This window comes from Microbacterium sp. M1A1_1b, assembly GCF_053345565.1.
This window is the reverse complement of the sequence record NZ_JBKFAJ010000002.1, coordinates 55,327-169,289: the sequence shown is the minus strand read 5'-3', so window position 1 is coordinate 169,289 and position 113,963 is coordinate 55,327. Positions and strand designations below refer to the sequence as shown.

The 113,963-nt window shown below is 72.0% G+C and carries 109 protein-coding genes (1 of these 109 running past the window's edge); 58 read left to right on the top strand and 51 right to left on the bottom strand.

Features of this window, described 5'->3' with window-relative positions; genetic code table 11:
- Window positions 1-517: the final stretch of an NAD(P)/FAD-dependent oxidoreductase gene (locus tag ACLBWP_RS05405; protein ID WP_447654387.1), read on the top strand. 809 nt of this gene lie to the left of the window's left edge; 517 of the gene's 1,326 nt are visible here — the last part of the coding sequence; the start codon falls outside the window, past its left edge; it ends in the stop codon at window positions 515-517.
- 221 nt (window positions 518-738) lie between these two features.
- On the opposite strand, the gene ACLBWP_RS05400 is transcribed toward ACLBWP_RS05405, so the two are convergent.
- The gene (locus ACLBWP_RS05400) at window positions 739-1,674 is read right to left on the bottom strand and encodes an SDR family oxidoreductase (protein WP_447654386.1); all 936 of its coding nucleotides are present in this window, start codon (window positions 1,672-1,674) and stop codon (window positions 739-741) included.
- A gap of 72 nt (window positions 1,675-1,746) precedes the next feature.
- Between ACLBWP_RS05400 and ACLBWP_RS05395 the strand changes: the two genes are divergently transcribed.
- From ACLBWP_RS05395 to ACLBWP_RS05385, 3 genes are all read left to right on the top strand, one after another.
- A complete protein-coding gene (locus ACLBWP_RS05395; RefSeq protein ID WP_447654385.1) occupies window positions 1,747-2,319 on the top strand; it encodes a TetR family transcriptional regulator in 573 nt (190 codons plus the stop codon).
- 34 nt (window positions 2,320-2,353) lie between these two features.
- Complete coding sequence (locus ACLBWP_RS05390) at window positions 2,354-3,565, top strand: acyltransferase family protein (protein ID WP_447654384.1); 1,212 nt, start codon at window positions 2,354-2,356, stop codon at window positions 3,563-3,565.
- A gap of 91 nt (window positions 3,566-3,656) precedes the next feature.
- On the top strand, window positions 3,657-4,820 hold the full coding sequence (locus tag ACLBWP_RS05385; RefSeq protein ID WP_447654383.1) for an FAD-dependent oxidoreductase: 1,164 nt from the start codon (window positions 3,657-3,659) through the stop codon (window positions 4,818-4,820).
- A gap of 73 nt (window positions 4,821-4,893) precedes the next feature.
- Here ACLBWP_RS05385 and ACLBWP_RS05380 read toward each other — a convergent pair whose 3' ends face one another.
- Window positions 4,894-5,748 carry a UbiA family prenyltransferase gene (locus ACLBWP_RS05380; protein ID WP_447654382.1) on the bottom strand — a complete coding sequence of 285 codons (855 nt, stop codon included), beginning with the start codon at window positions 5,746-5,748 and terminating at the stop codon, window positions 4,894-4,896.
- A gap of 34 nt (window positions 5,749-5,782) precedes the next feature.
- Window positions 5,783-6,151, bottom strand: a complete 369-nt coding sequence (locus ACLBWP_RS05375) for a VOC family protein (protein ID WP_243562642.1) — start codon at window positions 6,149-6,151, stop codon at window positions 5,783-5,785.
- A gap of 62 nt (window positions 6,152-6,213) precedes the next feature.
- Here ACLBWP_RS05375 and ACLBWP_RS05370 point away from each other — a divergent pair, with 62 nt between their 5' ends.
- Together ACLBWP_RS05370 and ACLBWP_RS05365 are read left to right on the top strand one after the other, a co-directional pair.
- Window positions 6,214-6,705 carry a MarR family winged helix-turn-helix transcriptional regulator gene (locus ACLBWP_RS05370; protein WP_447654381.1) on the top strand — a complete coding sequence of 164 codons (492 nt, stop codon included), beginning with the start codon at window positions 6,214-6,216 and terminating at the stop codon, window positions 6,703-6,705.
- 9 nt (window positions 6,706-6,714) lie between these two features.
- Window positions 6,715-7,413, top strand: a complete 699-nt coding sequence (locus tag ACLBWP_RS05365) for an NUDIX hydrolase (RefSeq protein WP_447654380.1) — start codon at window positions 6,715-6,717, stop codon at window positions 7,411-7,413.
- Here the strand turns inward: ACLBWP_RS05365 and ACLBWP_RS05360 are convergent.
- On the bottom strand, window positions 7,352-8,329 hold the full coding sequence (locus ACLBWP_RS05360) for a hypothetical protein (RefSeq protein WP_447654379.1): 978 nt from the start codon (window positions 8,327-8,329) through the stop codon (window positions 7,352-7,354). The two genes, ACLBWP_RS05365 and ACLBWP_RS05360, sit on opposite strands and share 62 nt — an antisense overlap.
- Window positions 8,330-8,395: 66 nt before the next feature.
- On the opposite strand from ACLBWP_RS05360, the gene ACLBWP_RS05355 reads away from it, so the two are divergent.
- Window positions 8,396-8,944, top strand: coding sequence for a hypothetical protein (locus ACLBWP_RS05355; protein WP_243562650.1), 549 nt, complete (start codon window positions 8,396-8,398; stop codon window positions 8,942-8,944).
- Entirely contained in the window at window positions 8,941-9,792 is an 852-nt protein-coding gene (locus tag ACLBWP_RS05350; protein ID WP_447654378.1) for a zeta toxin family protein, read from the top strand. The genes ACLBWP_RS05355 and ACLBWP_RS05350 overlap by 4 nt, the downstream gene beginning before the upstream one ends.
- Here ACLBWP_RS05350 and ACLBWP_RS05345 read toward each other — a convergent pair.
- Window positions 9,770-10,792, bottom strand: a complete 1,023-nt coding sequence (locus ACLBWP_RS05345; RefSeq protein ID WP_243562655.1) for a DMT family transporter — start codon at window positions 10,790-10,792, stop codon at window positions 9,770-9,772. The two genes, ACLBWP_RS05350 and ACLBWP_RS05345, sit on opposite strands and share 23 nt — an antisense overlap.
- Before the next feature lie 70 nt (window positions 10,793-10,862).
- Between ACLBWP_RS05345 and ACLBWP_RS05340 the strand changes: the two genes are divergently transcribed.
- From ACLBWP_RS05340 to ACLBWP_RS05305, 8 genes are all read left to right on the top strand, one after another.
- The gene (locus ACLBWP_RS05340; protein WP_447654377.1) at window positions 10,863-11,711 is read left to right on the top strand and encodes a LysR family transcriptional regulator; all 849 of its coding nucleotides are present in this window, start codon (window positions 10,863-10,865) and stop codon (window positions 11,709-11,711) included.
- A 72-nt stretch (window positions 11,712-11,783) separates the two neighbouring features.
- Window positions 11,784-12,212 (top strand): excisionase family DNA-binding protein, encoded by a 429-nt coding sequence (locus tag ACLBWP_RS05335; RefSeq protein ID WP_447654376.1) that lies wholly within the window; start codon window positions 11,784-11,786, stop codon window positions 12,210-12,212.
- Between the two features lie 30 nt (window positions 12,213-12,242).
- A complete protein-coding gene (locus ACLBWP_RS05330; RefSeq protein ID WP_447654837.1) occupies window positions 12,243-12,824 on the top strand; it encodes a PIN domain-containing protein in 582 nt (193 codons plus the stop codon).
- A 34-nt stretch (window positions 12,825-12,858) separates the two neighbouring features.
- The gene (locus ACLBWP_RS05325) at window positions 12,859-13,671 is read left to right on the top strand and encodes a fructosamine kinase family protein (RefSeq protein WP_243562660.1); all 813 of its coding nucleotides are present in this window, start codon (window positions 12,859-12,861) and stop codon (window positions 13,669-13,671) included.
- Between the two features lie 215 nt (window positions 13,672-13,886).
- Complete coding sequence (locus tag ACLBWP_RS05320; RefSeq protein WP_447654375.1) at window positions 13,887-16,058, top strand: ArnT family glycosyltransferase; 2,172 nt, start codon at window positions 13,887-13,889, stop codon at window positions 16,056-16,058.
- A gap of 10 nt (window positions 16,059-16,068) precedes the next feature.
- Window positions 16,069-16,791: a response regulator transcription factor gene (locus tag ACLBWP_RS05315; protein WP_243562663.1), complete on the top strand. Its 723-nt coding sequence runs from the start codon at window positions 16,069-16,071 to the stop codon at window positions 16,789-16,791.
- Window positions 16,788-18,314, top strand: coding sequence for a sensor histidine kinase (locus tag ACLBWP_RS05310; RefSeq protein WP_447654374.1), 1,527 nt, complete (start codon window positions 16,788-16,790; stop codon window positions 18,312-18,314). The genes ACLBWP_RS05315 and ACLBWP_RS05310 overlap by 4 nt, the downstream gene beginning before the upstream one ends.
- Window positions 18,315-18,457: 143 nt before the next feature.
- On the top strand, window positions 18,458-19,012 hold the full coding sequence (locus tag ACLBWP_RS05305; RefSeq protein ID WP_447654373.1) for a hypothetical protein: 555 nt from the start codon (window positions 18,458-18,460) through the stop codon (window positions 19,010-19,012).
- Between the two features lie 39 nt (window positions 19,013-19,051).
- Here the strand turns inward: ACLBWP_RS05305 and ACLBWP_RS05300 are convergent, their stop codons facing one another.
- The gene (locus ACLBWP_RS05300; RefSeq protein WP_447654372.1) at window positions 19,052-19,792 is read right to left on the bottom strand and encodes a helix-turn-helix transcriptional regulator; all 741 of its coding nucleotides are present in this window, start codon (window positions 19,790-19,792) and stop codon (window positions 19,052-19,054) included.
- Window positions 19,793-19,919: 127 nt separating this feature from the next.
- Here ACLBWP_RS05300 and ACLBWP_RS05295 point away from each other — a divergent pair, with 127 nt between their 5' ends.
- From ACLBWP_RS05295 to ACLBWP_RS05280, 4 genes are all read left to right on the top strand, one after another.
- On the top strand, window positions 19,920-20,540 hold the full coding sequence (locus ACLBWP_RS05295; RefSeq protein ID WP_447654371.1) for a hypothetical protein: 621 nt from the start codon (window positions 19,920-19,922) through the stop codon (window positions 20,538-20,540).
- 75 nt (window positions 20,541-20,615) lie between these two features.
- Entirely contained in the window at window positions 20,616-21,881 is a 1,266-nt protein-coding gene (locus tag ACLBWP_RS05290; RefSeq protein ID WP_447654370.1) for a glycosyltransferase, read from the top strand.
- 462 nt (window positions 21,882-22,343) lie between these two features.
- A complete protein-coding gene (locus tag ACLBWP_RS05285; RefSeq protein ID WP_447654369.1) occupies window positions 22,344-27,929 on the top strand; it encodes a glutamate synthase-related protein in 5,586 nt (1,861 codons plus the stop codon).
- Complete coding sequence (locus ACLBWP_RS05280; protein ID WP_447654368.1) at window positions 27,926-29,755, top strand: sulfite reductase subunit alpha; 1,830 nt, start codon at window positions 27,926-27,928, stop codon at window positions 29,753-29,755. The genes ACLBWP_RS05285 and ACLBWP_RS05280 overlap by 4 nt, the downstream gene beginning before the upstream one ends.
- 236 nt (window positions 29,756-29,991) lie before the next feature.
- Here the strand turns inward: ACLBWP_RS05280 and ACLBWP_RS05275 are convergent, their stop codons facing one another.
- From ACLBWP_RS05275 to ACLBWP_RS05245, 7 genes are all read right to left on the bottom strand, one after another.
- Window positions 29,992-30,390 carry a DUF7882 family protein gene (locus ACLBWP_RS05275; RefSeq protein ID WP_447654367.1) on the bottom strand — a complete coding sequence of 133 codons (399 nt, stop codon included), beginning with the start codon at window positions 30,388-30,390 and terminating at the stop codon, window positions 29,992-29,994.
- A gap of 96 nt (window positions 30,391-30,486) precedes the next feature.
- Window positions 30,487-31,650 carry a hydroxymethylglutaryl-CoA synthase gene (locus ACLBWP_RS05270; RefSeq protein ID WP_447654366.1) on the bottom strand — a complete coding sequence of 388 codons (1,164 nt, stop codon included), beginning with the start codon at window positions 31,648-31,650 and terminating at the stop codon, window positions 30,487-30,489.
- Window positions 31,647-32,732, bottom strand: coding sequence for a hydroxymethylglutaryl-CoA reductase (locus tag ACLBWP_RS05265; protein ID WP_447654365.1), 1,086 nt, complete (start codon window positions 32,730-32,732; stop codon window positions 31,647-31,649). Before ACLBWP_RS05265 ends, ACLBWP_RS05270 begins: the two co-directional genes overlap by 4 nt.
- Entirely contained in the window at window positions 32,725-33,807 is a 1,083-nt protein-coding gene (locus tag ACLBWP_RS05260; RefSeq protein WP_447654364.1) for a phosphomevalonate kinase, read from the bottom strand. The genes ACLBWP_RS05265 and ACLBWP_RS05260 overlap by 8 nt, the downstream gene beginning before the upstream one ends.
- A complete protein-coding gene (mvaD, locus tag ACLBWP_RS05255) occupies window positions 33,804-34,823 on the bottom strand; it encodes a diphosphomevalonate decarboxylase (protein WP_447654363.1) in 1,020 nt (339 codons plus the stop codon). The genes ACLBWP_RS05260 and mvaD overlap by 4 nt, the downstream gene beginning before the upstream one ends.
- Complete coding sequence (gene mvk / locus ACLBWP_RS05250) at window positions 34,823-35,800, bottom strand: mevalonate kinase (RefSeq protein ID WP_447654362.1); 978 nt, start codon at window positions 35,798-35,800, stop codon at window positions 34,823-34,825. The genes mvaD and mvk overlap by 1 nt, the downstream gene beginning before the upstream one ends.
- Window positions 35,801-35,891: 91 nt before the next feature.
- Window positions 35,892-37,142, bottom strand: coding sequence for an MFS transporter (locus ACLBWP_RS05245; protein WP_447654361.1), 1,251 nt, complete (start codon window positions 37,140-37,142; stop codon window positions 35,892-35,894).
- 47 nt (window positions 37,143-37,189) lie between these two features.
- Between ACLBWP_RS05245 and ACLBWP_RS05240 the strand changes: the two genes are divergently transcribed.
- From ACLBWP_RS05240 to ACLBWP_RS05225, 4 genes are all read left to right on the top strand, one after another.
- Entirely contained in the window at window positions 37,190-37,936 is a 747-nt protein-coding gene (locus ACLBWP_RS05240; protein ID WP_447654360.1) for an alpha/beta fold hydrolase, read from the top strand.
- Window positions 37,937-38,009: 73 nt separating this feature from the next.
- Window positions 38,010-38,465, top strand: coding sequence for a MarR family winged helix-turn-helix transcriptional regulator (locus ACLBWP_RS05235; protein ID WP_447654358.1), 456 nt, complete (start codon window positions 38,010-38,012; stop codon window positions 38,463-38,465).
- A 22-nt stretch (window positions 38,466-38,487) separates the two neighbouring features.
- Entirely contained in the window at window positions 38,488-38,910 is a 423-nt protein-coding gene (locus ACLBWP_RS05230) for an organic hydroperoxide resistance protein (protein WP_243562693.1), read from the top strand.
- A 21-nt stretch (window positions 38,911-38,931) separates the two neighbouring features.
- Window positions 38,932-39,906: a zinc-binding dehydrogenase gene (locus ACLBWP_RS05225; protein ID WP_243562801.1), complete on the top strand. Its 975-nt coding sequence runs from the start codon at window positions 38,932-38,934 to the stop codon at window positions 39,904-39,906.
- 58 nt (window positions 39,907-39,964) lie between these two features.
- Here ACLBWP_RS05225 and ACLBWP_RS05220 read toward each other — a convergent pair whose 3' ends face one another.
- The 8 genes from ACLBWP_RS05220 to ACLBWP_RS05185 all read right to left on the bottom strand — a co-directional run bounded on the left by ACLBWP_RS05220 (window position 39,965) and on the right by ACLBWP_RS05185 (window position 50,272).
- Window positions 39,965-41,737: a chloride channel protein gene (locus tag ACLBWP_RS05220; RefSeq protein ID WP_447654357.1), complete on the bottom strand. Its 1,773-nt coding sequence runs from the start codon at window positions 41,735-41,737 to the stop codon at window positions 39,965-39,967.
- Window positions 41,738-41,802: 65 nt separating this feature from the next.
- Window positions 41,803-42,267, bottom strand: coding sequence for a MarR family winged helix-turn-helix transcriptional regulator (locus ACLBWP_RS05215; protein WP_243562695.1), 465 nt, complete (start codon window positions 42,265-42,267; stop codon window positions 41,803-41,805).
- Window positions 42,268-42,360: 93 nt separating this feature from the next.
- Window positions 42,361-43,818 carry a sugar porter family MFS transporter gene (locus ACLBWP_RS05210; RefSeq protein WP_243562696.1) on the bottom strand — a complete coding sequence of 486 codons (1,458 nt, stop codon included), beginning with the start codon at window positions 43,816-43,818 and terminating at the stop codon, window positions 42,361-42,363.
- Window positions 43,819-43,962: 144 nt separating this feature from the next.
- Entirely contained in the window at window positions 43,963-44,433 is a 471-nt protein-coding gene (locus ACLBWP_RS05205; protein WP_243562697.1) for a hypothetical protein, read from the bottom strand.
- 50 nt (window positions 44,434-44,483) lie between these two features.
- On the bottom strand, window positions 44,484-45,368 hold the full coding sequence (locus tag ACLBWP_RS05200) for an NmrA family NAD(P)-binding protein (protein WP_447654356.1): 885 nt from the start codon (window positions 45,366-45,368) through the stop codon (window positions 44,484-44,486).
- Window positions 45,369-45,516: 148 nt separating this feature from the next.
- A complete protein-coding gene (locus tag ACLBWP_RS05195) occupies window positions 45,517-46,497 on the bottom strand; it encodes an NAD-dependent epimerase/dehydratase family protein (RefSeq protein ID WP_447654355.1) in 981 nt (326 codons plus the stop codon).
- The gene (locus ACLBWP_RS05190) at window positions 46,494-49,190 is read right to left on the bottom strand and encodes an alpha/beta fold hydrolase (RefSeq protein WP_447654835.1); all 2,697 of its coding nucleotides are present in this window, start codon (window positions 49,188-49,190) and stop codon (window positions 46,494-46,496) included. Before ACLBWP_RS05190 ends, ACLBWP_RS05195 begins: the two co-directional genes overlap by 4 nt.
- An 8-nt stretch (window positions 49,191-49,198) precedes the next feature.
- A complete protein-coding gene (locus ACLBWP_RS05185; RefSeq protein WP_243562802.1) occupies window positions 49,199-50,272 on the bottom strand; it encodes a 3-oxoacyl-ACP synthase III in 1,074 nt (357 codons plus the stop codon).
- Between the two features lie 178 nt (window positions 50,273-50,450).
- Between ACLBWP_RS05185 and ACLBWP_RS05180 the strand changes: the two genes are divergently transcribed.
- Window positions 50,451-51,362: a LysM domain-containing protein gene (locus tag ACLBWP_RS05180; protein WP_447654354.1), complete on the top strand. Its 912-nt coding sequence runs from the start codon at window positions 50,451-50,453 to the stop codon at window positions 51,360-51,362.
- 51 nt (window positions 51,363-51,413) lie between these two features.
- On the opposite strand, the gene pgi is transcribed toward ACLBWP_RS05180, so the two are convergent.
- The 3 genes from pgi to rimK form a co-directional block, all read right to left on the bottom strand.
- Window positions 51,414-53,132 (bottom strand): glucose-6-phosphate isomerase, encoded by a 1,719-nt coding sequence (gene pgi, locus ACLBWP_RS05175; protein ID WP_447654353.1) that lies wholly within the window; start codon window positions 53,130-53,132, stop codon window positions 51,414-51,416.
- 143 nt (window positions 53,133-53,275) lie between these two features.
- Window positions 53,276-54,268 (bottom strand): nitronate monooxygenase, encoded by a 993-nt coding sequence (locus ACLBWP_RS05170; protein WP_243562707.1) that lies wholly within the window; start codon window positions 54,266-54,268, stop codon window positions 53,276-53,278.
- A gap of 26 nt (window positions 54,269-54,294) precedes the next feature.
- On the bottom strand, window positions 54,295-55,485 hold the full coding sequence (gene rimK, locus ACLBWP_RS05165; RefSeq protein WP_243562709.1) for a 30S ribosomal protein S6--L-glutamate ligase: 1,191 nt from the start codon (window positions 55,483-55,485) through the stop codon (window positions 54,295-54,297).
- Window positions 55,486-55,580: 95 nt separating this feature from the next.
- Between rimK and ACLBWP_RS05160 the strand changes: the two genes are divergently transcribed.
- The 5 genes from ACLBWP_RS05160 (at window position 55,581) to ACLBWP_RS05140 (ending at window position 58,577) form a co-directional block, all read left to right on the top strand.
- Window positions 55,581-56,063: an ATP-dependent zinc protease family protein gene (locus ACLBWP_RS05160; RefSeq protein WP_243562710.1), complete on the top strand. Its 483-nt coding sequence runs from the start codon at window positions 55,581-55,583 to the stop codon at window positions 56,061-56,063.
- An 88-nt stretch (window positions 56,064-56,151) separates the two neighbouring features.
- Window positions 56,152-56,694 carry an RNA polymerase sigma factor gene (locus ACLBWP_RS05155; RefSeq protein WP_447654352.1) on the top strand — a complete coding sequence of 181 codons (543 nt, stop codon included), beginning with the start codon at window positions 56,152-56,154 and terminating at the stop codon, window positions 56,692-56,694.
- Window positions 56,695-56,734: 40 nt separating this feature from the next.
- Window positions 56,735-57,499, top strand: coding sequence for a hypothetical protein (locus ACLBWP_RS05150; protein WP_447654351.1), 765 nt, complete (start codon window positions 56,735-56,737; stop codon window positions 57,497-57,499).
- A 172-nt stretch (window positions 57,500-57,671) separates the two neighbouring features.
- Window positions 57,672-58,019 (top strand): YciI family protein, encoded by a 348-nt coding sequence (locus ACLBWP_RS05145; RefSeq protein ID WP_447654350.1) that lies wholly within the window; start codon window positions 57,672-57,674, stop codon window positions 58,017-58,019.
- Window positions 58,020-58,142: 123 nt separating this feature from the next.
- Entirely contained in the window at window positions 58,143-58,577 is a 435-nt protein-coding gene (locus ACLBWP_RS05140; protein ID WP_447654349.1) for a phage holin family protein, read from the top strand.
- 17 nt (window positions 58,578-58,594) lie between these two features.
- Here ACLBWP_RS05140 and ACLBWP_RS05135 read toward each other — a convergent pair whose 3' ends face one another.
- Both ACLBWP_RS05135 and ACLBWP_RS05130 read right to left on the bottom strand, forming a co-directional pair.
- Complete coding sequence (locus tag ACLBWP_RS05135) at window positions 58,595-58,951, bottom strand: hypothetical protein (protein ID WP_243562719.1); 357 nt, start codon at window positions 58,949-58,951, stop codon at window positions 58,595-58,597.
- A gap of 125 nt (window positions 58,952-59,076) precedes the next feature.
- Complete coding sequence (locus ACLBWP_RS05130) at window positions 59,077-59,916, bottom strand: alpha/beta fold hydrolase (RefSeq protein WP_447654347.1); 840 nt, start codon at window positions 59,914-59,916, stop codon at window positions 59,077-59,079.
- A 157-nt stretch (window positions 59,917-60,073) separates the two neighbouring features.
- Here ACLBWP_RS05130 and ACLBWP_RS05125 point away from each other — a divergent pair, with 157 nt between their 5' ends.
- The 6 genes from ACLBWP_RS05125 to ACLBWP_RS05100 all read left to right on the top strand — a co-directional run bounded on the left by ACLBWP_RS05125 (window position 60,074) and on the right by ACLBWP_RS05100 (window position 69,441).
- Entirely contained in the window at window positions 60,074-61,666 is a 1,593-nt protein-coding gene (locus tag ACLBWP_RS05125; RefSeq protein ID WP_447654346.1) for an APC family permease, read from the top strand.
- Between the two features lie 66 nt (window positions 61,667-61,732).
- Window positions 61,733-62,569 carry an urea amidolyase associated protein UAAP1 gene (locus ACLBWP_RS05120; protein WP_447654344.1) on the top strand — a complete coding sequence of 279 codons (837 nt, stop codon included), beginning with the start codon at window positions 61,733-61,735 and terminating at the stop codon, window positions 62,567-62,569.
- 3 nt (window positions 62,570-62,572) lie between these two features.
- Window positions 62,573-63,265 (top strand): urea amidolyase associated protein UAAP2, encoded by a 693-nt coding sequence (locus ACLBWP_RS05115; protein ID WP_243562724.1) that lies wholly within the window; start codon window positions 62,573-62,575, stop codon window positions 63,263-63,265.
- Entirely contained in the window at window positions 63,262-66,969 is a 3,708-nt protein-coding gene (uca, locus tag ACLBWP_RS05110; protein ID WP_447654343.1) for an urea carboxylase, read from the top strand. The genes ACLBWP_RS05115 and uca overlap by 4 nt, the downstream gene beginning before the upstream one ends.
- A complete protein-coding gene (atzF, locus tag ACLBWP_RS05105) occupies window positions 66,966-68,696 on the top strand; it encodes an allophanate hydrolase (RefSeq protein WP_447654342.1) in 1,731 nt (576 codons plus the stop codon). Before uca ends, atzF begins: the two co-directional genes overlap by 4 nt.
- A 52-nt stretch (window positions 68,697-68,748) precedes the next feature.
- Complete coding sequence (locus ACLBWP_RS05100) at window positions 68,749-69,441, top strand: TetR/AcrR family transcriptional regulator (RefSeq protein ID WP_243562729.1); 693 nt, start codon at window positions 68,749-68,751, stop codon at window positions 69,439-69,441.
- A gap of 43 nt (window positions 69,442-69,484) precedes the next feature.
- Here the strand turns inward: ACLBWP_RS05100 and ACLBWP_RS05095 are convergent, their stop codons facing one another.
- Window positions 69,485-69,712 carry a helix-turn-helix domain-containing protein gene (locus tag ACLBWP_RS05095; RefSeq protein ID WP_447654341.1) on the bottom strand — a complete coding sequence of 76 codons (228 nt, stop codon included), beginning with the start codon at window positions 69,710-69,712 and terminating at the stop codon, window positions 69,485-69,487.
- The gene (locus ACLBWP_RS05090) at window positions 69,712-70,323 is read right to left on the bottom strand and encodes a hypothetical protein (RefSeq protein ID WP_447654340.1); all 612 of its coding nucleotides are present in this window, start codon (window positions 70,321-70,323) and stop codon (window positions 69,712-69,714) included. Before ACLBWP_RS05090 ends, ACLBWP_RS05095 begins: the two co-directional genes overlap by 1 nt.
- A 132-nt stretch (window positions 70,324-70,455) precedes the next feature.
- Here ACLBWP_RS05090 and ACLBWP_RS05085 point away from each other — a divergent pair, with 132 nt between their 5' ends.
- A complete protein-coding gene (locus tag ACLBWP_RS05085; protein ID WP_447654339.1) occupies window positions 70,456-71,109 on the top strand; it encodes a VOC family protein in 654 nt (217 codons plus the stop codon).
- Between the two features lie 9 nt (window positions 71,110-71,118).
- Here the strand turns inward: ACLBWP_RS05085 and ACLBWP_RS05080 are convergent, their stop codons facing one another.
- The 3 genes from ACLBWP_RS05080 to ACLBWP_RS05070 form a co-directional block, all read right to left on the bottom strand.
- Window positions 71,119-71,607 carry a hypothetical protein gene (locus ACLBWP_RS05080; protein WP_447654338.1) on the bottom strand — a complete coding sequence of 163 codons (489 nt, stop codon included), beginning with the start codon at window positions 71,605-71,607 and terminating at the stop codon, window positions 71,119-71,121.
- Between the two features lie 71 nt (window positions 71,608-71,678).
- Entirely contained in the window at window positions 71,679-72,314 is a 636-nt protein-coding gene (locus tag ACLBWP_RS05075) for an MBL fold metallo-hydrolase (RefSeq protein ID WP_447654337.1), read from the bottom strand.
- Between the two features lie 31 nt (window positions 72,315-72,345).
- Entirely contained in the window at window positions 72,346-73,317 is a 972-nt protein-coding gene (locus tag ACLBWP_RS05070) for a helix-turn-helix domain-containing protein (protein WP_447654336.1), read from the bottom strand.
- A gap of 174 nt (window positions 73,318-73,491) precedes the next feature.
- Here ACLBWP_RS05070 and ACLBWP_RS05065 point away from each other — a divergent pair, with 174 nt between their 5' ends.
- From ACLBWP_RS05065 to ACLBWP_RS05040, 6 genes are all read left to right on the top strand, one after another.
- Window positions 73,492-75,429, top strand: a complete 1,938-nt coding sequence (locus ACLBWP_RS05065) for a glycoside hydrolase family 43 protein (protein WP_447654335.1) — start codon at window positions 73,492-73,494, stop codon at window positions 75,427-75,429.
- A 92-nt stretch (window positions 75,430-75,521) separates the two neighbouring features.
- Entirely contained in the window at window positions 75,522-76,859 is a 1,338-nt protein-coding gene (locus ACLBWP_RS05060; protein WP_447654334.1) for a flavin monoamine oxidase family protein, read from the top strand.
- A 52-nt stretch (window positions 76,860-76,911) separates the two neighbouring features.
- Window positions 76,912-77,679: a LamB/YcsF family protein gene (locus ACLBWP_RS05055; RefSeq protein ID WP_447654333.1), complete on the top strand. Its 768-nt coding sequence runs from the start codon at window positions 76,912-76,914 to the stop codon at window positions 77,677-77,679.
- A complete protein-coding gene (locus ACLBWP_RS05050) occupies window positions 77,679-78,329 on the top strand; it encodes a 5-oxoprolinase subunit B family protein (RefSeq protein WP_447654332.1) in 651 nt (216 codons plus the stop codon). Before ACLBWP_RS05055 ends, ACLBWP_RS05050 begins: the two co-directional genes overlap by 1 nt.
- Window positions 78,326-79,216: a 5-oxoprolinase subunit C family protein gene (locus ACLBWP_RS05045; protein WP_447654331.1), complete on the top strand. Its 891-nt coding sequence runs from the start codon at window positions 78,326-78,328 to the stop codon at window positions 79,214-79,216. The genes ACLBWP_RS05050 and ACLBWP_RS05045 overlap by 4 nt, the downstream gene beginning before the upstream one ends.
- A 947-nt stretch (window positions 79,217-80,163) precedes the next feature.
- Window positions 80,164-80,469, top strand: coding sequence for a putative quinol monooxygenase (locus tag ACLBWP_RS05040; RefSeq protein ID WP_243562748.1), 306 nt, complete (start codon window positions 80,164-80,166; stop codon window positions 80,467-80,469).
- 13 nt (window positions 80,470-80,482) lie between these two features.
- On the opposite strand, the gene ACLBWP_RS05035 is transcribed toward ACLBWP_RS05040, so the two are convergent.
- The 6 genes from ACLBWP_RS05035 to ACLBWP_RS05010 all read right to left on the bottom strand — a co-directional run bounded on the left by ACLBWP_RS05035 (window position 80,483) and on the right by ACLBWP_RS05010 (window position 85,793).
- On the bottom strand, window positions 80,483-81,754 hold the full coding sequence (locus ACLBWP_RS05035) for a type II toxin-antitoxin system HipA family toxin (RefSeq protein WP_447654330.1): 1,272 nt from the start codon (window positions 81,752-81,754) through the stop codon (window positions 80,483-80,485).
- Window positions 81,751-82,323 carry a helix-turn-helix transcriptional regulator gene (locus ACLBWP_RS05030; RefSeq protein WP_447654329.1) on the bottom strand — a complete coding sequence of 191 codons (573 nt, stop codon included), beginning with the start codon at window positions 82,321-82,323 and terminating at the stop codon, window positions 81,751-81,753. The genes ACLBWP_RS05035 and ACLBWP_RS05030 overlap by 4 nt, the downstream gene beginning before the upstream one ends.
- Window positions 82,324-82,485: 162 nt before the next feature.
- Window positions 82,486-82,935, bottom strand: a complete 450-nt coding sequence (locus ACLBWP_RS05025) for a hypothetical protein (protein ID WP_447654328.1) — start codon at window positions 82,933-82,935, stop codon at window positions 82,486-82,488.
- A gap of 38 nt (window positions 82,936-82,973) precedes the next feature.
- Entirely contained in the window at window positions 82,974-84,029 is a 1,056-nt protein-coding gene (locus ACLBWP_RS05020; RefSeq protein ID WP_447654327.1) for a DUF2891 family protein, read from the bottom strand.
- Complete coding sequence (locus ACLBWP_RS05015; protein ID WP_447654326.1) at window positions 84,016-85,089, bottom strand: DUF979 domain-containing protein; 1,074 nt, start codon at window positions 85,087-85,089, stop codon at window positions 84,016-84,018. The genes ACLBWP_RS05020 and ACLBWP_RS05015 overlap by 14 nt, the downstream gene beginning before the upstream one ends.
- A complete protein-coding gene (locus tag ACLBWP_RS05010; RefSeq protein WP_243562758.1) occupies window positions 85,086-85,793 on the bottom strand; it encodes a DUF969 domain-containing protein in 708 nt (235 codons plus the stop codon). The genes ACLBWP_RS05015 and ACLBWP_RS05010 overlap by 4 nt, the downstream gene beginning before the upstream one ends.
- 119 nt (window positions 85,794-85,912) lie before the next feature.
- Here ACLBWP_RS05010 and ACLBWP_RS05005 point away from each other — a divergent pair, with 119 nt between their 5' ends.
- Both ACLBWP_RS05005 and ACLBWP_RS05000 read left to right on the top strand, forming a co-directional pair.
- Window positions 85,913-86,557, top strand: coding sequence for a GntR family transcriptional regulator (locus tag ACLBWP_RS05005; RefSeq protein ID WP_243562760.1), 645 nt, complete (start codon window positions 85,913-85,915; stop codon window positions 86,555-86,557).
- 171 nt (window positions 86,558-86,728) lie between these two features.
- Window positions 86,729-88,054, top strand: coding sequence for a fibronectin type III domain-containing protein (locus tag ACLBWP_RS05000; protein WP_447654325.1), 1,326 nt, complete (start codon window positions 86,729-86,731; stop codon window positions 88,052-88,054).
- A gap of 85 nt (window positions 88,055-88,139) precedes the next feature.
- On the opposite strand, the gene ACLBWP_RS04995 is transcribed toward ACLBWP_RS05000, so the two are convergent.
- A complete protein-coding gene (locus ACLBWP_RS04995) occupies window positions 88,140-88,715 on the bottom strand; it encodes a TetR family transcriptional regulator (RefSeq protein WP_447654324.1) in 576 nt (191 codons plus the stop codon).
- 123 nt (window positions 88,716-88,838) lie between these two features.
- Window positions 88,839-89,747 (bottom strand): glycoside hydrolase family 16 protein, encoded by a 909-nt coding sequence (locus ACLBWP_RS04990; protein ID WP_447654323.1) that lies wholly within the window; start codon window positions 89,745-89,747, stop codon window positions 88,839-88,841.
- A 621-nt stretch (window positions 89,748-90,368) separates the two neighbouring features.
- On the opposite strand from ACLBWP_RS04990, the gene ACLBWP_RS04985 reads away from it, so the two are divergent.
- Both ACLBWP_RS04985 and ACLBWP_RS04980 read left to right on the top strand, forming a co-directional pair.
- Complete coding sequence (locus ACLBWP_RS04985; RefSeq protein ID WP_447654322.1) at window positions 90,369-91,319, top strand: NAD-dependent epimerase/dehydratase family protein; 951 nt, start codon at window positions 90,369-90,371, stop codon at window positions 91,317-91,319.
- Between the two features lie 92 nt (window positions 91,320-91,411).
- A complete protein-coding gene (locus ACLBWP_RS04980) occupies window positions 91,412-91,714 on the top strand; it encodes a hypothetical protein (protein ID WP_447654321.1) in 303 nt (100 codons plus the stop codon).
- 18 nt (window positions 91,715-91,732) lie between these two features.
- On the opposite strand, the gene ACLBWP_RS04975 is transcribed toward ACLBWP_RS04980, so the two are convergent.
- The 5 genes from ACLBWP_RS04975 to ACLBWP_RS04955 form a co-directional block, all read right to left on the bottom strand.
- A complete protein-coding gene (locus ACLBWP_RS04975; protein WP_447654320.1) occupies window positions 91,733-92,806 on the bottom strand; it encodes a threonine aldolase family protein in 1,074 nt (357 codons plus the stop codon).
- Between the two features lie 48 nt (window positions 92,807-92,854).
- Window positions 92,855-93,520, bottom strand: coding sequence for an SDR family oxidoreductase (locus tag ACLBWP_RS04970; protein WP_447654319.1), 666 nt, complete (start codon window positions 93,518-93,520; stop codon window positions 92,855-92,857).
- The gene (locus ACLBWP_RS04965) at window positions 93,517-94,983 is read right to left on the bottom strand and encodes a DUF6421 family protein (protein ID WP_243562775.1); all 1,467 of its coding nucleotides are present in this window, start codon (window positions 94,981-94,983) and stop codon (window positions 93,517-93,519) included. Before ACLBWP_RS04965 ends, ACLBWP_RS04970 begins: the two co-directional genes overlap by 4 nt.
- Before the next feature lie 322 nt (window positions 94,984-95,305).
- Window positions 95,306-95,887, bottom strand: a complete 582-nt coding sequence (locus ACLBWP_RS04960; RefSeq protein ID WP_243562776.1) for a hypothetical protein — start codon at window positions 95,885-95,887, stop codon at window positions 95,306-95,308.
- Window positions 95,880-96,392: a hypothetical protein gene (locus ACLBWP_RS04955; RefSeq protein WP_243562777.1), complete on the bottom strand. Its 513-nt coding sequence runs from the start codon at window positions 96,390-96,392 to the stop codon at window positions 95,880-95,882. Before ACLBWP_RS04955 ends, ACLBWP_RS04960 begins: the two co-directional genes overlap by 8 nt.
- A 242-nt stretch (window positions 96,393-96,634) precedes the next feature.
- On the opposite strand from ACLBWP_RS04955, the gene ACLBWP_RS04950 reads away from it, so the two are divergent.
- Window positions 96,635-97,645 (top strand): hypothetical protein, encoded by a 1,011-nt coding sequence (locus ACLBWP_RS04950; RefSeq protein WP_243562778.1) that lies wholly within the window; start codon window positions 96,635-96,637, stop codon window positions 97,643-97,645.
- A gap of 155 nt (window positions 97,646-97,800) precedes the next feature.
- On the opposite strand, the gene ACLBWP_RS04945 is transcribed toward ACLBWP_RS04950, so the two are convergent.
- Window positions 97,801-98,853, bottom strand: coding sequence for a LacI family DNA-binding transcriptional regulator (locus ACLBWP_RS04945; protein ID WP_243562779.1), 1,053 nt, complete (start codon window positions 98,851-98,853; stop codon window positions 97,801-97,803).
- Between the two features lie 195 nt (window positions 98,854-99,048).
- Between ACLBWP_RS04945 and ACLBWP_RS04940 the strand changes: the two genes are divergently transcribed.
- The 8 genes from ACLBWP_RS04940 to ACLBWP_RS04905 all read left to right on the top strand — a co-directional run bounded on the left by ACLBWP_RS04940 (window position 99,049) and on the right by ACLBWP_RS04905 (window position 105,826).
- The gene (locus ACLBWP_RS04940; protein ID WP_243562781.1) at window positions 99,049-99,951 is read left to right on the top strand and encodes a polysaccharide deacetylase family protein; all 903 of its coding nucleotides are present in this window, start codon (window positions 99,049-99,051) and stop codon (window positions 99,949-99,951) included.
- Complete coding sequence (locus ACLBWP_RS04935) at window positions 99,951-100,325, top strand: hypothetical protein (RefSeq protein WP_447654315.1); 375 nt, start codon at window positions 99,951-99,953, stop codon at window positions 100,323-100,325. Before ACLBWP_RS04940 ends, ACLBWP_RS04935 begins: the two co-directional genes overlap by 1 nt.
- The gene (locus ACLBWP_RS04930) at window positions 100,322-101,353 is read left to right on the top strand and encodes an asparaginase (protein WP_447654314.1); all 1,032 of its coding nucleotides are present in this window, start codon (window positions 100,322-100,324) and stop codon (window positions 101,351-101,353) included. Before ACLBWP_RS04935 ends, ACLBWP_RS04930 begins: the two co-directional genes overlap by 4 nt.
- 63 nt (window positions 101,354-101,416) lie before the next feature.
- The gene (locus ACLBWP_RS04925; protein WP_447654313.1) at window positions 101,417-102,766 is read left to right on the top strand and encodes an MFS transporter; all 1,350 of its coding nucleotides are present in this window, start codon (window positions 101,417-101,419) and stop codon (window positions 102,764-102,766) included.
- A complete protein-coding gene (locus ACLBWP_RS04920) occupies window positions 102,763-103,560 on the top strand; it encodes an SDR family NAD(P)-dependent oxidoreductase (protein ID WP_447654312.1) in 798 nt (265 codons plus the stop codon). The genes ACLBWP_RS04925 and ACLBWP_RS04920 overlap by 4 nt, the downstream gene beginning before the upstream one ends.
- Entirely contained in the window at window positions 103,560-104,312 is a 753-nt protein-coding gene (locus ACLBWP_RS04915; protein ID WP_447654311.1) for an SDR family NAD(P)-dependent oxidoreductase, read from the top strand. Before ACLBWP_RS04920 ends, ACLBWP_RS04915 begins: the two co-directional genes overlap by 1 nt.
- Before the next feature lie 198 nt (window positions 104,313-104,510).
- The gene (locus tag ACLBWP_RS04910) at window positions 104,511-105,452 is read left to right on the top strand and encodes a hypothetical protein (protein WP_447654310.1); all 942 of its coding nucleotides are present in this window, start codon (window positions 104,511-104,513) and stop codon (window positions 105,450-105,452) included.
- Window positions 105,449-105,826 carry a GntR family transcriptional regulator gene (locus tag ACLBWP_RS04905; RefSeq protein ID WP_447654309.1) on the top strand — a complete coding sequence of 126 codons (378 nt, stop codon included), beginning with the start codon at window positions 105,449-105,451 and terminating at the stop codon, window positions 105,824-105,826. The genes ACLBWP_RS04910 and ACLBWP_RS04905 overlap by 4 nt, the downstream gene beginning before the upstream one ends.
- A gap of 87 nt (window positions 105,827-105,913) precedes the next feature.
- Here the strand turns inward: ACLBWP_RS04905 and ACLBWP_RS04900 are convergent, their stop codons facing one another.
- Window positions 105,914-107,254, bottom strand: coding sequence for a hypothetical protein (locus ACLBWP_RS04900; protein ID WP_447654308.1), 1,341 nt, complete (start codon window positions 107,252-107,254; stop codon window positions 105,914-105,916).
- Window positions 107,255-107,309: 55 nt separating this feature from the next.
- Window positions 107,310-107,930, bottom strand: a complete 621-nt coding sequence (locus ACLBWP_RS04895) for a hypothetical protein (RefSeq protein WP_447654307.1) — start codon at window positions 107,928-107,930, stop codon at window positions 107,310-107,312.
- 110 nt (window positions 107,931-108,040) lie between these two features.
- Here ACLBWP_RS04895 and ACLBWP_RS04890 point away from each other — a divergent pair, with 110 nt between their 5' ends.
- Entirely contained in the window at window positions 108,041-108,889 is an 849-nt protein-coding gene (locus ACLBWP_RS04890; RefSeq protein ID WP_243561431.1) for an alpha/beta hydrolase, read from the top strand.
- A gap of 210 nt (window positions 108,890-109,099) precedes the next feature.
- Window positions 109,100-110,341: an MFS transporter gene (locus ACLBWP_RS04885; protein WP_447654306.1), complete on the top strand. Its 1,242-nt coding sequence runs from the start codon at window positions 109,100-109,102 to the stop codon at window positions 110,339-110,341.
- A 242-nt stretch (window positions 110,342-110,583) separates the two neighbouring features.
- On the opposite strand, the gene ACLBWP_RS04880 is transcribed toward ACLBWP_RS04885, so the two are convergent.
- The 4 genes from ACLBWP_RS04880 to ACLBWP_RS04865 form a co-directional block, all read right to left on the bottom strand.
- Window positions 110,584-110,880, bottom strand: coding sequence for a hypothetical protein (locus ACLBWP_RS04880; RefSeq protein ID WP_447654305.1), 297 nt, complete (start codon window positions 110,878-110,880; stop codon window positions 110,584-110,586).
- 234 nt (window positions 110,881-111,114) lie between these two features.
- Window positions 111,115-111,645, bottom strand: a complete 531-nt coding sequence (locus ACLBWP_RS04875; protein ID WP_447654304.1) for a putative immunity protein — start codon at window positions 111,643-111,645, stop codon at window positions 111,115-111,117.
- A gap of 217 nt (window positions 111,646-111,862) precedes the next feature.
- A complete protein-coding gene (locus ACLBWP_RS04870) occupies window positions 111,863-112,714 on the bottom strand; it encodes an alpha/beta hydrolase (protein WP_447654303.1) in 852 nt (283 codons plus the stop codon).
- Window positions 112,715-112,784: 70 nt separating this feature from the next.
- Window positions 112,785-113,921, bottom strand: a complete 1,137-nt coding sequence (locus ACLBWP_RS04865) for an alpha/beta fold hydrolase (protein WP_447654302.1) — start codon at window positions 113,919-113,921, stop codon at window positions 112,785-112,787.
- Between the last annotated feature and the right edge of the window lie 42 nt (window positions 113,922-113,963).

Sequence of the window (113,963 nt, the reverse complement as noted above, 5' to 3'; positions counted from 1 at the left end):
CGCCGCGCACAAGGAGGTGTCGAACTGGGGCATGCCGCAGACCCACGGCGGCCGCATCCAGGTGAACGACGACCTGAGCGTGAAGGGCGTCGACGGCATCTGGGCCGCCGGGGACATCGCGGCGCAGGACGACGCGCTCGCACAGCTGGCCCAGCCGGCGCTGCAGGGTGGCAAGCACATCGCCAAGCAGATCGTCCGCACCATGCACGGCAAGCCCACCGAGCCGCTGAAGTACTTCGACAAGGGCACGATGGCGACGATCGGCACGAACGCGGCGGTCGCACAGTTGCGTGGCGGCATCACGATGGTCGGGCCGGTGGCGTGGGCGGCCTGGGTCGCGGTGCACATCGCGTCGCTGCTCGGCAACGGCAACCGGCTGTCGACGCTGTCGCACTTCTTCGTCCGCTACCTGTGGTTCATGCGGAAGCGCTCGATCCCGATCGTCGGTGACGTCCGGCCGGTGCGGCCGAACGGGGACCGCGAGCCCGAGCCCTGGCAGATGCAGAAGGCCGAGTAGCGGCCCCTGGCCCTGGCCCTGGCCCTGGCCCTGGCCCTGGCCCTGGCCGCACGGTGCCGGGTCCGCCATCCGGTGCGAGCTCGTCCGCCCGTGCGAGGCTGGCCGCCCCGTGAGAGGCAACACGCCCGCACCAGGCGACCAGGCGCGCACCAGCGCGACCCCCGCGCGACGGGAGGCGCGGGGTGCGGCCGCCACGAGCCTCCTGTCCGGCCGTGGCCGGCCTACGCCGCACGCGCCCCGGAGTACGCGCCGGCCGCGATGTCCTCGGCGAGCGTGGGTCCGACGGGCTGCCACCCGAGCAGCGAACGCGTCGCCGTGGAGTCGCCCGACATCTCCATGCCGAAGAACTGCCCGATGAAGCCGAAGTGCGCGACGGCGTCGGCCGGGTCGACGGACGTGACCGGCAGCCCGAGTGCAGCGCCGATGGCCTCGGCGATGGCTCGCGTGGGTACCGAGGTCTCGGCCGTGGCGTGCAGGCGGGTGCCTGCCGGCGCCTGCTCGAGCCCGAGCCGCACCAGACGTGCCGCGTCCGAGCGGTGCACCGCGGACCAGCCGTTCGTGCCTTCGCCGACGTAGGCGGACACCCCGTGCTGCCGTGCGGCCGCGACGATCAGGGCGATGAAGCCGTGGTCACCGGTGCCGTGCACGGTCGGGGCGAACCGTGCGGCGATGGTGCGGACACCCCGCTCGACGAAGTCGAACGCCCGGTTCTCGCTGCCCCCGCGCATCGCGTCAGGTCCCGAGAACGGCGACGGGTCGGTCTCGAGCGCGGGTCGGTCGCCCGCCAGACCGGCGATCCCCGAGGCCACGACGAACGGACGGTCGGTGCCGACCAGGACCTCGCCCAGTGCCTCGACCGCGGCACGCTCCGACGCGTTCGTGGCCGCGGGGTCCGACCAGTCGTGCTTGTTGGCCAGGTGCACCACCGCGTCGGCGTCCGACGCACCGCGGCGCAGGGCGTCGAGGTCGTCGAGGTCGCCGCGCAGGGGTGTGGCGCCGGCGGCCGCGACCGCGCGAGCCGAGGCGTCGGAACGAGCCAGGCCCGTGACCTGGTGACCGGCGGCGACCAGGTCGTCGACGGTGGCGGAGCCGATCCAGCCGGAGGCTCCGGTGACGAACACGTGCATGGGGTGGTCCTTCCAGACGCTACGGGTCATGGACGACTGATGTCACCCACTGACATCACGCTAGCACTTCATGTCAGCCGCTGTCATCAGTAGACTCTCCGTATGGCTCGATGGCAACCAGGGACCCGCGAACGCCTGATGTCCGTGGCGCTGCAGCTGTTCGCCGAGCGCGGGTTCGAGCAGACGACCGTCGCCGAGATCGCCGCCGCAACCGAGGTCACCGAGCGCACCTTCTTCCGGCACTTCGCGGACAAGCGCGAGGTCCTGTTCTCCGGACAGGATGACTTCGTCGCGCTGTTCCTCGACCCCATCGCCCAGGCACCGGACGACACGGCACCGTTCGACCTGATCGCCCGGGCACTCGAGGCGACGGGCTCGTTCTTCCCGGACGACCGTCGTGCCTGGTCGCAGATGCGGCAACCGATCATCGAGGGCGAACCGTCCCTGAGGGAACGCGAACTCGGCAAACTGGCCACGCTCACCGTCCGCATCGGCCAGGCGCTGCGCGAGCGTGGCGTGACCGAACCGGCCGCCACCCTGGCCGCTGAGACCGGCGTGACGGTGTTCCACCTGTCGTTCCAGCAGTGGATCGCCCCCGACGAGGACCGCTCCCTGAGCGAGATCGTCCACGAGCGGATGCGGGCCCTGACGGAGTTGTTGCACCCCGGACACTGAGGTCGCTCATGGGGAGCCGGAGCATCCTCGATGGATGTCCACGAGCACGCTGACCCAGCGCCCCGCGGCCCCCGCGGCCACCGCTGCCCCGGCGAAGCCCGCGACCGGGCGACCCGCCGACCGATCCCCACTCGCCAGCCGGGCCACCGCGCTCGACGGCCTGCGTACCGTCGCGATCGTCATCGTGATGCTGTACCACCTGCACGTCGCCGGCTTCGAGGGCGGCTTCATCGGCGTGACGGTCTTCTTCGTGCTCTCCGGCTTCCTGATCACCACGCTGCTGCTCGGCGAGCACCGGCGCACCGGGCGGATCCGGCTCGGGTCGTTCTGGCTGAAACGGCTGCTGCGGCTCTACCCGGCCTTGCTCGTGATGGTCGTCGTCGGCCTGGCCCTGTGGTCGTGGGTCGGCGACTACAAGGGCGCGTCGTTCGGCCCCGGCGAAGCGGCGTTCATCGCCCTGAGCTACACCGGCAACCTGTTCCGCTCGTTCTGGGACACCACGCAGGGCGTCTTCGCGCACACGTGGAGCCTGTCGATGGAGGAGCAGTTCTACCTGGTCTGGCCGCCGGTCCTGGTGCTGCTCTTCGCGCTCCGGGCTCGTCGCCGTGCACTCATGGCCGGGCTCGCGGTGGTCATCGTCGCCGCCTCGGTCGGGTCGTGGCTGAGCTACCGGACCCCCGGCAGCGGATCGACGCCGGACGTGTACTTCTCGCCCGTGCTCGGCCTGGTGCCGCTCGCGACGGGCTGCCTGCTCGCACTGCTGCTCGACGACGAACGGGTCCGCGCCTGGGCCAAGGGGCTTGCGGGGCACCTCGGCACGTGGATCGGCATCGTGGTGCTAACAGCGGTGCAGTTCTGGATCGACGACGACTGGACGCAGCACGCGTGGACCTTCGGCCTGCTGCTGCCCGCGACCGGGATCGTCTCGGCACTGCTGATCGGCGGACTCGTCTCGGTGCGCAGCCCGCTGTCGATCGCACTGTCGTGGACGCCGATGGCCTGGTTCGGCCGACGCGTCTCGTACTCGGCGTACCTCTGGCACCCGCTCGTCATCGCGCTGCTGGGCACGGTCGCGTCGAGTGCCTTCGGGGCGTTCGACTGGGTGTGGCTGCTCGGTGCGGCGATCCTGGTGGCCGTCGGCGCGGCCTACGCGGTCGAAGTCCCGGTGGAGCAGCTCCGCCGCCGGTTCCGGGAGGCCCGGCGCCTGTTGGCAGCGGAGCGTTCCGCCACGCAGACCGTTCGCTGAGGCGCGGGGCGCGACGGGGCGGCCCGGGCCGGTCTGTCGCGCGATCCGGCTCACGACCCCCGCCGGCCCGGCTGCTCCGTAGGCTCAGGGCGTGACCGTTGCGCGGACCGGAGTCCTGGTGGTCGGCGGTGGGCCCGTCGGGCTGTTCCTGGGCGCGCTGCTGGCCCATGCCGGCGTCGACGTGCAGGTCTGGGAACGGCGTGACGCGCTGCCGTCCGGCTCGCGCGCGATCGGCATCCACCCGCCGTCGCTCGACGCCTTCGCTGCGATCGATGCCGCCGCGCCGGTGCTCGCCGAGGCCGCGCTGGTGCGCCGGGGCGTCGCCCGCAGCCGGGGTCGGACGCTCGGGACGCTGTCCTTCGACCAGGCCTCGGTGACGCACCCCTACGTCGTGACGCTCGACCAGCACCGCACCGAGCGGATCCTGCGTGCCCGCCTCGATGCGGCGGCACCCGGAGCGGTCAGCACGGGAACCGCACTCACCGCGCTGCACCGCCACCGGGACCACGTCGACGCGGTCGGCACCGGCCCCGACAGCAGCCCGGTCGCGCTGCGGGCGTCCTTCGTCGTCGGCGCTGACGGTGCCCGCAGCACCGTACGCGACCTGCTCGGCATCGGCACGACCGGGCGTGACTACCCGGACCGCTACGTGATGGGTGACTTCGCCGACCCCGAGCCCGTCGCTGCCCGCCAGGACGCCCTGGTCGACGTGGGACCGGACGGCGTCGTCGAGTCCTTCCCGCTGCCCGACCGACGTCGTCGGTACGTCGCACTCGTCGGTCGACGGACGCCAGCTGCGGACGAGGTCGACGCCGGCGCCCTGGCAGACACCGTCCATCGACGCACGGGGGCGACCCCGGACCCGGCCACGAACTCGATGCTGAGCGGCTTCCGGATCCGCCGACGGCAGGCCGGACGGGTGGGCGTGGGGCGGGTCGTGCTGATCGGGGACGCCGCGCACGAGATCAGCCCGATCGGCGGTCAGGGCATGAACCTCGGCTGGCTCGACGCCGCCGAGCTGGCGCCGCTGCTGGCCGAGGGCGTCCGGACCGGATCGGCCGGTCCGTGGCCCGCGTACGCCGCGCACCGGCAGGCGGTCGCTCAGCGGGCAGCGCGGCAGGCCGAGGCGAACATGCTGCTCGGTGGCCGGGCGGCCGGCCTCGGCATCCTGGGACGCGAGGTGCTGTTGCGGACGGTGCTGGGCCTGCCGTCGTCGGGCGTGCTGGCGCGGCAGTACGCGATGCGCTGGGCGTAGGCGTAGGCGTAGCCGTTGCCGTTGCCGTTGCCGTCGCCGTCGCCGTTGCCGCTGCCGTCCTGAGCCGCGCAGCTCAGGCGACGAGCCGCGCCCCGGCCAGTCCGAGCTCGACGACCAGCACGAGCGACGACGCGATCACCAACCGGAACAGCGTGCGCGTCGGCGGCCCGGTCAGCACCAGACGCACGCCGACGACAGCCAGCACGACCACCACCACCGTGCCCACGACGGCGAGGACGACCCCGAGGCCGCGCACCGGGTCACCGCCGGACAGCTGCCCGAACAGGACCAGCCCGGCGGCGACGACCAGTGCCCCGAACGCGACGACCCCGGCGGCGTGCAGGCCGAGTCGGTGCGGGAACCCGCGGACGTCGGTCGCCGCGTCGTCCACCAGGTCCGGCAGCACGTTCGTGCAGTGGATCGCGATGCCGAAGACCGCCCCGGTGCCGATGGCCCATGGCGCCGGCAGCTGCGACGCGGGACCGGCGGAGACGGCGACCACCGGGAGCAGACCGAAGGCGACGACGAACGGCGCCACGGACCAGATCGACCGCTTCAGGCCCGCGTCGTAGGCCCACCCGGCGGCGACCAGCACCAGGTGCGCGACCGCGGCGACCGGCCCGAGGAACAGCGAGAGCACGACCGCGGCCGCCGCTGTGCCGAAGGCCGCGTTGCGGACGGTGCCAGCGGCGATGTGGCCCTGCGCGACGGGCTTGTCGGAGCGGCCGACTGCGCGATCGCGGTCGGCATCGATCCAGTCGTTCGCCAACCCGATCGACAGCTGCCCCGCGACCACGGTCAGCGCCACCAGGACGACCAGCCGGACGGGATGGCCGACCGCGGCGGCGATGACCGCAGCCAGCACGGTGACCGTGACCGTCGGGCCCGGGTGCGACGAGGCGAGGAGCAGTCGCACCGGTGACGTCATGCGCCGAGCCTACGGACCGCGGCCACGGTGGGCGTCAGGCGCGGTCGTGGAGGGTCACGTGGTAGCCGTCCGGGTCGGCGAACGTGAACGTGCGACCGAAGGGTCCGTCGATCGGGTCCGCGACGATGGTGTGTCCGTCGGCGACCAGCGCGTCGTGGATGGCCTGCACGTCGGTGGCGTGCAGCCAGATCGCGGCGCCGAGGCCCGGCTGCGCCTGACCCGCGATGTCGGTGCCGGGGACGACGTCGCGCAGGGCGAAGGCGACGGGGCTGGTCGTGAAGACGACCGCGTGCGGTGGCCCGGCCGGCGAGCGCTCCAGGCCCAGGTAGTGCTCGTAAAAGGCCTGCGAGGCGTCGAGGTCGGTGACCTGCAGCGAGATGAAGTCGGGTCCGGTGACCGGCATGGTGCGCTCCTTCGGTGTGTGTCAGTTGACTGACACGAGTCAATCTATGTCAGAATGCTGACATGAGTCAAGTGGACGACGGGATCGATCTCGAGACCTCGCTCGGGTACCTGCTGAAGGAAGCCGCCAGTGCCCTGCGCACCGCGATGGAAGGTGCCCTCCGGCCGCTCGGCATGACCATCACGCACTACTCGTGCCTCGAGCTGCTCGCGCAGCGACCGGGGTTGAGCAACTCCGAGCTGGCGCGGGGCACGTTCGTGACCCGGCAGTCGATGAACGTCCTGCTGCAGGCGCTCGAGCGGAACGGCGAGGTCTCCCGTCCCGAAGCCGCGCCGGTCGGCAAGGTGCTGCCCACCCGACTGACACCGAAGGGCCGCAGGCTGCTCGGCCAGGCGACCCTGGCGGTCCGCGCGGTCGAGGTCCGCATGCTCGACGGACTCGACGCCGATGCGCTGCAGGCAGCACGCACGACACTGCGGAGCATGGTCCGGTCCCTTCGTGCGACGACGCCGACGACCACCGCGACGACCGCGACGACGCCGGTCGAACCGTAGGCTCGGATGGTGACCGGATCCACCGAGCGGCCTGCAACGGCACACGCCCAGCTGGCCGCCGCCGTCCGCGGGGACCTCCGCCCCCTGGTGTCGGACGTCCCCGCAGCCGAGTCCCCCCGTCAGGCCGCAGTCCTCATGCTGTTCGGCGTGCTCGACGACGTCCCGAGCGACCACCGCGCTGCCGATGCCGCCGTCGCGCAGGACCTCGACGTGCTGCTCCTCGCGCGCGCCACGACGCTCCGAGCGCACCCGGGGCAGGTCGCCTTCCCCGGCGGACGGCTGGACCCGGGCGACGCTGACGCCACGGCGGCAGCGCTCCGCGAGGCGCACGAGGAGACCGGGCTCGACCCGACCGGTGTCGAGGTGCTCGGTGCGATGCCCGCTGTGCCGCTCGCGTTCTCACGGCACCTGGTCACACCCGTGCTCGGCTGGTGGCAGCACCCGTCGCCCGTGCGGGTCGTCGACGAGGGCGAGTCCGCCGCCGTGTTCCGCGCGCCCGTCGCCGATCTGCTCGACCCCACCCACCGGGGCGTCACCGTGCTGCGTCAGGACGGCCGTGAATGGCGCGGGCCGGCGTTCACGGTCGACACCGACACCGGCCGACACGTGGTCTGGGGCTTCACGGCGTCACTGCTCGACGCGCTGTTCACCCGGCTGGGGTGGGAGGAACCATGGGACCGCCAGCACGAGGTGCCCCGCCCCGCGTGACGCGCTCGAGGCCCAGCCCGAGCACGCCGAACAGCGCGCCGGCCGCGGCCCAGACGACCACCGTCACCGCGATCTCGCCCGGACGCAGTGTCCCCGTCGACCATGCCAGGGAGACGATGGACGGGAACCGTGCGATCGGTGCTCCGAAGTCGATCGCCGGGAACGCCACACCCGTCACGGACGTGACGAACGCAGCCCCGGCAGCGGCGAGCGCGGCGATCGGCACGACCGACACCCGGGGGCCGGTCCAGGCCGCGCCGACCCCGACGAGCACGCCGAGCATCGCGCCGGTGACGACACCCCAGACCCAGTCGGCGTCGAGGTCCACCTGGGCGAAGCCGGCGCCGATGAAGTCGCCGCTGGCCGGCAGGCCCGAGGCCCACGATGTGTTCCCGCGCCGCAGCCACCACCCGAGCAGTCCCGCAGCAGCGCCGAGCACCGTGGTCGCAGTGACGAGACGCACCACCGCGGCCGTCGGACGCCGGAGCGGGCGAACGGCCCCGACCAGCGACGCTGCAGTCCCGACGACGGCACCGACGGCGGTGACGATCAGCACCACCGTGTTGCCGGTCGCACCGTCGGCGGGCAGACGCAGCAGGAGGTCGGCCGGCACCACCTGGGCGACGAACCCCCAGCAGCAGAACGCGACGAGCGCGAAGACGGTCAGCACGGTGGACCGGAACGGTCCGCGGCGCGCCAGGACCGGTGCGACGATGGCGGCGAGCACGGTGCCGACGGCCGTCGCGACGAGGACGAGTGCCGGGGCGAGCGCCGCGGCAGCCACGGCGAAGTCGGCGGCGCGGTCGCGGTCGGTGGTCGGGACGACGGCCACGACCGCGATCCAGAGCCCCGCGGCCCAGGCCACCCCCACCTGGAAGCCGGTCAGCGTCCCGCGGCCGATCAGTCGTGTGCGCACGACCCCATCCTGGCGGACCGCCCCGTCCGCAGCGGTACGATCGGCGTCAGCGGGAACGGAGTCAGCATGACGAACCTCGACCCCCGACGCGGAGCCGGGCGCCGGACACGACACGACGTCGAACACCTGGTCGACGCGCTGGCGGCACGGATGGGCGGCGACACCGCGGCCGTGCGGGCAGCGGTGTTGAGCGTGCTGCACTCCCGCGAGCAGCAGCACCTGGCCGAGATGGAACTGCGGCGCGGCATCTTCGACCTCGCCGACCTGGGCGTGTCCGAACGCGACATCGCCCGACTGGCCGGCATCTCGCAACCCGAGGTCTCGCGGCGGCTGACCCGCCGCGGGCTGACGGCATCGCGTCCGTCGCCGCGCGAGGTGATCTCGCAGCGTCAGGCCGGCCTGATCGACTCGGACACCATGGTGCGGGAGCTCTCGACGATGGTGATGACCCACCGCATCCCGGCCCGCGACTCCGGCTACGACAGTGCCGCGGCGCAGACCGGCACGGCGAAGGAACTGGCGGCGGCGTTCCAGGACGGGCTGATCAGCGAGGGCGAGTACGAGACCGTGCGCAAGGCGATCGCCGGGCGGCTCGGCCGGACGCACACACGGTGAGCACCGCGTCGGACACACACCGCCCCGCCGTCGACCCGGACGACCGAGCCCTGCGCGACCGCACCGCCGCAGACCTGGCGGCCTTCCTGCAGGCCGCGTGCCTGGACGACCCGTGGACCGAGGACCCCGCTGGCAGCACCCGGTTGCGGTACGCCCCGGACGGCTTCCTGTACACGGCCGAACGGCTGAAGCTGCACGAGACGTTGCTCGCCGCACACACCGCACAGACGCCGGCACCGTCCGACGACGGCACCCTCGCGGTCGTCGTGACCGCCGGGCCTCCCGGCTCGGGCAAGACGACGGCGCTGTCCCGGATGCCCGAGCTCGACGCCTACCGGCACATCGACGCGGACGACTTCAAGGACGCGCTGCTCGAACGCGCCTCGGCCGACGGACTGCTCGACGCGTGGACGTCGCGGGTGCTGGTCGACGGCGCCCCCGTCCGGCCTCGGGAGCTCGCCGCGTACGTGCACGCCGAGTCCACCGCCGTCGCCGACACCCTGCGCCGCCGGTCCCTGCGCGACGGCGAGAACGTCGTCGTGCACGGCACCCTGTCGAGCGTCGACTACCTGGACGACCTGCTGTCCGAGCTCGACGACGCCGGGTACGACCGGCTGCGGATCGTCGACGTCGAGGTGCCGTTCGACGCGGCCCTCGAGCAGGCGACGGCCCGCTGGTGGCAGGTCCGGCGCACCGACGACCCGCTGGGCGGCCGGTTCGTACCGGCCGCGGCCATCCGTCGCTACTACCCGGGCGCCGGGCAGTCGTTGTGCCGGTCGAACGTGTCCGAGCTCGAACGACGGGCCGCCGACCTGGGCTGGGACGTCAGGGTCGAGCGGATCGGCTGACGGCCTGCGGCGTCTCCGGCGCGACCGAGGGCACATCGTCCGGAACACCAGCCGGAGCCGCTGCGGTGTCGGTCGCGACCACAGCCTGATCGACGGCGTCCCGCTCGACGACCCGACGCCGCCGGAGCAGCAGCACCCCGGAGGCCAGCGCGATCCCGACCAGGATCACCACACCGCCCACGGGTTCGTTCCACCGCACCCGCTCCCCGAGCACCAGGACGCCCAGCACCACGCCGACCACGGGCGTCAGGTACGTGACGGTCGAGGCCCGCGCCGCCCCCCAGGCCTGGACGAGTCCCGTGTTCCACATGTAGGCCAGCCCCGTGCCGACGCAACCCAGTCCGAGCATCGCGGCCACGATCCTCCAGTCCAGCTGCATCGGCGCGGTCGCCGTGACCGGCGCGACCAGCAGCATCAGCCCGGCGGCCAGCGTCAGCTGGACGGTGGTCAGGGTGACGGCGTCGTGGCCGCTGCCCGCGACGAACCGCCGCATGTAGGCCAGACCGAAGCCGTAGCAGGCGGTCATGCCGAGCAGCGCGAGCTGTGCCGGCACGGTCGCCAGGACCGACGGGTCACCGATCAGGTCCCACGGACCGACCAGCACGAGCACGCCCACGATCCCGATCAGCACCCCGGCGAGCTGCCGGCCACGCAGCCGTTCGGCGGGCAGCAGCAGTGGCATCGCCAGCAGCACCATGATCGGGGTGGTCGCGTTGTAGATGCTCGCCAGACCGCTCGGCACGCTCTGCTCCGCCCACGCGACGAGCGAGGACGGCACGGCGTTCAGGAACACCGCCAGCACGAGCAGGTGCCCCCACAACGCCTTCGAGCGCGGCCAGCGACGACGGGTCGCCAGCAGGATCACGAGCAGGGTCAGCGCCCCGAGCAGCACGCGTCCGAGCGCGACCTGCTGCGGCGACAGGCCCTCGAGCCCGATCTTCATGAAGAGGAAGCTCGAGCCCCAGGTCAGCGCCACCAGGACGAACAGGATGCCGTTCATGCCGCTAGTGTCGAGCCATCGACCGGCATGAGGCAAACGCATCGGCCTCATGCACCCATGAGGAGTACGCATGTCCGTCACGATCGCACAGCTCCGGGCCCTGGTGACCACCGTCGACAGCGGCTCGTTCACCGCCGCCGCTCGGTCGCTCGGCGTCGGTCAGTCGGCCGTCTCGCACGCCGTCGCGGGGCTCGAGCGCGAGCTCGGCGGTCCCGTCCTGCAGCGCGGCACCGCCGCCGTCCCGACCCCGCTCGGCGACCGCCTGCTCGGTCACGCCCGCAACGCGATCGCCTCGGTCGACGCCCTGGAGGCCGTGGTCCGGCCCGGTACGGCGCGCGGCACCGTGCGTCTCGCCGCCGTCCCGACCGTGTGCCAGGGCCTGCTGCCGCGGCTGCGCGAGGTGTGGGCGGTGACCCTGCCCGACGTCGACGTGCAGGTCTACGAGGGCGACGACGACGAGATGCCCGACTGGCTCGAAGCCGGCACCGTGGACGCCGCCGTGCTCGTCGACCCCGCGACGATGCCTGCGGGTGGGGTGGTCGTCGCCACCGACGAGATGGCCGCCGTCGTGCGTCGTGACCACCCGCTCGCCGACGCCGCGGCCCTGACGCTCGACGACCTGCACGAGGACGGACTGGTCGCCGGCGGCGGCGGGTGCGAGTACCAGATCCAGCGCATGCACGAGATCGCGGGGCAGCCGTTCCGGTACGCCCACCGGGTGCGCGAGATGAGCACGATGTTCGGCATGATCCAGCGGGGCGAGGGGGTGTCGATCGTGCCGACGCTCGGCAGGGTGATGCTGCCCGACGACCTGGTGATGGTGCCGACCGAGCCCCGACTCGTGCGGACGCTGGTGCTGAGCGGGCCGTCCTCGCGGCCCTGGCACCCGCTCGCGAGGGCACTCGTCGACGCGGTGTGAGGGGTTGCACTCACAAGTGCAACTGGCGTACCGTCGAGCTCAGCACACGAGAGCGGAGGCACGATGGAGACTGTGACGACCGAGCGTCGGCGGATTGCCGTGGACCAGGCGGTGCAGTCGTCTGCACAGGAGTTCGTGACGGCGTCGACCTCGCGACACATCGCCTCGATGCACGCCGTGTTCGACGATGACCGGACCGTGCAGCTGCCGAGCGCGCTCGTCGACGTCGTCACACAGGCCATAGAGGCACTGAGCACGGGCGCTGCGGTCACCGCGATGGCCTTGCCGCGCGAACTCTCGACCACTGTTGCGGCCGACCTGCTCGGTGTCTCACGGCCGACACTGATGAAGATGATCGGTCGTGGGGAGATCTCCGCACACAAGGTCGGGTCGCACCACCGACTCGTCCGCGACGATGTCTTCGCGCTCCGTCGTGATCGCCAGATCGCACGGGCTGCCGCGACGCACGAGCTCTTGGTCGCCGGCGAGGCCTTCGACTGACCGAGGCGCGGACGGTACGCTCGATATGTGATGCATCAGCGTGTGTTCGTGGACGCGAACGTGCTGTGCAGCCGGACCCTCCGCGACTGGACCTGCCTGCTCCGAGCACGGGTCGACGGGCTCTTCCAGCTCCACACGACTGAAGACGTCCTCGCCGAGGTCCTGCGCACGCTGCGTCGGCTCCACCCCGAACGCCCGGGTGGTGCGGTGACACGGCTGCGTGCAGCCGTCCTCGCGTCGATCGACGAACTGGTCGACGACTTCGACGCGACCGTGCCGTACGCGGGCAACGACCCCGATGACCGACACGTCCACGCGGCCGCCGTCGCCTGTCGCGCAGACGTCCTGCTCACACAGGACCGCGGCCTCGCTGCTGCCCCGCAGTCCCACTACCTCGTGTCCGGGTGCGACGCGTTCTTCACCCGCATCGACGACATGGCTCCAGCCGCCGTTCGAGACGTGTGCCTGCAGCAGGTCGAGTACTGGGCAACGCGGACATCGCATCCGGCCGAGGCGCTGGTGGCAGCGCTCCATGACGCCGGATGCCCGGTGTTCGCGAACCGCGTCCGCGCGCACCTCGCGGCGATCGGGAACGACGACCACCGGTGCTGACCCGGCGTGCAGGGGTCCTCGGCAGGATGGGGTGATGGCCGAGACCTACGTGAAGACCTTCACCGACCCGAACGAGGCAGCTGCCGAAGCCGCCGGCCTGGAGTGGCTCGCCGAGGCCGAACCAGACGGTGGCACCCGCATCGCCCGGGTGCTCGGACGACCGCGGCCGACCGTGCTCGAGCTGGAGTTCGTCTCCGACACCGCGCCGTCGACGGCCCAGGCGGAGCGCTTCGGCCGGTCCCTGGCGCACACCCACGCCGCCGGAGCCGCGCACTGGGGAGCCCCGTCGCCCGGGTTCCCGGCGGTCGGGTCGATGCGCGTCGGGCGGTCGCGGACGCCCTTCGTGCCCGCGGTCGACGCACCCGACACGTGGGGCGAGTTCTTCGCGGAGTACCGGATCCGCGACTTCGTGCAGCGCATCGTCGACGCGGGCGGGTACGACGGCTCCGAGGCCGCGGTGTTCGAACGTGTCGCCGACCGACTGGAGGACGGCACGCTCGGCTCCCCGCAGCCCGCGCTGGTCGGGGACGGTCCGGCGCGACTGCACGGCGACCTGTGGGCGGGGAACGTGCTGTGGCCGCGCGATGCGTCCGAGCCGACCGGGGCGGTGCTGATCGACGCGACACCGCACGGTGGGCACGCCGAGACGGACCTGGCACTGCTGGCGCTGTTCGGACTGCCCCGGCTCGAGACCGTGCTGGCGGCGTACGACGCCGAGTCCCGGCTGGCGGCGGGGTGGCAGGAGCGCGTCGAGCTGCACCAGCTGGCGCCGCTGCTGCTGCACGTGCTGCTGTTCGGCGGGTCGTACACGGACGCGGCACTCCGGGCAGCGCGCCGGTACGCCTGACGGTCGCACGGTGCGAGGTTCGCTGGGCTCGCACCGTGCGCGGTTGATCTCCGGTGCGAGGTTGATCGCCTGGTGCGAGGAAACAACCGCGCTCCAGGCGGCCAAGGTCGCACGAGACGGGTCGGGACCGCGCGCAGACGCCCCCGCGCAGCTCCTTACCCGGCGCACAGGTGACGCATGGGGCCGTTCGGGGAACACCCCGGAGGCTCACTGCCATGACCACGTACCCGATCCCCGTGACCGACCGTCGCGACCGTGCGCACCCGGGAGCGCCCACGCGTCGCCGAGCCGTCCCCCGGCTCTTCCTCGGCGAGCGCACCGACGCCCGCTGGCTCCGCCCGGCGTTCTGGCTGCTGCTCGTCGTCACCGCCGTCGTGTACTGCTGGGACCTCAGCATGTCCGGGTACGCGAACAGCTTCTACGCCGCCGCCGTGCAGGCCGGCACGAAGTCGTGGGAAGCGTTCTTCTTCGGCTCGCTCGACTCGTCGAACTTCATCACGGTGGACAAGCCGCCCGCGTCGCTGTGGGTGATGGTGCTGTCCGCCCGGCTGTTCGGCTTCTCGAGCACCAGCCTGCTGCTGCCCCAGGCGCTGATGGCCGTCGGGTCGGTCGCGCTGGTGTGGGGCACGGTCCGCCGCACCCTGGCCCGGCTCGGGTCGACGACCGCGAACGTCGGCGCCCTGCTCGCCGGGTTCGTCGTCGCAGCGACCCCGGCGGCGGCGCTGATGTTCCGCTTCGACAACCCGGACGCACTGCTGGTGCTGCTGATGACCGCCGGCGCGTACTGCACCGTGCGCGCACTCCCCCGCGGCAGCTGGCGGTGGATCGCCCTGGCCGGTGTCGCGCTCGGGTTCGCGTTCCTGACGAAGATGCTGCAGGGGCTTCTGGTCCTGCCGGCGTTCGGCCTGGTGTACCTGGTCGCCGCCCGCACCACCGTGCCGAAGCGCATCGTCGGGCTGCTGATCGCTGCCGGGTCGCTCGTCGTCGCGGCCGGCTGGTGGGTCGTCGCCGTGTGGCTGTGGCCCGCCGACGCCCGCCCGTATATCGGCGGTTCGACGAACAACACCGTGTTCGACCTGGTGTTCGGCTACAACGGCCTGGGCCGGATCTTCGGTGGCTCGGGCAACGGCGGCGGGGGCGGCGGCATGACCGGCGGCACCGCGGGTTCGTCCTTCGGCGGCAGCACCGGACTGAACCGCCTGTTCTCGTCCGAGATGGGTCTGGAGATCTCGTGGCTGCTGCCCGCGGCGCTGATCGCGCTCGTGCTCGGCCTGGTCGTCGTCGGACGGCGTCACGTGGCCGATCCGGCACGCGCGGGTCTGGTGCTGTGGGGCGGTTGGCTGCTGGTCACCGGGCTGGTGTTCTCGTACATGTCCGGCACGATCCACCCGTACTACACGGTCGCGCTCGTCCCGGCGATCGCCGGCCTGGTCGGCACCGGCGGCGCCCTGCTCTGGCGGGCTCGCACCCGGATGACCGGTCGCCTCGGTCTGGCCGCCATGGTGGGCAGCACGGCCTTCTGGGGCTGGTGCCTGCTCAACGAGAACCCGACGTGGCTGCCGTGGCTGCGCTGGGTGATGCTCGCCGGTGGCCTGCTGTCCGCCGTCGCGATCATCGTGGGGAGCATCCCGTCCCTCCGCAAGCTCGTGACTGTCGGCGTGCTGGCCGGCACCCTGTTCGGACTCACCGGCACCACCGCCTACGCGTTCGCCACCACCACGGTGGCGCACTCCGGCTCGATCCCGAGCGTTGGTCCGTCCGGATCCTCCGGTGGCGGGATGGGCGGCGGCATGCCGGGAGGCTCGGGTGGCCCCGGCGGATCGGCCACCGGCACCGAGAGCGACGGCTCCGACAGCGGCACCCAGCAGGGTCCCGGCGGCACGCCGCCGGACGGTGGCACCCCGCCCAGCGGGACCTCCGGCGAGATGCCGGGTGGCACCGACGGCGAGGCGCCCGGCACCGGGACCTCCGGGACGGAGTCGGGGACGGGCCTCCCGTCCGGTGGTGGCGACCAGGCGACCGACGGTGGCGGCGTGGGCGGTGGCAGCGCGACGACCTCGACCGCGCTGACCAAGCTGCTCGCGCAGACCGACGCGACCTGGGCCGCCGCGGTGGACGGATCACAGTCCGCCGCCCAGCTGGAACTCGACAGCAACACCCCCGTGATGGCGATCGGCGGCTGGTCGAGCGACCCGACCCCGACGCTGGCCGAGTTCAAGGCGTACGTCGCCGAGGGCAAGATCGCGTACTACATCGCCTCGGGCAACGGCGGCGGGATGGGTGGCGGGTCCTCCACGGCGTCGGCGATCAAGGAGTGGGTGGCCGCGAACTACTCGTCGACGACCGTCGGCGGTCAGACCGTCTACGACCTGACCGTCGCGAAGTAGGCTCGGCGCGATGTCCGACCAGCCGCTCCAGCGCACCGACGGCTCGCCCGTCCGTGCCCTCGTCGTCGACGACGAGCACGCCCTCGCCGACGCCGTCCGCCAGGCGTTCGAGGCGGACGGCTGGTCGGTGCGTGCCGTGCACCGCGGTCGGGACGTGCTGTTCGCGGCGCGCGAGTTCCAGCCCGACGTCATCGTGCTCGACGTGATGCTGCCGGACCTGGACGGGTTCCAGGTGCTGGAGCGGCTGCGGGATGCCCGGGACGACGTCCGGGTGCTGTTCCTGACCGCCCGGGACTCGTCCGAGGACCGGTTGGCCGGCCTGACCCGGGGCGGCGACGACTACCTGACCAAGCCGTTCGGGGTCGCCGAGCTGCTGGTCCGGGCGCGGATCCTGGCCCGGACCTCGGCCCGCGTGGCGGCGACCGCATCCGTGGGGATCACCGTCGGCGACCTGGTGCTCGACGAGGACGCGCGGACGGTCACCCGGGGCGGCGAGGCCATCGAGCTGACCCCGACCGAGTTCGAGCTGCTGCGCCACCTGGCGCGGAACGCGAACCGGGTGCTGTCGCGGGAGCACCTGCTGGCGAACGTCTGGGGCATGGACTTCGGGTCGTCGTCCAACCTGGTGGACATGTACGTGTCGTACCTGCGGCGCAAGGTCGACGCGGGACGCTCGCCGCTCGTGCACACCGTCCGGGGCGCCGGGTACGTGCTGCGGCCGGCGACGCCGTGAGGGGCCGCTCGGCGCGCGTGCCGTCGCTGCGGTGGCGGATCGTCGGGGCGGTGGCGCTGCTGCTGGTCCTGACGAACGTCGTGGTCGGGATCGTGACGGTGGTGGCCTACCGGGGGTACCTGGTCGGGCGGTTGGACGCCGAGCTCGCGACCGCTGCGAGCCGGACGATGGGGCCGGGTGACGGGCAGCCGCCGCCGGGGTCCGGGTCCTCGTCCGGGTCGGGGTCGGGGTCGGGGTCGTCGTCGGACTCGGGGTCGTCGTCGGACCGTCCGGATCCGGGCAACGCGTTCATCGGTGCGCCCGGGCAGTCTGCCGACACCGTCGTGGCGATCTTCCGCGGCAGCAGCACCGTGCTCGCCGGGTACACCGACGCGAAGGGACAGCAGCACGGCCTGAGCGCGGCGCAGGAGCGGACCCTGGCGACCGTCGCCACCGACGGCGAGCCGGTCACGGTGACGCTCGGGTCGCTCGGGACCTACCGCGCCGAGGCCGTCGGTTCGGACGGCGACGTGTTCGTCACCGCGCTGCCCCTCGGTGACCTGCGGGCCTCGATCGTGCGGCTCGTGGTCGTCATCGGGAGCGTCACGCTCGTCGGGCTGCTCGTCGCCGTGTGGGCGGGCGCGATGCTCGTGCGGCGGTCGCTCCGTCCCCTGGAGCACGTCGCGGCGGTGGCGTCGAGCGTGACCTCGCTCGACCTCGAGCGCGGCGACACCGACATCACCGTGCGCGTCGCCACGGCCGACCTCAGCAGCAACCGCGAGGTCGGCGCCGTCGGGACGGCCCTGAACCGGCTGCTCGGGCACGTCGGCCGCGCGCTCACCGTCCGCCGCGACGCCGAGTCGGGCATGCGCACCTTCGTCGCCGATGCCTCGCACGAACTCCGGACGCCGATCGCCACCGTGCGCGCCTACGCCGAGCTGTCGTCGAGCACGAGCGACCTCGACGCCGTCCACCGCAACGTCGAACGCATCGGGCACGAGGCCGTCCGGATGGGCGCCCTGGTCGAGGAACTGCTGCTGCTGGCCCGGCTCGACTCGGCAGCGCTCGCCGCCGGTCCGGCACCCGCCGCGACGGACCCGGTCGACCTGACGTCCGTGGTCGTCGAAGCGACGATGGACGCTCGCGCCACCGCTCCGGACCACCGGTGGGAGCTGCAGGTCGACGACGAGCCGGTCGTGGTGCCGGGCGACGCGGCGCAGCTGCGGCGGGTCGTGACGAACCTGCTCGCGAACGCCCGGACGCACACGCCACCCGAGACCACCGTGGTCGTGTCCCTGCGGCGCACCACGGCCTCCGGTGCGGTGTTCGTCGTGACCAACGACGGACCGGTGATCCCGGACGCCGCCCTGCCGACGCTGTTCGACCGGTTCACCCGGGGCGAGGCGTCGCGATCCCGCGAGCACGGCACCAGCGGGCTCGGGCTGGCGATCGTCCGCGCGGTCGTCGAGTCGCACGGCGGGACGGTCCGGGTGTCGTCCGAGCCCGGGCGCACGGCGTTCACGGTGTCCCTGCCCGCGTCCTGACCCGCGCGGGGACGGGGCGGCAGCATGCCACTCGGCGGGTGGGAACGGGCGGCGAACCGGGAGGCCCGGCACGGGTTTCAGACGATCGTCCAACGTCCGGGCCGATCGCGTGCGTCCGGCCCCCAGCGCTCGCAGGATGGGTCATGTCCGAGCACGACGGCCACACAGGCCACCACTGCAGAGATGGGATCAAGATCATGAACTCGTTCACGTCGAAGACCGTGAAGACCCTCGCCGGCACCGCCCTCGGCGGCGCGATGATCGCCGGAGCGCTCGTCGCAGCCCCGGCGCAGGCCGCTGAGCCCGCACCGACCGCGTCCGCCTCGAGCAGCGTCGGCGGCAGCGGGAACGTCAACGTCAACCTCGACCCGGTCGCGATCGTCAACGCGATCAAGGACGCCGTGAACGACCAGAGCGACCGGGGCGGCGCCGTGCAGGCTGCGCTCGACGTCGGCTACTGGAACGCCGGCAACCCGGACCGCCTGACGGTCGCCGTGGTGAACAAGAACCAGGACATCACGGTCGAGGGTGACGTCGCGGACGCCCAGTCGATCGACATCAAGGGCGGCAACTACGTCATCTACTGGTTCAAGGGCCCCGGCAAGATCACCAACAACGGTGACGGCGGCTGGCTGAACTGGGGCGCGTTCGGCAACATCGTCCGGACCGACAACGTCATCAGCGTCAACGGCGGCTGACCACACCGCACGACCGACACCCCCTGGGGCCCGCGGGCCTCAGGGGGTGTCGCCGTGTCGACCGGACCGTGAGCGGAGCCAGCCCCGGACGAAGGCGACGGAGACGAGTGCCGTCCGGTTCGGCGCACCGCACGCGCGCATGAGCCGCCCGAGGTGCCAGGCGACGGCCTGCCGGCTGTAGGCGGTCTCCTTCGCGATCGCGTCGTTCGACAACCCCTGCGCGGCGAGCGCCAGCATCTGCTCCTCGGTCTCGTCGAGTCCGGGCACGGCTGCCACGAGCTCGACGTCCGTGTCGGTGTCGTCGATGCCCGGCGTCCGCCGTCGCTGCTGCGCCCAGGCCTCGAACCAGCACGTCCCGAGTTCGTGTGCGACGAGCGAGGCGCGGCCCATCGCGAGCATCGCGCGTCCCGGGTGCTCCTGCGTGGCGGTCCGCATCACCAGCGTGAAGACGCGCAGCGCCGGCACGGCCCCACGCAACGCGACGGCGACGTCGACCCGCGGATCGGTCGCCCGGTCGGCGGCGAGGGCGCGGAGTGCCGACAGGGCCTCGGAGGCGACCGGTGTGCCGTGTTCGACGGCGTGCAGCGCAGCGGGCAGGACCACGGGGACGATCTCGGCGTAGCGCTCACGCAGCCAGTCGTGACCTGCGGGCCGGATGCCGTCGAGCGGCGGTGCCAGGAGCAATCGGGCGAAGTCGTCCGAGCGGTCGTCGAGGCCGAGACCCAGTCGTTCGCCGGGCAGCAGCGTCGATGAACGATGGACGTCGTCCGGTCCGGCCACGGTGCCCCCTCGTCAGCACCCGTCGTCCTGTCCGACGAGTGTCGCGCTTCGCAGTGTACCGATCGGTCCACCCGGCCGTCCGCGACGCGGGTGAACACGAGGGGAAGTCGTCTGCCAGGCTCGGGGTGTGCCGTACGAACGCGAACCCTGGGTCCAGCAGCTGCGCAGCGGGGCGTTCCCCCGCCTGGGGAAGGCCGCGGTGGGCACGTCGCTGCTCGGGGCGGCCGGGCTGGTCGGCGGGATCCTGCTGCTCCCGCGGTTCGCACCCCTGCCGTGGTTCTGCGTCGTCCTGGCGCTCGGGCTCGCCGTCGGCGGGTGGGTCCTGCGCCGTGCGGATCGTGCCGCCGTCGCCCGTGCCCGCGCGTGGACCGAGCAGCCGAGCCTGTTCGTGCCGGTGAGCCGGGCCTACCGGGGTGAACTGCCGACGTTCGGGGTGCCCGTCGAGCGCGGCGACCAACCGCGCCTGTGGACGGCCGACGCGATCGGGCTGCACGCGTGGGACGGTGCACGCGCCGAACCGGTGGCCGAGATCACGTGGGAGCAGATCGACGACTTCGAGCCGGAGGAGCGGAAGACCCTCACCGGCCAGAGCGCCTGGGCGCTGGGGATCCGAGGAGCCGGCGGCGCCCGGCTCGGGCTCTCCTGCCGGCGGGCACTCGGCTCGCCGGTCGGGGCGAGTGCCACCCGGACCGACATCCTGATGCGGGTGCTGCGGTCCGAGGCCGGCCGGCGCCGACAGGTGTCCTGACCACCGAGGACGTTCTTACCGCCACCACAGGGGCGTGCTCCGGTCCGCATGGCCGCGCTGCCGAGCATCGGCAGCATGACGGAGACGAACCCCACCCTCGACATCGACATCGTCGTCCCCTGCTACAACGAACAGGACACGCTGGCGGCACACGTCCGGCGACTGCACACGTTCTGCCGGGCGACGTTCCCACAGCGCTGGCGCATCACGATCGCCGACAACGCCTCGACGGACGACACCGCGCGCATCGCCGACGACCTCGCCGCGATGCTCTCCGAGGTGCACGCCGTCCACCTGCCCGAGAAGGGCCGCGGCCGAGCGCTGAAGGCCGTGTGGGGTGCGTCCCCGGCCCGGGTGCTCGTCTACGTGGACGAGGACCTGTCGACGGACCTCGCCGCGCTGGAGCCCCTCGTCGCGCCGCTGCTGTCCGGGCACTCGGACCTGGCGATCGGCACGCGCCTGGCCGGCTCGTCGCGGGTGGTCCGCGGCGGCAAGCGGGAGTTCATCTCACGCTCGTACAACCTGCTGCTGCGGACCACGATGGGGGTGTCGTTCTCGGACGCACAGTGCGGCTTCAAGGCGATCACCCGGCAGGCGGCGGAGCACGTCCTGCCGCTGTGCGAGGACGACGCGTGGTTCTTCGACACCGAGATGCTCGTGCTGGCGGAGCACGCGGGGCTGCGGGTGCACGAGGTCCCCGTGGACTGGATCGACGACGTGAACTCATCGGTCGACATCACCTCCACCGCCACCGAGGACCTGCGCGGGATGTGGCGGGTGTCCCGTGGACTGGCGACCGGCCGGATCCCGGTCGCCCCGGTGTACCAGGCGATCGGCCGCCAGCCGTTCACGACGCCACACGTCGGGATCCTCGGGCAGGTCCTGCGGTTCGGCGCGATCGGCATCGCGTCGACCATCGCCTTCGCGGTGCTGTACGCGCTGTTCCGCCCCGCCATCGGCGCACAGACGGCGGACTTCTTCGCGCTGCTCGTCACCGCGGTCGGGAACACCGCGCTGAACCGTCGAATCACCTTCGGGGTCCGCGGTCGGGCGGGAGCAGGCATGCACCAGGTGCAGGGCCTGGTGGTGTTCGGCATTGCGTGGGCCATCACGTCGGGAGCGCTGGTCGTGTTGCACGCCACCACGCCGGGCGCCTCGCACGGTGCGGAGATCGCCGTGCTCACCGGCGCCAACCTGCTCGCGACGCTCGTGCGGTTCGTGTTGTTCAAGGCCTGGGTCTTCCGGACGCGTCGTCGGCCGGAGCTCATCCGCCCCGGCACGACCCCGGCCGCCGAGGCGACGACCGAGGTGCTGCCCGTGCACGACGACGCGGGCCGCTGACCAGGGCAGGCTCGGGCGGAGCGAGCACGGTGCGAGCTTCGCGGGCACGTGCGCGTGAGCACGGTGCGCGCTTCGTGGGCACGTGCGCGTGAGCACGGTGCGCGCTTCGCGGCCCGTGCGAGGTCGACGGCCCCGTGCGCGGAAACACCCTCGCACCGGGCCGCGAACGGCGCACGGCCGACGAACCGAGCACCGTGCGCAACCACCCCGGCACCGCCCCAGCAACACCCCGACGGCACCCCGTCCCGACCCCCGACACGACCGGCGCCGGTCCGTCTCGCGAACTGCGGAGCACGGACCGGCGCCGCGGTGTTGCGGCGGCGGTATACCAACCCGTAGCATCGCCTCACCGCACCACCACCCCACAGGGCCCGACTGTCACCACCGGTCCGCCCGCGGCGAGCGCTCCACCGTTGCAGCCTCCGTCGTCCGCTGCCGGCACACGCTCCACTGGACACGCTCGTGAACCCCTCCCCCTTCGGTCTCTACGACCCTGCCCGCGAATCCTCCGACTGCGGGGTCGGCTTCATCACGCGCCTGGACGGCACCCCGAGCCACGACGTCATCGTCAAGGGCGACGAGGCGCTGTGCTCGATCCCGCACCGCGGGGGCAAGTCGGCCGAGGGCGTCGGTGACGGCGCGGGCGTCAGCGTCGACCTGTCGGTGGCGTTCTTCAGCGCGCTGACCGGCGAGACCCTGCGCGCCGGCCACTTCGGCGTCGCGAACTGCTTCGTGCCGAGCACGGACCAGGCGGGCACGGACCAGGCGAGCACCGACCGTGCAACCGCGATCCAGACGGTCACCGAAGCCATCACCGACCAGGGCTTCGAGGTCCTGCTCGTCCGCGACGTCCCGGTCGACCACACCGTCGCGCGCCCCGAGGCCGAGCAGTACCAGCTGCCGATCGTGCAGTGGGTCTTCCGCGCTCCCCAGGACTGGACCCGCGCCCAGGTCGACGCCGCCGCCAACCGGGCTCTGCTGGCGGTGGAGTCGGTCGCGTACGCCCAGGCCGCCGCCGAGCACGCCCAGCACGCCGCCCTGTACCCGCTGTCGCTCAGCGCCCGCACGCAGGTCCTCAAGGGACGGCTGAACTCCGGCGAGGTCATCGGGTACTTCACCGACCTCGGTGACCCGCGGCACGCGATCCGCACGCTCTACTTCCACACGCGCTTCTCGACGAACACCGAGCCGCACCCGACGATGGCGCAGCCGTTCCGCCTGATGGCCCACAACGGCGAGCTCAACACCGACCGGAAGAACCGGCTGTCGGACGAGGCGCTCGCGCAGGCCCGTACCCGCAGCATCGTGCGCCCGCCCGGGCAGTCCGACTCCAGCCGCCTCGACCAGACCCTGCAGAGCCGCGTGTTCGACGACGAGCTCGAGATCGTCGAGGCCGTGGTCTCCCTGATGCCGCCGGCGTGGGAGAACGACCACACCCTGTCGGACGACGTCCGCGCGATGCTGGAGTACTTCTCGCTGTACGAGGAGAAGAACGACGGTCCCGCTGCCGTCATCTTCAGCGACGGCGACGTGGTGGGCGCCCGGCTCGACCGCCTGGGGCTGCGTCCGCTGCGCACCGTGCAGACGGACGAGTACCTGATGGTGTCGTCCGAGGCCGGCCAGGTCACGTTCGCGGACGACCAGGTCGTGCACCGCGGCCGCATCGAGGCAGGCGGCATGCTGGTCGTCGACCACCGCACGGGCACGCTCATGCGCACCGACGACGTGCTGGCGATGCTCGCCGCCCGTCGCGACTACGGCGCGCTGCTCGACGCCGCGCGCGTGCACCTGGACGACCTGCCCGCGCCCGACTACGACCGCACGACGAACACGCTCGGCTACGACGGCGACCTGTCGCTGCAGGGCCGCTACGTGGCGTACTCGCTGAACCAGGAGAGCTTCCGGTTCATGCTCGACCCGATGCTGCGGAACGGCTCGGAGCGGATCTCGGCGATGGGCTACGGGAACGCCATCAACGCGCTCAGCGACACCGAGGGCGGCATGGCGAAGTACTTCTCGCAGCGGTTCGCCCAGGTGACGAACCCGCCGCTGGACTCCATCCGCGAGGCCGACGGCATGAGCATGCGGGTCGCGCTCGGCGCCAAGCCGGACGGCACGGGGTCCACCACCCGCCAGCTCGTCGTCGACTCCCCGATCCTGGGGCACCTGGACATGGTCCGGCTGCGCGACCAGACGATCGTGCCGCTGGAACGGTTCGACATGCTCTACGTCCCGGTGCTCGGTGACGAGCAGGCCAACGCCGACGCGATGCGCGCCGCCGTGACCACGCTCAGCGACGCCGTCGAACGTCTCGCCCGGACCACCGGCGGCATCGCGGTGCTGTCCGACCGCGAGGTGTCGTCGACGCACGCGGCCCTGCCGGTGATCCTGGCCGTCGCCGCGGTCAACCAGCGCCTGATCCAGACCGGTCTGCGCCTGCGGGTGTCGGTCGTCGCCGAGAGCGGTCAGCTGCCGTCCTCGCACCACGTCGCGACGGCGCTCGGCTTCGGCGCCGCGGCCGTCTACAGCCTGTCCGCGCGACTGCGCGCCGAAGAGCAGTACCCGGCCGCCGCCGCACCGGCGGGCGAGCTGACCGAGACCGACGCGGCGCTCAAGCGCTTCCGCAAGGCAGCCGAGAAGGCCCTCGCGAAGACGATGGGCCGGGTCGGCCTGTGCACTGCCGAGAGCTACATCGGCGGCGAGTTCTTCGAGCCGAACTACCTCGACACCCGCGACGACCTGTTCGCGACCGTGTTCCCGCACATGGACGCCCCGGTCGGCGGCGTCGGCTTCGCCCGCATCGCGCAGGCGGCGACGGAGTGGCACGAGCGGGCGCGGAGCGTGCAGAACGACGCCCAGGTCCCGCTGCTCGGCCTGTTCAAGGAGCGCTCGGACGGCGCCGGGCACTCGTTCGGTGTCGCGAGCGTCCGCGGGTTCGGCGGGATGACCGAGGAGCGTCCGACCTTCGAGCGCTCCGGCGACCCGGAGGCGCTGCGGCTGCTCACGCTCGGGCAGCTCGACGACGCGTTCGGCATCACCGACGCCGCGTACCGGAACACCGGCTACGACCGGCTCAGCGACTCCGAGATCGACGACTTCCGCATCACGCCGGGCTACCGGACGTTCCTGCAGACCACGCACGACGAGCGGTCCCGCCGTCCGAGTGCACTCCGCGACGTGCTCGCCCTGCCCGCGGACGTCACGGGCATCGACGAGCCCGCGGACTTCGCCCGCGAGCTCGGCCGGTTCTCGCTGACCGGCAACACGAGCGTCACGGTGCGGGGGCTGCTCGGCTCGCGTCCGGCGGGCCACCCCGACGACGCACGGACGGGAGGCCCGGCGCGCTTCCGCCTGCAGCTCACGTCCACGGGGTCGCTGGGTCTCGAGCGCCACCGCGCACTGGCGGACGGGCTCGCGCTGCTGCACCCGGGCCAGGTGGACGTCGACAGCGTCGACGCCGACCAGGTGACGCTCCGCGCCACGGGCGCGGCCGCCGACCTGCTCGCACTGCTGCAGAGCGCGCCGGCGAGCGTCGACCTCGACCAGGTCCAGCCGGCGCACCAGATCACCCGGACCCTGGCGTCCGGTGCGATGAGCCACGGCGCGCTCGTCGCCACCGCGCACGAGGCCGTCGCGCACGGCACGAACATGGTCGGCGGCATGTCGAACAGCGGCGAGGGCGGCGAGCACCACTCGCGGTACGGCACGATCCGCGGCTCGCGCATCAAGCAGTTCGCCTCGGGCCGGTTCGGCATCTGGGCGGGCTACCTCGCCGACCCGATGCTGCAGGAGCTCGAGATCAAGATCGGCCAGGGTGCGAAGCCCGGCGAGGGCGGTCAGCTGCCCGCGCCGAAGGTCACGGTCGACATCGCCGCTGCCCGCGGTGGCACGCCCGGCGTCGAGCTCATCTCGCCGCCCCCGCACCACGACACGTACTCGATCGAAGACCTGGCGCAGCTCATCCACGACTGCAAGGCCGCCCGGGTCCGGGTGATCGTCAAGCTGGTGTCGTCCGAGGGCATCGGCACCATCGCGGTCGGCGTGGCGAAGGCCGGCGCCGACGTCATCAACGTCGCCGGCAACACCGGCGGCACCGGGGCCGCGGCCGTCACGAGCCTGAAGTACGCGGGCCGTTCCTCAGAGATCGGCGTGGCCGAGGTGCACCAGGCCCTGGTGGCGAACGGCCTGCGCCAGAAGGTCACCCTGCGTTGCTCGGGCGCGCACCAGACCGGGTCGGACGTCGTCACGAGCGCGCTGCTCGGCGGCGACTCGTTCGAGTTCGGCACGACCGCGCTGATGATGCTCGGCTGCGTGATGGCGAAGAACTGCAACGTGAAGTGCCCGGCGGGCCTGACCACGAACGCCGAGGCGTTCGAGGGCGACCCCCGTGCGCTCGCGCAGTACCTGCTGAACATCGCGCACGACGTCCGGCAGATCCTGGCCCGGCTGGGGCTGCGGTCCCTGCGCGAGGCACGGGGCCGCACGGACCTGCTGCAGCTGCTCGACCACCCGGCGAGCGTGGGACGGCTCGACGTCCGGAACCTGCTCGCGCAGGTGCCCGAGAAGGTCGTCACCGACCCGGAGTACCTGGAGAAGGACTACGCCACCGACGACGCGCTCATCGAGCGGATCCGCGAGGCCCTGCTCGTGCGGCACGAGCACAGCGTGACGATCGACGGCGTGCTCCTCGGCAACGCGGAAAAGTCCGTCGGCGGCCAGCTCGGCATCGACCTCGAGCGGGTCCTGAACCACGAGCTCGGGGCCGCGGCCCTGGCCGACGCCCCCGCAGTGTCGACCGACGACCGCGGACGTCGGCGGCTCGTCGACGGTGCCGTGACGATCCGCACGAGCGGGTCCGCTGGGCAGTCCTACGGCGTCTTCAACAACGACGGCGTGACGCTCGAGCACACCGGTACCGCGAACGACGGCGTCGGCAAGAGCCAGAGCGGCGGCCGCATCGTCGTCCGCGCACCCGGTGGCGGCAGCACCGAGCGCGGCGGCAACGTCCTGGTCGGCAACTTCGCGCTGTTCGGCGCGACGGGCGGCCGCACGTTCGTGCAGGGCGAGGCCGGCGACCGGTTCGCCGTCCGGAACTCCGGCGCCACGGCGGTCGTCGAGGGCATCGGCGACTTCGGCTGCGAGTACATGACCGGCGGTGCGGTGTTCAACCTGGGCGGCTTCGGCAAGGGCCTGGGCAACGGCATGTCCGGCGGCTTCCTGTACCAGTACGACCCGAGCGGCCAGGTCACCGACCGCGCCAGCACCGACTCGCTGCTGGTCTTCCCGGTGCTCGACACCACCCTCGGTGCCTTCCACGAGGACGCGGCCCGGCTGCTCCTCGTGTGGCACCTCGAGGCGACCGGTTCGTCCCTGGCCGCGCAGCTGCTGGCCGACTGGGCGACGACCCGCACGCACGTCTACGTCGGCATGCCCCGGGCGCTCCTGCTCACCCAGGACGCCGAGGCGATCACGGCGGCGAGCACACGCACCGAGCTGCTCGACGAGCTGGCGACCTCGACCGCGACGGACAAGCTCCGCGCGTTCAAGCTCGACTACCGCGACCGCCGCACCGTTCTGGGCGGCCGGGCCCCGGCACTCGGCGACCAGGGCGGGGACATGTTCTCGCTGCTGTCGTCGTACACGGTGCTCGGCGTCGCCCAGGACCTGGCGCTCGAGCGGGTACCCGGTGCGACGGACCCGGCCGACCCGCGCGTGGCCGAGGCCGTCAAGAACCTGGTGCTCACCGAGGACTTCTTCGTCAAGCAGCGCGTGGTGAAGTACCTGCGCGGCACCCTCGAGCGGTTCAGCGACGAAGAGCTGGCGACCCTGATCGCCGTCAAGCGACTCGACGACCACAAGCGTGCGCTCACGCAGCGGAACAACCGCAGCATGGACGCACCCGGCACCACCGGCTGGATCATGCATCAGAACGCGAAGAACGACGGGCGCCTGCGCGCGGCCCGGTTCGACGAGCTGCTGGCGACCGCCGCGCTCGAGGACATCGCCCGGCGCGCCCCGCAGCCGCCCGTCGAGGCGGTGACCGCATGAGCGTCCTGCCCCCGACCGGGTCGCTGATCCCGGTCGACGCTCCGTTCTCGGCCGCGCAGGAGTCCTGGCTCGCCGGGTTCATCGCGGGCATCGCCGCCGCCGGCACGAAGACCGCCGCGCCCGCGGCGACCACCACGATCGACGTGCTGTTCGGCACCCAGACCGGCACCGCCGAGTCCCTGGCCGACCAGCTCGTCGCCGGGGCGGTCGCACGCGGTCTGGGCGGCCGGGCCACCGCGCTCGACGACGTCTCCCCCGACCAGCTCGCGACGATGTCGCACGTGCTCGTCGTGACCTCGACGTACGGCGAGGGCGAGATGCCCGACAACGCCGGCCTGTTCTGGGACGCGATCCAGGCCAGCACGGTGCCGCGGCTCGAGGGCCTGCAGTACGCGGTGCTCGGTCTCGGCGACACCAGCTACGACGAGTTCTGCCAGGCCGGCAAGCTCCTCGACACCCGCTTCGAGCAGCTCGGCGCCACGCGGGTGCACGAACGGGTCGACTGCGACGTCGACTTCGAGGACCCGGCCGCGCTCTGGACGGCCGCGGTGCTCGACCGCATCGCCGCGGAGACCGGCGCGACCGCACCAGCCGGCGCGACCGCACCAGCCGGCGCGACCGCACCGGCCGGTGATGGCGCCCCCGGCGGCACCGCGACCACGCGAGCGACCGCAGCCGGCGGGGCGGGGACGACCCGGGCCTCCCGTCCGGGTTCGGAGTGGACCAAGCGCAACCCGTACCCGGCGCGACTGGTCGAGAACCGGCTGCTCTCCGACCCGCGCAGCGCGAAGGAGATCCGGCACTACGAGTTCGACCTGGGCGACAGCGGCATCACCTACGCCGCCGGGGACGCCCTGGCGGTGGTGCCCCGGAACGACGACGCACTGGTCGGCGAGCTGCTGGCGCACCTCGGCGCGACCGGCGACGAGGTGTTCGACGGCCGGACGGTCCGCGACCTGCTGCGTGACGACCGCGAGGTCCGCACGCCGTCGAAGGACCTGATCGCCGACCTGGTGCAGCGTGCACCGTCGAGCGAGCTGGCCGCCGTCGTCGCGCACGGCGACAAGCACGAGCTCGACCGGTGGCTGTGGGGGCGGGACGTCCTGGACCTGCTGCGCGACGCCGAGCCGAACGCACCGGGACTCGACGCGCTGCTGCCGTTCCTGCGCCCGCTGCAGGCCCGGCAGTACTCGATCTCGTCCAGCCCGCTCGCGCACCCCGGCCGCGTGCACCTGACCATCGCGTCGGTGCGGTACGGCGACGTCGCCCGGCGGCACTCCGGCGTCGCGTCCACGCACCTGGCGGACCGGGTGGCGGTCGGCGACCAGGTGGGCGTGTACCTGCAGCCGAACGCCGCGTTCAGCGTCCCCGCGGACGACGACGCCCCGCTGGTGATGGTCGGTCCGGGCACGGGCATCGCCCCGTTCCGCGGGTTCCTGCACGAGCGCGCGGCCCGTGGCGCGACCGGGCGCAACTGGCTGTTCTTCGGCGACCAGCACCGCGACACCGACTTCGTCTACCGCGACGAGCTCACGGCGCTGCAGGAGTCCGGCGTGCTGTCGCGGCTGGACCTGGCGTTCTCGCGCGACCAGGCCGAGAAGGTCTACGTGCAGACGCGGATGCGCGAGCAGTCCCGCGAGCTCTACGCGTGGCTGGAGGACGGGGCGACGTTCACCGTGTGCGGCGACGCGTCGCGGATGGCGAAGGACGTCGAGGCGAGCCTGCTGCAGGTGATCGCCGAGCAGCGCGGCAAGGGGGACGACGACGCGGCGGAGTACCTGGCCGACCTGCGCCGCGCGAAGCGGTACGTGCGCGACGTCTACTGACCACGGCGGCGGCCAGCGAACGAGTGGGGTGGTCGCCGCCCCACCGTGTGGAACCCGAATCCTCGGGCGGGGCGGCGACCTGACCACTCGAGTCCGTGAGAATCCCCTGATCCGGGATTCCCGTGTCCGTGCGGCGCCCTGAGCCGGGAACGGAGCCGTACTTCGGAGTGGTCCTCACGAATGTACGCGATGTGCGTCGATGATGACCACCCGTTGACGCGGGATGGATCGCAGTGCTATGCGTCGTGGTGCCGGGCGTCGTCGCCCTCGTGCAGGTCGTCGGTGCTGCCCGGCGCCACGGCTCGCGACCACGGGGAGTCCTCGCCCACGCTCGTGTCCGACGGTTCGGCGGTCAGCACCAGGCCCGATCCGGACGCTGCCGAGGCGTAGAGCTCCTCGAGCCAGGACCGGTTGATCGACGGCGTGCGGCTGCCGGCGAACTTGAAGTGCAGGCTGACGTCCGGGTGGAGCCAGATGGTCGACCGGCCGTCGCCGTGCAGGGCGTCGTCCTTCCACGAGAACACGAACCGGTGGTCGCGGCGCAGCATGTTCACGATCACGATCTGCAGGTGCGTGAGCGCACGGTCGTCGATGTGCAGGTCGAGCGGTTGTCCGGCGTAGATGAGCTGACCCATGGGTCTGTCTACTCCCTCAGGACGGACGCGGGCGGGGCCGCGTCCGCGCCCGCGCCCGCGGCTGACTGGAGGCCCGACCTGCGTCCGTCCCTCGCGTCACGCCTGGTGCGCGGTCGCCTCGTAGTGCCGGGCGCCGCCCAGCACGCCGGAGAACCGGAACGGGGCCGCCGTCACGCGCGGACGCTCGGTGTCCTCGCTCGTCGCCGCACCCGCGGCGTGCAGCGCGCGGTACTCGGCCACGGACAGCCGCACCCGCGCGTCGAGGTCGGCACGCACCGCGCCGACACGACGGTGCCGCTGGTACTCCGGCCGGACGACCCCGGTGACCAGCTCACCGACGCTGCCCGAGCCGTAGCTGAACATGCCGATCCGCTTGCCGGCCAGGTCGTCGTCCAGGTCGAGCACCGCGGCGAGCGCGATCCAGAGCGACGCGGTGTACGTGTTGCCGAACTGCCGGTTGTAGGTGAAGCCCGTGCGCAGCTCGGACTCGTCGAACTCCGCGCCGACGTGCTGCGTGAGCTTCCGGTGGGCCTTGAGCGCCATCTTCGTGAAGGGCTGGTGGTGCACGAAGCGGTCGATCGTGTCGAACGCCGGGCCGCCCTGCGACGCCAGGTCGTCCCACGCGCCGATGAACGCGTCGACGTACGCGCTGACCGACAACCGGCCGTCGACCAGTGCGGTGGAGCGGTCGTTCGGCCGCCAGAAGTCGTCGACGTCCGCCGTGAACAATCCGGCGACGGGCTCGATCTCGATCAGGTCGGGGTCGGCGCTCACCAGGATGGCCACCGCGCCGGCGCCCTGCGTGGGCTCGGCCGCGGTGTCCACGTCGTACCGGGCGACGTCGGCCGCGATGACGAGCACCCGCTCGCGGGGGTCGCGCGCGATGATGCCGAGTGCGAGCTGCAGTGCCGCGGTGCCGCCGTAGCAGGCCTGCTTCAGCTCGACCGTGCGGACGTTCTGCGGCAGGCCGAGCAGCCCGTGCACGAACACCCCGGCGGCCTTGGACTGGTCGATGCCGGACTCGGTCGCGAACAGGATCGTGCGGATCCCCTGGGCCCCGTGGCGGTCGATGACCTGCTTGGCCGCGGCGGCGCCCATCGTGACGATGTCCTCGTCCGGCGCGGGCACGCTGAACGCGTCCTGTCCGATGCCGACGTGGTACTTGGCCGGGTCGACCCCGAGCTGCACCGCCAGGTCGTCGAGCTCGAGCACGTGGTGCCCGGTCGCGATCGCGATGTCGTGGATGCCGATGCTGGTCATGCTGTGTCGCCGTCCTTCTTCCCGCCGCGTTCCATCGCGACGTGTGCCGCCATGAGTTCGCCGGGGTTCGTCTGCGCGGCGAGCAGGGAGAGCTCACCGCAGAGCACCGTCGCCGCGCAGAGTCCTGCGAGTCGACGGGCGTTCTGTCCGGGTTCACGCTCCTGTCGGCAGCCCAGGCGCGTCAGTGCGTCCTCGACCACGGGCAGGTCGTTGCCCTTGCCGTTGCCGACCGTCCCCACGATCAGGTGCGGGAGCGAGCACGAGAAGTACAGGTCGTCGCCGCGGGCCTCGGCGAACGTGATGCCCTGGGAGCCCTCGACGATGTTCGCTGCGTCCTGCCCGGTGGCCAGGTAGAAGCCCAGCAGCATGTTGGCGTAGTGCGCGTTCGCGGAGCGCAGGGCCCCGGCGATCGTCGATCCGACCAGGTTCTTGGCGGTGTTCAGGTCGACGATGCGCTGGGTCGAGGACTTCAGGAACCGATCGACGACCGCCCCGGGCAGGACGATCTCGGCGATGGTGTTCCGGCCGCGGCCGCGGATCCCGTTCACCGCGGTGGCCTTCTTGTCGGAGCAGAAGTTGCCCGAGATCGACACGTAGGACAGCTCGGGGTGCCAGCCCAGGATCGTCGGCAGCAGCGTGTCCGCAGCCTGCGTGACCATGTTGTGGCCCGAGGCGTCGCCCGTGGTGAACGCGAACCGCAGGAACAGCAGGTCCCCGACGATCTCCGGGTGCACCTCGATGAGCCTCGCGAAGCGGCTCTGTCCCACGACGACCGCTTCGAGCTCGGCCTGGCGTGCCAGGATCTGCCCGGCGGCGATGTGGGCTGCGGCGGCACTGTCGGCACGGACCACGACCGAACGGGTCATGCGCTCGTCGACGACGGTCGCGACGATGCCCCCCTCGACCATGCGGGAGATCCGGGCGCCGCGGCCGACGGACGGCCACAGCGGCGACTCGTACGTCGCCAGGGGAACGGCGTGCTCGCCCTGCACCGCGTTGCCGCTGACCCGCAGCGGACCGACCCAGCGCGTGGGGATGGGCGTCTGGGTGATCGTCTTGTCGACGGTCGTCGTGTCAGTCATCGAGCGGCCCTTCCGGGGGTTGGACGGCGACCGAGAGGTGCCGGATGTCGTGCGCCTCCCACTCGCGGAAGATGCCGGCCGGGTCGAGGTCGGCCGGCACGAGGGCGATGCCGCAGTCGCCGCCGCCGGCGCCGGACGGCTTGGCCGCCCCGCCGGAGCGCTCGACGACGTCGCACAGGGTGGTCAGACGGTCGGTCTCGATCCGCGAGCCGACGGAGTCGCCGAGTCGCTGCATGAGCACGCGGGCACGGCGGAGCGCGTCGAGCGTCTGCTCGGCGTCGCCGGTCTGCAAACCCGTGGTCAGGTCGTCGACACAGGCACGGCTGTCGTCGAGGAACGTCCCGTACCCGCCGTTGCGGTTCCGACGCACGGCGCCCACGAGCTTCGTGGTCGACGCCGGCGACCCGGTCCACCCGACCAGCAGCCGCAGGTCGGTCGGTGCGGGCAGGCGCTCGACGTCGAAGCCGGTCCAGGCGTCGGCGTCGTGCAGGACCTCCGACACCGGGCGGTCGCCGAGTTCACGGACGAGTCGTTCGCGGTCCGGGGCGCTGTAGCGCAGCCAGCCGCCGAACGTACTCGCCGCCAGGTCACCGCCGGACGCCCGGGGGTCGACCCGCACGGTGGCCAGCAGGGCGACCTGGAAGCGCTGTCGCTGCGTCAGGCCGAGCCCGTAGAAGCGGTCGAGGGCGCCGACGGTGGCGACGGTGACGGCCGCCGAGGATCCCAGGCCGAACTTCCGGCCGCTGGCGTCGTCGAGCTGGCTCGCGATGCGCAGGTCGTGGAAGCGCGGTTCGATGCCGAGTTCGGCGCGGAGCTTCTCGACCAGGTCGATGGTCGCCATGACGTAGTCGTACGGGTGGTGCTCGCGGTCGAGCGCCAGGCCGTCCACGGCGCGGGTCCAGGTCAGCGGCAGGTGGCCGTACTCCTCCGAGTGCACGCTGCCGGCACCGTGACCCTCGGTGACGCGGGCCGTGATGGCGCGGTCGAGGGCGATGAGCACCGACGGCTGGCCGGGTTCGACGACGGCGTACTCCCCGGCGACGAACAGCTTGCCGTGGGCGCGGAACTCGATCACTCGGCGGACTCCTTCGGGACGGGGGGCTGATGCTCCTCCGTTCCTTCGGAGCCGACCAGACGGGCGGCAGGCCCGGTGCCGGACTCGATGACGGCGCCCAGGTCGGCGAGCGCTGCGGCGACCCTGGCCCGGTCGTCGGGCTGCACGAGCACGACCACGTTGGGGCCGGCGTCGGCGGTGGCGTAGGCCTCGGTGCCCCCGGCACGCAGGGCGGCGACCGCGTCGAACACGGCGACACTGCGGGCGGTGAGGTAGCGGATCGGCGGGAACGCGCCCTCGATCGTGGCGTGCATGCGCAGGGCGTTGCTCTCGGTCAGCTCGCCGATCCGGGTGAAGTCGCCCGCGGCGCAGGCGGTCAGCATGTCGCCGACGGTCTCGGTGGTCGACGACACCCAGGCCGGGTAGAACGGCGAGGTCGCGATCGTGCGGCGCATGGCCTCGCGCGAGCCGATCGCCTTGGGGCCGTCGTCGATCGTCACCACGACCATCGCCATCGGCGGCGCCGGGATGGTCTCGGCGTACGAGCCCTGGTCGTCACCCGCGTGCCACACCGACACCCCGCCGGGGATCGACCGCGTGGCCGACCCCGAACCGCGGCGTGCCAGGCGGCTCAGGTCGCGCTGGGACAGGTCGAGGCCGTACGCGGCCGACGCGGCGGTGGCCAGGGCAGCGAAGCCCGACGCGCTCGATGCCAGCCCTGCACCGGTCGGCACCGTGTTCGTCGACTCGACGTGGGCGCGGGCGTCGGAACCCGCGAGCTGCCGGACCAGGTCGAGGAAGGCGGTGACGCGGGTGAGCGCACCGTCGTCGACGACGCGACCGTTCAGGGTGAACGTGTCCCGCGCCTCCTGGCCGTCGGTGAGCGAGCCGTCTGCGAGCGTGACCGACGTGGTGGTCGGGAAGACGTCGAGGCCCATCGAGACGCTGCCCGTCGCGGGCAGGGCGAGGTCGGCGTCCGCCTTGCCCCAGTACTTGACGAGGGCGATGTTGGGGTGCGCGACGGCGGTGGCGGTCATCAGGCGCGGTCTCCGATCCGAGTGGTCCAGGTGGCGGCGGCGCCGGCGTCACCGAGTGCGGTGGCGATCCGGTCGGCGTGGGCGCCGTCGGTGGCGAGGGCGAGCAGGCATCCGCCGCGTCCGCCGCCGGTGAGCTTCGCGCCGAGGGCCCCGGCGTTCCGGGCGGCCCCGACCAGGCGGTCGAGGTCCGGACTCGACACGTCGAGCGTCCTGAGCAGCCGGTGTGCGGCGTCCATCGTGGCACCGAGCGCCTGGGCGTCGCCGTCCACGAGCGTCCCCCGGGCCTGCCGCGCCAGGTCGCCGATGTCGGCCAGCACGGCACCGACGGCTCGCGGGTCGCGGGTGTGGTGCTCGCGGACGGCGGCCACGGCCTGACGGGTGTGGCCGGGGACGCCGGTGTCGGCGACGACGAAGACGAACTCGCCGGTCAGCGCGACGGGCTCGATGCTGCCGCCCTCGAACCAGACGGGCACGTCGGACACGACACCGCGGGCGTCGAGCCCCGACGGCCGGCCGTGGGCGATCCGCTCGCACTCCTGGATGAGCTCGTGGTGCGTCTCCGCATCCAGGCGCACCCCGAAGGCGTCGGCGACGGCGGCGGTGACGGCAGCGGCGACCGCGGCGCTCGACCCCATGCCGCGGGCGGTCGGCACGGCGCTGTCGACCCGGACGTGCACGTGCTGGTCCTCGACACCGAGGTACCGCAACGTGGCCGTGACGGCGGTGACCGTCGGCATCACGGCCGCGGGCGCCAGGTCGAGCGGGCCGGTGTGCACGGCCGAGGTCAGTCCGTGACCGGAGCGCTCGGGCGTGGGCGTGACCGTCGCCGTGACCCGGACGTCGTTCACCGGCAGCACGAGTGCGGGTTCGCCGTACACCACGGCGTGCTCGCCGATCAGGATCGTCTTGCCGTGGGACGACGACGATCCGACTCGGGGGGTCGCTGTTCGTGCTTCGGCTGGGTGGTTGCTGGTCATCAGTGGTCAGACCAGCCTAACCGGCTCGCTGCGGGACCGCTCAGCCGCGCCGGTTCCGGCTGTCCGTCGTCACGCCCGACGCTGCTGCCGGTCAGGCTCGACGTGCTCGCCGACGGTCGGCCGTGGCGATCACGAGCGCGACGGCCAGCGCCCCGACGACCAGGGCTGCGCCACCGATCCAGACCGCGGTGCCGACCCCGAGCGCCGCGCCGAGGAGCGCCAGCGTCACACCGTTGCCCGTCCGCAGCCCGCTGCCGAACATGTTGTAGACGCCGACGACCCGTCCGCGCTGCTCGACCGGCGCGCGCAGCTGCACGACCGCCTGCCCGATGGACGTGCTCGCCATGTTCGCGACACCGCCCACGAACAGCACGACGACCGCCACCGCGAAGCTGCCGGTCAGGGCCACCGCCGCCGTGGTCGCGCCGAACAGCACGGTCGTCACGACGACCACGCGGGTGTTCGGCTTCAGGGCGCCGGTGGCCTCGAGCAGGAAGCCGCCGAGCACGCCGCCCGCGCCGTTGGCGAAGAGGAGCACCCCGTAGCCGAGCCCGGCGCTGCCGGCTCCGAGGGCATCCGCGAACGACGGGATCGACACCTGCAGCGATCCGCCGACGCACAGCGCCACCAGGCCCGCCAGCACGATCATCGCGACGAGCACCCGGTCCGAGCCGACGTCGCGGAGGGTCCGGAACCCGTCGACGACGGTCAGCCGCGCACGGTGCACGTACCCACTGCGCGTGTGACCCGTGTACGGCGTCCGGAGCATCAGCAGCGTCATCGGCAGGTAGAACACCACGTTCGCGAAGATGCCCCAGGTCGGCCCGAGCCCGAGCAGCAGCACCGAACCGACGACCGGGCCCGCCAGGATCCCGAGGCTGCGGAAGGTCGCGTTCATGCGCACGGCGCCGGGCAGGTCGGCGGGTTCGGCGAAGTCGTGCAGGAGCAGCTGTTCGGCCGGCGCCCAGAGTGCACCCGCGCAGCCGTGCAACACGAGGAGCACGCACGCCTGCCAGACCTGCAGCGACCCGGTCAGGAACAGCACGCCCCAGCAGACCGACACCAGCATGAACGTGCCCTGCGCGATCTGGATCAGGCGGCGGCAGTCGTACTTCTCGGCGAGCCCGCCGAACCACACCGACAGCAGCAGGAACGGCAACCAGTGGCTGATGACCTCGAAGCCGACCAGGGCCGGCGAGTGGAACTCCTGCCACAGCACCCAGTAGGTGATGACGTGCTCGATGTTGTCGCCCATCATCGCCAGGCCGGCGGTGAACAGGTACGGGCGCGAGTACCGGTCGCGGAGCGCGGCGAACCGACGCGGCGCAGCGGCAGAGGTCATTCCGGCACGGTACCGGTCCGCGACCCCCCGCTCCTAGGCTGGGGGGCGTGTTCTCGCACGGAGTGTCCGACGTCGACGGCCGTCCGGTGGCCTGGCGTCACCGTCCGGGACCGGGTGCTCCGGTGCTGCTGCTGCACGGCGGGCTGGCGGACGGACGCACCTTCGACCCGATGGCGATGCACCTGTCGCCGGACCTGGACCTGTGGACGTTCGACCGCCGCGGGCACGGCCGCACCCCGGACTCCCCCGCGCCGTTCTCGTACGCCGACATGCTCGCCGAGACCGTGACGGTCCTCGGGCGCACCGTCGACACACCCGTGCACCTGGTCGGCCACAGTGACGGTGCCGACCTGGCCCTGCTGCTGGCGGTCACCCACCCGGAGCTGGTGCTGTCGGTGTCGGCGTTCTCGGCGAACCTCGACCCGTCCGGGTACCGGGCCGGCTCGGTGACGGTCGACCAGATGGTGGCGGCGGTCGGGTCGTCGTGGGCCGAGGTGTCTCCCGACCCGCCGGAGCACCTGCCCGTGGTCGTGGCGAAGGTCCTGCACCTCTGGGCCACCGAGCCGACCATGACCGCGGACGACGTCGGACGGATCACGTGCCCGGTGCTCGTCGCGGCGGGCGCGGACGACGTCGTCCTGCCGGAGCACACCGCGGCGATCGCGGCGGCGGTCTCCGGAGCGCAGCTGTCGATCGTCCCGGGCACGTCGCACATGGCGATCACCGAGGACCCGGCGACCTGCGCCGCCCTGGTGACCGCCTGCATCGCCCGCGCGGTCCGTGCCACGGGGTAGCACCACGCCGTGCGGCGGCTGGGAATGCACGAACAAGGTTGTGCACAACTTGGTCGCGTGCAACACTCGTTGCATGCCGGTGACCGACGAGATGGTGTGCTTCTCCCTCTACGCGGCGACCCGTGCCACCACCCAGGCGTACCGCACGATGCTCGAACCCTGGGGCCTGACGTACCCGCAGTACCTGGTCCTGGTGACCCTGTGGGTCGAGGGCGACCAGACCGTGACCAGCCTCGGCGAACACCTGCAGCTCGACTCGGGCACGCTGTCGCCGCTGCTCCGCCGCATGGAGCAGGCCGACCTGGTGCAGCGCGAACGCCGCAGCACCGACGAGCGCGTCGTCACCGTGACCACCGGCGAGCGGGGGCGCGCACTGCGTGCCGAACTCGCCGACATCCCCGGTCGGATCGCCGCCGGCACCGGCCTGCCCGACGTCACCGCGGCCTCCGACCTCATCCGCACCCTGCAACGCCTCACCGAGACGATGCACGCCGCCGCCCACCCGGCAGCGGCCGGCGCGGACCACTGACCTCACGAAGGAAAGGAACCACATGGACGTCCTCTACACCGCAGAGGCCCTCGCCACCGGCGAAGGCCGCAACGGCCACGTGACCACCAGCGACGGCACGGTCGACTTCGACCTCGCCATCCCCAAGGAGATGGGCGGCTCCGGCAACGGCGCCAACCCCGAGCAGCTGTTCGCCGCCGGCTACAGCGCCTGCTTCCACTCCGCGCTGCAGGGCGTCGCCCGCGCGCAGAAGGTCAAGATCACGGACTCCTCCGTCGGCGGCCGCGTGCAGATCGGCCCGAACGGCGACGGTGGCTACCAGCTCGCCGTCATGCTCGAGGTCGTCATCCCCGGCATGGACCACGACCAGGCACAGGCCCTGGCGGACGCGGCACACCAGGTGTGCCCGTACTCGAACGCGACGCGCGGCAACATCGACGTCACGATCACCGTCTCGGAGGACTAGTCCATGAGCATCCCCACCACCATGCGCGCCGTCGTCCACCCGGAGTTCGGCGAGCCCGCCGACGTCCTGACCGTCGAGCAGCGCCCCGTCCCCACGCCCGGCCCCGGCCAGGTGCTGGTCCGCACGGTCCTGTCGCCGATCCACAACCACGACCTGTGGACGATCCGCGGCACCTACGGCTTCAAGCCCGAGCTACCCGCCGCCAGCGGCACCGAGGCACTCGGCGTCGTCGAGGCCCTGGGTGACGGTGTCGACCGCCTGCAGGTCGGCCAGCGCGTCGCCGGTGGCACGTTCGGCGTCTGGGCCGAGTACTACGTCGCCGACGCCGCGGGCCTGGTCCCGGTGCCCGACGCGATGCCCGACGAGGCCGCGTCGCAGCTCGTGTCGATGCCGTTCAGCGCCATCAGCCTGCTGCACTCGCTCGACCTGCACGAGGGCGACTGGATCATCCAGAACGCCGCCAACGGCGCGGTCGGCCGCATGGTCGCGCAGCTCGGCAAGGCCCGCGGCATCAACGTCGTCGGGCTCGTCCGTCGCGCCGAGGGCGTCGAGGAACTGCGCGCCCAGGGCATCGAGCGCATCGTCGCCACCGACGCCCCCGACTGGCAGGACCAGGTCACCGCGATCACCGGTGGCGCCCCGATCATCGCGGGCGTCGAGTCCGTCGGTGGCAAGGCCGCCGGCGACATCGCCTCGGTGATGGGCGAGAACGGCACGCTCGTCGTGTTCGGCGCGATGGCGTCGCCGACGCTCGAGATCCCGTCCGGCAAGGTCATCTTCGGCCAGCTGACCGTCAAGGGCTTCTGGGGCGCCGTGGTCAGCCGCACGATGTCCGCCGAGCTCAAGGGCCAGCTGTTCGGTGAGCTCATCACCCGCGTGCTCGACGGCTCGCTGACGCTCCCCGTGTCGGAGACCTTCGTCTTCGAGGACGCTCGCGACGCCGCTCGCGCCAGCGACACCGCCGGCCGCGTCGGCAAGGTGCTCCTGCGCCCGTAGCGCGACCAGGAGACGGACGGAAGGCCCGGTGCCAGCTGGCACCGGGCCTCCTGTCCGTCTAGGTCGTGACCGGCACCAGGGCGCGCAGCGCGTCGGCCGGTCCGAGCCAGCCGACCGGCCTGCCGGTCGCGTCGAGCACGGGCAGGCCGCCGGTCTCGGTGGCCCCCACCACCTCGGTGACGACGTCCTGCACCACCGTGGTCGCCGGGACCGCCCACACGTCGGCCACCACCTCGGTGGCCGGGCGCCGGGCGAAGTCCTGGTCGCCGAGGACCGCGTCGCCGATCGACCGCGCCGACACGACGCCCGCGAACCCGCCGTCGGCATCCACCAGCACGACCGGGTCGCCGTCGTGGTCCTCGAGCACCTCGAGCGCCTGCGCCGCCGTCGCCGTGGACGGCAGCACCGGGCCGAGCGGCCGTGCCGCTGCACCTGCTGTGGCTCCGGTCCGCGACGGCGCAGGCGCGGCAGAATCCGTCAGGTCGACCCCGCGCCGGCTGAGCTTGAGCGTGTAGATGGTGTCCCGCGACAGGACCTTCGACACGGCCGTCGCGATGACGACCGCGACGACGATCGGCAGCAGCAGCGCGGTGGCACCGGTCAGCTCGAACAGCATGATCCCCGCGGTGATCGGCGCCCGGGTCGACCCGGCGAAGACCGCCGCCATGCCGACCACGGCGAAGGCACCGACCTGGCCGCGCATCGCCGGGTCGATCGCCGCGGCGACCTCACCGAAGCCCGCCCCGGTCATGGCACCGACGAACAGCGACGGCGCGAACACCCCGCCGGAGCCGCCGATGCCGAGCGTCAGCGACGTCGCGAGCACCTTCCCCACGACCAGCACCGCCAGGAACCCGATCGCGTACTGCCCCGCGACGCCCCGTTCGAGCACGGGGTAGCCGACGCCGTACAGCTGCGGCAGGACGAGCAGCAGCGCGCCGAGCACCACGCCGCCGACGACGGGACGCAGCCACTCCGGACCGCGTGTCGCCGTCCACAACAGGTCGCACGCGTCCTCGACCAGGTACAGCACCCGGGTGAAGCCGATGCCGATCATGCCGGCCACCAGCCCGAGCAGCGCGAACAGCAGGTACTCCGGCGGCGTGACGCCTCCGATGGACGGCAGGTGCAGGAACGCCGTGTCGCCGAACGCCGCACGCCCGATGAGCGCCGCCGTCACGCTCGCGATCGCCACTGCGCCGAAGGACGTGGGCGTGAAGTCGCGGAGCAGGAGTTCGAGCGCGAAGAACACCCCGGCGACGGGTGCGTTGAACGTCGCGGAGATGCCGCCGGCCGCACCGCACGCCACCAGCGTGCGCAGCCGGACCTCGGGCATCCGCATCCACCGGCCGATCGTCGATCCGAGCGCGGAACCGATCTGGATGATGGGGCCCTCGCGCCCGACCGATCCCCCGGCGCCGATGCAGATCGCACTCGCCAGGGCCTTCACCACGGCGACGCTCCCCCGGATGCGGCCGCCGTTCCGCGCGATCGCGAACATCACCTCGGGGACGCCGTGGCCCCGCGCCTCACGGGCGAAGCGCTGGATGAGTGGCCCGTACAGCAGCCCACCGACCGCGGGTGCGAGCACGACGAACCCGGCACCGAGCCACGGCACCCACGGGTTCGCGGGGTGTCCGGTCACGGCGGAGTAGTCGGCGTGTCCGCTGAACAGCCAGGTCGCGTGCTCGATCAGCCAGCGGAACGCGACGGCGGCGAGCCCCGCCCCGGTGCCGATCACCAGGGCGGGCAGGGCGAGTCGCACGGCGGCACCGCCGAACCGGGTGCTCGCGATGTGCAGGTGCCGATGGGTTGCGGTGCGCGCGGACACGGTCCTCCAGAGTCGGTTGCATGAACACAATGATTGTACTCATGCAACCGATGCTGTCGGTGTCGTCAGCCCCCGAACGCCGAGATCTCCTCGGGCAGCGGCTCGTTCATGGCGCGCCGCAGGGCAGCCATGCCCACGACCACGGCGGCACGCTCGTCGGTGGGGACGCGTGCCAGCACGGTCGCGAGTTCCCGACGCCGCCGGACGGTGACCTCGTCGACCAGCGCCCGACCCCGCTCGGTGGCCGCTATGAGGACCTCGCGACGGCTCTCCTCGCCGGGACGCCGCTCCACCCAGCCACCGGACACCAGCCGGTCGACGTTGCGGGTGAGCGTCGAAGGCCCGACGGCCAGGCGTTCGGCCAGGTCGCCGGACCGCGTCGGGCCGAGGGTCGACACCAGGACGATGAGGCGGAACTGCGGCACGGTGACGTCCTCGAGCGCGGGTGCCAACGACCGCGCCACGACGCCGAGCAGGCCGCGTGACGCGGCGAGCAGCTCGTCGGTGCCGTCGGGTGCAGAGTCTTCCATGACTCCATCCTGTCGGACGCGCCCCCGCCGGGTGCCAGGGGCAACGGACAAGGGCGCGTCAGGGGGTCGGGATCCGGCCGGCGGCCACCGGCGTCAGGCGCGGCGCCCGTGCTTGTCGACCGTGAAGATGTTGCCCGTGGTGACGCCTTCCTCGACCTGTTCGAGCGTGCGGCCGCGGCTCTCGGGCACGAACTTCCAGATGAAGAACAGGGCCAGCAGTCCGACGATGCCGAACCCGAAGAACGTGCCGGTGATGCCCGTCGCGGCGACGATCGTGGGGAAGTACAGCCCCAGGAAGGCGTTCGCGATCCACAGGCAGAACACCGCGATGCCCATGCCGAGCGCACGGATCTGCGTCGGGAAGATCTCGGACAGCACGACCCAGACCGCGATGTTCAGGAACGTCTGCATCGACCCGACGAACGCGACGACCAGGAACAGGATCACCCACGGACGTGCCGCGTTGCCCTCGGGCAGCGCGACCGAGGCGATGCCGATCAGGAAGTGGCAGATCGTCGTCAGGGTGAACCCGATGATGAGCGTCGTGCGGCGGTTGATCCGCTCCATGTTGGCGATGGCGATCACGCCACCGATGACCGCGATGACACCGGGCGCGATGTTGGCGATGAGCGCCGCCGAGGCCTGGAACCCGGACTCGATCAGCACGGTCTGGCCGTAGTACATGATCGAGTTGATGCCGGTCAGCTGCTGTGCGACCCCCAGTCCCGCGCCGATGAGCACGATCCGGATGAGCCACTTGTTGCCCAGCAGGACCCGCCAGCCGCGCTCGCGCTGCACCGTGGCCTCGAACGCGGTGGTGCGCTTGATGTCGTCGAGCTCGGCGACGGCACGCTCGTCCGTCCGGATCTGCCGGAGGATCGCGAGCGCCTCGTCGTTGCGGCCCTTCGACGCCAGCCAGCGCGGCGACTCCGGCACCCGGAGCATGCCGACGAACAGGGCGACGGCGGGCAGGGCACACACGGCGAGCATGATGCGCCAGACGCCGTTGCCCTCGCCCCACAGGTTGCCGATGACGGCGTTGACCAGGAACGCGGCGAGCTGACCGATGACGATCATCAGTTCGTTGCGGCCGGACAGCGACCCGCGGATCTCGTAGGGCGCCAGTTCGGCCAGGAACACGGGCACCACCGTCGATGCACCGCCCACCGCCAGCCCGAGCAGCACGCGGCCGACGACGATCACGGCGAACGTCGGCGAGAAGACGCAGATGAGCGTGCCCACGAAGAACGTCACGGCGAGCGCGATGATCGTCCTGCGGCGACCCCACCCGTCGGCGATGCGGCCACCGAGCATGGCGCCGATCGCCGCACCGAACAGCAGCGAGCTGGTGACGACCCCCTCGGTCAGGTTGGTCAGGCCGAGCTCCTGCTTCATCGGCAGGAGTGCGCCGTTGATCACCCCGGTGTCGTACCCGAAGAGCAGACCGCCGAAGGTGGCCACCAGCGCGAGGACGCCCAGGCGGCGGCGGTGGGCTCCCGTGCCGAGCGGCGGCAGTGCGGCACTCGTCGTTGCCGGCTTGATGTCGACCATGTGCGGTGACTCCTTCGTCCGTGATCACGCGTCGGTGCGTGCTGCCGATGGTAGTCGGAAACTTTGTCCTGTCAATCGGTCATGGTCATCGCAGGCGTGATGGAGCGATCCACGAAAGCCCTGATCACCCAGGGGCCGATCCGGTCAGTCCCCGTCGGCCTGCTCGCCGAGCACATCGCCCAGCCGCGTCATGTCGGCGCCGTGGTCGGTGTACCGCCGGACGGTGCGCCGCGCTGCCGTGCTGGCGGCGCCGCTCAGGTTCGCGTTCCGCCGCGCGGCGTCGGCGACCCGTCCCGCGTGACTCGCGGTGGAGAGCACGACGTTCGCCAGCGCTCGTCCGGCACCCGGATCGGGGACCCCTGCGACGGACCACGCGGCACGGACCTGCTCGTCCGGGCTGACGCCGCGGCGGGTGCCCATCCGGTGCCAGTCGGAGGCCATGGCGCCCTCGGTCCGGTCGGCGGCGCGTGCGGACTCGTCGACACGGCTGTGGTCCTGGGGCGCCGATGCGGCTGCGTCGGCGCGGTCGCGGGCGGCGGAGTCGTCACCGCCGGCAGCGGCGATGCGGGCGGCGTGGGCGGCGGCCGCCGCGGCGAGGATCTCGGACCTGTCCATGGGTCGACCGTACCGCTCGCGTCCGACGCCACCGCGCGCCTCCTGGCGGCTCAGCTGGCCAGGTGGGCGGTCAGGACGTCCTCGACGCTCGTCCACGCGTGCGGCCCGTAGCGGTCGTTCTGCACGTGGTGCAGCTCGGCCTCGCCGCTGAACATGCTGACGAAGTACTGCATCCCCTGCCACGCGGGGAAGGGCTCGTCCGTGGGCTTCGACAGGCGCCGGCCCACCCGCGCCATGGCGGAGAGGGTGCCCGCGGTACCGGCCCACTGCAGGCGGAAGGGCGTCCCCGTCAGTCGGGACATCGTCTCGGCGATGGTGCGCGACGTGACCCGGTCGCCGGCGACCTCGACGACCCTGGGGGCATCCGGGTCGAGGGCGACCTGCGCGCTGACCCACGCCACGTCGTCCTTCGTCGTGAAGTCGAGCACCTGGTCCGCCGACGACCAGAACAGCACGCGCTGGCGGTCGAACAGGATCAGCGGCGCCTGCCCGGTCAGCATGTCCGCGAACGCCCCGTTGAGCACCGACGTCGCCCGGAGCGGCGCAGCGTCGACGTCGGCGGCGAACTCGCGGCGCAGTTCGAAGTTGCGGTTCGAGCCCGGCGTGATCGAGCGGTAGTCGGCGGCGTAGTCGGACGGGACGAACCGGGGCACCCCCGCGTCGACCCCGGCGGCCAGCAGTGCCCGTTGCGCATCGACGATCACCGGGCGGGTCCCACTGACCGCGGAGACGACGACGTCGGCCCCCTGGACCGCTCGCCGCAGCGCCGCCGGGTCGTCGTAGGCGGCGGTGACGGACTCGACCCGGTCGTCGACCGAGGGGCTGCTCCCCCGGCTCAGCGCGCGGACGTGGACGTCGTCGTGGTCGAGCAGGGCGTGGACGATGCGGCTCCCGAGGTCTCCGGTGGCGCCGGCGACGAGGACGGTGGTGGTCATGTCCTCGACACTACGGACGCCCGGCCCGCCGAGGTTCAGCGCGCGTTCGTGCCCACATCACGCGCGATGGGAAGTGGGACCGCGCGTGGTGGGTCGGAAGGGACGACCTCCAACGCGCGAATCGACCTGCTGCGCGCGGACCGACCACCTACCCGCGCGCAGCACCCAGGCGGCGCAGACCCTCGTCGATCGACACCGACGGCGCCCACCCCAGGTCCTGCCGGGTCCGGCGCTGGTCGAACCAGTGCGACGTGGACAGCTGCTCGGCCAGGAACCGTGTCATCGGCGGCTCGTCCGCTCCGGGTCGCACCCGCCAGACGGCCTCGACGAGCGACCCGGCAGCGCGCGCGACCCCGGCCGGCACGTGCCACCGCGGCGACGGCACGCCCGATGCCCGGCAGATGCCGTCGAGCAGGTCGGCGACGGGCCGCGGCTCGCCGTTCGTGACGACGTAGGCGTTGCCGTGCACGCCGTCCGAGGCGGCCCGTGCCAGCGCGGCGACCATGGCCGAGGCGGCGTTGTCGACGTAGCAGGAGTCGATCAGCGCGGCGCCGGAGTCGAGCAGCGGCAGGCGACCACGACGGGCCCGGTCGACGATCCGACCGACCAGCTGCGTGTCGCCAGGCCCCCACACCAGGTGCGGCCGGACGGCGACGACGGCGAACCCCGGGGCATCGGCGGCCAGTGCGAGCAGCTCGGCCTCGGCCTTGGTACGGGCGTAGTCCCCGCGGGCGTGTGCCGGATCGGCCGGTGTGGCCGCGGCACCCGCGATCGAGGAGCCGGTGTGGGCGACCGACGGCGAGGACACGAACACGACGCGCTCGACCCCGGCGGCACGGGCGGCGGCGAGCAGGGTGCGCGTGCCGTCGACGTTCACCCGGACGAAGTCCGCGGGATCGCCCGCGAGCGAGACCTTCGCGGCGAGGTGCACGACCGCCTGCACCCCCTCGACGGCCCGGGCGACCGCGGCGGCGTCCGTCATCGTGCCGAGCACGTCGGTCACGCCCGCGACGCCGGACGGTCGCCGCTGGAACGTCCGGACGTCGTGCCCGGCGTCCCGCACGGCCGCGGCGACGGCCCGTCCGAGGAACCCACTGGCACCTGTGACCAGCACGCGCTGTCCGATCACGGGCGGGTCATCCGGCCGCCACCCAGCACGCTCGACGCCCAGCGGGACAGGCGTGCACGGTCGACCTTGGAGTTGTGGCGGATGTCGGTCGGCAGCACCGGGACGACCAGCACGGCGGCGACGGGCACTCCGGCAGCCGCACGGACGGCGGCAGCGAGTGCAGCGGGAGCGAGCGCCGGACGGCGGACGGGTGGCACGGCCTCGACGACCGCGACGACCTGCTGCGTGCCGGCGGGACCGATCCCGGCGACACCGACGCGGCCGACCCCGGCGACCTGCTCGATGCGTTGCTCGGGCCCGACCGGCGTGACGACGCCCGCGGGTGTGGTGACGACGTGCTGCAGGCGGCCCTCGACCCAGAGCTGGCCCGAGGCGTCCAGGTGCCCGACGTCGCCCGTGCGGTGCGCGCGGGGGTCGTCGAGACCCCGACGCGACGCCCGGTTCGTACGCCACAGCCGGTCGTAGCGGTCGCGCACGTGCGGTGCGGCGACGACGATCTCGCCCGTGACTTCTGGCTCGGTGGTCAGCTCGTCCGACGGCACTCCCGACGCGGACAACGGCGCGATGCGGACGTCGACGCCGCGTGCCGACCGTCCCACGCAGACCCCGCCGACGCGCGACACCGCGGACGCAGCGGCCTGCACGGCGTCCAGGTCCACGTCGGTCATCAGCAGGCCCTCGGTCATGCCGTACGGCGTGTGGGCGGAGGCGTTCGGCATGAGCTCGGTCGCGGCGGCCAGCAGCGTCGCGGACACCGGCGCCCCCGCGGACAGGAACAGGCGGACCCGCGACAGCGCGGCACGGTCGGCGTCGGTCAGCGCGTCAGCTGTCGCCACGACGTTCGCCAGTGCCGCCGGCGACAGGAACACCACGGTGGCATCGGCTGCCGCGACCGACGCGGCGACCGCGCGGGCCGTCAGCGTACGCGGTGCGGTGACGTCCATGTCCGGTGCGACCGAGCGAGCGCCGAGCGCGGGACCGAGCAGCGCGAACGGAGCGAACCCGGCGACGAGTCCGGTGCCGACGCCGACGTCGTACTGGCCGGCCAGGACGTCACGGACGGCACCGAGCTGGCCGTGCGTGTAGACGACCCCCTTGGCCGGTCCGGTCGATCCGCTCGTGAACAGGACGGCGGCCGGGGTGCTCGACGCCGGCGCATCGGGCAGCGCGGTTCCGGCCGCCAGGCGACGCGCACCACGACGGGCGACGGACGCGAGCGTGTGCTCGACCCGCAGGGCGGCACGCACGGGTGCGGGCAGCGCGAGGGTCGCGATGCGTCGCCCCGGCCAGCCGAGCGCACGGGCTGCGGCCAGGCCGGGCAGCGCTCCGATGACCCAGTCCGGCCGAGCGCCCTTGACGGCGCGCGTGAGTCCGCGCAGGCCGAGCCCGGCGTCCGCCACGACGACGGTCGCGCCGATCCGGATGCTGGCGTACAGCGCAGCGGTCAGGTCGGCGCCGGGCGTCACGAGCAGCGACACCCGGTCGCCCGGTCGCACGCCGACGTCCAGGAGCCCGGCAGCGACCTCGTCGATCCGTCGGGCCAGCAGGCGCCAGCTGATCGTGCGGGTGCCGCCCGGGGCGGCCATCTCGACCAGCGCCGGCTCGTCCGAGTCGCGCAGGTCCTCGAGCGCGGCCCAGAGCGGGCGGCTCGCGTCGGTGGATGCCGACACTGCGGCCGGGAGGCCCGGCTTGGCTCCGGCGGGCACGTGGCCGTCCGGCAGGCGGTCACCCAGCCAGTCGAGCACCGTGCCGGCGACGTCGGCGTCCTCGGGCAGCAGGTGGCCGGCGCCCTCGAAGCGGTGGACGTCGGCGTGCGGCAGCCGCGCGGCCAGGTCGTCCAGGTAGCGCTCGAGGAACACCGGGTCACGCGGGCCCCACAGCAGCAGTGCGGGGACGTCGAGCCGGGCGACCCCGCTGGAGATCCGGGCGAGCTCGGGAGCGCTGGCATGGGCGCTGTCGACGGGGATGTCCGCGACGAAGCCGCCGACCCCACCACGACGCGCTGCCCCGTGGTACGGCGCACGGAAGCCGTCCGCCACGGCACGGTCGAGCTTCGGGTGAGCGATCGCCAGGGTGGTCTCGAGGAACGCGGGCGTGAGGACGGTCCCGCGACCGAGCACCTGCGGGCGGAGCGCCAGACGCAGCGGCGCCGGGATCGGTGCGTCGGACGGCTGGTGCACGGCGGTGTTGCACGTCGTGACGCCCACCACGAGGTCCGGGTGGTCGACCGCCCAGCCGAGCGACACGACACCGCCCCAGTCGTGCCCGAGGGTGACGACGGGTCCGGTGAGCCCGAGTTCGTCGGTCAGGGCGCCCAGGTCGGCGACGCGCTGGGGCAGCCCCCGGGCGACCCCGGTGCGCTCCGAGAAGCCCATGTCGAGCTGGTCGACGGCGATCACGCGCCAGGCGGGCCCACCGGCCGCTGCCACCGCGAGCGAGGTGCGGAGCACCGACCGCCACAGGTACGACCAGGTCGGGTTGCCGTGCACGCACAGCAGCGTGCCGACCGGTTCCACGCCGATCGCGGCCAGGGAGCCGGCCGTGTCGAGGAGGTGCCAGGTGCGCGCGGCGTGATCCGTGCCTCCTTGCCGTTCGCCTGCCGGCACCGTGACCAGGCGCGACCATGCCGGGTCGAGTCCGGGCAGCGAGGACGGCAGCGTGGCCGGAGCGGTGCTCGCGGCCACGCGGGGCAGCCCAGAGGTCACCAGCGGAGTTCCATCATCGCCGTGTTGATGCCGGAGCCGACGCCGCCCAGGAACACGCGGTCGCCGGGACGGATGCGGCCGGCGGCGGCCTCGTCGGCCAGGGTGATCGGGATCGACGCGGGGCCGACGTTGCCGAAGCGCTCGTACGTCGTGGGGACCTTGTCGCGCGGCACACCGATGGCCTCGACGAAGGCGTTCGTGTGCACGTCGGAGACCTGGTGCAGGACGTAGCGGTCCATGTCGGCCCAGTCGAAGTGCGAGCGCGCTTCGTTCCAGGCGGCGACCACCAGTTCCATGCCGCCCTTCAGCAGCATCTTGGCGTCGGTGAACATGCCGTCCACGCTGCCGACGCACAGGTCGTACCACTGGGTCGCCGCGCGGGTGACGCCGCCGACGATCCGGTGTCCGCCCGGGTGCATGTCCGCCGGGCCGAGCACGGCTGCGGCAGCACCGGAGCCGAGCGTCAGGCTGGCGAACTCGCTCATGAAGTCCTTGCGGTTGCGGCCGCCCTGGTTCAGCCGCTCGATGGTGTTGAGCTGCACCTGGTCGGCGTCCTCGCCGTCGACGACGAGCGCGTACTTGATCTGCCCGGAGTCGATCATGCCCGCGGCCACGCTCATCGCGTTGACGAAGCCCAGGCAGGCGTTCGCGATGTCGAAGTTGATCGCGGACGACGGCAGGCCCAGGCCGTGGTGCAGGCGCACGGCCACCGAGGGCTCGAGGTGCGGACGCGTGACGGACGTGTTGATGAGCAGGCCGACGTCCTCGGGGCGGATGCCGGCTTCGGCCATCGCGCGGCGCCCGGCATCGATGGCGGCGTCCTGGAAGGACTGCCCCTCGCCCCAGTTGCGACGCTCCTTCACCCCGGCCACGCGTTCGAGCAGACCCATCGGCAGGCGCAGGCGACGGAGCACACCGCGGAGCTTCTCCTCGATGTCCGCAGAGGTCGTCACACGCTCAGCCACGGTGGTCGCGACCGAGAGCAGGGCGACGTTGTCGTGCTTGGCCGTCGCGTTGCCCGGGCGCTCGGTTTCGCTGCTCGTCGCCTGGTCGACCGGCCGTTCCGTCATGATCGTCACCGATACATACTTCCGCATCCGGGCTGGATGCGCGATCCGGATGCGCTGTGCGACGCTCCACGACGGCGCTCGAGCGGGCGTCCCGCATCCGCGTGGGCCGTTGGACACAGTCCGATCACGCCGCTCCAGCCGCGAGGATCCGTCCGTTACGCTGCCGATCCGAGGGGGCATGACCGTGCACAGAGGACTCGCGATCGGACTGGTCGTCGTGGCAGCAGTGGGGCTGTCGGGGTGTTCGTTGCTCCGCGGCGACTCGGGTGGGCTGCCCGCGCCGTCGCGCTCGGCCTCGGCCACGCCGACAGCGTCCCCGTCGGCCCCGGCGACGTCGGATGCCGACAGCGAGGCCGAACGGCTGCGCGAGTCCGCCTCGCCGCGGCCGCCCACCGCCGTGCCCACGCAGGCGTCGATGCCCGCGCCGACGATCTCGACGATCCCGGACGGCACCGTGCTGGCCGAGGCGGACGTCACCTCGCCGAAGGGCAGCGTGCACTTCCACTACCGCGTCGTCGCTGGCGGGGACTCGTACGCGATCGAGTACTCCGGGTTCACCTCGACCCTGCCGGTCCCCGTCGGCGTGATGCTCATCGACAAGGCGCCCTCGGTCGGGGACGGCATCACCGCGCACGGCGTCGGCGACCACCGGCTCGGCGGCCCGACCACGACGCCCGCGCCCACCGCGTCGACACCGCTGACCGGCTCGTCGTACGACCCGTCGTGGCTCGGCACGATCGTGACGTACTCCGACGCATCGAGCGACCCGTCGATCCCGGTCGAGATCGGCCCGGGCAAGGTGCTGTCGGTCGACAGCGTGCGGTGGTCGGTGCCCGCCCGGACGACGAACGTGCACCCGGTCGACGGTGGCGCCCGGTCCGGGGCGAACGGGACGGTGTCCGCGACGACCGCCTCGGGTGCACCGGCGTCCTACGTGATCGCGCCCGACGACCTGATCGCGAACGTCGCCGACCGCTTCGGGATCTCCGTCGAAGCACTGATCTGGCTCGACCCGGACCTGCGGGTGTACGGCGACCAGCAGTGGCTCTACGAGGGAACGACACTCAACCTGGACCCCGTCAAGCGCTGACGCGCAGCAACGACCGGCGCTGACGATCGTCAGCGCCGGTCGGTGCAGGTGCTACTTCCGCAGCTCGAGGTACTTCGCGATGAGCGCCTTGGTGGACGAGTCCTGCGTCTCGAGCACCGACTGGTCACCGTCGACCGCGGGAGCGATCTGCAGTGCGAGCTGCTTGCCGAGCTCGACGCCCCACTGGTCGAACGAGTCGATGCCCCAGATGGTGCCCTCGGTGAACACGATGTGCTCGTACAGCGCGATGAGCTGCCCCACGACGCTCGGCGTGAGCTCGGGCGCCAGGATCGACGTCGACGGCTTGTTGCCCGTGAAGGTGCGGGCCGCGACGATCGCGTCGTCCGTGGTGCCCTCGGCGCGGACCTCGTCGGCGGTCTTGCCGAACGCCAGCGCCTTGGTCTGCGCGAAGAAGTTCGCCAGGAACAGGTTGTGGACGTCCTGCCCGGGCTCGACCGCCTTGCCGTCGCCGGTCTCGTCCTTGAGCGGACGGGCCGGGTTGGCGACCGTGATGAAGTCGGCGGGGATCAGGCGCGTGCCCTGGTGGATGAGCTGGTAGAACGCGTGCTGGCCGTTCGTGCCGGGCTCGCCCCAGAAGACCTCGCCGGTGTCCGTCGTGACGGGTGAGCCGTCCCAGCGGACGCGCTTGCCGTTCGACTCCATGGTGAGCTGCTGCAGGTACGCGGCGAAGCGGTGCAGGTACTGCGTGTACGGCAGGACCGCGTGGCTCTGGGCCCCCAGGAAGTTCGAGTACCAGACGTTGAGCAGGCCCATCAGCACGGGGACGTTCTGCGCGAGCGGGGTGGTGCGCATGTGCTCGTCGATGGTGTGGAACCCGGCCAGGAACTGCTTCCAGTTGTCCGGGCCGATCGCGATGACCACGCTCGTGCCGATCGCGGAGTCGACCGAGTAGCGGCCGCCCACCCAGTCCCAGAACCCGAAGGCGTTCTCGGGGTCGATGCCGAACGCGGCGACCTTGTCGAGCGCGGTCGAGACGGCGACGAAGTGCTTGGCGACGGCGTCGTTCTTGGCGTCGTCCGCGGCGTCGGTGAGCGACAGCCCCTCCCACAGCCACTGGCGCGCGAGCCGGGCGTTCGTCAGGGTCTCGAGCGTGCCGAAGGTCTTCGACGCGACGATGAACAGCGTGGTCTCGGGGTCGAGGTCGACGGTCTTCTCGTAGATGTCCGACGGGTCGATGTTCGACACGAACCGGGCCTCGATGCCGGCCTGCACGTACGGCTTCAGTGCTTCGTACACCATGACCGGGCCGAGGTCCGAGCCACCGATGCCGATGTTGACGACGGTCTCGATGCGCTTGCCGGTGACGCCGGTCCACGCGCCCGAGCGGACCTTGTCCGCGAAGGCGTAGACCTTGTCGAGCGTGGCGTGCACGTCCGCGTCGACGTCCTGCCCGTCCACGACGAAGCCCCTGGCCGGTACGAGGTCGCCCTCGGCCGGACGACGCAGCGCGGTGTGCAGCACGGCGCGGTCCTCGGTGGCGTTGATGTGCTCGCCCGAGATCATCGCCTGGTAGCGCTCGGCGACACCGGCGTCCTGGGCGAGCTGCAGCAGCGCGTCGAGGATCTCCTTCGTGACCAGGCCCTTCGACAGGTCGACGGTCAGGTCACCGGCCTGGAAGGTGTACTGCTCGGCGCGGCCCGGGTCGCTGTCGAACCATCCGCGCAGGTCTGGGGAGAAGCCGTCGGCGATGCCGGCGAGGGTCTTCCACGCTTCGGTCGATGTGGGGTCGACGGGTGCGGTTTCGGTCACTTCGGTCCTCCTGAACGCTGAGTGCGACTGGTCCGCGGACCTCCGCAACGCTGCGACGCGGGCCGCATCCGAGCGTAGTGCTGTTCCGGTCAGCGCGTTGCCGGGCAGCAGCCTGGAGGCGCGGTGCACGTGACCGGCACAGGTCACGTCAGCAGGGCCTCCAGGACGTCCGCCAGGGGTGCGTCTGCCGCAGCCCGCCACGAGCGGCCGGCCCACAGGTGGAGCGACTGCGCGTCGCCCGCCGCCGCGGCCGCGGTCCGGATCGGCCGGGTCAGGTGGTGCAGCGCCGGGTAGCCGAGCGGTGCGTCCTCGTGTTCGCGCACGAAGCGGTTCACGAGCGCGCGCGCCGGGCGCCCCGTGAAGGCGCGGGTCAGCGCGGTCCGGTCGAACACGGGATCGACCAGCGCATCCCGGTGGGTCTGTCCGGTGCCGGCCTCGTGCGTGCGGAGCACCAGCGTGCCCACCATGGCCGCGTCGGCACCCGCCATCCGGACGGCCTCGACGTCGGCGGCGCTGCCGATGCCCCCGGCGGCGATGACGGGCAGCTCGACCGCGTGCCGGATGGCCCGGACCAGGTCGGGCAGTGGCTCCCAGACAGGTGCGGACGCCGGATCGAGCACGGCGGAGTGCCCGCCGGCGGCCTCGCCCTGCACGACCAGCACGTCCACGCCGCGCTCGGCTGCCGCGAGCGCCTCGGCCCGGTTCGTGACCGACTGCATCGTGATCGTCTCGCGCTTCCGGAACTCCCACACCAGGTCGGCGTCGGGCAGCCCGAATGTGAACGACACGACCGGCACCGGGTCGTCCAGCAGCAGCGCGACCTTGTCGGTCCAGGCGTCGTCGTCCTCGCGCTGGTCGGGCAGCCCCTCGACGCCGAGCGACGCCCGGTACCGCTCGTAGTCGGCGGGGTCGATCGGCACCGGGTTCGGGGCGAACAGGTTCACGCCGAAGCGGTCCGTCCCCGTCCGTACCTCGGCGATCTGCGCGGCGAGGTCGTCCGGCGTGCGGTAGCCCGCCGCCAGCTGGGCGAAGTGGCCCGCGCGGGCGGCGGCCACGACGAGCGCGGGGGTGCTCGGTCCACCCGCCATCGGGGCGACGTGGACGGGACTGCGGAGCGGCTCGGGGAGGTCGGTCACCCCTCGATCCTGCACCGGCGCAGGTCTCACTGCTCCGGCAGGTGCTCCTTGGGTAGCTTCCTGAGCTTGGCGCGGCGCTTGCGACGCTCGGGGATCATCGAGCGCATCTCCTCGAGCTTGCCGAAGCACAGCAGGCGGTCCCCTGGTTCGAGCGCGACACCGCTGCGCGGGTTCGGGATGACGCTCGACCCACGGTGCAGCGTCAGCACGGTGATGTCCCGGTCCCAGAGCCCGGACTCCTTGATGGTCTTGCCCACCAGGTCGGCGTTCGTGTGCACCAGGAGCTCGGCGACGCCGTAGCCCGTCGACACCGACAGGCGCTGCCGGACGTCGATCTCGGGGAAGGCGACCTGGTTGGCGATGAAGTCGATGATCGCACCGGCGATGTCGAGGCCCGTCGCGCGCTCGATGCCCTCGAGGCCCGGTGACGAGTTGACCTCCATCACGAGCGGACCGTCGTTGCCCTCGAGCATGTCCACCCCGGCCACGCGCAGCCCCATGATCTGCGCCGACCGCACCGCTGCCTCTTCGTACTCGGGCGTGAGCGTCACGGCCTCGACGGTGCCGCCGCGGTGCACGTTCGACCGGAACTCGTCGCCCGAGGCGCTCCGGCGCATCGCGGCCACCACCCGGTCGCCGACGACGAGCGCGCGGATGTCCTTGCCGCGGCTCTCGGAGATGAAGCTCTGGATGAGCACGTTCTGCTTGGTGGAGTGCAGGGTCTCGACGATGGACTCGGCGACCTTGGCCTCGGGCGCCAGGATCACGCCGATGCCCTGCGTGCCCTCGAGCAGCTTGATGACGACCGGCGCTCCACCGACCCGCTCGATCGCCCCGCGGACGTCCGCCCGGCCCGCGACGAAGGTGGTGGCGGGCATGCCGATGTCGTGCCGCGACAGGATCTGGTTCGCGCGGAGCTTGTCGCGGGAGTTCGTGATGCCGTTGGCGGTGTTGGGCGTGTACACGTCCATCTGCTCGAACTGCCGCACCACCGCGGTGCCGTAGTACGTGATCGAGTTGCCGATGCGCGGCAGGATCGCGTCGTAGTCCGAGATGAGCTTGCCGCGGTACTGCAGGTCCGGCGCATCGCCCGTCAGGTCGATGGCGAAGCGCAGCGTGTTGAGGACCTTCACCTCGTGGCCACGGTCGAGCGCGGCGGCACGGAGCCGCTCGGTCGAGTACGCCTGCGGGGCACGCGACAGGATGGCGAGTTTCATCGGGGAGGCTCCGCTGATCGAGGGCTGGCGACGGCGACGCTCCATGCTGGCAGACGGATGGCGCACCACGCGCGCCGTCCTGCCAGGATGGGCACATGTCCGACGATCCGAAGCGCCCCGCGCGCACCCCGATCGTCGCCGGGTGGCGGGAGTGGGCCGGACTGCCCGACCTCGGCATCCCGTGGATCAAGGTCAAGCTCGACACCGGTGCGCGGACCTCGGCGCTGCACGCGTTCGACCTCGAGGAGCTGCCCGGCGACCGGGTGCGGTTCTCGGTGCACCCCTGGCAGGAGTCCGACGCCGACCCGACGACGGTCGAGTGCGGCGTGCACGACCGCCGGGTGGTCCGCAGCTCGTCGGGCCACACACAGGAACGCATCGTCGTGCTGACGGCCATCGAACTCGCCGGCCGGACCGTGCAGGCCGAGGTGACACTGAGCAACCGCGACCAGATGGGCTTCCGGATGCTCATCGGCCGCGAGGCGCTGCGCCAGGGGTTCGTCGTGGACCCGGCCCGGTCGTTCCAGGCCGGCCGCGCGCCGAAGGAGATCCGACGCCGCAACCGGGGTCGGATCTGACCGCTCGACGACACGCGGTGGTCACGGATCGGTCACGACGTGTCAGGACCGGTGCTTCCTCGACACTTCTGGGGTGAGAGGGGGCACCGTGGAACCGACCGACACCGATGCCGACGCCGCACTCACGCGACGCATGGCATCCGGCGACACCGGGGCGTTGGCTGATGCCTTCGACCGGTTCGCACCGACGCTCACCCGCTACGCGTGGGCACTGGCTGGCAGCAAGCAGGACGTCGAGGAGCTCGTCCAGGACTCGTTCCTGACGCTCTGGCAGAAGGCCGCCGACATCGACCTGCCGACCGGCACGCTGCTGCCGTGGCTGCTGGTCGTCTGCCGCAACCACGCCCGCAACCAGGCCCGACGCACCGCGAAGAACGCCGGCGACGAGCTCCCCGCCGAACTCGCAGCACCCACCGACGCCGACGAGGCCCGCGAACGACTCCGCTGGGTCCGCGACGAGATCGCAGCACTGCCGGAGACCGACCGCCGGATCTGCGAACTCTGCCTGCTCGAAGGGCACTCCTACTCCGAAGCCGCCACGATGCTCGGCCTGAGCGTCGGTGCGGTCACCCAGCGGGTCTCACGGTCCCGCGCGCGACTCAAGAAGGCGGTGACGCACGATGAACACTGAACCTCCCACCGGAGACGACCTGCAACAGATGCTCGTCTCGATGAAACGCGAAGTCCTCACGCGCGCCGACCAGCAGCGCCCCGCCCCCACGCGCCGTGCACGTCGCGCCGGACTCGTCATCGGCGTCATCGCGGTCCTGGGCATCGGCGCCACCAGCGGCGGTGTCGCGCTCGGCATGATCCCGCAGCCCTTCGCCGCAGCACCCGCACCGACCCCGAACTCGACCACCGTCGAACCGTCGGAGACACCGAGCGAGTCGTCGGCCCCGGTCGTCGAGCAGCCGACCAGCACCCCCACGCCGACACCGACCCGCAGGCCCTTCTCGGCGAACGACCCGACCACCTGGACGATCAGCTTCGACGAGGTCGGCCCGGTCGCACTCGGAGGGGCGGTTGCCAGCGAACTCGACGACCTCGAACCGGCGTTCACCGCGGATCCGAACTCCCTGTGCCCGAACCCCGACGTGTACTTCTACGACAACGGCGCGCAGCAGTCCCTCATCGTCTCCGCGGTCGACGGGAAGGTGTTCGGGATCACCGTGGGCGGGAACGAGCAACCCGGACAACCCCTCGGGACCGGGCCCACCACAGCCCAGGGGCTGGGCGTCGGCAGCACGCTCCCGCAGCTCCAGGCCGCGTACCCGGACCTGGAACGCATGCCCACCACGCTGGCGTACGGCCTGCCGGAGTGGACGGTCTCCGACGGCAGCCGCCACATCACCTTCGTGCTGTCGAGCGAGGACGGCCCCGTGAAGACGGTCTGGGTGAGCACCAACCCGAACCCGCCGTACGAGTACTGCGGCTGAGATCCACGCGCTCGCGTGAACTGACCGGCTGTGGGGGGCGGCCAGTGCACGCGGGTGCGTCGGGACGCCAGGCGCGGTGCTGGCCCGCACCGCGCCTGGCGTCCGGTGGGCCTGGACACCACCGCACGACGCGAGCAGGATGAGCCGAACCGACTCAGGGAGATGGTGCCTCGTGCAGTTCCTCGTCAACGTCATCGACACCGGCCAGGCCGCCGCCGCCGGCCGGACCGACTCGGCGACCGCGGCCGAGCACGACGCGGTCGACGCCCTCAACCAGCGGCTGCAGGCCGAGGGTCGCATCCTGTTCGCCGGCGGGCTGACCGCTCCCGGTGACGCCGTCGTGATCGATGCGCGGGGCGCCTCCGCCGCGGTCAGCGAGGGATCGTTGTTCGGCGACGACCAGTACGTCGCGGGGTTCTGGGTGCTCGACCTGCCCGACGTCGCAACGGCACGCCGCATCGCTGGCGAGGCCTCGGTGGCCTGCAACCGCACGATCGAGCTGCGCGCGCTGCAGGGCTGAACCTGCGAAGTGGCCGGGCACGTCGCGGCAGCGCGTGACGATCATCGATCCAGGTGCGTCCCGTTGGTGGGCGCACCGCTCGTGCCCGCGAGCACACTGCTCGCGCCCCCGACAGGAGTGACCATGACGAACACCGACCACGACGACCAGGCGACCGGCAGGTCCTCGTTCCGCGACACCATGACCGCCGGGCTGGTGCAGAAGGCCCTGGAGCCCGTGCTGCGCGCCGTCCGCGACGAGGTGGCGTCAGCGCGACGCGAGGTCAGCGAGCGCGCCAGCGGCGCCAAGACCGGCCTGGTGCTCACCGGTGTCGCCGCGGCCTTCGCGCTCACGACGCTCATCGCCCTGGCTGGCTTCGTCGTCGCGCTGCTGGCCCTGGCCCTGCCCGTGTGGGCGGCGGCCGGCATCACGTTCGCGGGCTTCGCGGTCATCACCGCGATCCTGCTGGCCGTCGGCATCCGCGGCATCCGTCGGGGCATCCCGCCGGTACCGAAGGACACCATGCGCTCGGCCCGCGACCGGGTCACGCACCGGGACGGCGAGCGCACCGGGAGCTGACGCAGGGTGTGGCGTCGTCAGCGAGCGGTGGCGCCGAACAGCGCGCTGAGGAACCCGAAGCGTCCGCGCGGTCGGATCGTCTGCACGGTGCGGGTGGGTGCCGGGAACGCGACGTCGTGCAGGTTGTTGCGCTTCGAGCCGTCCCAGTTCGCGAACAGGTAGGCGCTGCCGAGCACCGACAGGCTGCGGACGGGCGCCCGGCGCCAGTCGCCGGCGCGGACGAAGTACCCGGAGTGGCCGGAGTGGATGTTCCGGATCACGGTGTCGACGTCGATGACGCCCGTCTCGGTGATGACGGCGGTGATGCCCGTGCGGTCTCGGGCGACGTACTCGATGATGTGTTCGGGCATGCTGCGTTCACGGTCGGGTGCCATGTCCGGACGCCTGGTGGTGGGGCCTGGCGGGGGACTCTGCCGGAACCGTCGTTGCTTCCTCGATCAGGATACGACGACGACGTGGATCCAGCACCAGGATGGCCAGAGAGAGCAGTGCGCCCTGTTCACCGACCGCTCAGCGCGCCCCGCACCAGGTCGGCGACCAGAGCGGGCCGTTCGAGTCCGGGCAGGTGGGCCACGCCGGGCAGCACCCGCCCCGGGCCCTGGCCGAGCCGACGGGCGGTCTCCTCGTAGAAGGGCAGGTCGGCCGGGATGTCCAGGTCGCCCCAGGTCGTCAGGACCGGCACCGTGACCTCGCCCAGGCGTGTCCACGCGCCGACACCCGCTGCCCCGGCACTGTCGGCCGCGGCGACGTCGAGGATGCGCTGGTTCATCGCGACGAACAGCTCGCGCGCCGGACCGCTGACGCGACCCTCGGGCGCCGTGGGGCCGTCGAGCCACAGGTGTGCGAGCGCGGCGATGCGGTCCTCGGTCGGCGCACCGTCGTCCTCCGCGACCTCGAGCAGGGGTTCCGTGGCCGCGTCGAGCACCCAGTCGAAGGGGGTGTCCTCGTCGGTCATCCCGGATGCGCCCGCGCCGATGAGCACGGCGCCGGAGACCCGCTCGGGGTGCAGCAGTGCCGTGTCGAGCGCGAGCCCGCCGCCCATCGAGTTGCCGACCAGCAGCGATTGCTGCACGCCCAGGTCGTCGAGCACCACGAGCAGGTCGTCGACGTGGGTGAACGACGCCGGATCGGCCGCTGCCGGGGTGTCCCCGTAGCCGCGCCGGTCGTACGCGACCAGGTCGAGACCGTCGTCGGCGAGTTCGGCTGCGACGGAGTCCCACGCGCGCCGGTCGGCGACGCCTGCGTGCAGGAAGACCACGGCGCGGTCGCCGCCGTGGTGTCGGGTGACGGCGATCGGGGTGCCGTCGGGGGCCGTGATGCTGCGTTGCTCCGCGTCCATGACACCGAACCTAGCCCGCCGCCGACTCGCAGTGTTCACACGATCGTGCGCTCTGTCACGAGCACGAAACAGCCGGGCAACGGGGGCGACACAGCACCGCAGCACACTGGTCGCACTACCTGTCGCCCGACAGGTACTCCGCGAAAGGTCTGCAGCCATGCGCTCCTCCGAAGCTCCGCTCCACGCACCGCGCGCCACCGTCTCCCCCACCACGCAGGACCTCGCCCGCATCGGCTACGAGCAGGAGCTGCACCGCGGCGTCGGGTCGTTCTCGTCGTTCGCCGCCGGGTTCTCGTTCGTGTCCATCCTGACCACGGTGTTCCAGCTGTTCGGCCTGGGCTTCGGACTGGGCGGTGCCGCCTTCTTCTGGGCCTGGCCGCTCGTCTTCGGCGGCCAGCTGCTCGTCGCGCTGAACTTCGCCCAGTTGGCAGCCCGCTGGCCGATCTCGGGCGCGATCTTCCAGTGGTCGAGCCGTCTGGCCGGTGCGCGCTTCGGCTGGTTCACCGGCTGGACGATGATCATCGGGCAGATCCTGACGGTCGCGGTCGCCGCGATCGCCGTCCAGGCCGTGCTCCCCGCCATCTGGAGCGGGTTCCAGGTCGTCGGCGGTCCGGGCGCCGACCCCTCGTTGGCGTCGTCGACGGGTGCCGCCAACGCGGTGGTCCTCGGCCTGGTGATGCTCGTCGCAACGACCCTGGTGAACATCACGAGCGTGCGGCTCATGGCGCGGGTGACGAGCTTCGGCGTGCTCATCGAGATCATCGGCGTCGTGGTGCTCATCGCCGCGCTGTTCCTGCTGCCGCACCGCACCCCGGCGGTGCTCTTCACGACCACGGGGTCGACGAGCACCGAGCCGTACGTGTGGGCGTTCCTGGCGTCGTCACTGATGGCGGCGTACGTGATGGTCGGGTTCGACTCGGCTGGCGAGCTGGCCGAGGAGACGCACAACCCCCGCCGCACCACCCCGAAGACGATCGTCCGCGCGCTGACGGTGTCCGGTCTCGGCGGCGGACTGCTCATCATCGGGGCACTCGTCGCGGCCCCGAGCCTGACCGACGGCAAGCTCGCCACCCAGGGACTGGCGTGGGTCATCACCTCGACGCTCGGCGACGTGTTCGGCCGCCTGCTGCTGTGCACCGTCGCCGTCGCCGTCTTCGCGTGCACCCTGGCGGTGCAGACCGCGGGTGCCCGGATGGTCTACTCGATGGCGCGCGAGAAGGCCCTGCCGTTCCACCGCACCCTGGCGAAGGTCTCGCCGCGCACCGGGACCCCGATCGCGGCGTCGATCGTCGTCGGGGTCGGTGCCGGGCTCGCCCTGGCGGTGAACATCGGGCAGTCGGCGATCTTCACGGCGCTGTCCAGCCTGTGCATCGCGATGCTCTACCTGGCCTACCTCGGCGTGACCGGACCCCTGCTGGTGCAGCGCATCCGGCTGCGGCGCGAGGGCTTCCCGGCCGGGGTGGACGAGGACGGCAAGCCGCTCTTCACGCTCGGCCGGTGGGGCATCCCGCTCAACGCGCTGGCCGTGGCGTTCCAGATCGGCATGGCGGTCAACCTGATCTGGCCCCGTCCCGAGATCTACGACCTGACGGGCCACTCGTGGTGGCTGCAGTACAGCGCACTGCTGTTCATCGGCGGGGTCCTGCTGATCGGCTGGGCGTGGTCGGCGTGGCGGCACCGCGCGCACGGTCCGATCACCCTGGCCGACGTCCCCACGACCGCCGCGACACCCGTGACCGCGGACGCCTGAACGCGCGGACACGACACCGCAGTCAGCACCAGCACCAGCACCAGCACCAGCACGGAGGAACCACCCATGCGTGACCTGCACCAGACCGACAGTGTCCTCGCCTCGCGGGACGACGCCCGCGCCCAGGCCGGAATCCGGTCCGAGCACATGCCGTACCTGCCGGCATCGACGTCCCCGTACACCCCGGACGGCGTCGATCCCGCGCAGCTCGTCTGGGCCGAGACCGTCGCCCCGGGCGGGTACACGCACAAGGTCCTGGCTCGGGGTTCCCGGCTGCGGTTCGACGACCCCACGGGCGACGCCTGCGCGAGCATCGTCGTGTACAACGCGCTCGAGCCGTGGGAGCGCCTGAACGTCGCCGACACACAGAAGATCCCGTGGCAGGCCTACCTGGGCGCCGGATCCCCGCTGCTGAGCGGCGACGGCCGGGTGCTCGCGAGCATCGTCGAGGACACCTCCGGGCGCCACGACGCGTTCTGCGGGACCTCGACCGACGCCTGGAACACCGCCAAGTACGGCGACGCCGCACCCGAGGGGCCGTCACCGAGCGGTCGGTCCCTGCTGGCGAAGGCGGCGGCGAAGCACGGCCTGACCAAGCGCGACCTGCCGCCGAGCGTGTCGTTCTTCCAGGGCGTGCGGGTCGACCCCGACGGCGCACTCGAGCCCGTCGGGTCGGCCGGCCCGGAGCACCACGTCACCCTGGTCGCCGAGCTGCCGCTGCTGGTGCTGGTCGCGAACGTCGCGCACCCGCTCGACCCCCGCACCGACTACGTGGTGGGGCCGCTGCGCGTGCACGCCTGGCGCGGGGAGCCGACGAGCCCCGCGGACGACCGCTTCGGCGCCACACCGGAGCTGACGCGCGCCTACCTGAACACGATCGACCACGCGGAAGCACGAGGCTGAACGATGTCCGACACCCTGACCTCCACCGTCCCCGTCGGCGCCGTCCACGCGCCCGACGTCGCCCTGGACTGGAGCGAGTCGCTGGTCCCCGGCACCGTCGTGCGCGACGACCGGGTCGCGCCGCTCGCCCCGTGGTCGACGGTCGTCCGCGCCGGGCAGGTCCTGACGATCGTCGACGTCGGCGGCAACCAGAGCGCCGACTGCCTGGTGTACGACGCCGTCGACCCCGACGAGCGGTACAGCGTGCCCGACACCCTCGTCGCGCAGGGGAACGCGTACGTCCGGACCGGCACCGTGCTGATGTCGAACGAGGGCCGCCCGCTGATGACCGTCGTCGGCAACGAGATCGACCGGCAGGACACGATCGGCGGGGCGTGCTCGAAGGAGTCGAACACGCTGCGGTACGGCCACCACACGGCGTACCAGCACGGCTGCCGCGAGAACTTCATCGCCGAGGCCGCGCGCCACGGACTGGGCGTGCGGGACCTGGTGTCGAACCTGAACTGGTTCATGAACGTGCCGGTCGAGGCGGACGGCGCGCTCGGGATCGTCGACGGCATGAGCGCCCCCGGCAAGCGCGTGGCCGTCCGGGCCGAACGGGACGTGCTGGTGATCGTGTCGAACTGCCCGCAGATGAACAACCCCTGCAACGACTTCTCCTGCACGCCCCTGCGCATGATCGTGGTCCAGCCGTGACCGCCGCGCCCGACCGCACCGGGAGCCCCGCCGTGCCGCTCGACCTGGACACCGTGCTCGTCGCCAACCGCGGGGAGATCGCCCGTCGCGTGATCCGCTCCGCCAGGGCGATGGGCATGCGCACCGTCGCCGTGTTCTCCGACGCCGACCGTGCCGCCCCGCACGTGCGCGAGGCCGACGTCGCCGTCCGCCTGGGACCGGCCCCCGCTCGCGAGTCCTACCTGCGCATCGACGCTGTCGTGCAGGCGGCGCTCGACACCGGCGCCGGCCTGGTCCACCCCGGCTACGGGTTCCTGTCCGAGAACACCGACTTCGCGAGCGCCTGCGAGGCCGCCGGTATCCGCTTCGTCGGACCGACGGCCGAGCAGATCGTCGCGTTCGGCGCGAAGCACACCGCCCGCGAGCTCGCCGCCGCCGCCGGGGTCCCGATGCTGGCCGGCACCGGGCTGCTGGCCTCGGCCGACGACGCGGTCGCCGCGGCGGAGCGGATCGGTCTGCCCGTCATGCTCAAGGCCACGGGCGGTGGCGGCGGCATCGGCATGCAGGCCTGCGCGACCCTGGACGAGGTGCGCGAGGCCTACGCCAGCGTCGAGCGCACCGCGGCTGCCGCCTTCGGCGCCGCCGGCATCTTCCTCGAGCGCCTGGTCCGACCGGCCCGGCACGTCGAGGTCCAGCTGTTCGGCGACGGCCAGGGCCGGGTCGCCGTGATCGGTGACCGCGACTGCTCGCTCCAGCGCCGCAACCAGAAGGTCATCGAAGAGGCCCCGGCGCCGGCACTGCCGGAGCACGTCCGGGAGGCCCTGCACAGTTCCGCACGTCGGCTCGCGGCGAGCATCGGGTACCGCAGCGCCGGCACGGTCGAGTTCGTCTACGACCCGGTGCGCGAAGAGGCGTCGTTCCTCGAGGTGAACACCCGGCTGCAGGTGGAACACCCCGTCACCGAGCAGGTCTACGGCGTCGACCTGGTCGCGCTGATGCTGCGACTGGCCCGCGACGGCGCGTCCGGCATCGACCCGGATGTGTTCGCGCGCACCTGGACCCCGACCGGCCACGCTGTCGAGGCCCGCGTCTACGCCGAGGACCCGGCCAAGGGCTCGCTGCCCTCGAGTGGCCTGGTGACGCAGGCCGTGTTCCCCGCGACCACGACCGACGGCGGCGCCCCAACCGGCATCCGCGTGGACGGCTGGGTCGAGACCGGCTCCGAGGTGTCCGCGTTCTACGACCCGATGCTCGCCAAGGTGATCGCCACCGGGGAGACCCGCGACGACGCCCTCGACCTGCTGCGTGCGGGGCTGACCGGCACCCGGATCGACGGCATCGTGACGAACACCGGTCTGTTGCGCGCCCTGACCGACGACCTGGAACTCCGCACGGCGACGCACTCGACGTCGACGCTCGACGAGACCGCCGACCCGGACCCGCGCATCGACGTCGTGACACCCGGCACGATGACGACCGTGCAGGACCTGCCCGGCCGCCTGGGCCACTGGCAGGTCGGTGTCCCGCCGAGCGGCCCGTTCGACGCGGCGTCCTTCGCCGAGGCGAACCGCGCGGTCGGCAACCCCGAAGGCGCTCCGGCGCTCGAGGTCACCGCGACCGGACCCACACTGCGGTTCTCGGCCCCGGCCCTGGTCGCCGTGACCGGAGCGGCGGCCCCGGTCACCGTCGACGACGAGCCCGTGCCGCTGTGGGAGCCCGTCGAGGTGCAGGCCGGACAGACCCTGACGATCGGCACCGCCGCGGGCCCCGGACTCCGGACGTACCTGGCGGTGCGCGGTGGCATCGACGTGCCGACCTACCTGGGGTCCGCGGCCACGTTCACGCTCGGCGGCTTCGGTGGCCATGCGGGCCGTGCTCTGCTGGCCGGCGACGTCCTGCGCCCGGGCTCCCCCGACGCCGACGTGCCGCACCCCGCCTTCCCCGCCGGTGCCCGGCTCGGCCTGGTCGGCGGGCCCACACCCGACGACCGCCGCACGGCACTGACCAGCACGTGGGAGATCGCCGTCACCGAGGGCCCGCACGCGGCACCGGACTTCTTCACGCGCGCCGACCTCGACGTGTTCTACGCCACCGACTACGGCGTGCACCACAACTCCGCCCGCACCGGTGTCCGGTTGATCGGCCCCCGGCCGGGCTGGGCGCGCACGGACGGCGGCGAGGCCGGACTGCACCCCTCGAACATCCACGACACCCCCTACGCGGTCGGCGCGATCGACTTCACCGGCGACACCCCGATCATCCTGGGACCGGACGGACCGTCCCTGGGCGGGTTCGTCTGCCCCGCCGTGGTGGCGAGCGGTGACCTGTGGAAGGTGGGCCAGTTGCGCCCGGGTGACACGGTGCGGTTCGTGCCGGTCCGCGAAGCCGACGCCGCCGCGCTCGACGCACACCGGGCCTCCAGGACGGTGCCGCGCACCGGAGCCGACGGACGCACCGGCGGGGACGGGGACGACGGCGTGCTCGCACGCCTGGACGCCACCGAGTCCCGGCCGAGCGTGGCGTACCGGCGGGACGGCGACGACAACGTCCTGGTGGAGTACGGCGACATGACGCTCGACATCGCGCTGCGGATGCGGGTGCACGCCCTGATGACGACGCTGCAGGCCGAGGCACCGGAGGGCATCCTCGACATCACGCCGGGCATCCGCTCGCTGCAGGTGCACACCGATGCCAGCGTGCTGAAGGCGAGCACCATGGCCGGCCTGCTGCGTGAGCTCGAGGACGAGATCCCACCGACCGACCAGCTCGTCGTGCCCTCGCGGACGGTCAAGCTGCCGCTGTCGTGGGACGACCCGGCCACTCGGCTGGCGATCGAGCGCTACATGAACGGTGTCCGGAACGACGCTCCGTGGACCCCCTGGAACATCGAGTTCATCCGGCGGATCAACGGGCTCGACTCGGTGGACGACGTGTTCCGCACGGTGTTCGACGCGAGCTACCTGGTGCTCGGTCTGGGCGACGTGTACCTCGGCGCGCCGGTTGCCACGCCCCTCGACCCGCGGCACCGGCTCGTGACCACGAAGTACAACCCGGCCCGCACCTGGACGGCCGAGAACTCGGTCGGCATCGGCGGCGCCTACCTGTGCATCTACGGCATGGAGGGCCCCGGCGGCTACCAGTTCGTCGGCCGCACCGTGCAGATCTGGAACCGGTTCCGCCGCGGTGGACTGTTCCAGCAGGACCCGTGGGCGCTGCGGTTCTTCGACCGGATCGAGTGGTACCCGGTCGGCGCCGACGAACTGCTCGAGCTGCGCGCCGAGACGGACGCCGGCCGCGGGGAGTTCGAGACGGTCGACGGCGAGTTCTCGATCGCGTCGTACAACCGGTTCCTCAGCGACAACGCGACCTCGATCGACGCGTTCCGTGCGCAGCAGGCGCGGGCGTTCGATCAGGAGAAGGACCGCTGGCGTGCCTCGGGCGAGTTCGACGTGCGCGACGAGCCGGCGCCCGTGGTGGCCGACGCCGTGACGGTGCCCGAGGGCTCGACCGCGGTGGTCGCACCGTTCACCTCGACCGTGTGGCAGGTCGACGTCCGGCCGGGTGACCGGGTCGACGCCGGGCAGAAGCTGCTGGCGGTCGAGGCGATGAAGATGGAGTCGATGGTGCACGCGCCCGTCGGTGGCCAGGTGCTCGAGGTCTACATCAGCCCGGGCGAGCAGGTGGCGCCGGGGCAGGTCCTCGCCGCGATCGGAGGAGCAGCATGAGCACGAGCACCACGAGCACCATGAGCACGAGCAGCACCGCCACCACCGGCGCCGCCGCCCGCGTGCACGACGCGTACGACCGGATCACCGCGGTCGACCGCCCCGAGGTCTGGATCACCCTGCGCGACCGGTCCGACGTGCTGGCCGAGGCGACGGCGGTCGACCCGTCGCTCCCCCTGGCCGGTCTGCTGGTCGCGGTGAAGGACAACATCGACGTCGCCGGGCTCCCCACGACCGCCGCGTCGCGCTCGTTCGCGTACGAACCGACCGCTGACGCCACGGCCGTGGCCCGTCTGCGCGCCGCCGGCGCCGTCGTGGTCGGCAAGACGAACCTGGACCAGTTCGCCACGGGTCTGGTCGGTACCCGGTCGCCGTTCGGCGCCGTGCGGAACGCGTGGGACCCCACGCGGATCTCCGGCGGATCGTCGAGCGGTTCGGCCACCGCGGTCGCGCTCGGGATCGTCGACCTGGCGCTCGGCACCGACACCGCCGGGTCCGGTCGGGTGCCGGCAGCGCTCGGCAACCTGGTCGGGGTGAAGCCCACGAAGGGCCTGGTCCCGAACACCGGCGTCGTGCCGGCCTGCCGGTCGCAGGACTGCGTCACGGTGTTCGCCCGGTCGCTCGACCTGGCCCGGACCGCGACCGAGCTGATGACCGGCCCGGACGGCATCGACCCGCTCGCCCGCGAGGACACCGCGCACGCCGCCCTGCCCACCACGCCGCGGCTCGCCGTGCCGCTGCCGTCGCAGCTCGAGGGGCTTACACCGGGGTGGGCCGAGGCGTTCGCGGCGGCCGTCGACCGCTTCCGGGCGCTCGGGCACGACGTCGTCGAGGTCGACATCGCACCGCTCCTCGACGCCGCAGCGCTGCTGTACGACGGCGCGTTCGTCGCCGAACGGTACGCCGCCGTCGGCGCGCACATCGACGCGCACCGGGACCTGATCGGGGACGACCTCGACCCGTCCGTGGCGACGATCGTGCTCGGTGGTGCGACACCCACCGCCGCCGAGCTGTTCGCCGACCAGGAACGGCTCGACCGCCTCGGGGCTGCCGGCCGCGCGGTGTTGGCCGGCACGACCGCGCTGCTCACCCCCACCACCACCTGGCACCCGACGCTGGCCGAGGTCGCCGCCGACCCGATCGGGGCGAACAGCCGGATGGGGCGCTACACGAACTTCGCGAACCTGCTCGACATGGCCTCGCTCGCGGTGCCGGCCGGGTTCGTCGACGGCCTGCCGTTCGGCGTGATGCTGACCGGGCCTGCGTTCACCGACCGACGGCTCGCGGCGCTCGCCCGCGCCTTCACCGCGCCGACGGTCGACCTGCTGGTCGTCGGCGCACACCTGCGGGGCCAGCCGCTGAACGGCCAGCTGGTCGCGGCCGGCGGGTCGTTCGTCATGGAGGCCCACACCGCGTCCGACTACCGGCTGTACGCCCTGGACACGGTGCCGCCCAAGCCGGGGCTGGTCCGGGCGGGCCCGGTCACGCCCGGTGACGGCCGGGGTCCGGCGTCAGGTTCGGGTTCGATCGTCGGAGAGGTCTGGCGGCTGCCCGCCGCCGGTTTCGCCACGTTCGTCGCCGCGCTGCCCGCACCGATGGCGATCGGCACCGTCGCACTCGACGACGGCACCGACGTCACCGGGTTCCTGGTCGAGCCGTGGGCCGTCGACGGCGCGCAGGACATCACCCAGCACGGCGGGTGGCGCGCGTACCGGGAGCAGGCATGACGGCGCCGGCCCGGGAGCAGGCGTGACGGCGCGGGCCTGGGAGGATGGGGGCATGCCCGCCGACGACCGCCCCACCCGTGTCGGCCGTCCCCGGGCTGCCGGCACGACCGACTCGGAGCTGTCGCCGCGGGAGCAGATCCTCGACGCCGCCGCGGCCCTGTTCGTCGAGAACGGGTTGAGCGCCACGTCCACCCGGGCGATCGCGGACCGGGTCGGCATCCGGCAGGCCTCGCTGTACTACCACTTCGCCGGCAAGGACGACATGCTCGTCGAGCTGCTGACCACCTCGGTGCGCCCGAGCCTGGACGTGGTGCGCGGCCTCGAGCAGCGGGTGCCGGACACGGCGAGCGCCGCCGGTGCCCTGGCGGCGCTGGTGCTCATCGACGTCGACACCCTCGTGCGCACGCCGCACAACATCGGCACGCTGTACCTGCTGCCCGAGGTGCAGGGCGAGCGGTACGACGGGTTCCGGGTCGAGCGTCGCGAGCTGCAGGACACCTACGGCCGGCTGGGGTCGCTCGCCGCGACGCCCGACGTCACCGCGTCCCTGACCCCGACACAGCTCGGCGGTCTGCTCATCCAGCTCGCCGAGACGGTGATCCAGCTGCGCCGCGCCGGCAGCGTCCGCGACACCGACCGGGACGCCATCGTCGCGACCTGCCTGCGTGCCTGCGGGCTCGACACGGCGGCGATTGCCGTCGCACGCCGTGATGCCGAGGCCCTGCTGGCCGCAGCGGTCGTCTGAACCCGACCGCGGCCTCCTGTCCGCGATCCACGGCTCGGCGGCGTCAGCGCCGGACGGAGAACACGTCGCCGGGCTGGCAGCCGAGCACCTCGCACAGCCGCGTCAGCGTCGAGAACCGGATCGCCCTGGCGCGGTTGTTCTTCAGCACGGACAGGTTGACGACGGTGACGCCCACCCGGTCAGCCAGCTCGGTCAGGGTCATCCCCCTGGCAGCGAGCAGGTCGTCGAGGTGACAGACGACCGCGTGGCCGTCGTCGGACTCGGGCGGCATCAGACCAGTCCGGCCTGGTCGCGCACCATCCGCTGCGAGGCGGTCAGCGCGAACCGGAAGCAGATCACGAGCAGCAGCCCGAGGTAGACCGGCACGTACGGCGGGTCCAGGACGGGGTCGGGCAGGCGGCCGTCCCATCCCAGTGCGGACACCACCCAGTTCCAGCCCATCCGGCGGACGAACGCCGGCACGAACCCGGCGACGACCACCGCGACCGCCAGCACGTCCAGGACCTTCGCCGTGGCGATGTCGAACAGACCGCCCCGTGCGATCCGCCACGCGACGGTGGCGACCAGGCCGATGAGTGCCGCGACGAACACGAGTTCCAGGGCGTCGCCGACGCGGATGTACCCGATCGCGCCGGCCGGCACGTCGGCGGTCCGGACCAGCAGGGCGAGCTGCTCGGTGCGGACGGTCGCTCCGCCCGGGGGTTGCGGCACGGCGCTGGTCGCAGCGACGTGCGCCGGGACGGTGACGGTGCCGGTGCGGATCGACTCGGCCAGATCGGCGACGTACCGCCAGACCAGCAGTCCGATGCCGATCACGCAGGCGGCGACGTACCCCAGGTAGGAGTTCCTGCCACGAGGCGGGTCGTAGACGGGTGTGCTCATCGTTCCCTCTCCTGTCGGTCAGCGGCACCATCGATCATCGGTACCATCGAATGTCGATACAACGATGATCGATATGTAGCCGCGTGTCAAGGGTCTTGATCTCGACCGATGTCGAGGTGATGGGATCGCGGTATGCGCATCACCCAGGTCACGCTCCCCGTCCGCTCCCTCGACACCGTCGCAGCGTGGTGGCGCCCGCTCGGGTTCCCGACGATCCAGGGACCCGACCGCGTGTCCGTCGACGTCGGCCACACGCGGGTCCACCACGAGCCCGACCCCGCACTGATCGGCACGCACCACCTGGCGATGACGATCCCCACCGGCACGTTCGACGCCGCCGTGGCGTGGATCGCCGACCGCGCGCCGGTGCTGTCCCGCGACGGGATCACGGTGTTCGAGGGACCGGACGGCTGGGACTCTCGCTCCGTGTACTTCGACGGACCCGACGGCCAGGTGCTCGAGTTCATCGAGCGTCGCGTGCTGCCAGCCGAGCACGTCGGACCGTTCACCGCGGACAGCGTGGTCGGTGTCAGCGAGGTGGGCGTGGTGGTCGAGGACGTCGTCGCGACCGCACAGCGACTCGCAGACGTCGGCGTCGCTCCCTACGCGGCGCCCCCGACCGCCGGGTTCGGCGCGGTCGGGGACGTTCACGGGCTGCTGGTCCTGGTGGCGCCGGGCCGGCCGTGGCTGCCGACGACGGACCGGATCGCCGCCGACAGCAGCGTCACGATCGACGTCGGTCTGCCGCGGCCCGTGGTGCTCGGCGCGGGCAAGGTCCTGCGCTGAACCGGTCGGTCAGCGCTCGGTGTCCTCGGTGATGCGCTCGCCGGTCTCCGGGTCCCACCCGAGGGTCTTCGGCTCGACGCGGCGCGGACGGCGCTCGGCCTTCGGGAACCACCCGCGCGCCGAGGGCAGGTAGCTCAGCACGGCGGCGGCGGCCAGCGCGATCGGTTCGAGGAGGGACCAGTCCGGCGGAGTGGTCACCAACCCGATGAGCGTCGACACCACGCCGAGTCCGGCGATGATCGCCAACCACAGCCGCGCGGTCCCCGAGCCACGCCACATCCGCAGCGCCAGCCACCCGAAGAACAGCGTCAGAGCCAGGAACAAGACACCACCCACGACGGTGGCGACGAGCAGGCCCGTGTCCTCGGTGCCCAGGCTGACGAGCAGCCGTGGCACACCGACGGCCAGGCGGACGACCGTCTCAACCCACCAGATCGCCGCCGCGATCGTGACGACCGTCGGGCGTGCCGTCGTTGTCGGTGCTGCCTGCGTGCTCATGACTGCACCATGGCACCAGCGGAGGCCCGTTGCCAAGCGACACCGGGCCTCCAGTCCTGGGGACGGTCGCGTCAGAGTGCGATGGTCTCGCCGTCGGACAGCGTCACCAGCTCGGTCCCCGTGAGCTGCTGGGCGAACTGGGCGAACGAGCCCTTGCCCGCGTCGCTGAGCATCAGGTCGTGGATCTGCACCGCGCGGGACGGGTGCACGGCGCGGACGAAGTCGACGAGCTCGCCGAGCTTCGCCCACGGGCCCGAGGTCGGGACCAGCAGGGTCTCGACGGCGACCTCGGGGACGAAGTACGCGTCGCCCGGGTGGTACACGGCGCCGTCGACCACGAAGCCGACGTTGCTCATGAGCGGGATGTCGGCGTGGATGACGGCGTGGTCGCCGCCGACGACCTGCACCGAGAAGCCGGCCGCGTCGAACGTGTCGCCCGGGGCGACGGTCGTGACCCGGCCGTCGTGGTCGCCGAGCGCCTGGGCGACGCTCGCCGGGGCCCAGACGCGCAGCTCGGGCTGGGCGTCGAGCGCGGCGGTCAGCACGTCGGCATCCAGGTGGTCCGGGTGGTCGTGGGTGACCAGGACCGCGGTGGTGCGGGCGACCAGGTCCGCGGAGTTCGGCGTGTAGGCGCCCGGGTCGATCACCAGGGTGGTGTCGTCCTTGGTGAGCACGACGGTGGCATGGGTGTACTTCGTGAGGTCCATGCAGACGATTCTGCGCCTCCGTCCTCGGAACTCAGGACGAGCGGCGCAGGGTGTGCCGTGGGTACTCGCCGAAGCGGCTGGCGTACTCGGCCGAGAACCGCCCCATGTGCGTGAACCCCCAGCGGCGCGCGACCTCGGCCACCGAGGACTCGCCCGGATCGAGCAGCAGCAGGTCCTCCTGCGCCCGGCGCAGCCGCATCTCGCGCAGGTAGGCCATCGGGCTCTGGTCGAGCGTCCGTTGGAACGAGTCCTGCAACCCGCGCACGCTCAGCCCAGCGGCGTCGGCGATCGCCGTGACCGTCACGGCTTCGTGGGCATGCGCCTCGAGGTACTCGATGGCGGTCCGGAGGCGGGCTCCCGCGCGTTGCGCCGGGTCGGCACCGAGCGGCTCGGACTGCAGCGGGTACAGCCGGAGCAGGGCACGGGCGACCTCGCGCTGCGCCTCGTGCCAGGCGAGCGAACCCACTCCGCCGGTGTGCAGCGCGCGCATCGCCCCCGCGACGGCCGTGCGCCACACAGCAATGCTCGTCGGATCCGGGGTGACGCGGTGGTCGAACGCCAGCGGGCCGCAGGCGAGCAGCCCGGACTCCTGGGCCACCTGGCGCACCAGGTCCTGCCCGAGGTGCACGAGCCGCTGGTCCCAGTCCTGGTACTCCATCCGGAAGCGTCGTTCTACGGGGAACAGCGTGGGGACGCCCGGCTCCATCCGGACCTCGTCCCGTCCGACGTCGACCCGGGCGGTCCCACGGTCGAGCCACTGCACGACGACCTCGCCCTCGGTCGCCGCGTCGCCGCGCAGGTAGCCGTGCATCTGCGAGCGACGGACGCTGAGCTGGTCGTCCCCGACCGCGACGTACTTGTACCAGTACTGCTGGTCGAGGGCAGACGAGTACCAGGTCCGGCCGGCGTACATGCCGGCGAGTGACGTGATCGCCGAGTCCGTGTCCTGCCCGGAGACGGCGACCAGCGCCGTCGTCGGGGGTCGGGAGGTCGTCTCGTTCACCCCTCCACCATCCTCGGCAACCCGGGATCCCGCGACGGGTCCGCGTTTCGTGGATCGACTCCGCCGCGCGTCAGACGGGGGTCCAGTTGCCGCACCACCTTGCATCCACCTGAGGACCGTCGCAGGATGTTGACGTTGCCAACGGGGGCAGCACGAGCCGAGGAGGCCGGATCGATGGGGATTCGACGAACACGACGATGGACGATCGCCGCGGGGGCGGTCGCAGCAGCACTGCTGGTCGCCGGACTGGGTACCGCACCGGCACACGCTGCCGACACCGGGACCTTCCACCCGGGCCAGCAGTGGAACGACGACAACGGAGCGCCCGTCCAGGGGCACGGCGGCCAGGTCGTCACCGCCCAGGACAGCGCCGGCAGGACGATCTACTACTGGTACGGCGAGGACCGTGTGAACGGGTACGCGAACACGCGCGGCGTGCACGTGTACTCGTCGTACGACCTGACGAGCTGGAAGGACCAGGGCCTGGCGCTCCGGACGATGACCAGCCGGGCGGACTTCGACGATCCGTACTTCGCGTCGCTCTACGGTGAGTACGACAGCGCGCAGCAGGACGCGGTGTACCGGGACCTCGGCGTGACCGCGCCGAGTGCCGACCGCCCGGGCGCGATCCTGGAGCGGCCGAAGGTGGTCCACAACGCGGCGACCGGGCAGTGGGTGATGTGGGTGCACGCCGACGGACCGACCGCGGACTCGAACGCGCAGTACGCCAAGGCCACCGCCGGCGTCGCCGTGTCGGACTCCCCCACGGGTCCGTTCCGGTACATCGACTCGTACCGGCTCGACCGCGTCGCCGCCGACGACCCGACGAACCAGAAGCCGGACTCCCCCGGCATGGCCCGGGACATGAACCTGTTCGTCGACGACGACGGGACGGCCTACATCGTCTACGCGTCCGAGGAGAACCTGACCCTCTACATCTCGAAGCTCGACGCGGACTACACCGGCCTGGCGACGGACCCGACCAAGGCCGTCGAGGGCGTCGACTTCCGACGGCCCCAGCCGTGGATCGGCGGACAGCGCGAGGCGCCGGCGCTCACCAAGGTCGACGGTACCTACTACCTGATGACCTCGGGCGCGACCGGTTGGGCACCGAACGCCGCCGCCTACGCCACGGCGACCGACCTGCTGGGGACGTGGACCGCACACGGCAACCCGGCGACGGGGACCGGAGCCGACACCACGTGCAACTCGCAGAGCACCTCGTTGCTGAACCTCGGAGACGGCCGCGTCGTGTACATCGGCGACCGCTGGAACAACGCCGAGGACCTGCGGACCGCGCCGTCGATCTGGCTGCCCGTGACGTTCGGCGAGGGCGGCGCCATGTCGTTCTCGTGCGACACCACGTCGTGGTCGCTCGACGACCTGCGGCCGTCGTCGATCTGGAAGGTGACGACGACGATCCCCGGACAGGCCACCCTCGGCGACACCCGGGCACTACCGACGAAGGTCACCGTGCGCGAGGACGGTCGGCAGCGCTCCCACCGCGTCCGCTGGGCGGCGGACGCCCTGTCGACGCCGGGGGAGCGGGTCGTGACGGGCACGCTGGACGACGGCCGGACCTTCACCCGCACCGTGACGGTGATGCCGAAGCGGCTGGCGTACTTCGTCGACGCCGGTGGCCAGGGCACGAGCGACCTGGCGGCCGACCTGCGGTTCGCGAAGCAGCGCGGTGACCGGATCCCCAACACCGTGCCCGACCAGCGGTTCGGCGTGGACCCTGGCAGCCGCGCGCACTGGGGGTACTTCGGCACCACCGGCGGCACCTCGGGCACGAGCGGCGGCACCGTCACCAGCACCGTCCGCTGGCAGGCCGACAAGACCGACCTGGAGTACGCCCTCGGCGGCCTGTCGAAGGGGAAGTACCGCGTCGACATGGGCTTCTGGGACCCGTGGACCAAGAGCGCGCCGGGTCGTGCCGCCGCCGTGGCCGTCGACGGCACGACGGTCGCGACCGCCCAACCGATCGACGGGACGTACCGCACCCTTTCCACGTCGACGAAGGTCGGTTCCGACGGTCTCGTCGACCTGCGCATCTCGCCCGCGACCGGGTACGGGATCCAGGTGAGCTGGATCATGGTCTCCCGGGCCTGAGCCGCGACCGTCTGGAGGCCCGGTGTCGGCCCGGCGGACCGGTGCCGGGCCTCCAGGCGGTCACCGTCAGTGCGGTCGTGTTGACTGCGGCCATGGAACGGTTCGACACCATCGTGGTCGGCGCCGGCATCGCCGGGCTCACCACCGCACGGCTGCTGACGGCAGCCGGTCAGCACGTCGTCGTGCTCGAGGCCCGCGACCGCGTCGGGGGCCGCGTGTGGACGGACCGGTCGGACGGCCGGGTCACGGACCTGGGCGCGTCGTGGATCCACGGCGTCGACGGCAGTCCGGTCGCGGCCGCGGCGCACGCGTTCGGCATGCCGACGGTCGAGTTCACCGTCGGCGGCTACCAGGCCGACAGCCGACCGATCGCCTACGCGGGACCGGACGGCCAGCTGCTCGACCCCGAGGCGACTCGGCGCTTCGTCGAGGACGTGCGTGCCGTCGACGCCGCACTCGCGCCGGTGATCGCAGCCTCGGCGCCGGACGCCACCTACCGCGACGTGACCGAGGCCGCGCTGGCCCAGCAGCACTGGTCGGCGGACCGCGTCGAGCGGGTCCGCGAGCACCTGGCCCACCGCAGCGAGGAGCAGTACGGGGTCACGATCGCGGGGCTCGCCGCGCACGGGCTGGACGACGACGCGATCGACGGCGACGAGGTCGTGTTCCCCCAGGGCTACGACGCGCTCGCGACGCACCTGGCCGAGGGGCTCGACGTGCGGCTCGGATGCGTGGTCGAGCGGGTCGTGTGGTCGGCGTCCGGCAACGTCGTGTCGGTCGGGGAGACGACGTTCGCGGCCGACGCCGTCGTCGTGACGGTCCCCGTCGGAGTGCTGCAGTCCGACGCCTTCGTCATCGAGCCGGACCTGCCCGCTGCCCACCGGGCCGCACTCGGCCGCCTCCGGATGAACGCCTTCGAGAAGGTGGTCCTGCGCTTCCCGACGCGGTTCTGGGCCCCGGCCGACGGCGCCGACGTGTACGGCATCCGGCAGCTCGGACCCGAGGGGCGCTGGTGGCACTCCTGGTACGACCTGACCCGGCTCGACGGTGAGCCGACGCTGCTGACCTTCGCGGCCGGACCCGCGGCGCACGGCATCCGCGGGTGGAGCGTCGACCAGGTGACCGCGTCGGTGCTCGAGCAGCTGCGCCGTCTGTACGGCGACGTCCCCGAGCCCACGAGCGCGCACGTCACGGCGTGGCAGGACGACCCGTTCGCGCGCGGTTCGTACGCGTACATGACCCCGGGCTCGCGGACGAGCGACCACGACGACCTGGCCGTCCCGGTCGGCGGCGTGCTGCACCTGGCCGGCGAGGCGACCTGGACCGAGGACCCGGCGACCGTCACCGCGGCGATGTGCTCCGGCGAGCGCGCTGCCGGTGCTGTGCTCGGTCGCCCGGTTGCACTGGAGTTCCCGGAACTGTCTCGGTAGATTGGAGCCGCCTCGGTGGATTGTTGAACAACCTCGGCGACAGGGAGCCCTCGTGACGACGATCGACCTCAACAGCGACCTCGGCGAGGGGTACGGCGCCTGGCCGATGGGCGATGACACCGCGATGCTCGACGTGGTCTCGAGCGCGAACATCGCGTGCGGGGCCCACGCCGGCGACCCCGTGATCATGCTCGCGACCGCGGGGGCCGCGGCTGCCCGTGGTGTCGCCGTCGGTGCACACGTCGCCTACCGCGACCTGGCGGGCTTCGGCCGACGCCCGGTCCACGTCACGCCCGCCGAGCTGCACGCCGACGTCGTCCACCAGCTCGGCGCGATGACCGCGGCGGCACACGTCGCCGGCACGGCCGTCACGTACGTCAAGCCGCACGGCGCGCTCTACAACACCGCGTGCGCCGACCCCGTGCAGGCGGACGCGGTGGTGCGTGCGGTCGCCGACGTCGACCCGACGCTCGCGATCCTGGCCCTGCCCGACTCCGAGTTGCTGCGCGCGGCCGAGCGTCTGGGGCTGCGCGCCGTCGCCGAGTCCTTCGCCGACCGCGCCTACGAACCCGACGGCTCGCTCGTGTCGCGGAGCACTCCGGGTGCGGTGCTGCACGACCCGGACCAGGTCGCTGCGCGGGTGCTCCGGATGGTCACCGAGGGGGTGGCCACCGCGGTCGACGGCTCCGAGATCCGCGTGCGGGCCGAGTCGGTCTGCGTGCACGGGGACTCCCCCTCGGCGGTCGCGATGGCGCGGGCGATCCGGACGCTGCTGACCGCGCAGGGCGTGGAGATCGCGCCCTTCGCGCCCACGCTGTGATGCTCGATCTGCGTCCCGCCGGTGGTTCGGCGCTGCTCGCCACGTTCGATTCCTTGGCGGCGGTCGTCGCGTTCCGGGCCGGGCAGTCCACGTCCGGTCTGCCGGGCGTGACCGAGGTGGTGTCCGGCGCCCGGACCCTGCTGTTCCGCTTCGACCCGACGGTCACCGATGCCGGTCGTGTGCGCGCGGCACTCGCGGCACTCGTGGCGGTCGAGCCCGCGGTCGACGCCGTGGACGACGCCGAGGCCGAGCCCGTCGTGATCCCGGTGACGTACGACGGCGAGGACCTCGACGACGTCGCCCGCCTCGCCGGCATGTCCGCCACCGACCTGGTCGCGTGGCACACCGGGCAGGTCTGGACGAGTGCGTTCTGCGGGTTCGCCCCGGGCTTCAGCTACCTGACGGGCACGTCGCCATCGCTCGACCTGCCCCGCCGTGCGAGCGCGCGCACGGCCGTGCCGAGCGGCGCCGTGGCACTGGCGGGCGAGTTCAGCGCCGTGTACCCGCGCACGTCGCCCGGCGGCTGGCAGCTCATCGGGCGCACCGATGCGCCGATGTGGTCGCTCGACCGCGACCCGCCGGCGCTCGCGCCCGCCGGCACGCGCGTCCGGTTCGTGGCGGCCGACGCGCTCGTGGCGGTCGACCGGTGAGCGCGCTGACGGTTCTGCGCGTCGGGTACGGCGTGACGACCCAGGACCGCGGACGGCCGGGCTTCAGCGACATGGGGCTCGGTTCGGCCGGCGCCGCCGACCGCGGGTCCGCCGCACTGGCCAATCGGATGGTCGGCAACCGGCCCGACGCGGCCGTCCTGGAGGCCCTGCTCGGCTCCGTCTCGCTGCGGTCCGACGCGCACGTGGTCGCCACGGTCACCGGCGCACCCTGCCCCGTCGACGTCGAGCGTCTCGACGGCACGATCCGGGGTGCCGCGGCGTACGAGGTGCTGCTGCTCGGTCCCGGCGACGTCCTGCACATCGGGGTGCCGGCGACCGGGCTGCGCGCGTACGTCGCCGTCCGGGGCGGGTTCGCCGTCGAGCCCGTCCTGGGCAGCCGCTCGTTGGACTCGCTGGCACGACTCGGGCCGGCGCCGCTGTCGGTCGGGGACGTCCTGCCGATCGGATCCGCAGCGGAGGCCGGATCGTGGCCGGTCGTCGACGCCGTCGCTCCACCACGCGAGCCGATGCCCGGCGAGCCGGTCGTGCTCGACGTTGTGCCCGGTCCGCGCGACGACTGGTTCACCCCCGCGTGGCGCTCGACCCTGACCGAGCAGGAGTACGCCGTCAGCGCCGACAGCGACCGGGTCGGCGTCCGGACCACCGCCGCGGTCCCCCTCGTCCGCGCCGTCACGCACGAGCTGCCGAGCGAGGGGGTCGAGACCGGGTCGTTGCAGGTGCCGCCCGAGGGGCACCCCGTGCTGTTCCTGGCGGACCACCCGGTGACCGGGGGCTACCCGGTCGTGGCGGTCCTGACGCCCGGGTCCGTCGACCGGGCGGCGCAGTTGCGCCCCGGTGACGTGGTGCGCTTCCGCATCGTGCGCTGATGGCGGTGGGATGTCTGCGAGCAAACCGGCTCATGACGACGCGTACACGACGCCGATCTCCGCCCTGCTCCCCGGGACTGATTGCTCAGGCGCGGTCGCTGGCCGGGGACACCCCCTGCAGACGGATCGGTCAGAATGAGTCAAGGACTCAGGTGGAAGGGGCGGCAGTCATCGGTGATGGTTGTGCGGATTGTTGGCCGCGCTCACTCTCGGGGGGATGCATGGTGAGATGCGCGTGTTCGATGATGCACGCTGCCCGCGCCGACACCGACCCCGACTGCTCGTGGCCGACCGACATCGGCGCGGGATCGACAGCCCACCGCTGATGAGGATCCTTCTGGCAGTAGCGAGTGTCTTCGTGGTCCTCCTGGTCGCCGGATGCACGGGCGAAGCGGCAACAAATGTCCTCCCGCTCCCACCATCCACCGTGGACCTCTCCGGGCAGCGACTCGACCTTCGGCTCCATCGTGCATCCGACGCGCTGCCCTCGAACCTGGGCCCTGCGTTCTCTGCGAAGGAGGATGGCGCCGGTCGGTACTCACTGACGTGGCTTGACACGCCGTATGCGTCCTGCGGAAGAGCCTCGGCGGTCACGTACCTGCCATCGGCACACACCATCACGATCGCGTTGATCCGGGGTGTTCGGTCGCAACGGAACTGCCCCTTGCGGCGAAGCGGTTCACCGCTGCGGTGGACCTGTCGAAGGTGGCATCCGGCAAGACGGTTCTGATGGCGAGTTCGAAGTCGAGGTGACGATCGTTGCGGAGGACGTCGCACACCACCCGTCGGGGGAGATGTGGCCGGTCCGTCGGCCGGGCAGCGCAGTTGCGCCCGAGTGACCCGGTGCGCTTCCGCATCGTGCGGTGAGGAACAACTCGGGCGCGCTCCGAGTTGGCTCGGAGTGCGCGACCGGATCGGGCTGCGCTTCACGACGGAAAGGTGTTCTCATGTCGATGACGGTGTTCCTCGAGGTCCGACTGCGTGACGACCTGCCGGCCGAGACGATCGAGTCCGCGATCCGCGAGACCCTGGCGCAGACCGCGGCGTTCGACGGCAACGAGTCGCTCGAGGTGCTGGTCGACGATGCCGACGCAACCCGCGTCGTCGTGCTCGAACGGTGGACGACCACGGCCGCCCACGATGCCTACGTCGCGTGGCGTGCCACACCCGAGGGCAAGGCCGAGGCACTCGCCGCGATCCTGGCTGAGCCGCCCGTCACCAGGACATTCGACCGGAGCATCACGCTCTCGTAGCGCCAGGCGGCCTTCAGGACTGCAAGGCCCATTCGAGCTGTGGTGTGACGAACGCCACTCGGAGCAGTTCGCGTTGCGCGGTTGCGATACCGAGAGCGGCCGCGACCGACTCCCAGTTGACCACGGACGCCGCGACGCGCGCGATGATCGAGCGGGCCTCGGCGTCGCGCAGACGGAACGCTCCGGCGATGTCGACGAGGTGTTGTAGGTGGCGATCCGCCGGGTCGTCGCCAGCGTTGATCTGACGCGAGTCGATGACGCCTCGATGGCGGCTGGGGTTCACATCGAACAGCGGCGAGAGGTTCCAGCCACGGTCGGTGTGGATGAACCCGTGGTTGCGCCAGTGATCGTCGACGTTGTTGACGAGCACGGTCAACGCGATGCGTCCGAACATCTCTCTGAGATCTGCGGCCGGCGTGACGCTCCATTGATCGATCACGTCGGCGAAGTCCTCGTAGGTCTCGCGCGCACCGTCGTCGTGTGCTCGGAGTCCGAACGCCGTCCGGGCGGACATGTACCCGAAGCGCTCCCCTGCTGCCCCTCGATCGAAGCGTTCCGAGACCAGCACGGCGCGCCCGGCGTCGGCGCTCGCCAACGTCCATCGCGGCGTGGACAGACCAGCGTCCGCGGCGAGCGCCAGCGCGACGGCTTCCCAGCGCTCGACGTCGACGTTCCCGTCCTTCGAGTGTGGGAGCTTCGCGATCGCGAGGCTGCCGGAGTCCGTCCGGACGTTCGCCTTCGGTCGCGCTCCCCCAGGCGATGTCGCCACGTCGTTGAGGTACGCGATGTCATCATCGGTCGCCTGTTCGAGCTCGTACCGTCGCGCTGCTTCGACGATCCGGTCGAGATCGTGAAAGTTCGCGACGCCTGCTTCACTCGACAGCCAGGTCTCACCGACGCGGAGTCGGAGGGCACCCATCCGCGTGTGGTCAGCAACACCGAGCAGGTAGTCGAACTCACCCAAGCGCGCAGGCAACGCTGAGTCGACACGTCGCCGGCGTGCATGGTCTGCGCGGATGAGCTTCTGGCCCCAGTCGTCGGGGGCCGCGTCACTGAACGCACCGGGCAGCGTCGAGTTCTCGGCGACGTAGATGCGCCGCTGGCCGAGCGGGAGATCTGGTGAGATCTGCCAGCCGTCGCGCACCCACGCAGCGTCGTACTCGAACGACGACGAGGCGAGGTTCCGCCCGCCCATGAACGACGGTCGCAGGACTCCGACGCGACGAGTGCCGGTGCCGGTGCCGGTGCCGGTGCCCACCCAGACCTCGACCTCGCCCGGAGTCACAGGGTCTTCCCGAGGCGGAGCATGTCGTCGATCCGAGCTCGAGCTGCTTCGTTGTTGTACGGATCGATCCCGGCAACAGCGGCGTCCGCGATGCCGAGAGCGCCCAGCACAGCGAAGAGGGAATCGATGCGTCCACCTTCGCCCGCCTCGATCGCGCGGAGCGTCTGACGGGAGACTGCTGCCCGATCAGCGAGCTCAGCGGCGGACATGCCGTTGATCGCCCTCCAGCGTCGGACGTTCTCGCCGAGCGCCGCCAGCTGTCGCCGTCGCCGGGCGGATGTGCGTTGAACCACAGGGGCCTCCTGATACGAAATCATACCAGGACGGATCACTTCTGACATGAATTCATGCACATCTGACGGTGACTCTCTCCTGCGTTCGAATGGACAGCCCGGCCCGACGACGTGATCCGGCATGATCGAGCCGTGGACTGCTTGCCCCCAACCTCGCGCGCGCTCCGCCGTCGACTCCGCGACGCGCACTGCCCCGAATGCCGACATGCGTGGGCAGAGCACCCTGGCGCAGCCGGCGAGGCGTTCTGCAGCGAGTGCGAGTTCGAGCGCGAGCATGAAGCTGCACTCCGGGACCAACCACTCTGCGCACGCGGTGTTCCTGCCGAGATCCTGCGAGGGTCGACTGCCGCCGAGCTCGAGCGCACGGCACCGTTCGTGCGGAAAGTCAGCCTCTGGGTGCTCGCCGCGCTCGGCCGGATGCCCTGACGCGCCTGACCATCAGCTCGCCGGGCGGACGTTCCCGTCGGCGTCGAGGGGGTCGGCGGCGCCCGGCACGATCAGGCGCCACAGGCCGGGTCGCTCCGCCGTCAGGTACAGCCGGTAGCGGCCGGGCTCGGCGAGCACGTCGTCCAGGTACTCGACGGGCTTCCCGCTCGACGTGCACTGGTCCGACGGCGAGAACAGTTCGAGCGACCGGGACGGCGCCGTCCCCTTGACCACCTCGGTGACGGTGGCCTCGAGCAGGCGGTAGTCGCCCTCGACGTCGACGGTCCGGTCGGTCGCGCGGACATGGGCATCCACGACCAGCGGAGCCGCGTCCATGCGGTCCTGCGCGGTGTCGAGCTGGATGCCGTCTCTGCACGAGACCGTCCCGGCGAAGCTGCACCCGCTCAGTGTGACGACCAGCAGCGTCACTGCTGCGACGACCCCGACATTCCCCCTCGGCATGCGCTCATCCTGCACGACGGGCGAGACGGGCGCCAGGGTCAGCGGGCGGCGTGCTCGCGGGCCTCCATCGCGTCCCAGGCGAAGCTCGCCAGCCAGTGCGTGGACCAGTACTCCTCGCCGACGCTCGCCTGCAGCCCCGACGCCAGCAGCCGATCGGCCGCATCGCCGAGCAGGTCCGCCAGCGCGGTGTCGTCCGGATCGGCAGCACGCAGGACGTCCGCAATCCGACGGACGGCTCCGGCACGCGACAGGTCGAGCCCGAACAGGTGCACCTGCTGCGGGTCGTGCTCGTCGCGGACCACGGTCGGGGTCAGGACCGCGTCGCCGGCACGGACCTCGGCGAAGAACGCCCGGGCCCACGGCGCGAACTCGGCCGTGGGCAGGACCGCCCGCATCAGGTCGGCCTCGGCGAACCCGGCGGACAGGAAGTCGTGCCCGCTGCGCTCCCAGGCGAAGGGCCAGCCAGCGTCGTCGCCGAACCAGTCACGGGCAGCCTGGGACACCGTGGCCGCCAGGTCGTCGCGACCCAGGGATCGTGCCGCATCGAGCACGAGCAGCAGCCCGAACGCGGAGTTGCTGTGTACGCCGTGCCGGACGGGGTGTGCTGCGCCGGCAACCCAGCGCGTGACCAGGTCGTCGAGCACGTCGACGACCGGAGCGAACCCCGGCGCCAGTGATCGGACGGCGGGGACGTCGGAGGCCTGGACCTCGGCGGCCAGCTTCATCAGCCAGGCCCAGCCGTAGGGCCGTTCGTAGTGGGGCGTCTCGTGCAGGTACGCGGCCTCGGTCGCCAGGTGTTCCGCGCGCAGGTGGTCCTGCAGCACCGCGGTGATCTGGTCCTGTGGACCGGCGGGCAGGCCGAACGCGACCAGACGGGCGGCCAACCAGTGCATGTGCACCGAGGAGTGCCAGTCGTACGAGGTCGCGAAGGCCGGGTGGAGCTCGACCGGCAGCGCCCGGTCGTCGGGCCCCGACGTGGTGTGGTGCGCGGCGTACGGGTACTCGCGGGTGGTGTTCTGCAGGGCGACGGCTGCGAACTGCTCGGCCCAGGCAGCGCGGTCGAGGTCGATCCGGGCGCGATCAGAATGCGACAAGGTACATGACTCCCACGTTGACGACGAGCAGGATGGCGGCGGTGGGGATCTGCGCCTTGATCGGGCCGTACTTGTCCCGCATCTCGAGCAGCGCCGCCGGCACCAGGTTGAAGTTGGCGGCCATCGGTGTGACCAGCGTGCCGCAGAACCCGGCGAGCATGCCGATCGCGAAGATCGCCGCGGGGTTGCCGTCGAAGCCCTGCACGAGCACCGGCCAGCCGATCGCGGCGGTCATGATCGGGAACGCCGCGAACGCGTTGCCCATGATCACCGTGAACAGCGCCATGCCCAGGCAGTAGACGACGACCGCGGCCAGCAGCGACCCGCTCGGCAGGATCGACTTGATGATGGTGCCGACCGCGTCGCCGACCCCGGCCTGGGTGAACACGATGCCGAGCGTCGAGAGCATCTGCGGCAGCAGCGCGGCCCAGCCGATCGCCTGCAGCAGGCGGCCGCCCTCGCGCACCGGGGTCGCGAGCGACGGTGGCCGCAGGACGAACACCGCGACGACGACGGCGAGCACCGATCCGATGCCGAGCCCGGTCAGCGTGGCACTGCCCTCGGCGAGCAGGGGCCCGCCGCCGAACGACACGAGTGGGCCGAGGGTCGCGACCAACACGGCCACGACCGGCACGACCAGCGCCGGGACGAACAGCCGGTTGCCGAACCGCAGGGCGGAGGCGGCGCGTTCGTCCGGCGTCGTGGTGGCGAGCACGCTCCTGCTGCTGCCGTCGGCCCTCGGGGTGACGCCGGTCGGTTCGGCAGGTCCGGTCTCGGCGCCGGTGCCGGCACCGGGGATGCTCGCCACCCGGGTCCGGCTGGTCGTGCCGGTGAAGCCGAGCCCCGCCAGAGCCACCATCACCAGCACGGCGACACCGAGTGCCCACGCCGGCGCGGTCTTCGCGGCGACGAACGTGCCGTAGAAGAAGGACAGGCCGAGGATGCCCCAGAACGCCGCGTTGCCGAGCCGCTTGGCGTGCGTGGTGTCGGTGACGATCAGCACCGCGACCGCGATGAAGAACGCGCCGATGAGCCAGTAGAGCCATTCGCTGGTGATCACGCCGCGACCCCCGCCTGGGCCGTCGCGCCGCGGGCGTCCGCAGCCATCCGGTCGAGCTTGCGGTCGAACAGCAGCAGGCGGGTGCCGTGCACGAGCAGCGCCGCGATGCCCGTCGGGATGGCCCAGAGCGCCAGGTCGATGGGTTCGAGTGCCAGGTCGTAGGTGGCGTCGACGAACGTCGTGATGAGCAGGATCGAGCCCACGGCGACGAAGACGTCCTCGCCGAAGAACACCCCGACGGTGTCCGACGACGCCGAGTACCCCTTGATCTTCTCGCGCATCGTCTCGTCCACCCGGCCGTACTTCTTGATGGCCGCACCCTCGGCCATCGGGTACACGAGCGGTCGCACGGTCTGGGCCGGCCCGCCGATGCTGGTGAGCCCGACCGCCGCGGTGACCTGCCGGATGACCAGGTACCCGGCCAGCAGCCGGCCGGTCGTGAGCCGGTCGAGCTTGGCGATGAGCCGCTTGGCCTGGTCCTGCAACCCGTAGCGCTCGACGAGCCCGATGACCGGCAGCACGAGCGCGAAGGTGGTGACGGAGCGGCTCGACGCGAAGCCGTTGCCGAACGCGTCGAGGATGCCGACGGGCCCGATGCCGCCGATGGCCGCAGTGACGATGCCGGCGACCGTGACGACGAGCAGCGCGTTGACCCGCAGTGCGAACCCGACGATGACGACGGCAACCCCGATGAGGACGAACATGCGGGACAGTCTGGACCGCATTGTTCAACAATCACAAGCACATCGCGTGATCTGTAACACGCCGGTCACACGCGACACCGGGTGATGGGACGCCCACCACTCCGTGCCAGGATCGCCCCATGACCCGAACCGTCAGCGGCGCAGCGTCGACGGCCGACCGGCTGCGCGCGATGATCGCCGCGGGCGACTTCTCCCCCGGCGCACAGCTCTCCGAGGAGCGCCTCAGCGAGCAGCTCGGCGTCTCACGGAACACCCTGCGCGAGGCATTCCGCCTGCTCGCCCGCGACCGGCTGGTCGAGCACGTCTTCAACCGTGGGGTCTTCGTCCGCCGCCTCACCGCCGAGGACGTCACCGACCTGTACGCCGCGCGCCAGGTGCTCGAGGGCGCCGCGGTCCGCGCCATCGCCCCCGACTCCGCCGCGATGCGGGACGTCGCCGCAGCCGTCGATGACGCGCGGGTCGCCGCCGCAGCGGGCGACTGGCAGGCGGTCGGCACGGCGGACATCAGGTTCCACGCCGCGCTCGTCCGGGCCCTGCCGAGCGAACGGCTCTGGGGACTCATGGACGGGCTGCTCGCCGAGATGCGGCTGGCCTTCCTGACGACCGACGACCCCGCCGCCTTCCACGCCGGCTTCGTCGACCGCAACCAGGCGATCGTCGCCGCACTGCGCGCCGGCGACCCGGAAGCCGCGTCGACCCTGCTGACCGACTACCTGGACGACGCTGCGCGCACGCTCCGATCCGCGGCGGCAGCAGCCGACTGACGGACGGGAGGCCCGTGGCAGCGCCGCCACGGGCCTCCCGTCCGCACCGCCACGGCAACCATGCGGTGCGGGGAACCGCACATCGCACGTCCAGCCGTTCCCGAGCGGGAACAGCGGGTGCCAGCATGAGCCGTCCGCCGCATCTGCGCCCCGGACAGAGGGGATCCCATCGTGAAGAAACTCGTGATCGTCGCCGTCGCTGCGGCGGCACTCGTCCTCGGAGCAGCCGCACCAGCGGCTGCCGCTCCTGTCCGGTCCGCCCCGGCCACCCCGATCCGCGTCACCGTCCGTGGGGAGGACGACACCGCGACCGTGCACTGGCGTGCGGCACGTCAGGGCGCGCCGGTCGCGGGGTGGACCGTCGCCGTCAAGCCGGTCGAGCAGCGCCCGGGTCACGGCGTCGTGACCCTGCCCGTGAACGCGCGGTCGCACTGCTTCGAGTCGTTGACACCGGGGACGACCTACACGTTCTCGGTCCGCGCCACGAACAAGCGCGGCAGCAGCCCGGCGGCCTCGGTGCGGTACACGGTGCCGAAGGTCGCTGCACCGACCGTCTCCGCACTGTTCGGACTCGACACCGCGGGCAACGTCGTCCGCTTCGCCACCGACGGCAGCACGGCGAGCACCGTCGTCGCACCGAACGGCGACGGCTACACCGCCGACCAGCAGGGCGACGTCTTCGTGCCTGCCGCTGACGGCACCACCATCGTCGAGTACCCGCACGACGGCTCCGCGTCCCACTCGGTCGCGACCGGACTGCACGCCTCGCCGGACCTGCGCACCGACGACGCGGGCGATCTGTTCTGGGCGGACTCCGTCTCCGGCGCAGTGACCCGACTGCCCGCCGGCAGCAGCACCCCGGCCGCCGTGCCGGGACTCGGCACACCCGGCTCGCTGTGGGCCGTGTCCTCGACCGGCATCGTGGCGACCTTCCGCCACGCGTCGTCGGGTGACGTGCTGACCGTGCGCACCGCAGCGGGAGCCGTCACGACCCGCACGCTGACCGGTTCGGGACCGTTCCCCTCGGGTCGTGCGGACGCCATGTCCGTCGAGGCCGACGGTGACGTCTACATCCACTCGTGGACGGTCGGCGCCAGCGGCTACAACACGTGGTACCTGCTGCCCGTGGGGAGCTCGACCTCGACGAAGCTGTCGGACCGCACGGCGTTCGAGATCGGCGCGGTGAGCAAGGACGGCTTCGTGCTGGTCGAGTCGAAGCAGTGGTGCGCGGCCCCGGCCGAGTACCCGACCCCGTGCGCCATCGACCGGTCGTTCTCCGACGAGCTCGTCCGATCCGGCACCACGACGACGAAGTACCCGGTGACGGGCATCACCGCCGTCGACCGTGCACCGGTGTTCGGCGTGACCGACGACGCCGGCGACCTGTTCGGCGACATCCCCGCCGGTCCGACGCCGGGTCTCTGGCGCCTGCCGGCCGGTGGTGGAGCCGCACAGCAGCTCTCCGCCGACCAGTTCACCCGCCTCGTCGCAGCCTGACACGACGCAGCACCGAGAACGCCCCGCCGTCATCCGACGGCGGGGCGTTCCTCGTCCCCCGAGCAGTCGGGCGGGACGACGTCGGTCAGTGCCCGAGCAGTGCGGCGACCGCGTCGACGACGACCTGGCGTCGCCGCGGTGCTGTCACGGACTGCACCAGGGGCGCGTACTCGGACGTGGTCGAGCTCCAGAAGGCGGCCAGGTGCACGACCAGCCCGAGCAGGACGGCGGGACGGTGGGACCGTGGGAGGACCCCGGCGCGCTGGGCGTGTTCGACCGCGGCGGTCAGCTCTGTGGCGCGCTCGACGATCGCCGGCAGCGGGTGCTGATCGGCACGCTCGAGCCGGTGCCACGTCAGCAGGCGCGGCATCCACGGGCGATCGACCGCGGCGTCGTGCAGGTTCCCGGCCCACTCCGGCAGGTGCTCGGCGTCGAACGGGACCGCAGCGAGCAGGTCGTCGACGGTCTGGGTGACCAGGGCGTCGAACAGTCCTTCCTTGCTGCCGAAGTAGTGGAAGGCCTGCGCCTTGTTGCTCGAGGCGGCGGCACCGATGCGTTCGATGCGCGCCGACGCCAGGCCGACGGCGGCGAACTCGTCGCGTGCCGCGAGCAGCAGTCGGGTGCGCATCGCTTCGGCGGCGGGCGGCGTGAAGGTGGCCATGGCCACCACGGTACCGAGCGGGCGGGGCAGGCGGCAGCAGGCGCGGTGGGACGGGCCGCAGACACGGGAGGCCCGGTGCCAGCTGGCACCGGGCCTCCCGTCCGTCTCCGGTTCAGACCACGATCACTCGGTGGTCGCGACCCAGTCGATCTGCAGGTTGCCGGAGGCACCCCAGTTGCCGGTCTGGAACATGAAGCGGTGCGGCGTGGTCGGCACGTCGTGCGTCACGGTCTGCAGGACCTTGCCGTCGACGCTGTACGTCACCGACTGACCGGGGATCCACTGGACCGTGTAGGTGTGCCAGTCGCGCCACGAGACCCCGCTGGGGATCTGGGTCCGGTTCGCCTCTTGACCCGGGGTCATCGAGTGCTGGAACGCGGAGGGGCTTGCCTCGAAGTTGCCCTCGGGGAAGTCGATCTCGCCGTCGGACCAGACGTTCGACGTCGGCCACAGCATGAACGCCGCGCCGTTGCCGTCGCCACCGTCCGCACGAGCGCGGACGGAGAAGGTCCCACCGACGTGGTCCCAGGCGCCGGCCGAGGTGCCGAAGGTGCCGGCAGCGCCGTCACCACCGAGCGCGACGTTCATGACGCCGTTCGCCACGGAGACGGTCTTGCTCGGCGCGTAGATGCCCGACGTGCCGTCCGGGTAGGGCTGCCACGCCTGCTTGTACAGCGACGCGACCTTGCCGAGCAGGGCCGGCGTGTTGAAGTCCTCGACGAACGACGCGTCCGGCGCGGTCGCAGCGGAGTCCTGCTGCGCGGCGGGGGCGGCCTCGGCCGTCACGTCGTCGGTCGGGGTGGGCTCCGGCGTCGTGTCCTCGACCGGTGCCGACTCTTCGGTCGGCGCAGGCGTGGGGTCCTCGGTCGGGGTCGGCGTCGGGTCCTCGGTGGGGGTCGGCGACGGCGCGGGGCGGGAGTGGTGGGAGCCACCGTCCCAGCCCCACCAGGCGCAGGCCTGTGCGGCGGTGGGGGCCCCGATCAGCATCAGGCTCGCGGTGGCCACCGCGATCATCTTGGCGCGGCGGTTCATCGGGCGTTCCGTTCGGTGGGGGTCGTGGGGGTCTTCAGGCGCATGGGCGTGCGCGTGCTTCGAGTGGAGATGTCGGGCTCCTCTAGGGGCTCGGGCGCGGGAAGCGGCGGGATGGGATGCGTCCGGACGGCAGGATGCCGAAGGTGGTTCGGTGACGCGTCCCCCAGACATGATGCATCATCTGTGCCTCGTTCGGGGGACACTGCACAAATCGGTGCCTGAACATCCAGGGTCCACACCGTGGACTCGCCGGCTCGCGAGCCGACCGGACGGTGCAGTCCGCGCACGCCTGGGAACCCGCCAGCGCACCGGGTCGTACCGTCGCTGGTGCTCCTCCGCGGTCCCGAGCCGCGGATGCCCGACCCCGGTACCGGGCGGACAGCGTCTGACGAGAGCGTCGCACCCGACGGCGTCGTAGCGCGCGGGCGTCCCCCCGGGCCCGAACCCGCCGTGGACACCCTCGCACCTCTGCGCGCGGGCGCTGGCGGCGGCGGGGGTCTGCGCGCATCGCACCCTCTCAGCCCCATCGCGCCCCCGTGGCACGGGGCGCGATGTCCACGCCGGGGTGCGACCCAGGCACCCCGGAGCGCCCCTGCCCGCGCGAGCGGGTTGACTGGTCCCATGGCAGACGTGCTGATCCTCGGTGGCACCGGTTGGCTCGGTCGACACATCGCCGCACAGTCCCTGGCGGACGGCGATGACGTCACCTGCCTGGCGCGAGGCACGTCCGGCGCCGTGCCCGACGGAGCACGGCTCGTGCGCGCAGACCGACGCGATCCCGACGCGTACGACCGGGTCCGCCGCCCGTGGGACCGCGTCGTCGAGATCGCGTCCGACCCGGGCCTGGTGGCCGGAGCGCTCGACGCGCTCGCCGACCACGCCGGGCACTGGACGCTCGTCTCGACGATCTCCGTCTCCGCGGACGACGACCGACCCGGCGCCGACGAGTCCGCTCCCCTGGTCGAGCCGTCGGACCTGTCGCAGTACGCCGACGCCAAGGTCGCCGCCGAACGTGCGACGGCCGAGCGACTCGGCGACCGGCTGCTGATCGCCCGCCCCGGGTTGATCGTCGGCCCCGGTGACCCGAGCGACCGGTTCGGGTACTGGCCCGCTCGGCTGAGCCAGCCCGGCCCGGTGCTGATCCCGACGCCGACGGACCGGTTCGTGCAGACGGTCGACGTCCGCGACCTGGCCGCGTGGATCGCCCGCACCGATGCCACCGGCCCGGTGAACGTCGTCGGCGATGCCGTCCCGATGGACGCCTTCTTCCGCGAGGCCGTCGCGGTGGCCGGCTTCACGGGCGAGCTCCTCCCGCTCGAGGACGAGGCCCTGTTTGAACACGACGTCCGCTACTGGGCAGGTCCCCGATCGCTGCCGCTCTGGCTGCCACGCTCGGCGTCGGGCTTCGCCCGTCGGTCGAACAGCGCGTTCCGGCAGTCGGGCGGGACCACCCGGCCGCTCAGGACGACCCTGCGGGACGTCCTGACGGACGAGCAGGCTCGAGGCGTCACCCGCCCACGACGCTCCGGCCTGACGCTGGCAGAGGAGGCCGCGGTCCTCGCAGCCCGGTGACCGCGGACGGGAGGCCCGGTACCAGCTGGCACCGACCCTCCTGTCCGGCGATGGGTCGCGTCAACGACCCGTGCCGTCCGTAGGCTCGTTGCATGTCCACCAGGTCGAAGCCGTTCGCGCAGTACGCCACGGTGCTGTCGGACGGCCGCACCGCCGTCGAGGTGGCGGTCTTCGATCCGTTCCTCGTCACGGTCGTGCTCGTCGCGTCGAGCAAGCGGGACGCGCTCGATCGGGTCCGGTCACTCGGCGGCCGGAACGTGCACGTCGCGAACGCGCTCGCGTCGCACCCACTGAGCGACATCGCGCCCCGGTGCGACGGGGCGCGATGTCCGCACCGGGGTGCGAAGCGCGCGGGCCGGCCGGCGGGCGCGCAAGGCGGACCGACGGAGCGGTAGGCCCCGCCCCGACGCGCCTCAGGCCGCGTCGAGCTCCCGCGTCAGCGCCGCCACGAAGTCGTCGATGTCCTGCTCCGAGGTGTCGAACGAGCACATCCACCGCACCTCGTTCCGGCTGGCGTCCCAGTCGTAGAACCGGAAGTGCTTGCGCAGCCGATCGGCCACGCCGGCGGGCAGCGTCGCGAAAACCCCGTTCGCCTGGGTCTGCTGGCTGAATCCGACGCCCTGGATGCTGCCGTCCGCGATCCCCTGCTCGAGGGCCGACCGGAGTCGAGCGGCCATGGCGTTGGCGTGCCCGGCGGAGCGCAGGTACAGGTCGTCGGACAGCAGCGCGATGAGCTGGGCCGACACGAACCGCATCTTCGACGACAGCTGCATGTTCAGCTTGCGGAGGTAGTGCAGGCCCTCGGATGCCGTCGGGTTCAGCACGATGATCGCTTCGCCGTAGAGCATGCCGTTCTTGGTGCCGCCGAAGCTCAGCACGTCGACACCGGCGTCCGTGGTGAACTCGCGCAGCGGGACCCCGAGCGACGCCGCCGCGTTCGAGATGCGGGCACCGTCCATGTGCAGCTTCATGCCGAGCGGGTGGATGTGGTCGGCGATCGCGCGGACCTCGTCGACCGTGTACGCGGTGCCGAGCTCGGTCGTCTGGGTGATCGACACGACGAGCGGCTGGGGCCGGTGCTCGTCACCCCAACCCCAGGCTTCCTTGTCGATGAGCTCCGGGGTGAGCTTGCCGTCGGGGGCGTCGACGGTCAGCAGCTTGATGCCGGCGACCCGCTCCGGAGCCCCGGCTTCGTCGGTGTGGATGTGCGCGGTCGAGGTGCACACGACGGCACCCCAGCGCGGCAGCATCGACTGCAGACCGACGACGTTCGCGCCCGTGCCGTTGAACACCGGGAAGGCCTCGGCCTGCTCGCCGAAGTGCTGGCGGACGACGTCGTTGAGCCGTGCCGTGTAGACGTCCTCGCCGTAGGCGATCTGGTGTCCGGCGTTGGCGGCGGCGATCGCGTCGAGGATCTCGGGGTGCACCCCGGCGTAGTTGTCCGAGGCGAAGCCCCGCAGGTCCAGGTCGTGCAGTTGCAGGGTCACTTCTTCATCCTAGGTTCGAGGGGTGCGAGAGCTGGGTCGGGACGCTGTTCACGCCGGCTGGAGCGGGATGCGGGCGCCGTTGACGTCGGCCGGGTCGGCATCCCAGAGCCGGACGACCTCGTCGCCCAGACGATCCTCGAGCCCGGCGAGCGCGCCGACGACGAACACCGTCGCGGCAGCGGGCGACCCGGCCTTGCGGAAGCCCTGCGCCACGGCACGGACCCACGCGTCCGACGCGGCCTTGGCGGCGGCGTAGTTCGCGGCACCGGCCGTCGGCGCGTCGACCGCGGTCGAGGACACGAACGCCATCCGGCCGGCGGGCGAGGCCAGCAGGTCGTCGTTGAACACCCGCGTGGTGTTGCGGAGCGTGCGGAAGGCCCGGTCGAAGAAGTCCCAGTCCTCGTCCGACTGGCCGACGAGCCCGCCGCCACCGCGCCACCCTCCGACCAGGTGGACGAGGCCGTCCACCCGACCGGAGGATGCGCGGACGTCGGAAGCCAGTGCCGTGACCGCACCGAGGTCGGCGAGGTCGCACGTCCGGGTGGCGACGCCCGGGACGGACGCGGCCAGGGCCTCCAGGGCGTCCGCGCGTGTCCCGACGGCGATCACCGATGCGCCCGCGGCGACCAGTGCGCGCGCCACGGCCTGGCCGCTGGTGCTGGTCGCACCCGCGACCAGCACCAGTCGGCCGGTGAGCGACCCGGCGTCGCTCACGCGGCCACGTCCGGCACCGCGGTGACGTCCGAGTGCCCCGTGATGCCCGCCGTCGACGCGATGACGGTGGCCATCTTCTTGTTGAGCGCCTCGTAGAACATCGACAGCGGGAACTCGTCGTCCATCACCGCGTCCGTGTAGCCCTTCGGCGGCCCGGCGAGCGTCTCACTGGGCAGCCCGACGGCCCACCGCGAGGCCGGGTGCGGCGTCAGCGTCTGCCGCACCATCTCGTACGCGGCGAGCCAGTGCGCCCCCTTGGGCCGGTCGATCGACCGCCAGTACAGCTCGTTGATCTGGTCACTGAGCGCGATGATGACGTCGGGCATCGCGTCCCAGTCGATCGTCAGGCGGGTGTCGGTCCAGTGCAGCACCCCGTGCTGGTGCATCCACGCGAAGAGCAGCTGACCGCCGAGCCCGTCGTAGTTGCGGACACGGCTGCCGGTGATCGCGAAGCGGAAGATGCGGTCGAACACGACCGCGTACTGCACCAGGCGTGCGTGGTCACGGATCTCGCGCTGCGCCGGGCTGAGCTCGTCGTCCGGCATCGCCGACAGCGTCCGTTCCAGTCGCACCGACTCGCGGAACGCCGTCAGGTCGCACCGCAGTTCCTCGAGCGAGTACAGGAAGAACGGCATCCGCTGCTTGATCATGAACGGGTCGAACGGCAGGTCACCGCGCATGTGGGAGCGGTCGTGGATGATGTCCCACATCACGAAGACCCGCTCGGTGAGCTCTTGGTCGTCGAGCATCGCGGCAGCGTCGTCGGGCAGCTCGAGCTTCGTGATCGCCGCAGCCGCACGGACGACCTTGCGGTAGCGGGCGGCCTCGCGGTCCTGGAAGATCGCGCCCCACGTGAACGCGGGGATCTCGCGCATCGCGACCGTCTCGGGGAACAGCACCGCCGAGTTCGTGTCGTAGCCGGGGGTGAAGTCGACGAAGCGCAGCGCGACGAACAGCGCGTTGCCGTAGTCGCCGGACTCGAGCTCGGCGATGAACTCCGGCCAGATGGTCTCGACCAGGACGGCCTCGACCAGGCGGCTCGAGCTGCCGTTCTGCGTCACCATCGGGAACACGACCAGGTGGCCGAGCCCGTCGATGCGGTGCTGCTGCGGCTGGAACGCGTTCAGCGAATCGAGGAAGTCCGGCACTCCGAAGCCCTCGTCACGCCAGCGGGTGAAGTCGCCCTGCAGCGCGTCGAGGTACGCGGCGTCGTGCGGGAAGAACGGGGCCAGTTCGGCGACGGCCGGGAGGATCGTGGCCAGGTGCTCAGCGGCCGTTGCGTGGTGCGCGGGGTCCGGTACCGAGCCGTCGGTCGTCTGCAGCGCACGGAAGGCCTGGACGGCGGCCTTCAGCCGCAGCCACGCCGGGTGCGCGGCGACCTGGCGCACGGTCGGGCGGTCCTCGACGACCTCGGGTTCACCGACGATGGCGTCCTGCGAGTGGGTCTGGACGAACTGCGACATGTCGAACCTCCCGTCGTTGGGGTACCGCGGATGCGGACGGATCGGCACCGGGGCCGACCCTGCCGAAAGCCTATTGAGCAACGCGCGACGCATTCCTCCCACTTTCTGGCGGAAACGTGCGCCGCGGAGCGCTCCACGCAGCGGATCGACCGACCGGCGCAACGTTCCGGTCGTCTGGCTCGAGCGACGGCCCGAGCACCGGTCCGGCCACCCGGTCCGGGCGACGGCAAGGACCTCGCGGTGGGCCGATCACGGACACCTGACCGCCAGACGGACCGGAGGCCCGGCGTCTGGCGGCACCGAGCCTCCGGTCCGTCAGTGGCTACTGTTCACCGGCCGCACTCACGAACAGTGTCGTCCCCGCCGCGGCGGGGAGCGTCATGACCGTACCGGTCGTGGCGGAGGTCGTCTTCGTTCCGAGCGCCACCACTGCTCCGTGGATCCCGCACCAGAGCGTGACAGGAACGGTGGAGGACGACGCCGCGACGCTCGTGGACGGGCCTATCGCCCGTTTCGCGGCGGCGGAGTCCGGCGCGGCGAGCGGGTCATCCGAGGAACGCGGGGCGGTCGCTGTGACGGCATCCGTCCCGTGGCCGTCACTGATTGCGACCCCGCATCGACCCCGTGAGAGCGCGATGGCGAAGCTCGCGCCCTCGGTCTTCCCGGTTGCGACGACATGCGAGCGGACGGCCGCCGGCAACGCAGCGGTGAGCGCGCCGTCCGCCGAGACGACCGGCAGCCGATCGACGGCGGGGTCGATCCGGTACTGCGTCGGGTGCGCGGTCGAGCACCCCGTCAGCACGAGCGCTGCGATCGTCGTGACCCACACCGCGAGCGCACGGCGACCCGCGGTCCCGCGCATCGAGCGCAGCACCGCGGGCCACTGGTGTCCGGATTCAGGCACGGTACGAACGGTACTGGAGCCGCTCGAACTTGTATGCCTTCCCGTTGCCCGACTTGCTGAAGCCGCCACCGGGCACATTGCAGGTCTGGGTCTGCGTCCAGTGGAACGTCGTGACCGAGTAGACGGCATCGGCACGGAGCACCCAGGTCTGCCCGGCGGGGATCGCGACGGAGTACCCCGTCGACGTCGTGTACGTCGACGTGACGTTGAACCCGACGGAACCGCTGACGGTCTCGGCGGAGACGCCGGCGTTCCCCGTGACCGAGTTGCTCACCGCCACTGACTTGGTCAGCGACAACGTCCCCGGACCGACGCCCGACACGCTCCAGTTGGGTCCGGACGGCGACGTCTTCGTCGTGCCCGCGCTTGTGACGTCGCTGAGCTTGGTCACGACCGGACCACAGCCGACGCCGCCTTGGTCAGGGTGGGCGGTGGCCGCCGTGGCCGCCTGCGCTCCGGCGAGCGACATGCTCGCGACCAGCAATCCCGTGGCGAGCAGTGACATCCGTGTTCTCATGGTTCCCCTCGATCCTCCAAGGGAGCGGGAGCGCCCCCATGTGGAGGATCGCCCCACGCGCCCGGCGTGCCAAGCGTCTGGCGGATGACCTGCAACAGCCGACCGGCCACCCACACCCAGCCGGCCGACGGGTCGGGATGACGCCGCGGTTGCGCGGAACCGCACGAAGTGAGCCAGCGGTGCCGATCCCGAGCACGATCGAGGTGTCCTCATTCCCCGAAGGAGCACCGATGCGCGTCTTCCTGTACCTCGCGATGATCGTCGTCGCCACGGCGTCGACGCTCGGCGTCGCGCTGCTGGTCGCGCTGCAGCTCCACGACGCTGCGCGGTGGCTCGTGGTCGCCACCGCGTCGTCGTCACCGTTCCTGGTCATGGGACCGGTCGTGGTCGGGTCACTCGCGGCGTACTGGGACCACCGGTCCTCCACGGACGGCCGCCGGTACCTCGGCTGGTGGTTCCTGGGCGTCGTCCTGGTCGACGTCGTCGCGGCGGTGTTCATCGTGCTCGCGACCATCTCGGCACGGGGCCCGGTGTGGGTGCCGGTGGTCGTCATCGGCGGCGCAGCGGTGCTCCTCGCCGTCGCGCGACCACTCGGCGCAGTGTTCCGCCGGACGGAGCCACCGATCGCCGACCACGGCGACACTGTCCCCGGCGCCGATGCCGTCCGACGGAAGGTCCGCAGGATCACCGTGACGTTCGTCATCGCCGTCGTGGTGTCGACGATCGGGGTCACGCTGCTCGCGATCCTCGGCGGCGACCGGGGCGGCGACCTGCTGCAGGACGTGTTGTCAGCCGGGCAACTGACGTTCACCGCGACAGCAGTCGCGACGGTGTACGCCGCGCTTCCCCTCAATCGGGCGCTCCGGGACACGGGCGGGCGCGACGTCGGTCGACTGCGGCGCTTCGCGAAGGTGGTGTTGCGGGGCAAGGAACTCCCCCTCGACCCTGCCGAGGAGCGAGGCGCTGTGCAGTACGCGCGCCTGGTCCCGCTGGCGATGCGGTTCCAGATGGCGTTCATCGGCCTGCTGTACCTGGCCCTGACGTTCCAGTTCGTCTCGGCGTCACTCCGAGGCATCCTCGGGTGGCTCCCCGACGTCTACCTGGCGTTCCTGGTGCTCGTGGTGGTGTGGCTCGTCCCGGTCACGATCCGCCGGATGCGTCGAGCACGGGCGTACGTCGCGCAGCACGCCGATGCGGCGCTGTGGACGCTGGACGACGGGGCGCCGGCGCAGCCCCACTGACGGACCGGCGCGCACCGCTCAGCGGCAACGCGAAGCGTTGCGCGGGGCGCGCCGACCGAGCCTGCGAGGGAGGGGTGCCAGCTGGCACCGGCCCTCCAGTCCGTCACGGAGCACCGATTGCCGGGCGTCGCGCGGCGCCCGGCCACGGAGCCGGGTCAGCGCGACAGGCTCGCGGTCGACGACCGCACCACCAAGGAAACCGGAAGGGTCTCCCCCAGCAGCGGATCGCCACCGATGGCGGCGAGCAGCCGCTCGACTGCCAACGCGCCCATCATCGCCGTCGGCGAGTGCACGGTCGTCAGGGGCGTGGGCAGCTGGGCGACGACCGGGATGTCGTTGTATCCGACGATCGACAGGTCGTCGGGGACACGCATGCCGCGTTGTCGGGCGGCCCCCATCACGCCGATCGCCGCCGTGTCGTTGACCGCGAAGATCGCCGTGGGCGGGTCGGCCAGCGCGAGCAGGGTGTGCGCGCCGACGACCCCACCCTCGACCTCGAAGTCGCTGTGCACGACGAGCGCCTCGTCGACCACCAGGTCGCGCTGCTGGTGCGCGAGCCGGAAGCCCTCCACCCGTTCCACACCCGTGCTGGCGTGGCGTGGACCCGCGACGACGCCGATACGCCGGTGCCCCAGCGCGAGCAGGTGCTCGGTGGCCGTGCGACCGCCGTCGACGTCGTCGCCGACCACGGCGGGCATCCACGATCCCGGGTGCCGGTTGGTGGCGATGACCGGCACGGGCAGGTCCGTCAGGCGCGCGTTCGGTCCCGACAGGTGCAGGGAGCTCACGATGAGACCGTCGACCTGCCGCGAGAGCAGGAAGTCGACGGCTTCGAGCTGGGCGCCCATCTCGTCCGGAGGCGTCGTGAGCAGCAGCTGGTACCCGGCAGACCGCGCGGCGGACTCCACGGACTGGCAGATGGTCGCGATGACGGTGTCGGCCAGGCGTGGCATCACCACACCGATGGTGTTGGACCGACGCGTCCGCAGTGACGACGCGATCCGGTTGGGCCGGTAGCCGAGCTCGGCCGCGGCGGCGAGCACCCGCTGCGCCGACGCACTCCACCCCCTGGCCGGCTCGGTCTGCCGGAGCACACGCGATGCGGTCGAGATGTGGACGCCGGCGCGGCCGGCGATGGCCTGGAGGCTCGCCTCACCACGACGGCCCGGGTGCCGGTCCCCAGCCGGGTCGGTGTCCGTGGTGCCCATCCACGCAGTCTAGGTGACGGATCGTCGCTCACTCGGGAGCGCGAACGGTTGCGAACAGGCGCGTCACGATCACTTCCGCCTCGGCCGAAACAGGTTCGTTACACAGACATCGGGCGTCTGAAACACACGACTGGCACGCTGCCAGGACATGCAATCGATTGCACCAGTTGCAACAACGACGAGAGACGGTGTCCCATGGTGAAAGAGATCTTCGTGTCGTTCGGCGTCGACATCGACGCCGTCGCGGGGTGGCTCGGTTCCTACGGCGGGGCGGACTCGCCCTCCGACATCCAGCGCGGGATCTTCGCGGGCCGCACCGGTGTGCCGCGGCTGCAGCGGGTGTTCGACAGGGCGGGCATCACGGCGACCTGGTTCATCCCCGGGCACTCGCTCGAGACGTTCCCCGAGCAGTGCAAGGCCCTGTTCGACGCCGGACACGAGATCGGCGCGCACGGCTACAGCCACGAGAACCCCGTCGCGATGACCGAGGCGCAAGAGGACGCCGTGATGGAGCGCTCGGTGGAGCTCATCACGAAGCTCACCGGCACGCAGCCGGCCGGGTACGTCGCGCCGTGGTGGGAGCTGAGCACGTACACGCCGACCCTGTTGCAGAAGTTCGGGTTCAGCTACGACCACAGCCAGCAGCACAAGGACTTCGTGCCGTACTACTCGATCGTCGGCGACTCGTGGACCCCGATCGACTACGCGCAGGACCCCCAGACCTGGATGACGCCGCTCGTGCACGGGCAGGAGATCGATCTGGTCGAGATCGCGGCGAACTGGTACGTCGACGACCTGCCGCCGATGATGTTCATCAAGTCCAGCCCGAACAGCCACGGCTTCGTCAACCCCCGCGACGTCGAGCAGATGTGGAAGGACCAGTTCGACTGGGTCTACCGCGAGCTCGACTACGCGGTGTTCCCGATCACGATCCACCCCGACGTGTCCGGGCGGCCGCAGGTCCTGCTCATGATCGAACGGCTCATCGAGTACATCGGCGGACACGAGGGGGTGCGTTTCCTGCCGATGAACGCGATCGCGGACGACTTCCGCACCCGGTTCCCCTTCGGCCGGCCCGAGCGCCCGCGCGAGTACTGATGTGCGGCGTATGCGGCAGCGCCGGCGGGACGCGTGATGCGGACGCCGACGGCGTCGAGGACACCCCCGCGGCACGCAAGCGGGCGCAACTCGGCCTGGTCGCCTGGGCGTCACGCCTGTTCGGCCCCGACCACGTCCGGATCCACGAGGCCCCCGGGACCGTGCGCGTCGTGGTCGTCGGACCGACGGGCCGGAGCGTCGTCGCGCAGGGCGTGAACGGGGTCCTCGAGGCCGTCGAACTGGTCAGCGCCGGACGTCCTGACTGGCCCGCGGTGGATCGTCGCCTCCGGGCCGCCGACCCCCGCGACGACACCGACCGGACGTACCGGGTCCTCGCGTCCGCGGTCGCCCGACGTACGGAGGTCCTGACGTGACCGGCACGCCGCTCCCCTCGATCGCCTACCTGGCCCTGGGCGGGACCATCGCGAGCGTCACCTCGGGCGACGCGGCCAACCGGTCCGGCGCCGTGCCACGCCTCGACGCGCAGCACCTGGTGTCCGCCGTGCCCGAGATCGCCGAGGTCGCACGTGTCGACGCGCGACAGTTGGCCCTCGTCCCCTCTCCCTCGCTCGGGTTCCACGACGTGCAGGTCGCACTCGAAGCGGCGCACGCCGCCGTTCGCGACGGGGCTTCGGGTGTCGTGCTCTCGCAGGGCACCGACACGATCGAGGAGACCGCGTACCTGCTCGACCTGGCCTGGGACCGTCCCGAGCCGCTCGTGCTCACCGGTGCCATGCGACACGCGTCGGCCCCCGGTGCCGACGGCCCGGCGAACCTGCTGGCGGCGGTGTGCGTCGCCGCGCACCCGGCTGCTCGGGAGCGTGGCGTGCTCGTCGTGCTCGACGACCAGGTCCACGCCGCCAGCACGGTCCGCAAGACGCACACGTTCTCGACCGGGGCGTTCGCCTCGCCCGGAGCAGGGCCGCTCGGCTGGGTCGCGGAAGGGGTCCCGGTCTTCCGGTCGCCGGCGCACCAGACGCCCGCCGTCACCGGATCCGTCGTGCCGCTGCCGGCGGTGGCCCTGCACCGGGTCAGCCTGGACGACGACGGACGTGTCCTCGAGGCGCTCGGGGACCTCGGCTACCGCGGCGCGGTCGTCGAGGGCTTCGGCGGAGGGCACGTGGCAGAACGCACCCTCGACGCCGTCCGCGTGTTGGCCCGCCAGATGCCGGTGGTCATGGCGTCACGGACCGGCGCCGGGACGACCCTCGCGACGACGTACGGCTTCCCCGGCAGCGAGGTCGACCTGCTCGGTGCCGGACTCGTCCCGGCCGGGCACCTGGACGGGCTCAAGTCACGTCTGCTGCTCGCCGTGCTGCTCTCCGTCGACGCACCGCGCGACCGGGTGCACGCCGAGTTCCTCACACGCGGTCGGGGTGCCTTCCCGCCGCAGCGTCGCTGAACCACCGACGCTCCCCGCACGACCCACCCGATCCGCCAGCACCGCAGCATCGAGAGGAAGACCATGTCCACCACGACCATCCGCGAGCCCGAGGACGTCCAGCTCGCCACCGGGAGGTTCCCGGCCATCGGCGCCAAGGAGACCAAGCGCGGCGCCACCCTGGCGTTCTTCGCCTGGACCCTCGCCGTCTACGACTTCATCATGTTCGGCACGCTCCTGCCCCGCATCGCAGAGGACTTCGGCTGGAACGAGCAGACGGCGCTGCTGGCGAACACGCTCGTGAGCGTCGGCGTCTTCGTCGTCGTGATCCTGGTCGGCCTGTTCGTCGACCGCATGGGACGACGTCGCGGCATGATGATCACGATCGGCGGTGCGGCGCTCTCGTCGGCGCTGACGGCAGCGTCGTCCGGGGTCGCTTCGCTGGTGGGCTTCCGGGCGCTCAGCGGGTTCGGCATGGCGGAGCAGTCGGTCAACTCCACGTACCTGAACGAGGTCTTCGCCCTGACCGAGGTCGAGGGCATCCGGAAGCGCCGCGGCTTCTTCTACAGCCTGGTCCAGACCGGGTGGCCCATCGGTGCGCTGCTGGCCGCCGCGTTCATCGCCGGCGTCAACGGCCTGTTCGGGCCGGACTCGTGGCGGCTCGCGTTCCTCATCGCCACCGTCCCGGCGCTGTTCGTCCTGTTCCTGCGCAAGGGCATCAAGGAGACCCCGCAGCACCGGCTCAACACCTACCTGCGGGAGCTGCGGAAGTCCGGTCGCACCGACGAGGCCGAGCAGATCGCGACACGCTTCGGCATCGTCGACGGTGAACGGCCCTCGCTCAAGGCGATCTTCGGACGTCGCTACGCACGCAACACCATCGTGCTCTCGATCGCGTGGATCGTGAACTACTTCGGCATCACCACCACGAGCGTCCTCGGCACCACGATGCTCGAGGGCGTCAAGGGCATCGACACCAGCATGTCCCTGCTCATCATCGTGCTCGCCAACGTCGTCGGCGCCGCCGGGTACCTGTTCCACGGGTGGCTCGGCGACATCATCGGCCGCAAGGTCACCATCGTGGGCGGCTGGCTGCTCGCCGGGGTGTGCTGGACCCTGTTCGTGCTCGGCCCGAACGACTTCGGCTACGTGCTGATCACGTACATGCTGACGCTGTTCTTCCTGCTCGGCCCGTACGCCTCCCTGCTGTTCCTGCAGGCCGAGTGCTTCGACTCGAGCTGCCGCGCGACCGGCTCGGCGTTCGTCACCGCGATGGGCCAGCCCGGCTCGATCATCGGGTCCGCTGTGCTCACGGCACTCGTCGCCGGAAGCGTCGGTCTCGGCCCGGCAGCCATCATCGTGGGGGCCGGCGGCATGGTCCTGTCCGGGTTGATCATGCTCGCGACCAAGCGCGTGGCGGTGATCGAGCATTGAGCACGTCGACACCGCAGACCGTGTACTCGGAGTTCGCCGACAGTGTCGCCGTCGTCACCGGTGCCGCGAGCGGGATCGGCGCGGCCCTCGCCGTGCAGCTCGCCGAACACGGGGCGAACATCGTCATCCCGGTGTTCGCCGGTGACCCGCACGACCCCTCGACCGTCGTCGCGGCCGTCGAAGCTGCTGGCGGCCACGCACTCACCGTGACGGCGGACGTCCGACGCACCGAGGACGTCGATGCCGTGTTCCGGGCAGCACTCGACCGGTGGGGGCGCGTCGACCACGTCGTCGCCGGCGCCGGGGTGCTCCGACGGCAGCCGCTGGACACCATGACCGACGACGACTGGAACGACCTGCTGCAGGTCGACCTGCACGGCGTGATGCGAACCCTGCGCGCCGGCGCTCGACACCTCGGTGCCGGGGGCTCGATGGTGGCGGTGTCGTCGATCGCAGGCGGTGTGTACGGCTGGGCCGCGCACAGCCACTACGCCGCGTGCAAGGCCGCCGTCATCGGGCTCGTCCGGAGCGCCGCAGCCGAGCTGGCACCCCGCGGGATCCGGGTCAACACGATCATCCCCGGACTCATCGAGACGCCGCAGTCGATGGACGCGCAGAACTCGCTCGGCCCGGCCGGCCTCGACGCCGCCGGCGAACGGATCCCGTGGGGCCGAGTCGGTCAGGCCGACGAAGCCGCTGCGGTGATCCGGTTCCTGCTCAGCCGCGAAGCCCGCTACGTCACCGGGCAAGAGCTCGTCGTCGACGGCGGCCTGACCATCTTCATGGCCGACTGATGCCCGGGGACAACACCGTGTTCGACCTCACCGGATCGACGGCGCTCGTCACCGGCGGCGCCAGCGGCATCGGACTCGCGATCGTCGAGTCCTTCGTCGCTGCGGGAGCACAGGTCGTCGCCGCGGACCGCGATGCCGAGGGCCTGCGGGCGCTCGCACACCGGCTCGACGTCCGGACCGTCGTCCTCGACGTCACCGACGAGGACCAGGTCGAGGCCGTCGTCACTGCGATCGACGACGAGTTCGGCGGCATCCAGGTGCTCGTCAACGCGGCCGGCGTCCTGTCGCAGTCACCGCTCGAAGCGCTGACGGTGGCGGACTGGAACCGCATCATCGCGATCGACCTGACGGGTGTGTTCCTGATGATGCGTGCCGTCGGCCGGCGCATGCTCCGCGACGGCGACGGGCGCATCGTCAACCTCGCCTCGCAGCTGGCGATCAAGGGTGGTTCCGAGATCGCCCACTACGCCGCCGCGAAGGCCGGTGTCATCGCGCTGACCAAGAGCGCCGCGATCGAGTGGAGCGGACGCGGCGTGCTGGTCAACGCGATCGCGCCCGGCCCGATCGTCTCGCCCATGACGGACGCGATGACCGCGCAGTGGCGGACCGACAAGGCGGCCGAGCTGCCGATCGGGCGCTTCGGCGTCCCGGCCGAGGTGGCCCCCACCGCACTGCTGCTCGCGTCGTCGCCCGCGGGTGACCTGTACACCGGGCAGACGCTCGGCCCGAACTCCGGTGACGTCATGCCGTGAGGAACGCCGGCATCTCGGGCCCCGGCCTGGAGGCTCGGGTACAGCAGGCAGCACGGAGCCCTCGAGCAGCTGCGACCTGCGTGGTTGCGCGCGCACCCACGCCAGCACCTCGATCGCCTCGTACCGACCGGCCGGTAGGGTGCAAACCCTTCCCAACTGTGTCACGACCGTGGTACATCTTGGTCCAGGGGGTACTCGATGTTCATGTTCATGCTCGTCACGTCCGGTCTGCCGATCGCCGTCGGCATCGGTCTGACCGTGGGCGGTGTCCTCGCGCACGCCGATGCCCGTCGTGATGCCGTCACAGACGCGCACGCCGGCGCTCCAGACCGATCCACCCCCCGGCGTGGTCGGGTCGCAGCGGCGATCACCGCGGCCGGGTGGCTGGTCGCGGCGCTCCTGTCGTTCCTGTCGATCGGTACGTTCCAGTGGTGGCCGACCGTGCTGCCGATCGCCGCGGGGATCGTGGCGTGCGTCGTCGCAGCGCACCTCCCGGTCGTCCGCCCGTCCGACACCCGGCCGGTGCTCGACCTGCGGCACCGCGGCGCGCTGACCTTCACGTCGCGCAGCGAGGTCCTCGTGGCCGCCGTGGCGTCCGCCGTCCTCGCCGTCACGGTGATCGCCGCCGGAGCCATGTCGTCGGACGACGGCGAGGGGCGCTGGGCGTTCATCACCATCCCCGTGGGCGACGACGGCACCGCGTCCACGGAGTTCTTCGGCTGGTACTACGGCGTCCCGGTCCTGACGGCAGCGCTCGTGCTCGCCGTCGTCGCACTGACCGGACTGCAGCGCATCGCGCGGGTCCCCCGCTTCCACGACGACCGCGTCGCCGACGACCTGATCCGCCGAGGCCTGTCCACGGCGGTGCTCCGGAGCGCGACGGCAGCACTGCTGATCACGATCGGAACCGCCTGGGAACTCGTCGCGCGAGCGTCGCAGCTGCGGACCTCGATCCCGCGCACGCACATCGGGACGATCGAGTTCGGCACGTCGTTCGCCGCTGCGGGACCCGTCCTCGACGTCGCGGCACACTGCTCGGTCGGGTTGGGTCTCGCGCTGCTCGTCGCGCAGCTCCTGCGCGGGCGTCGGCGACGCACGTCCGCCGCCGTCGCACACGACCCCCGTCCGGCCCGCGTGTGAGCGGATCCGGCTCCCCGCCGTCGGGGCTCCCGTCCAGCGCCGAGGCGATCGCCGACCTCATCCGCGGCCAGATCTCCGTGGGGCTGCTGGCCCCCGGAACACGCCTGCCGTCCGTCCGGCAGCTGGCGCGCGACATGTCGGTCTCCCCCGGCACGGTCGCGAAGGCGTTCCAGCGCCTGGATGCCGAGGGCTTCGTCGCGACGCGGCTGGGATCCGGTACGCGGGTCGCGGAACGGAGCGGCGCGCTGCCTGCTGCGGTGCTCGACTCGTTGCGGCGGGCCGTCGATGACGCCGATCGGCACGACGTCGGGATCGAGCAGCTGCAGGCCGCGCTCGACGCGATGTGGGCGGCGGAACACCCGAACTCCTCGTGACGGCCCGCGTCGCCTGCTCTGGTCGCCACCACCACCGGACGGGAGGCGCGGTGCCAGCTGGCACCGCGCCTCCCGTCGTCGGCTCGATCAGATCTCGAGCACGCCCTCGACCGCCTCGCTGCGCGGAGGGATGTGGCCGGTGGCGACGTCCTCTTCCAAGTGGACGGTGACGTAGGTCCAGTCGCGCGGGTGACCTGCGTCGTCGAACACGCGGAACCGCCGCCGCAGGCGGAGGAACGGCACCGCCGTGTGCTCGAAGGTGACCACGACCTCCGTGTCCGGCCATGCTCCCTCGATCGTGACCTGCACATCGCGGTAGTCGCTCCGCACGCGCTGCGGTTGTTCGATTCCCCTGCTCCACATCACGAGGGGCTCTGCCATTCCCTCGAACTGCTGGCGCAGGCGCGCGACCGCACGGTCTGCGGAGACTTCGCCCGCATGCCAGAGCGGCCACCGCGTTCCGTCCACGCCGGCGAGGTCGATCCAATCGAGCCAGGGCGCACGTCGCGTCTCTCGCTCGTCGAGCTCCCGTTCCCACTCACTCTCGTCCTGGGTCACCGGGGTCGAGGGGAGCTCGTCGGTCCGGACCTCGGTGGGAAGACCAGCGGCGATGCCGACGCGCACCTGCCGCGGCTCGTACACGACGTCCCAACCGACGCTCCGCGGGCCGGTGGGGTGGAACTCGAGCACCAGGACGTCGTCGACGACCTCGACCGCGGTGACGAGGTGGTCGACCTGGATCGTGGTGCGGTCGCCGCTCGGCGAGATGCGGAACAACTCGGTCGGTGGGGTCGACGCCGGCGTCCGGGGCTCGGGCGCCCGAGCATCGTCGTCGTCGTCGCTGAAGCCGATGAACCACTGCGTCTGCGTGGCCACGACGGAGTCTGCATCGGCGTCGTCGTCCGCGGAGTCCTCGTCGAGATCGCCGTCGACGTCGTCGTCCGTCGCCGCCTCTGTGGGTTCCGACCACGTCGCTCGGTCCGGCCAGAACGGCTCGACGTCGGCCCACTCGAGTGTCTCGGGTCGGACCTCCACCAAGGTCCCGTCGTCGTCCTCGTCCTGGTGGTCCCAGGCGGACGGGTCGCGCGGATCCCCGACCCACAGCCCGTCGTCGTCGGCGCCGAGCGGCCGGCGATCACCGAGGTCGATGGCACCAGTCGCGCCGTCGAGTGACACGAAGACGGCGCTCCGCTGCAGGTCGTCGATGCCATCGGACCGGTAGACCATCCACACCCCACGCGGAGTCGGCCAGGCCTCGGCCTCCTCGACCGCGCGTTCTGGGAGCTCCGCGTCGGGCCAGGTCAGCCAGCGCGCCACGCGGTCGTCTTCGATCACCGCTGCCACCGGCCGGAACACATCGGGGATGATCAGCGACTGCCCCACGGGGACGACGTCGAGGGGAACAAGGAAGTCGGGATCTGCGGCCACGGAGCCGACGGTACCGCTGACTCCGCACCCAGGCTGAGGCGGCACCACCGAATCGTCAGGCTGGAGGGCGACCGGCGAGGAACCGTTCGGCCCTGGCGATGCGGCGGACCTGGAGCGGCACCAACACGACACCCGCGCACAGCACCAGCGCGAACTCCAGGACGAGGAGGACCGACATGAACCCGCCGTCCCAGGTGCGCAGTTGCGCGAGGGCCTCGAGGAACAAACCGAGCATCAGCGCGATGTACGGTGCAGTCCAACGCGGCAGCCAGTCCCGGTACGCCCTCGCGAACGCCACCGCGTGCGGTTCCTCCGACTCCGACAGGCGGACGTCTGCTCCCCGGATCACGGCGCGGCCGACGTCGCGACGACGTGCGGTGTCCAGACCGTCCAGGACCGACCCCGGTTTCGGCATGCCACTCACACGGAGGAAGAGCACGGCTGCAGCGGCCATGCTGCCGAATGCGCAGCTCAGCAGCACCGCGCTGACCAATCGCGCACCTTCGTGCACCCGCGGCGCGAAGAGCAGCAGCGCCCCCAGGGTGAGCAGCGCCACGGCGATCGCGACGAGCACCACACGACGGCTTCGGAACGGTGCGAGGATCTCGGCCATCTCCTGAGTCTGCTCCGGAACGGTCTGAACCTTCCGATCACGCGGGGCGGTGGTCGCCACCACCGCCGGACGGGAGGCGCGGTGCCAGCTGACACCGCGCCTCCTGTCCGTCAGGTGGTCACGACTCGTCATCTGATGACGTCGGCCGAGCCCAGTACGATCCGAACGTGCCGATGCCGCTGCCGTTCGCTTCGATGCCCCTGTCGCAGGATGATGTCACCTACGAGTACGGAGCGGACTCCACCGTGCGCCCGGATGTGCGGCCCGGCACCGTCGAGCGGATCAGCATCGGATCGAGCGAGCGGTTCCCCGGCACCACGCGGACCGTGTGGGTGCACCGTACCGCCGGGCATCGCGCCGATGAGCCGAGTGCCGTCATGTTCTTCAACGACGGCTGGTGGTACCTCGACCCCGACAGCGACGTGCGTGGTGGGGTCGTCCTTGACAACCTCGCCGCTCGAGGTGACGTTCCGCAGATGATCGGCGTCTTCGTGGACCCCGGCGTCATCGAGGTCGACGGGCTGCCGACGAAGCACCGCAACGCCGAGTACGACGCGTTCGACGACACCTACGCCGGTTTCCTGCTGCAGGAAGTCCTGCCGATCGTCCAGACCCGCTTCGCGGTCTCCGACGACCCGATGATGCGCGGGATCTGCGGAGGCAGCAGCGGTGGGAACGCCGCCGTGACCGCCGCGTGGTGCCGGCCCGACGGCATCGGGCGCGTGATCGCCTTCAACCCGAGCTTCGCGCAGATGCCCGACGGCAACCCCTTCCCGACCCTGCTGGCCAGCGAACCGCGTCGGCAGACCCGCATCGTCCTCCATGCCGCACACCGTGACCTGCACTGGAACGAGCCCGAGGGGAACTGGTTCGCCGAGAGCCTGGAGACCGCAGCTTCCCTCGCTCGCGCTGGCTACGACTTCCGGTTGGTCCTCGGCGACGGCGGGCACTCACCGAACCACGGCGGTGTGCTCCTCCCCGACGCGCTGCGCTGGCTCTGGCGCCCCCATGGGCGCTGGTAGCGTCCCGACCGTGGCGCGCACCGACGACGGTCCGGCTCGATCGAAGCTCCTCGGCCGATCGGCCATCGTCGAGTTCGACGGTCCCGCCGATTGCGCCTCCGCCGCGATGTCAGGCATCATGTCGGCGTACCGCGATGTCGTGGCGATCGTCGAAGCCCAGGCCGACTTGTCTGCCGACAGATCACACCCGTCGCGCCGGAGGCATCGTCCATGGCGATTGCACACACGCTCCTGTCCACTGCCCTCGGGCCGATCCGGGCGTCCGCTACGCGGTACGGCCGCGTCCTCAGCCTGCCGGGAGCGCCGTCGTTCTTCCTGCCAGCCGCCCTGGCGCGCCTCGGCGTCGCGATGACCGGGCTCGGACTGCTGTTCTCGTTCCAGCACGCAACGGGTTCCTTCGCCGTCGCGGGGGTCGCGACCGGCGCGTTCGCGGTCGCCGAGGCCGCGGCGGGCCCGCAGCTCGCGCGTCTGGTCGACCGATGGGGCCAGACGGCGACCGTCCCGGCGCTCGTCCTGGTCCACGGCACCGCGATCGTCGCGGCGCTCGCCACGGCAGGGAGGACCCCGGTCGGGGTCACGCTCGCAGCCGTCGTGGTGGCGGGTGCGACGATCCCGCAGCCCGGCGCGCTGTCAGCGGCCCGCTGGTCGGCGCTCCTCCCGGACGGAGCGACCCTCCGCATCGCCTTCTCGCTCGAGGCGAGCGTCAACGACGTCGTGTTCCTGTCCGGCCCGGTCCTCGTGACGCTCGTCAGCACGCTCGTCCTCCCCTGGGCCGGGTCCGTCGCGGCCGTCGCGCTCGTCGTGGTCGGCTGCCTGAGCCTCTCCCTGCAGCGCCGAACCGCTCCGGCTCCGCAGCGAGCTCGAGACCACGGTCCGGAGCGGGTCCGGACGTCCCTCCTCGCTCCGGCGTTCCTGTCCACGCTCGGCGTCAACCTCGGGCTCGGCTGCTTCTTCGGGGCGGTTCCGCTCCTGGTCACCGCGGCAGCCGCTTCGGAGGGACTGCGACCGTTGACGGGTTCCGTGCTCGCGCTCTCCAGTGCCGCCAGCATCGTCGCGGGGCTGGTCTACGGCGCGCTCCGGTCCGCCCCGCGGCCACAGATCGTCCAGTTGTTCGCGACGATCATGCTCGTGGCAGCCGTCCTCGTCGGCGTGCTGGTACCAACGCTGCTCGGACTGGCGATCATGCTGTTGGTCGGCGGGACCGCGATCGCGCCGCTCCTGGCCACGTCATCACAGATCGTGCAGGCCTCAGTCGCAGTCTCGGAACGGACGCAGGGGTTCACGTGGATCAACTCGGCCTCGGCCGCGGGGATCGCCATGAGCGCAGCACTGACCGGCACGATCATCGCGCTCGACGGAACGCGGTTCGCCACCGCGGTCCTCGCTGCCCTCGTTCTGACCGCGGTGGTGTCCGCCGCGCTCTCGGTGCGACCAAGCGGTGCGGGTCGGTGAGCGTCGACTCCTCGTCCGCATCCACCTCGATACAGGAGGCGCGGCGAGAGCTGGCACCGCGCCTCCCGTCGGACAGGCACCACGCGGACGAGACGGCATGCGCTGACCTTGCTCGGCTGACCGACGCCAGCGGCACCATCGGCCCCATCCCCACAGGGACGTGGCGGCCCCGGCGGACACCGTGAGTATGCCCTCCCGTACGAGCGCCAAGACGCCGACGATCACGCCCCCCCCCACCCCGCTCAGCCCTGTCCCTGGTCGGTGAGACGCCACCCGTCGGCGGTCCGGGTGAAGCAGAACTCCCAGTCGCGCTCACCGTTCATGTTCTCGGCTTCACCGGTCGCCGTGCTGACCACCGTCGTCGCGACACAGGTCTCTTCGGTGTGACCGGGGTTGAACGGGACGACCTCGGAGTCGTCAGCGACCGTGTACGACCGCAGCGTCGGGTTGGTGCACCACGCCCAGGTCCGGTCGAGCGTCAACGCCTTCGTGACGTCACAGTGCTGTGCCTTCGCCGCGGCGAGGTACACCCTGGTCACGGCAAGCGGATCGGCCGACTTCGGCGGCAAACCCGACACACTGCACCCGGCGAGTGCTCCCGACAGCGCGACACAGGCCAGTGTCACGACGAGTCCCCGCTGCACGTCCTTCCGCCGCTCTGCCATGGATGCCGTACCCCGTTCCTCGTCGAGCGGATCGAGCGTACTTCGGACAGGGCGGCTCTCATCTCCGACGAACCGCGAGCGGACGATGACCGGTCGGCGTCGCAGAGCTCAACGCTGCGCGAGCGCCGCCTGGATCCGTTCGATGTGTGCGCCGAGCGCACCCGACGCCAGCAGCCCGGGTCCGAGGGGCCCGGACTGGTCTTCGCCCAGCAGCGGGAGTCGCCGGAGGGCTGCCTGCACGGGCTCGCTCATGTGCGCCAGCTGCCAGGCCGACTCCTCGCGACCACCGCGTCCGGGGGCGGCGAGTTCAGCCGCCAGCGCCGCGTAGGCAGCTGCGCCGAGCGCGTGCGCGCCCATGTGTGCGACTCCCGATGCCTGCCCCGCGGCCCGAGCGGCCGCCTTGCCTGCCGCGGACGCCGCCGCCTGGGCGGCACGGCCCGCGATGAGCCGGTCACGGATCTGGCTCGCCGCGTCCAGATCGCCGCGACCGAACCGGCGGGCACGCTCGACACCGTCCCGAGCGCGGGTCTCGTCCGGTGCCTCGGCCTCGAACACGGCGAGCACGCGCTCGGCACAGTCCGCGGCCCAGCCGGCGACGAGACGGCGGTCGGGTTCATCCAGCGTCTGCGGGGAGGGCACGTCGACAGCCTGCCACGTGTCGGCGCGCATCCTGGTAGCAGGTGCTCGTCGCCGATCGGCCCGAGCACGTGCCGTCGACCTACGCGCGCAACACCGTGTACGTCACGACGCGCGGGATCTTCTCCCACCCCACGCGCGGAACAGGCGGTCGAGTTCCTCCGGACCGCGCCGATCGCTCCGGCCGATGTTCTGATCCATCGGGGCCGACGGCACACCGTCACACGCCGTGGACTGCCGGCTGGTCTGACGCGGCCGGCACACCGCGACCTGGCTGCAGATGGCGCTGCAGGAAGGTGAACGTCCGCTCGAGTGCATCGGTGCGAGTGCTCATCTCAGCGAAGCTGTGCTGCCCGCCCTCGACGAGCATCAGCTCGTGTTCCACACCCTGCTCCTCGAGCGTCCTGGCGAGTGACAGGCTCTGCTCGACCGGCACGACGCGGTCGGCGGTGCTGTGGAGCAGGAAGGTCGGCGGCGCTCCGGGGGTGATGTGGTCACCCGGGCGGAACCACTGGTCGGTGTCCGGCCCGAGCGCTGCCCGGAGCGGTGAGGTCGGTTGGTCGAACGCGCGGGTGATGGTCGGGTCGTGCATGCCGTACCAACTCGCGACCGCGCTGATGCGTTCCGCTGCGGCGGCGGTGGCACCGACGATGGTGGCGATGGTCGCCCCGGCGGAGTTGCCCCACAGTGCGACGGCGCTCGGGTCGATGTTGAACTCGATCGCGTGTGCGCGGAGGTGACGGAGTGCCTGGCGGACGTCGTCGAGCGGCGCGGGGAACCGCGCGAGGTTGCTCGTCCGGTACTCGACGCTGGCCACGGCGACCCCGCGCTGTGCGAGCCCGACCAACGCGGGCAGGTACCGGGCTCGGTGGACGTTGCGGAACCCGCCGCCCTTGATGAACACCACCAGTGGTGTGGGTTCGGTGGACACCGGCTTGAGCAGGTCGAGGTGTAGCTGCTGCCCGCCGGGCAGCAGACCACCGTCGCGGAACTGCTGGTACACGAGATCCGGGTAGGACTCGACGAACACGTGACTCGGGGCACGGAGCGGGACGGTCGACGATCGGTTCACGCCGCCCATCCTGGGACGGGAGGCTCGGTGCCAGCTGGCACCGAGCCTCCTGTCCGATCAGTGGTCGCGTCTACCGCGCTCCGGTTGCCGTCGAGCTGATGAAGGCGGTGACGTCCGCGATGAACCGCTCGGGTTCTTCGTCGGTGAGCATGTGTCCGGAGTGCTCGTAGACCCGGAACGTCGCGTCCGGGACGAGCGCGGCGAGCTCTTCCCCGGCCGCCGGCGGGTTCAGCCCGTCGGACCTGCCGGACAGCACCAGGGTCCGTGCCGTGATCCGGAGCAGGTCGGGACGCAGGTCGAACCCGGCGAGGGACCGTTCCACGGCCGCGCGTTCCGCGTCGTCCAGGATCACCTGGCCCGCGGGCGGGGTCCCCGTGATCGCATCGCGCCGCTCCTGCGGTGTGTCCGGCGACCACAGCGCACCGCCGATCAGCTGCAGCAGTTCCTCGGGCGCGACGGACCTGGTGTCGATCCCCCAGCGGGCGATGTACGCGGCGACCGAGGACGTCGTGCCGTGGGCCTTCGACACGACGAGCACCAGGTGCGTCGTCCGTGCCGGGTCGAGGATCGCGGCCTGCGCGGCGACGTAGGACCCCATCGAGATCCCGACGACCGCCGCGCTGTCGTACCCGAGGGCGGCGATGAGGTCGTTCACCGCGGCGCCCTGGTCCGCGAGCGTGAAGTGCTCGGGGCGTGACGACCTGCCGTGCCCGAGCATGTCCGGTGCGATGACCCGGAACTGCCGCGCCAGGGCCTCGGCCACCGGCACCACAGACGAGGAGTCGCCGTACAGGCCGTGGATCAGCACCAGCGGTGGGGCGGCGGGATCGCCGAACTCGCGGTGGAAGACCGTCGAACCGGATGCTGCGATCGGGGGCGTGTCCACGACGAGCTCGGCGACCTCGACCACCGCATCGTCGGGCATCTCCGGGTAGTAGTTCTCGCGCAGCTGGCGAGCGAAGACCGCCATGTCGGTGCCGGCCGGTTGGTGCGCCTGTTCGGCGGTGAGGGTGTCCAGGCGGTGGCGGCGGACGGACAGCACGGTTCCGTCGAGTGGTCCCGTTGTCGGGTCGTCGTCGAAGACGAACCTCGCTCGGCCGACCGGGACCGCCTCGTTCCAGCGCACGGTGGACACCTTCTCGCCGCTCAGCATCGCCTGGTGGTGCTTGCGGTGGAAGTGGATCGTGTTCTGGGTCGAGTCGGTCACACCTCCACCCTGCCGCACTCCACGTCGGCACGGCACGCGCGG

Excerpts from the sequence above, each read along its gene's own strand:
- ACLBWP_RS05400 (WP_447654386.1), bottom strand. The coding sequence starts at position 1,674 with ATGACCCGTAGCGTCTGGAAGGACCACCCCATGCACGTGTTCGTCACC.
- ACLBWP_RS05395 (WP_447654385.1), top strand. The coding sequence starts at position 1,747 with ATGGCTCGATGGCAACCAGGGACCCGCGAACGCCTGATGTCCGTGGCG.
- ACLBWP_RS05390 (WP_447654384.1), top strand. The coding sequence starts at position 2,354 with ATGTCCACGAGCACGCTGACCCAGCGCCCCGCGGCCCCCGCGGCCACC.
- ACLBWP_RS05380 (WP_447654382.1), bottom strand. The coding sequence starts at position 5,748 with ATGACGTCACCGGTGCGACTGCTCCTCGCCTCGTCGCACCCGGGCCCG.
- ACLBWP_RS05375 (WP_243562642.1), bottom strand. The coding sequence starts at position 6,151 with ATGCCGGTCACCGGACCCGACTTCATCTCGCTGCAGGTCACCGACCTC.
- ACLBWP_RS05370 (WP_447654381.1), top strand. The coding sequence starts at position 6,214 with ATGAGTCAAGTGGACGACGGGATCGATCTCGAGACCTCGCTCGGGTAC.
- ACLBWP_RS05355 (WP_243562650.1), top strand. The coding sequence starts at position 8,396 with ATGACGAACCTCGACCCCCGACGCGGAGCCGGGCGCCGGACACGACAC.
- ACLBWP_RS05345 (WP_243562655.1), bottom strand. The coding sequence starts at position 10,792 with ATGAACGGCATCCTGTTCGTCCTGGTGGCGCTGACCTGGGGCTCGAGC.
- ACLBWP_RS05340 (WP_447654377.1), top strand. The coding sequence starts at position 10,863 with ATGTCCGTCACGATCGCACAGCTCCGGGCCCTGGTGACCACCGTCGAC.
- ACLBWP_RS05330 (WP_447654837.1), top strand. The coding sequence starts at position 12,243 with ATGCATCAGCGTGTGTTCGTGGACGCGAACGTGCTGTGCAGCCGGACC.
- ACLBWP_RS05325 (WP_243562660.1), top strand. The coding sequence starts at position 12,859 with ATGGCCGAGACCTACGTGAAGACCTTCACCGACCCGAACGAGGCAGCT.
- ACLBWP_RS05320 (WP_447654375.1), top strand. The coding sequence starts at position 13,887 with ATGACCACGTACCCGATCCCCGTGACCGACCGTCGCGACCGTGCGCAC.
- ACLBWP_RS05315 (WP_243562663.1), top strand. The coding sequence starts at position 16,069 with ATGTCCGACCAGCCGCTCCAGCGCACCGACGGCTCGCCCGTCCGTGCC.
- ACLBWP_RS05305 (WP_447654373.1), top strand. The coding sequence starts at position 18,458 with ATGTCCGAGCACGACGGCCACACAGGCCACCACTGCAGAGATGGGATC.
- ACLBWP_RS05290 (WP_447654370.1), top strand. The coding sequence starts at position 20,616 with ATGACGGAGACGAACCCCACCCTCGACATCGACATCGTCGTCCCCTGC.
- ACLBWP_RS05280 (WP_447654368.1), top strand. The coding sequence starts at position 27,926 with ATGAGCGTCCTGCCCCCGACCGGGTCGCTGATCCCGGTCGACGCTCCG.
- ACLBWP_RS05275 (WP_447654367.1), bottom strand. The coding sequence starts at position 30,390 with ATGGGTCAGCTCATCTACGCCGGACAACCGCTCGACCTGCACATCGAC.
- ACLBWP_RS05270 (WP_447654366.1), bottom strand. The coding sequence starts at position 31,650 with ATGACCAGCATCGGCATCCACGACATCGCGATCGCGACCGGGCACCAC.
- ACLBWP_RS05265 (WP_447654365.1), bottom strand. The coding sequence starts at position 32,732 with ATGACTGACACGACGACCGTCGACAAGACGATCACCCAGACGCCCATC.
- mvaD (WP_447654363.1), bottom strand. The coding sequence starts at position 34,823 with ATGACCGCCACCGCCGTCGCGCACCCCAACATCGCCCTCGTCAAGTAC.
- mvk (WP_447654362.1), bottom strand. The coding sequence starts at position 35,800 with ATGACCAGCAACCACCCAGCCGAAGCACGAACAGCGACCCCCCGAGTC.
- ACLBWP_RS05245 (WP_447654361.1), bottom strand. The coding sequence starts at position 37,142 with ATGACCTCTGCCGCTGCGCCGCGTCGGTTCGCCGCGCTCCGCGACCGG.
- ACLBWP_RS05235 (WP_447654358.1), top strand. The coding sequence starts at position 38,010 with ATGCCGGTGACCGACGAGATGGTGTGCTTCTCCCTCTACGCGGCGACC.
- ACLBWP_RS05230 (WP_243562693.1), top strand. The coding sequence starts at position 38,488 with ATGGACGTCCTCTACACCGCAGAGGCCCTCGCCACCGGCGAAGGCCGC.
- ACLBWP_RS05225 (WP_243562801.1), top strand. The coding sequence starts at position 38,932 with ATGCGCGCCGTCGTCCACCCGGAGTTCGGCGAGCCCGCCGACGTCCTG.
- ACLBWP_RS05215 (WP_243562695.1), bottom strand. The coding sequence starts at position 42,267 with ATGGAAGACTCTGCACCCGACGGCACCGACGAGCTGCTCGCCGCGTCA.
- ACLBWP_RS05210 (WP_243562696.1), bottom strand. The coding sequence starts at position 43,818 with ATGGTCGACATCAAGCCGGCAACGACGAGTGCCGCACTGCCGCCGCTC.
- ACLBWP_RS05205 (WP_243562697.1), bottom strand. The coding sequence starts at position 44,433 with ATGGACAGGTCCGAGATCCTCGCCGCGGCGGCCGCCGCCCACGCCGCC.
- ACLBWP_RS05200 (WP_447654356.1), bottom strand. The coding sequence starts at position 45,368 with ATGACCACCACCGTCCTCGTCGCCGGCGCCACCGGAGACCTCGGGAGC.
- ACLBWP_RS05185 (WP_243562802.1), bottom strand. The coding sequence starts at position 50,272 with ATGACGGAACGGCCGGTCGACCAGGCGACGAGCAGCGAAACCGAGCGC.
- ACLBWP_RS05180 (WP_447654354.1), top strand. The coding sequence starts at position 50,451 with ATGACCGTGCACAGAGGACTCGCGATCGGACTGGTCGTCGTGGCAGCA.
- rimK (WP_243562709.1), bottom strand. The coding sequence starts at position 55,485 with ATGAAACTCGCCATCCTGTCGCGTGCCCCGCAGGCGTACTCGACCGAG.
- ACLBWP_RS05160 (WP_243562710.1), top strand. The coding sequence starts at position 55,581 with ATGTCCGACGATCCGAAGCGCCCCGCGCGCACCCCGATCGTCGCCGGG.
- ACLBWP_RS05150 (WP_447654351.1), top strand. The coding sequence starts at position 56,735 with ATGAAACGCGAAGTCCTCACGCGCGCCGACCAGCAGCGCCCCGCCCCC.
- ACLBWP_RS05140 (WP_447654349.1), top strand. The coding sequence starts at position 58,143 with ATGACGAACACCGACCACGACGACCAGGCGACCGGCAGGTCCTCGTTC.
- ACLBWP_RS05135 (WP_243562719.1), bottom strand. The coding sequence starts at position 58,951 with ATGGCACCCGACCGTGAACGCAGCATGCCCGAACACATCATCGAGTAC.
- ACLBWP_RS05130 (WP_447654347.1), bottom strand. The coding sequence starts at position 59,916 with ATGGACGCGGAGCAACGCAGCATCACGGCCCCCGACGGCACCCCGATC.
- ACLBWP_RS05125 (WP_447654346.1), top strand. The coding sequence starts at position 60,074 with ATGCGCTCCTCCGAAGCTCCGCTCCACGCACCGCGCGCCACCGTCTCC.
- ACLBWP_RS05120 (WP_447654344.1), top strand. The coding sequence starts at position 61,733 with ATGCGTGACCTGCACCAGACCGACAGTGTCCTCGCCTCGCGGGACGAC.
- ACLBWP_RS05115 (WP_243562724.1), top strand. The coding sequence starts at position 62,573 with ATGTCCGACACCCTGACCTCCACCGTCCCCGTCGGCGCCGTCCACGCG.
- atzF (WP_447654342.1), top strand. The coding sequence starts at position 66,966 with ATGAGCACGAGCACCACGAGCACCATGAGCACGAGCAGCACCGCCACC.
- ACLBWP_RS05100 (WP_243562729.1), top strand. The coding sequence starts at position 68,749 with ATGCCCGCCGACGACCGCCCCACCCGTGTCGGCCGTCCCCGGGCTGCC.
- ACLBWP_RS05095 (WP_447654341.1), bottom strand. The coding sequence starts at position 69,712 with ATGCCGCCCGAGTCCGACGACGGCCACGCGGTCGTCTGTCACCTCGAC.
- ACLBWP_RS05090 (WP_447654340.1), bottom strand. The coding sequence starts at position 70,323 with ATGAGCACACCCGTCTACGACCCGCCTCGTGGCAGGAACTCCTACCTG.
- ACLBWP_RS05085 (WP_447654339.1), top strand. The coding sequence starts at position 70,456 with ATGCGCATCACCCAGGTCACGCTCCCCGTCCGCTCCCTCGACACCGTC.
- ACLBWP_RS05080 (WP_447654338.1), bottom strand. The coding sequence starts at position 71,607 with ATGAGCACGCAGGCAGCACCGACAACGACGGCACGCCCGACGGTCGTC.
- ACLBWP_RS05075 (WP_447654337.1), bottom strand. The coding sequence starts at position 72,314 with ATGGACCTCACGAAGTACACCCATGCCACCGTCGTGCTCACCAAGGAC.
- ACLBWP_RS05065 (WP_447654335.1), top strand. The coding sequence starts at position 73,492 with ATGGGGATTCGACGAACACGACGATGGACGATCGCCGCGGGGGCGGTC.
- ACLBWP_RS05060 (WP_447654334.1), top strand. The coding sequence starts at position 75,522 with ATGGAACGGTTCGACACCATCGTGGTCGGCGCCGGCATCGCCGGGCTC.
- ACLBWP_RS05050 (WP_447654332.1), top strand. The coding sequence starts at position 77,679 with ATGCTCGATCTGCGTCCCGCCGGTGGTTCGGCGCTGCTCGCCACGTTC.
- ACLBWP_RS05040 (WP_243562748.1), top strand. The coding sequence starts at position 80,164 with ATGTCGATGACGGTGTTCCTCGAGGTCCGACTGCGTGACGACCTGCCG.
- ACLBWP_RS05030 (WP_447654329.1), bottom strand. The coding sequence starts at position 82,323 with ATGCTCGCGCTCGAACTCGCACTCGCTGCAGAACGCCTCGCCGGCTGC.
- ACLBWP_RS05025 (WP_447654328.1), bottom strand. The coding sequence starts at position 82,935 with ATGCCGAGGGGGAATGTCGGGGTCGTCGCAGCAGTGACGCTGCTGGTC.
- ACLBWP_RS05010 (WP_243562758.1), bottom strand. The coding sequence starts at position 85,793 with ATGTTCGTCCTCATCGGGGTTGCCGTCGTCATCGTCGGGTTCGCACTG.
- ACLBWP_RS05005 (WP_243562760.1), top strand. The coding sequence starts at position 85,913 with ATGACCCGAACCGTCAGCGGCGCAGCGTCGACGGCCGACCGGCTGCGC.
- ACLBWP_RS04995 (WP_447654324.1), bottom strand. The coding sequence starts at position 88,715 with ATGGCCACCTTCACGCCGCCCGCCGCCGAAGCGATGCGCACCCGACTG.
- ACLBWP_RS04990 (WP_447654323.1), bottom strand. The coding sequence starts at position 89,747 with ATGAACCGCCGCGCCAAGATGATCGCGGTGGCCACCGCGAGCCTGATG.
- ACLBWP_RS04985 (WP_447654322.1), top strand. The coding sequence starts at position 90,369 with ATGGCAGACGTGCTGATCCTCGGTGGCACCGGTTGGCTCGGTCGACAC.
- ACLBWP_RS04980 (WP_447654321.1), top strand. The coding sequence starts at position 91,412 with ATGTCCACCAGGTCGAAGCCGTTCGCGCAGTACGCCACGGTGCTGTCG.
- ACLBWP_RS04965 (WP_243562775.1), bottom strand. The coding sequence starts at position 94,983 with ATGTCGCAGTTCGTCCAGACCCACTCGCAGGACGCCATCGTCGGTGAA.
- ACLBWP_RS04955 (WP_243562777.1), bottom strand. The coding sequence starts at position 96,392 with ATGTCACTGCTCGCCACGGGATTGCTGGTCGCGAGCATGTCGCTCGCC.
- ACLBWP_RS04950 (WP_243562778.1), top strand. The coding sequence starts at position 96,635 with ATGCGCGTCTTCCTGTACCTCGCGATGATCGTCGTCGCCACGGCGTCG.
- ACLBWP_RS04945 (WP_243562779.1), bottom strand. The coding sequence starts at position 98,853 with ATGGGCACCACGGACACCGACCCGGCTGGGGACCGGCACCCGGGCCGT.
- ACLBWP_RS04940 (WP_243562781.1), top strand. The coding sequence starts at position 99,049 with ATGGTGAAAGAGATCTTCGTGTCGTTCGGCGTCGACATCGACGCCGTC.
- ACLBWP_RS04935 (WP_447654315.1), top strand. The coding sequence starts at position 99,951 with ATGTGCGGCGTATGCGGCAGCGCCGGCGGGACGCGTGATGCGGACGCC.
- ACLBWP_RS04925 (WP_447654313.1), top strand. The coding sequence starts at position 101,417 with ATGTCCACCACGACCATCCGCGAGCCCGAGGACGTCCAGCTCGCCACC.
- ACLBWP_RS04915 (WP_447654311.1), top strand. The coding sequence starts at position 103,560 with ATGCCCGGGGACAACACCGTGTTCGACCTCACCGGATCGACGGCGCTC.
- ACLBWP_RS04910 (WP_447654310.1), top strand. The coding sequence starts at position 104,511 with ATGTTCATGTTCATGCTCGTCACGTCCGGTCTGCCGATCGCCGTCGGC.
- ACLBWP_RS04890 (WP_243561431.1), top strand. The coding sequence starts at position 108,041 with ATGCCGCTGCCGTTCGCTTCGATGCCCCTGTCGCAGGATGATGTCACC.
- ACLBWP_RS04885 (WP_447654306.1), top strand. The coding sequence starts at position 109,100 with ATGGCGATTGCACACACGCTCCTGTCCACTGCCCTCGGGCCGATCCGG.